The sequence below is a fragment of the Actinoplanes sp. NPDC051861 genome (assembly GCF_040681145.1).
Lineage (GTDB): Bacteria > Actinomycetota > Actinomycetes > Mycobacteriales > Micromonosporaceae > Actinoplanes.
Genome location: NZ_JBFAYE010000032.1, coordinates 1 through 95575 on the forward strand (window position 1 = coordinate 1; position 95575 = coordinate 95575).

General features: G+C 69.9%; 103 protein-coding genes, 2 tRNA genes, 3 pseudogenes and 1 riboswitch. Of the genes and pseudogenes, 64 read left to right on the plus strand and 44 right to left on the minus strand.

Features of this window, described 5'->3' with window-relative positions:
- Positions 1-95 precede the first annotated feature (95 nt).
- Positions 96-542, plus strand: a pseudogene (locus AB0M02_RS43845) (aldo/keto reductase); the annotation flags it as partial.
- Positions 543-688: 146 nt separating this feature from the next.
- Here AB0M02_RS43845 and AB0M02_RS43850 read toward each other — a convergent pair.
- From AB0M02_RS43850 to AB0M02_RS43875, 6 genes are all read right to left on the minus strand, one after another.
- Positions 689-1630, minus strand: coding sequence for a 5,10-methylenetetrahydrofolate reductase (locus AB0M02_RS43850; protein WP_364238449.1), 942 nt, complete (start codon positions 1628-1630; stop codon positions 689-691).
- A gap of 24 nt (positions 1631-1654) precedes the next feature.
- The gene (locus tag AB0M02_RS43855) at positions 1655-2437 is read right to left on the minus strand and encodes a hypothetical protein (RefSeq protein ID WP_364238450.1); all 783 of its coding nucleotides are present in this window, start codon (positions 2435-2437) and stop codon (positions 1655-1657) included.
- The gene (locus AB0M02_RS43860) at positions 2434-4140 is read right to left on the minus strand and encodes a histidinol-phosphatase (RefSeq protein ID WP_364238451.1); all 1707 of its coding nucleotides are present in this window, start codon (positions 4138-4140) and stop codon (positions 2434-2436) included. Before AB0M02_RS43860 ends, AB0M02_RS43855 begins: the two co-directional genes overlap by 4 nt.
- Positions 4141-4205: 65 nt before the next feature.
- Positions 4206-4991: an energy-coupling factor transporter transmembrane component T gene (locus tag AB0M02_RS43865; protein ID WP_364238550.1), complete on the minus strand. Its 786-nt coding sequence runs from the start codon at positions 4989-4991 to the stop codon at positions 4206-4208.
- Between the two features lie 2 nt (positions 4992-4993).
- Entirely contained in the window at positions 4994-6424 is a 1431-nt protein-coding gene (locus AB0M02_RS43870) for an ABC transporter ATP-binding protein (RefSeq protein ID WP_364238452.1), read from the minus strand.
- Position 6425: 1 nt separating this feature from the next.
- Complete coding sequence (locus tag AB0M02_RS43875) at positions 6426-7010, minus strand: ECF transporter S component (protein WP_364238453.1); 585 nt, start codon at positions 7008-7010, stop codon at positions 6426-6428.
- Positions 7011-7064: 54 nt separating this feature from the next.
- A riboswitch (TPP riboswitch) is annotated at positions 7065-7168 on the minus strand.
- A 58-nt stretch (positions 7169-7226) separates the two neighbouring features.
- On the opposite strand from AB0M02_RS43875, the gene AB0M02_RS43880 reads away from it, so the two are divergent.
- Both AB0M02_RS43880 and AB0M02_RS43885 read left to right on the plus strand, forming a co-directional pair.
- The gene (locus AB0M02_RS43880) at positions 7227-8039 is read left to right on the plus strand and encodes an alpha/beta hydrolase (protein WP_364238454.1); all 813 of its coding nucleotides are present in this window, start codon (positions 7227-7229) and stop codon (positions 8037-8039) included.
- 31 nt (positions 8040-8070) lie between these two features.
- Positions 8071-8601 (plus strand): DUF6328 family protein, encoded by a 531-nt coding sequence (locus AB0M02_RS43885; protein WP_364238455.1) that lies wholly within the window; start codon positions 8071-8073, stop codon positions 8599-8601.
- On the opposite strand, the gene AB0M02_RS43890 is transcribed toward AB0M02_RS43885, so the two are convergent.
- The 7 genes from AB0M02_RS43890 to AB0M02_RS43920 are packed head-to-tail and all read right to left on the minus strand — an operon-like array spanning position 8570 to position 12749.
- Positions 8570-9175 (minus strand): hypothetical protein, encoded by a 606-nt coding sequence (locus AB0M02_RS43890; protein WP_364238456.1) that lies wholly within the window; start codon positions 9173-9175, stop codon positions 8570-8572. The two genes, AB0M02_RS43885 and AB0M02_RS43890, sit on opposite strands and share 32 nt — an antisense overlap.
- Positions 9176-9191: 16 nt before the next feature.
- Positions 9192-9596 (minus strand): Fur family transcriptional regulator, encoded by a 405-nt coding sequence (locus AB0M02_RS43895; RefSeq protein ID WP_364238457.1) that lies wholly within the window; start codon positions 9594-9596, stop codon positions 9192-9194.
- Positions 9593-9892 (minus strand): metalloregulator ArsR/SmtB family transcription factor, encoded by a 300-nt coding sequence (locus AB0M02_RS43900; protein WP_364238458.1) that lies wholly within the window; start codon positions 9890-9892, stop codon positions 9593-9595. The genes AB0M02_RS43895 and AB0M02_RS43900 overlap by 4 nt, the downstream gene beginning before the upstream one ends.
- Positions 9889-10752: a metal ABC transporter permease gene (locus AB0M02_RS43905; protein ID WP_364238459.1), complete on the minus strand. Its 864-nt coding sequence runs from the start codon at positions 10750-10752 to the stop codon at positions 9889-9891. The genes AB0M02_RS43900 and AB0M02_RS43905 overlap by 4 nt, the downstream gene beginning before the upstream one ends.
- Positions 10752-11534: a metal ABC transporter ATP-binding protein gene (locus AB0M02_RS43910; RefSeq protein ID WP_364238460.1), complete on the minus strand. Its 783-nt coding sequence runs from the start codon at positions 11532-11534 to the stop codon at positions 10752-10754. Before AB0M02_RS43910 ends, AB0M02_RS43905 begins: the two co-directional genes overlap by 1 nt.
- Positions 11531-12436, minus strand: a complete 906-nt coding sequence (locus AB0M02_RS43915; RefSeq protein WP_364238461.1) for a metal ABC transporter substrate-binding protein — start codon at positions 12434-12436, stop codon at positions 11531-11533. The genes AB0M02_RS43910 and AB0M02_RS43915 overlap by 4 nt, the downstream gene beginning before the upstream one ends.
- A 58-nt stretch (positions 12437-12494) precedes the next feature.
- Positions 12495-12749 (minus strand): DUF6703 family protein, encoded by a 255-nt coding sequence (locus AB0M02_RS43920; protein ID WP_364238462.1) that lies wholly within the window; start codon positions 12747-12749, stop codon positions 12495-12497.
- Between the two features lie 34 nt (positions 12750-12783).
- Between AB0M02_RS43920 and AB0M02_RS43925 the strand changes: the two genes are divergently transcribed.
- The 4 genes from AB0M02_RS43925 to AB0M02_RS43940 all read left to right on the plus strand — a co-directional run bounded on the left by AB0M02_RS43925 (position 12784) and on the right by AB0M02_RS43940 (position 16168).
- The gene (locus AB0M02_RS43925) at positions 12784-13125 is read left to right on the plus strand and encodes an antibiotic biosynthesis monooxygenase family protein (protein ID WP_364238463.1); all 342 of its coding nucleotides are present in this window, start codon (positions 12784-12786) and stop codon (positions 13123-13125) included.
- A 16-nt stretch (positions 13126-13141) separates the two neighbouring features.
- Positions 13142-13684 (plus strand): hypothetical protein, encoded by a 543-nt coding sequence (locus tag AB0M02_RS43930; protein WP_364238464.1) that lies wholly within the window; start codon positions 13142-13144, stop codon positions 13682-13684.
- Positions 13685-13753: 69 nt separating this feature from the next.
- The gene (locus tag AB0M02_RS43935; RefSeq protein WP_364238465.1) at positions 13754-15133 is read left to right on the plus strand and encodes a glycine--tRNA ligase; all 1380 of its coding nucleotides are present in this window, start codon (positions 13754-13756) and stop codon (positions 15131-15133) included.
- A gap of 60 nt (positions 15134-15193) precedes the next feature.
- Entirely contained in the window at positions 15194-16168 is a 975-nt protein-coding gene (locus AB0M02_RS43940; protein ID WP_364238466.1) for an endonuclease/exonuclease/phosphatase family protein, read from the plus strand.
- A gap of 19 nt (positions 16169-16187) precedes the next feature.
- Here AB0M02_RS43940 and AB0M02_RS43945 read toward each other — a convergent pair whose 3' ends face one another.
- On the minus strand, positions 16188-16667 hold the full coding sequence (locus tag AB0M02_RS43945; RefSeq protein WP_364238467.1) for an XdhC family protein: 480 nt from the start codon (positions 16665-16667) through the stop codon (positions 16188-16190).
- A 168-nt stretch (positions 16668-16835) separates the two neighbouring features.
- Between AB0M02_RS43945 and AB0M02_RS43950 the strand changes: the two genes are divergently transcribed.
- Complete coding sequence (locus AB0M02_RS43950; RefSeq protein ID WP_364238468.1) at positions 16836-17516, plus strand: hypothetical protein; 681 nt, start codon at positions 16836-16838, stop codon at positions 17514-17516.
- On the opposite strand, the gene AB0M02_RS43955 is transcribed toward AB0M02_RS43950, so the two are convergent.
- On the minus strand, positions 17456-18448 hold the full coding sequence (locus AB0M02_RS43955) for a hypothetical protein (RefSeq protein WP_364238469.1): 993 nt from the start codon (positions 18446-18448) through the stop codon (positions 17456-17458). The two genes, AB0M02_RS43950 and AB0M02_RS43955, sit on opposite strands and share 61 nt — an antisense overlap.
- 39 nt (positions 18449-18487) lie before the next feature.
- Here AB0M02_RS43955 and dusB point away from each other — a divergent pair, with 39 nt between their 5' ends.
- Complete coding sequence (gene dusB / locus AB0M02_RS43960; RefSeq protein ID WP_364238470.1) at positions 18488-19621, plus strand: tRNA dihydrouridine synthase DusB; 1134 nt, start codon at positions 18488-18490, stop codon at positions 19619-19621.
- Between the two features lie 46 nt (positions 19622-19667).
- On the plus strand, positions 19668-20399 hold the full coding sequence (locus AB0M02_RS43965; protein WP_364238471.1) for a hypothetical protein: 732 nt from the start codon (positions 19668-19670) through the stop codon (positions 20397-20399).
- A 42-nt stretch (positions 20400-20441) separates the two neighbouring features.
- Here AB0M02_RS43965 and AB0M02_RS43970 read toward each other — a convergent pair whose 3' ends face one another.
- From AB0M02_RS43970 to AB0M02_RS44015, 10 genes are all read right to left on the minus strand, one after another.
- On the minus strand, positions 20442-21893 hold the full coding sequence (locus AB0M02_RS43970; RefSeq protein WP_364238472.1) for a family 43 glycosylhydrolase: 1452 nt from the start codon (positions 21891-21893) through the stop codon (positions 20442-20444).
- Positions 21894-22144: 251 nt separating this feature from the next.
- Complete coding sequence (locus tag AB0M02_RS43975) at positions 22145-23128, minus strand: arabinan endo-1,5-alpha-L-arabinosidase (protein WP_364238473.1); 984 nt, start codon at positions 23126-23128, stop codon at positions 22145-22147.
- Between the two features lie 79 nt (positions 23129-23207).
- Positions 23208-24320, minus strand: a complete 1113-nt coding sequence (locus tag AB0M02_RS43980; RefSeq protein WP_364238474.1) for an MFS transporter — start codon at positions 24318-24320, stop codon at positions 23208-23210.
- Positions 24321-24368: 48 nt separating this feature from the next.
- Entirely contained in the window at positions 24369-25436 is a 1068-nt protein-coding gene (locus AB0M02_RS43985; RefSeq protein ID WP_364238475.1) for a DUF2786 domain-containing protein, read from the minus strand.
- 76 nt (positions 25437-25512) lie between these two features.
- On the minus strand, positions 25513-27117 hold the full coding sequence (locus AB0M02_RS43990) for a family 43 glycosylhydrolase (RefSeq protein WP_364238476.1): 1605 nt from the start codon (positions 27115-27117) through the stop codon (positions 25513-25515).
- 256 nt (positions 27118-27373) lie between these two features.
- Positions 27374-27745 carry a hypothetical protein gene (locus AB0M02_RS43995; protein ID WP_364238477.1) on the minus strand — a complete coding sequence of 124 codons (372 nt, stop codon included), beginning with the start codon at positions 27743-27745 and terminating at the stop codon, positions 27374-27376.
- Between the two features lie 104 nt (positions 27746-27849).
- On the minus strand, positions 27850-28338 hold the full coding sequence (locus AB0M02_RS44000; protein WP_364238478.1) for a roadblock/LC7 domain-containing protein: 489 nt from the start codon (positions 28336-28338) through the stop codon (positions 27850-27852).
- A gap of 39 nt (positions 28339-28377) precedes the next feature.
- Positions 28378-29409 carry a DUF4388 domain-containing protein gene (locus AB0M02_RS44005; protein WP_364238479.1) on the minus strand — a complete coding sequence of 344 codons (1032 nt, stop codon included), beginning with the start codon at positions 29407-29409 and terminating at the stop codon, positions 28378-28380.
- 19 nt (positions 29410-29428) lie between these two features.
- Positions 29429-29776 carry a hypothetical protein gene (locus AB0M02_RS44010; protein WP_364238480.1) on the minus strand — a complete coding sequence of 116 codons (348 nt, stop codon included), beginning with the start codon at positions 29774-29776 and terminating at the stop codon, positions 29429-29431.
- A gap of 41 nt (positions 29777-29817) precedes the next feature.
- Entirely contained in the window at positions 29818-30360 is a 543-nt protein-coding gene (locus AB0M02_RS44015; protein ID WP_364238481.1) for a DUF4388 domain-containing protein, read from the minus strand.
- Between the two features lie 121 nt (positions 30361-30481).
- Here AB0M02_RS44015 and AB0M02_RS44020 point away from each other — a divergent pair, with 121 nt between their 5' ends.
- Positions 30482-30838 (plus strand): VOC family protein, encoded by a 357-nt coding sequence (locus AB0M02_RS44020; protein WP_364238482.1) that lies wholly within the window; start codon positions 30482-30484, stop codon positions 30836-30838.
- Here AB0M02_RS44020 and AB0M02_RS44025 read toward each other — a convergent pair.
- Positions 30828-32414 (minus strand): methyl-accepting chemotaxis protein, encoded by a 1587-nt coding sequence (locus tag AB0M02_RS44025; protein WP_364238483.1) that lies wholly within the window; start codon positions 32412-32414, stop codon positions 30828-30830. The genes AB0M02_RS44020 and AB0M02_RS44025 overlap by 11 nt on opposite strands.
- Positions 32415-32459: 45 nt before the next feature.
- Between AB0M02_RS44025 and AB0M02_RS44030 the strand changes: the two genes are divergently transcribed.
- The 15 genes from AB0M02_RS44030 to AB0M02_RS44100 all read left to right on the plus strand — a co-directional run bounded on the left by AB0M02_RS44030 (position 32460) and on the right by AB0M02_RS44100 (position 51477).
- Positions 32460-33674, plus strand: coding sequence for a deoxyguanosinetriphosphate triphosphohydrolase (locus AB0M02_RS44030; RefSeq protein ID WP_364238484.1), 1215 nt, complete (start codon positions 32460-32462; stop codon positions 33672-33674).
- A 34-nt stretch (positions 33675-33708) separates the two neighbouring features.
- Positions 33709-35568 (plus strand): DNA primase, encoded by a 1860-nt coding sequence (gene dnaG, locus AB0M02_RS44035; RefSeq protein WP_364238485.1) that lies wholly within the window; start codon positions 33709-33711, stop codon positions 35566-35568.
- The gene (locus tag AB0M02_RS44040; protein ID WP_364238486.1) at positions 35565-36089 is read left to right on the plus strand and encodes a hypothetical protein; all 525 of its coding nucleotides are present in this window, start codon (positions 35565-35567) and stop codon (positions 36087-36089) included. Before dnaG ends, AB0M02_RS44040 begins: the two co-directional genes overlap by 4 nt.
- Positions 36090-36099: 10 nt before the next feature.
- Entirely contained in the window at positions 36100-37023 is a 924-nt protein-coding gene (locus AB0M02_RS44045; RefSeq protein ID WP_364238487.1) for an ABC transporter ATP-binding protein, read from the plus strand.
- Positions 37023-37781 carry an ABC transporter permease gene (locus AB0M02_RS44050; RefSeq protein WP_364238488.1) on the plus strand — a complete coding sequence of 253 codons (759 nt, stop codon included), beginning with the start codon at positions 37023-37025 and terminating at the stop codon, positions 37779-37781. The genes AB0M02_RS44045 and AB0M02_RS44050 overlap by 1 nt, the downstream gene beginning before the upstream one ends.
- A 1-nt stretch (position 37782) precedes the next feature.
- Positions 37783-38574 carry an ABC transporter permease gene (locus AB0M02_RS44055; protein ID WP_364238489.1) on the plus strand — a complete coding sequence of 264 codons (792 nt, stop codon included), beginning with the start codon at positions 37783-37785 and terminating at the stop codon, positions 38572-38574.
- Between the two features lie 120 nt (positions 38575-38694).
- Positions 38695-39825, plus strand: coding sequence for a YihY/virulence factor BrkB family protein (locus AB0M02_RS44060; protein WP_364238490.1), 1131 nt, complete (start codon positions 38695-38697; stop codon positions 39823-39825).
- Between the two features lie 200 nt (positions 39826-40025).
- On the plus strand, positions 40026-41249 hold the full coding sequence (locus AB0M02_RS44065; protein WP_364238491.1) for an ROK family transcriptional regulator: 1224 nt from the start codon (positions 40026-40028) through the stop codon (positions 41247-41249).
- Positions 41246-42793: a sugar ABC transporter ATP-binding protein gene (locus tag AB0M02_RS44070; protein WP_364238492.1), complete on the plus strand. Its 1548-nt coding sequence runs from the start codon at positions 41246-41248 to the stop codon at positions 42791-42793. Before AB0M02_RS44065 ends, AB0M02_RS44070 begins: the two co-directional genes overlap by 4 nt.
- A gap of 43 nt (positions 42794-42836) precedes the next feature.
- Entirely contained in the window at positions 42837-43835 is a 999-nt protein-coding gene (locus AB0M02_RS44075) for an ABC transporter permease (RefSeq protein WP_364238493.1), read from the plus strand.
- A gap of 33 nt (positions 43836-43868) precedes the next feature.
- Positions 43869-44906, plus strand: a complete 1038-nt coding sequence (locus AB0M02_RS44080) for a substrate-binding domain-containing protein (protein WP_364238494.1) — start codon at positions 43869-43871, stop codon at positions 44904-44906.
- Between the two features lie 9 nt (positions 44907-44915).
- A complete protein-coding gene (locus AB0M02_RS44085) occupies positions 44916-46118 on the plus strand; it encodes a Gfo/Idh/MocA family oxidoreductase (RefSeq protein WP_364238495.1) in 1203 nt (400 codons plus the stop codon).
- 548 nt (positions 46119-46666) lie between these two features.
- Positions 46667-47614 (plus strand): hypothetical protein, encoded by a 948-nt coding sequence (locus tag AB0M02_RS44090; protein WP_364238496.1) that lies wholly within the window; start codon positions 46667-46669, stop codon positions 47612-47614.
- A 137-nt stretch (positions 47615-47751) separates the two neighbouring features.
- On the plus strand, positions 47752-50208 hold the full coding sequence (locus AB0M02_RS44095; protein WP_364238497.1) for a M14 family metallopeptidase: 2457 nt from the start codon (positions 47752-47754) through the stop codon (positions 50206-50208).
- A 69-nt stretch (positions 50209-50277) separates the two neighbouring features.
- Positions 50278-51477, plus strand: coding sequence for a cytochrome P450 (locus tag AB0M02_RS44100; protein WP_364238498.1), 1200 nt, complete (start codon positions 50278-50280; stop codon positions 51475-51477).
- On the opposite strand, the gene AB0M02_RS44105 is transcribed toward AB0M02_RS44100, so the two are convergent.
- Genes AB0M02_RS44105 through AB0M02_RS44115 form a run of 3 tightly spaced genes read right to left on the minus strand, consistent with a single transcriptional unit; the run spans position 51453 to position 54059 of the window.
- Positions 51453-51779 (minus strand): hypothetical protein, encoded by a 327-nt coding sequence (locus AB0M02_RS44105; RefSeq protein WP_364238499.1) that lies wholly within the window; start codon positions 51777-51779, stop codon positions 51453-51455. The genes AB0M02_RS44100 and AB0M02_RS44105 overlap by 25 nt on opposite strands.
- 17 nt (positions 51780-51796) lie before the next feature.
- A complete protein-coding gene (locus tag AB0M02_RS44110) occupies positions 51797-52993 on the minus strand; it encodes a hypothetical protein (protein ID WP_364238500.1) in 1197 nt (398 codons plus the stop codon).
- A 46-nt stretch (positions 52994-53039) separates the two neighbouring features.
- Positions 53040-54059: a hypothetical protein gene (locus tag AB0M02_RS44115; protein WP_364238501.1), complete on the minus strand. Its 1020-nt coding sequence runs from the start codon at positions 54057-54059 to the stop codon at positions 53040-53042.
- A gap of 131 nt (positions 54060-54190) precedes the next feature.
- Between AB0M02_RS44115 and AB0M02_RS44120 the strand changes: the two genes are divergently transcribed.
- Positions 54191-54901: an SDR family oxidoreductase gene (locus AB0M02_RS44120; RefSeq protein ID WP_364238502.1), complete on the plus strand. Its 711-nt coding sequence runs from the start codon at positions 54191-54193 to the stop codon at positions 54899-54901.
- Between the two features lie 68 nt (positions 54902-54969).
- Complete coding sequence (locus tag AB0M02_RS44125) at positions 54970-55383, plus strand: DUF2262 domain-containing protein (RefSeq protein ID WP_364238503.1); 414 nt, start codon at positions 54970-54972, stop codon at positions 55381-55383.
- On the opposite strand, the gene AB0M02_RS44130 is transcribed toward AB0M02_RS44125, so the two are convergent.
- The 3 genes from AB0M02_RS44130 to AB0M02_RS44140 all read right to left on the minus strand — a co-directional run bounded on the left by AB0M02_RS44130 (position 55380) and on the right by AB0M02_RS44140 (position 57771).
- Entirely contained in the window at positions 55380-56141 is a 762-nt protein-coding gene (locus tag AB0M02_RS44130; protein WP_364238504.1) for a hypothetical protein, read from the minus strand. The genes AB0M02_RS44125 and AB0M02_RS44130 overlap by 4 nt on opposite strands.
- A gap of 151 nt (positions 56142-56292) precedes the next feature.
- Positions 56293-56739 carry a MarR family transcriptional regulator gene (locus tag AB0M02_RS44135; RefSeq protein WP_364238505.1) on the minus strand — a complete coding sequence of 149 codons (447 nt, stop codon included), beginning with the start codon at positions 56737-56739 and terminating at the stop codon, positions 56293-56295.
- Positions 56740-56790: 51 nt separating this feature from the next.
- The gene (locus AB0M02_RS44140) at positions 56791-57771 is read right to left on the minus strand and encodes an NADPH:quinone reductase (protein ID WP_364238506.1); all 981 of its coding nucleotides are present in this window, start codon (positions 57769-57771) and stop codon (positions 56791-56793) included.
- 229 nt (positions 57772-58000) lie between these two features.
- On the opposite strand from AB0M02_RS44140, the gene AB0M02_RS44145 reads away from it, so the two are divergent.
- From AB0M02_RS44145 to AB0M02_RS44190, 10 genes are all read left to right on the plus strand, one after another.
- Complete coding sequence (locus tag AB0M02_RS44145) at positions 58001-59269, plus strand: NAD(P)/FAD-dependent oxidoreductase (protein ID WP_364238551.1); 1269 nt, start codon at positions 58001-58003, stop codon at positions 59267-59269.
- The gene (locus AB0M02_RS44150; RefSeq protein WP_364238507.1) at positions 59266-59436 is read left to right on the plus strand and encodes a hypothetical protein; all 171 of its coding nucleotides are present in this window, start codon (positions 59266-59268) and stop codon (positions 59434-59436) included. Before AB0M02_RS44145 ends, AB0M02_RS44150 begins: the two co-directional genes overlap by 4 nt.
- Positions 59437-59475: 39 nt before the next feature.
- Positions 59476-59552, plus strand: a tRNA-Ile gene (locus AB0M02_RS44155).
- A 73-nt stretch (positions 59553-59625) separates the two neighbouring features.
- Complete coding sequence (locus AB0M02_RS44160; RefSeq protein WP_364238508.1) at positions 59626-60573, plus strand: tyrosine-type recombinase/integrase; 948 nt, start codon at positions 59626-59628, stop codon at positions 60571-60573.
- Positions 60570-61160: a hypothetical protein gene (locus AB0M02_RS44165; RefSeq protein ID WP_364238509.1), complete on the plus strand. Its 591-nt coding sequence runs from the start codon at positions 60570-60572 to the stop codon at positions 61158-61160. Before AB0M02_RS44160 ends, AB0M02_RS44165 begins: the two co-directional genes overlap by 4 nt.
- A 371-nt stretch (positions 61161-61531) precedes the next feature.
- A complete protein-coding gene (locus AB0M02_RS44170) occupies positions 61532-61801 on the plus strand; it encodes a hypothetical protein (protein ID WP_364238510.1) in 270 nt (89 codons plus the stop codon).
- Positions 61798-63546 carry an AAA family ATPase gene (locus tag AB0M02_RS44175; protein ID WP_364238511.1) on the plus strand — a complete coding sequence of 583 codons (1749 nt, stop codon included), beginning with the start codon at positions 61798-61800 and terminating at the stop codon, positions 63544-63546. The genes AB0M02_RS44170 and AB0M02_RS44175 overlap by 4 nt, the downstream gene beginning before the upstream one ends.
- 113 nt (positions 63547-63659) lie before the next feature.
- Positions 63660-63992: a hypothetical protein gene (locus AB0M02_RS44180; RefSeq protein ID WP_364238512.1), complete on the plus strand. Its 333-nt coding sequence runs from the start codon at positions 63660-63662 to the stop codon at positions 63990-63992.
- Entirely contained in the window at positions 63989-64429 is a 441-nt protein-coding gene (locus AB0M02_RS44185) for a hypothetical protein (protein WP_364238513.1), read from the plus strand. Before AB0M02_RS44180 ends, AB0M02_RS44185 begins: the two co-directional genes overlap by 4 nt.
- Positions 64430-65114: 685 nt before the next feature.
- Complete coding sequence (locus AB0M02_RS44190) at positions 65115-65522, plus strand: hypothetical protein (protein ID WP_364238514.1); 408 nt, start codon at positions 65115-65117, stop codon at positions 65520-65522.
- A 620-nt stretch (positions 65523-66142) separates the two neighbouring features.
- Here the strand turns inward: AB0M02_RS44190 and AB0M02_RS44195 are convergent.
- Positions 66143-66235 (minus strand): annotated as a pseudogene (locus tag AB0M02_RS44195) (hypothetical protein); the annotation flags it as partial.
- A 772-nt stretch (positions 66236-67007) separates the two neighbouring features.
- On the opposite strand from AB0M02_RS44195, the gene AB0M02_RS44200 reads away from it, so the two are divergent.
- From AB0M02_RS44200 to AB0M02_RS44280, 17 genes are all read left to right on the plus strand, one after another.
- Positions 67008-67244, plus strand: coding sequence for a hypothetical protein (locus AB0M02_RS44200; protein WP_364238515.1), 237 nt, complete (start codon positions 67008-67010; stop codon positions 67242-67244).
- Positions 67241-68470, plus strand: a complete 1230-nt coding sequence (locus AB0M02_RS44205; protein ID WP_364238516.1) for a phage portal protein — start codon at positions 67241-67243, stop codon at positions 68468-68470. The genes AB0M02_RS44200 and AB0M02_RS44205 overlap by 4 nt, the downstream gene beginning before the upstream one ends.
- Positions 68467-69084, plus strand: a complete 618-nt coding sequence (locus AB0M02_RS44210; RefSeq protein WP_364238517.1) for an HK97 family phage prohead protease — start codon at positions 68467-68469, stop codon at positions 69082-69084. The genes AB0M02_RS44205 and AB0M02_RS44210 overlap by 4 nt, the downstream gene beginning before the upstream one ends.
- Positions 69085-69249: 165 nt before the next feature.
- The gene (locus AB0M02_RS44215) at positions 69250-70551 is read left to right on the plus strand and encodes a hypothetical protein (RefSeq protein ID WP_364238518.1); all 1302 of its coding nucleotides are present in this window, start codon (positions 69250-69252) and stop codon (positions 70549-70551) included.
- Positions 70551-70742 carry a hypothetical protein gene (locus AB0M02_RS44220; protein WP_364238519.1) on the plus strand — a complete coding sequence of 64 codons (192 nt, stop codon included), beginning with the start codon at positions 70551-70553 and terminating at the stop codon, positions 70740-70742. Before AB0M02_RS44215 ends, AB0M02_RS44220 begins: the two co-directional genes overlap by 1 nt.
- A gap of 13 nt (positions 70743-70755) precedes the next feature.
- A complete protein-coding gene (locus AB0M02_RS44225) occupies positions 70756-71169 on the plus strand; it encodes a hypothetical protein (RefSeq protein WP_364238520.1) in 414 nt (137 codons plus the stop codon).
- Positions 71170-71176: 7 nt separating this feature from the next.
- Complete coding sequence (locus tag AB0M02_RS44230) at positions 71177-71746, plus strand: hypothetical protein (RefSeq protein WP_364238521.1); 570 nt, start codon at positions 71177-71179, stop codon at positions 71744-71746.
- Positions 71743-72153, plus strand: coding sequence for a hypothetical protein (locus tag AB0M02_RS44235; RefSeq protein WP_364238522.1), 411 nt, complete (start codon positions 71743-71745; stop codon positions 72151-72153). The genes AB0M02_RS44230 and AB0M02_RS44235 overlap by 4 nt, the downstream gene beginning before the upstream one ends.
- Positions 72153-72662 (plus strand): hypothetical protein, encoded by a 510-nt coding sequence (locus AB0M02_RS44240; protein WP_364238523.1) that lies wholly within the window; start codon positions 72153-72155, stop codon positions 72660-72662. Before AB0M02_RS44235 ends, AB0M02_RS44240 begins: the two co-directional genes overlap by 1 nt.
- A gap of 12 nt (positions 72663-72674) precedes the next feature.
- Complete coding sequence (locus AB0M02_RS44245; RefSeq protein WP_364238524.1) at positions 72675-73076, plus strand: hypothetical protein; 402 nt, start codon at positions 72675-72677, stop codon at positions 73074-73076.
- A complete protein-coding gene (locus tag AB0M02_RS44250; RefSeq protein ID WP_364238525.1) occupies positions 73073-73423 on the plus strand; it encodes a hypothetical protein in 351 nt (116 codons plus the stop codon). Before AB0M02_RS44245 ends, AB0M02_RS44250 begins: the two co-directional genes overlap by 4 nt.
- A gap of 155 nt (positions 73424-73578) precedes the next feature.
- Complete coding sequence (locus AB0M02_RS44255; protein ID WP_364238526.1) at positions 73579-73992, plus strand: HK97 gp10 family phage protein; 414 nt, start codon at positions 73579-73581, stop codon at positions 73990-73992.
- Complete coding sequence (locus tag AB0M02_RS44260) at positions 73992-75287, plus strand: hypothetical protein (protein WP_364238527.1); 1296 nt, start codon at positions 73992-73994, stop codon at positions 75285-75287. Before AB0M02_RS44255 ends, AB0M02_RS44260 begins: the two co-directional genes overlap by 1 nt.
- Positions 75280-77826 carry a carbohydrate binding domain-containing protein gene (locus AB0M02_RS44265; protein ID WP_364238528.1) on the plus strand — a complete coding sequence of 849 codons (2547 nt, stop codon included), beginning with the start codon at positions 75280-75282 and terminating at the stop codon, positions 77824-77826. Before AB0M02_RS44260 ends, AB0M02_RS44265 begins: the two co-directional genes overlap by 8 nt.
- Positions 77823-78329 carry a hypothetical protein gene (locus AB0M02_RS44270; protein WP_364238529.1) on the plus strand — a complete coding sequence of 169 codons (507 nt, stop codon included), beginning with the start codon at positions 77823-77825 and terminating at the stop codon, positions 78327-78329. The genes AB0M02_RS44265 and AB0M02_RS44270 overlap by 4 nt, the downstream gene beginning before the upstream one ends.
- A gap of 10 nt (positions 78330-78339) precedes the next feature.
- Complete coding sequence (locus AB0M02_RS44275) at positions 78340-78663, plus strand: hypothetical protein (protein WP_364238530.1); 324 nt, start codon at positions 78340-78342, stop codon at positions 78661-78663.
- A complete protein-coding gene (locus tag AB0M02_RS44280; protein ID WP_364238531.1) occupies positions 78663-79295 on the plus strand; it encodes a hypothetical protein in 633 nt (210 codons plus the stop codon). Before AB0M02_RS44275 ends, AB0M02_RS44280 begins: the two co-directional genes overlap by 1 nt.
- Before the next feature lie 76 nt (positions 79296-79371).
- On the opposite strand, the gene AB0M02_RS44285 is transcribed toward AB0M02_RS44280, so the two are convergent.
- The 5 genes from AB0M02_RS44285 to AB0M02_RS44305 all read right to left on the minus strand — a co-directional run bounded on the left by AB0M02_RS44285 (position 79372) and on the right by AB0M02_RS44305 (position 82609).
- On the minus strand, positions 79372-79575 hold the full coding sequence (locus tag AB0M02_RS44285) for a DNA-binding protein (RefSeq protein ID WP_364238532.1): 204 nt from the start codon (positions 79573-79575) through the stop codon (positions 79372-79374).
- Entirely contained in the window at positions 79572-80366 is a 795-nt protein-coding gene (locus AB0M02_RS44290) for an SAM-dependent methyltransferase (protein WP_364238533.1), read from the minus strand. Before AB0M02_RS44290 ends, AB0M02_RS44285 begins: the two co-directional genes overlap by 4 nt.
- Positions 80363-80527 carry a hypothetical protein gene (locus AB0M02_RS44295; RefSeq protein WP_364238534.1) on the minus strand — a complete coding sequence of 55 codons (165 nt, stop codon included), beginning with the start codon at positions 80525-80527 and terminating at the stop codon, positions 80363-80365. Before AB0M02_RS44295 ends, AB0M02_RS44290 begins: the two co-directional genes overlap by 4 nt.
- Positions 80528-80692: 165 nt before the next feature.
- Positions 80693-81859, minus strand: coding sequence for a helix-turn-helix transcriptional regulator (locus AB0M02_RS44300; RefSeq protein ID WP_364238535.1), 1167 nt, complete (start codon positions 81857-81859; stop codon positions 80693-80695).
- 342 nt (positions 81860-82201) lie between these two features.
- Entirely contained in the window at positions 82202-82609 is a 408-nt protein-coding gene (locus tag AB0M02_RS44305; protein ID WP_364238536.1) for a hypothetical protein, read from the minus strand.
- Positions 82610-83278: 669 nt separating this feature from the next.
- On the opposite strand from AB0M02_RS44305, the gene AB0M02_RS44310 reads away from it, so the two are divergent.
- From AB0M02_RS44310 to AB0M02_RS44320, 3 genes are all read left to right on the plus strand, one after another.
- A complete protein-coding gene (locus AB0M02_RS44310) occupies positions 83279-84175 on the plus strand; it encodes a hypothetical protein (RefSeq protein WP_364238537.1) in 897 nt (298 codons plus the stop codon).
- A gap of 158 nt (positions 84176-84333) precedes the next feature.
- Positions 84334-84651, plus strand: a complete 318-nt coding sequence (locus AB0M02_RS44315; RefSeq protein ID WP_364238538.1) for a hypothetical protein — start codon at positions 84334-84336, stop codon at positions 84649-84651.
- Between the two features lie 102 nt (positions 84652-84753).
- Entirely contained in the window at positions 84754-85401 is a 648-nt protein-coding gene (locus tag AB0M02_RS44320) for a hypothetical protein (protein WP_364238539.1), read from the plus strand.
- 89 nt (positions 85402-85490) lie between these two features.
- Here AB0M02_RS44320 and AB0M02_RS44325 read toward each other — a convergent pair.
- The 3 genes and pseudogenes from AB0M02_RS44325 to gntF all read right to left on the minus strand — a co-directional run bounded on the left by AB0M02_RS44325 (position 85491) and on the right by gntF (position 87639).
- Positions 85491-85763 (minus strand): annotated as a pseudogene (locus AB0M02_RS44325) (Txe/YoeB family addiction module toxin).
- Positions 85760-86074 (minus strand): type II toxin-antitoxin system prevent-host-death family antitoxin, encoded by a 315-nt coding sequence (locus AB0M02_RS44330; protein WP_364238540.1) that lies wholly within the window; start codon positions 86072-86074, stop codon positions 85760-85762. The pseudogene AB0M02_RS44325 and the gene AB0M02_RS44330 overlap by 4 nt, the downstream one beginning before the upstream one ends.
- A gap of 242 nt (positions 86075-86316) precedes the next feature.
- Complete coding sequence (gene gntF / locus AB0M02_RS44335) at positions 86317-87639, minus strand: guanitoxin biosynthesis pre-guanitoxin forming N-methyltransferase GntF (RefSeq protein ID WP_364238541.1); 1323 nt, start codon at positions 87637-87639, stop codon at positions 86317-86319.
- A gap of 225 nt (positions 87640-87864) precedes the next feature.
- Here gntF and AB0M02_RS44340 point away from each other — a divergent pair, with 225 nt between their 5' ends.
- Both AB0M02_RS44340 and AB0M02_RS44345 read left to right on the plus strand, forming a co-directional pair.
- Positions 87865-89028, plus strand: coding sequence for an RICIN domain-containing protein (locus tag AB0M02_RS44340; protein WP_364238542.1), 1164 nt, complete (start codon positions 87865-87867; stop codon positions 89026-89028).
- Positions 89029-89186: 158 nt separating this feature from the next.
- Positions 89187-90128, plus strand: coding sequence for an NmrA/HSCARG family protein (locus tag AB0M02_RS44345; protein WP_364238543.1), 942 nt, complete (start codon positions 89187-89189; stop codon positions 90126-90128).
- A gap of 116 nt (positions 90129-90244) precedes the next feature.
- Here the strand turns inward: AB0M02_RS44345 and AB0M02_RS44350 are convergent, their stop codons facing one another.
- Positions 90245-90811 carry a hypothetical protein gene (locus tag AB0M02_RS44350; protein ID WP_364238544.1) on the minus strand — a complete coding sequence of 189 codons (567 nt, stop codon included), beginning with the start codon at positions 90809-90811 and terminating at the stop codon, positions 90245-90247.
- Between the two features lie 178 nt (positions 90812-90989).
- Between AB0M02_RS44350 and AB0M02_RS44355 the strand changes: the two genes are divergently transcribed.
- From AB0M02_RS44355 to AB0M02_RS44365, 3 genes are read left to right on the plus strand one after another with little or no spacing between them, the layout of a single operon-like run.
- Positions 90990-91838 (plus strand): type II CAAX endopeptidase family protein, encoded by an 849-nt coding sequence (locus tag AB0M02_RS44355; RefSeq protein ID WP_364238545.1) that lies wholly within the window; start codon positions 90990-90992, stop codon positions 91836-91838.
- Entirely contained in the window at positions 91832-92470 is a 639-nt protein-coding gene (locus tag AB0M02_RS44360) for an RNA polymerase sigma factor (protein ID WP_364238546.1), read from the plus strand. The genes AB0M02_RS44355 and AB0M02_RS44360 overlap by 7 nt, the downstream gene beginning before the upstream one ends.
- A complete protein-coding gene (locus AB0M02_RS44365) occupies positions 92467-93540 on the plus strand; it encodes a CU044_5270 family protein (protein WP_364238547.1) in 1074 nt (357 codons plus the stop codon). Before AB0M02_RS44360 ends, AB0M02_RS44365 begins: the two co-directional genes overlap by 4 nt.
- Positions 93541-93591: 51 nt before the next feature.
- Here the strand turns inward: AB0M02_RS44365 and AB0M02_RS44370 are convergent.
- Positions 93592-93667 (minus strand) — tRNA-Asn (locus tag AB0M02_RS44370).
- A 205-nt stretch (positions 93668-93872) separates the two neighbouring features.
- On the opposite strand from AB0M02_RS44370, the gene AB0M02_RS44375 reads away from it, so the two are divergent.
- Positions 93873-94190 (plus strand): hypothetical protein, encoded by a 318-nt coding sequence (locus tag AB0M02_RS44375; RefSeq protein ID WP_364238548.1) that lies wholly within the window; start codon positions 93873-93875, stop codon positions 94188-94190.
- A 60-nt stretch (positions 94191-94250) separates the two neighbouring features.
- Here the strand turns inward: AB0M02_RS44375 and AB0M02_RS44380 are convergent, their stop codons facing one another.
- Positions 94251-95255 carry a sugar phosphate isomerase/epimerase family protein gene (locus AB0M02_RS44380; RefSeq protein ID WP_364238549.1) on the minus strand — a complete coding sequence of 335 codons (1005 nt, stop codon included), beginning with the start codon at positions 95253-95255 and terminating at the stop codon, positions 94251-94253.
- Positions 95256-95575: the final 320 nt, after the last annotated feature.

Here is a 95575-nt window from a genome sequence, read left to right on the forward strand (position 1 = left end):
ATACCAGCAGTGCTACCGCCACGAACAGCACACAACGCCGCACAGCCACGAAAGAGGCACCCCGACAAGATCACCTTAAGCTACGCGGCATTGGGATCGCGCCGGTTGTCTGTGTGCAGAACAGTTATGCGCTGGATTTGCGGGCGGATGACGAATTGCTGCGGGTTTGCGGGCAGCGGGGGATTGCTTTTGTTCCGTTCTTCGCAATTGCGGGAGGGCGGCGGGAAGCGGGAGCCGATGCCGGGGCCGGGCGTTTGAACGGCGCTGGGCCTTCGGGCGGGGATGGGCCTTCGGGTGGGGACGGGCGTTTGGGCGGGGACGGGACGGGGCCTGAGATCGGCGCTGGTGGCAGGGGTGCGGCGGTCGCTCGGATCGCTGTGGCGCGTGGGGTGACTGAGCAGCAGGTTCGGCTGGCGTGGACGCTTCATCAGGGTGATCACGTGCTGGCGATTCCGGGGGCCGGCGACGTCGCTCACCTGGAGCAGAACGTCGCGGCCGCCGCGCTGCGGCTGACTCCCTCGGAGCTGGCCGAGCTGTCCTAGGCGCACCGCCGAGTCCGGTCCTTCGCATTTTGTGACAGGCGCCGGCGCCTTTCGCGGATACGTCAAAGAATCGAAAAGACATGGGGCCCGCGTCCGCGCTCCTGGAACGATGAACGCATGCGAAAGCGCGATTTATCGGCTGGTCGTCATGGAGTGACCTGCCAGGCTGAGCGGCGATGGCGGAGAAGATCGGCCACCTCGCGGGCCAGATTCGTCGTCGCCTCGATCTCGGTGCGGCGGATGGAGACGTTCTCGATGTTGAAGCCGTACGGCATGCCCAGGTCCTCGCAGAAGTCGATCAGGTCGCGGGCGATGGCGGCGCACTGGCGATAGGACTCGGTCAGCGGATCGGAGGAGTGGCGCAGGGAGTTCTGCAGCCAGCGGGGCACGTCCACGCCCAGCCAGCTCAGGAACTCCAGGGTCTTGAGGGAGCCGCAGAGGGAGAGGGTGAAAAGGACTGTGCGTGGGGCGACATCGCGGGCCCGGCACTCGTAGAAGTAGTCGCTGATCAGGTTCTTCGTCTCGTTCACGTGGTAGACGACCTGCGAGATGAAGAACGACGTGCCGCTCTCCTGCTTGGCGAGCATGCGGAGGTGCTCGTCGCGGCGGGCGCTGATGGCCACGGCGCCCAGGGGGAGGTCGGGCCGGGTACTGGTGCGCAGATCCTGGGCCTGGCGCAGCGTGGTCCGGACCGGTTTGCCGCCGGAGGAGGGGCCTACGAAGACGGTCAGCACGCGGGGGTCGACGTCGGTCATCCAGTCCCGCAGTTCGTCGCCGGAGTACTTGCCGACGCAGCGATAGATGACGACCGGGTCCTGCCAGCCGGTCAGGTGGTCCGTGTAGTAGCGGGCCGGGTCGAGAGTGGGGAGGTACGGGAAGGGCCGCTCGTCCGGATTGCGGTCGGACTCGTCGTCGATGTCGTAGAGCAGCAGGCCGTCGAGGTCGAGATCGCCGAGACGGGTGAGGGTGGCCTCGGCGATCTCCTTGATGCGCTCCTCGGTGGCGCTCTGCCGTGGTGGCGTCAGGCTGAAGAGCAGGACGCCGCTACGGGTCTCGGCGAGCAGTTGTCGCAGTGGGGTGCGTGCCATGACCCCACCCTAGGAAGCGGCTGTTCAGTGGTCGGCGCAGCAGGGGGTGGGATCCCGCCTTTCGAACGGCACCAGGCGGTCGCCGGCGGCCGGTGTGGTGACCAGGACCAGTTCGCCCGCCTGGAACTGCGGGCGGACGAAGTCACCGGTCTCGACGATGGTGCCGGGGCTCGCCGGGCCGCTACCGAGTACGTCGACGCGGGCGATCGAGCTGCGCTGGAGGATCTCGCTCACCGTCAGTTCGCCGGTGAGACGTTCGACGCCGGGGAAGCGGACCGCTCGGCCGGACTGCCCGGAGGCGGCGGCTGCGGCGGCGTCCTGGAGTTCCGGAGAGGAGGGGATGGGTGCGAGGGCGAGCAGGCTGATCGCCACGTGCGGGAACGGCGACGACAGCAGGTGCGTGCAGGCGAGCACCGGCGGGGGCGACAGCGACTGGATCCAGTGGTCGGCCTCGGCCAGAGTGCGGTGCCCGAGGGTGACACCCACGATGCGCGCGGCCCCGGACACCGGACCCACCGCCGCGACGCCAACGGCCGGGCCGACCGCGACGGCGCCAACGGCCGGGCCGACCGTTGCGGCGCCAACGGCCGCCGGGCCGACCGACGCGGCGCCGACGGCCGGACCGACTGTTGCGGCGCCAACGGCCGCCGGGCCGGTCGACGCGGCGCCAACAGCCGCCGGGCCGGTCGACGCGGCGCCGACGGCCGGGCCGACTGTTGCGGCGCCGACGGCGTGGCCGGCGCCGGGAACGGGAGCCGGCGGGGCGGCGCCGGCCGCGGAAGCGGCCGGCGCGGTTCCCGGGGTCATCGCGGGAGGACCCAGATGGGGTTGGTGTAGAACCAGAGGTCGCCCCACGGGTCGGCGGAGCCCACCACGTCGAGCTTGGGGCCGAAGGGGTCGACCGTCGCGCCGAGGAGGCCGGGCTGGGTGCGGTTGGTGTCGGTGCCGCGTACGCGGAGGTAGAAGGGCTTGTCGAGGCGGCCCAGGTCGTAGGTCAGGGTGACCTTGCCGGAGGTCTGGGAGATCTCGAACGACTTGACCACCCTGGTGTCGGGGGTGGTGAAGGTGTCCTTGTCGGCTACCGGGCCGGTGACCGTGCCGGCGATGACGTCGACGCGCTTCAGGGTGGGGATGAAGCCGGCCCAGTTGGGGATGTCCTGGAGGTCGATCTCGAGGACCAGTTCGGTGCGGGTGCCGCGCTTGGCCTGCAGGACGCCGCCGAGCGGGGTGCCGGTGGAGTAGCGGCGGTCGCCGGTGAGGCGGACTCGGGCGTCCAGGGACTTGATGAGGCGGCCGTGGTCGACCCAGACGCGCCCGGCGCGCAGGCCGTCCATGACCGCGCGGTAGGAGAAGGAGGAGGAGCCTACGTTGGTTCGGCCGTAGTAGCCGGGCCAGAAGTCGCCGGCTGCGGTGTTCACGGTGCCGGTGTAGACCGGGTCGTTGTACTTGCCGTTGGCGTTGAAGTCGCTGCCGGGGCCGCGGTCGGTCTGGTCCAGGTAGTTGACGTGGCTGTCGGAGTTGACGGTGATCCACCACGCCTTGCCCTCGGCGAGGAGGCTGTCCCAGAGGCCGCCTACGGTGGCGGTCATCCAGTCGAAGCCGCCCCAGGTGCGGTAGCTCTCCAGCGGGTAGCCGGCGAAGGAGGCCGCGGACGGGTTGTTGTCGTAGTAGCCGCGGGCGCCGCCGCGGCCGTTGGGGGCCGGGATGCCGGCGGCCTGGTGGCCGGGTGCGCCTTCGAAGCCGATGGCTACGGTCGGGTCGGCGTCGCGCCAGTTGCGGATCTCGTGGGGCGAGTCGATGCCGCGGCGGGCCGGGTGGTTGGCGAGGAAGAGCGCGCCGTCGATCTTGCGCTTGCGGACCTGCTCGCCGAGGAACTTGATGCCGGCGATCGCCATGGCCTCGTTCTGCTCGGCGGTGTTGGTCGCCGGGAGCAGCGAGCCGTCGTACGCGTTCTCGAACTGCTTGAGAACCTCGACCTCGTTCTTGCCCGGGTGCACGAACACCGTGGCGTGCTCGGCCGCCGGGATGTTCCACTCCAGGCCCTGGAAGGTCAGGAGTTCGGGCAGTTCGGAGCGGGTGTGGACGATGTCCGGGTTGACCTTGTCCACACCGATCTTGGCGTGGGTGGCGCTGCCGTGGTCGGTGATGACCACCCAGTCCAGCCCGAAGGCCTGGCCGTGACGCGCCTGGTCGATCACCCGGTACTGGGCGTCCGAGCTGTACTGCGTGTGGATGTGGTGGTCGCCGGCGAGCCAGCGGAAGCCGCCCTTGGCCGAGCCGCCACCGACGTGGTCGTGGGTGTGCTGCAGCCCGGCGGCCTCGGCGGCGCCCGGGCGGGCCAGCACCGAGGCGGCCGCGCCGGCACCGAGCAGGCCCGCGCCGAGCAGGAAGCGGCGACGGGTGCTGTCGCCGGGGGAGAGTTCGCTCTCCGGGATGCTCAGGTCCAGCGCCTCCGGAACGTCGGCGCCGGTCTCGGGGAGATGATGTGAATGATCGTGGCCGTGACCCATAGTGCGTCACCCTCGTCCGAACAGGACAACGGCCGCTGGCGATTCCGTGACGGCCCGGCAAACGATCAACCGACAACCGGCCGGAAAACCCCCAACGCCAAGGAAAGTGTCAAGATCGCTGTGGCGGCGGTCACCGCGCAGGTCAGCAGGGCCGTGTCGGCGGCGGTGAAGTGTTGCCGGCGGGCGTGTGTGCGGGGTGCCGTGGAGTCGAAACCGCGGGCGTCCATCGCCACCGCCAGCCGTCCGCCGCGGCGGAGTGCGGCGACCAGGAGCGCGAACGCGGTGGAGGCGAAGACGACGGGGTTGTGGCCGGCTTCCACGCCGCGGGCGCGGCGGGCCAGCGTGAGCGAGCGCCACTCCTGGCCCAGCAGCGGCAGCAGGCGGAACGCGGCGAGCGCGCCGATCGCGAACCGGGCGGGTGCCTTCGCGTTCTGCACGAGGGCGTCGGCCAGGTCGGTCGGGTCGGTGGTGGCGAACACCACGATGCCGGGCAGGGCGACCGCGAAGATTCGCAGGATCAGGCCGGCCGCGCTGGTCAGGACTCCGGTGGTGATGTCGAACGGCCCGAGCGACACGAGCAGGGTGCCGGACCGCTCGGCAGCGAACAGCGTCAGCGTCACGAGTACCCCGCCCGCGGCCAGCAGCAGCGGCGCGGCGCGGCGGGCGAGCGCCCGGTAGCGCACGCCGAAGAACGGCAGCACCGCGAGTTCCACCAGCAGCGCCAGGGCGGGGGTGAGCGGGTCGACCGTGGCGATCAGCGGCAGCGAGAAGAGCAGGGCGGCACCGAGCTTGGCGACCGGGTTCCGGCGGGCGAGGGGCGCGGCGGGATCGGCGATCGGCGCGAAGGTCAGGGTCACGGCCGCAGTCTCCGGGGCAGCGGTTCCGGCGCCGGCTCACCGAGGGGCACGGTGCGGTCGGCAAGGGTACGCACAAACGCGTCGTCATGGGTCACCGCCACGATCCCGTGTCCCTGGGCGCGCAGGACCGCCAGCAGGTCGACCAGTTCGCGCCAGGTCCGCCGGTCCTGGCCGAATGTCGGCTCGTCGAGGATCAGCAGTTTCGGCGCGGTCGCCAGCGCGGTGGCCACACTCAGCCGCCGGGCCTCACCGCCGGAGAGCGTGTACGGGTTCGCCTCGGCCAGCCTCGTCAGGCGCAGCCGTTCGAGCAGCTCGTCGACGGTCCGGCGGATCTCCTGCGGGCTGCGGCCGACCCGGCGCGGCCCGAGCGCGAGTTCGTCGGCGACCCGGCTCGTGACGAACTGGTGTTCCGGGTTCTGGAAGACCGACCCGATCCGCTGCGTCAGCGTCGCCGCCCGCCACCTGTGCGGAGGCTTGCGGTCGCCGAACGCCTCGATCCGGCCGGAGTCCGGTGCGGTCAGGCCGCCGAGCAACAGGGCGAGTGTGGACTTGCCGGCACCGTTGGGCCCGGTCACCGCCACCACCTCACCCGCGCCCGCCCGGATCGAGACCGGTGCGAGACGTCCCGTGACGGCGATGTGCTCCGCGCGTACAAAATCGGTAGTTGACTTTGAAGTGGCCCTGATCGGCGGCGTGCTGAAACCGGGCACCCAGACGCCGTCCTCCGCCAGTTTGTCGCCGTAGGCGGCGAAGATCACCTCGGGCGCGCCGTCGGCACGGACACCGCCGCCTGCCTCCAGGATGACCACCCGGTCGACCAGCGCGAGTGCCTCCGCCACCCGGTGTTCCACGATGATCAGCGTGGTGTCCGGCCCGGTCGACCGGGAGACAGCCTCCCGGATCAGCTCGGCGCCGGTCGGATCGAGGTTGGCGGTGGGCTCGTCCAGCAGCATCAGCCCAGGTCGCAGGGCGAGGGCCCCGGCCAGAGCGAGACGTTGCGCTTCGCCGCCGGAGAGCGCCGAGGTGGGGCGATTGATGGGGTACGGGAACCCGACGCGATCAAGCACGTCGGACACCCGTGGCCAGATGTCATTAGCGGACACGCCCCGGTTTTCCAGACCGAACGCCACGTCGTCGCCACTGCGGGCCATCACCAGCTGTGTCTGCGGGTCCTGAAAGAGGATCCCGACACTTTCGCGGGCCTTCCGGGGATCCAGCCCGTCGATCTCGATCGTGCCCTCGGACTCGCCGGAGTCCTCCGGCAGCAGACCGGCCAGCGCGGCGAGCAGCGTGCTCTTGCCCGCTCCCGAGGGACCGAGCAGCAGCACCCGCTCGCCGTGCCGGATGTGCAGGTCGACGTCGCGGACCGCCCAGGCGCGGCGACCGGCGTGCCGCCACCCGAAGCCGCGAAGCCGAACCTCGCTCATGTCAGATGAGTGCCCTCTCGCGGCCCGCTCCGAACCGGTCGAGCACACCGGTCGGCGCCAGTGCGCGGACCAGGGCCCAGCTGCCGAGGCCGGCCAGTACCGTACCGCTCACGATCGTGAACAGGGCGTAGGGGATGCGGTAGCTGCCCAGGGCGTACTCGGAGGTCCAGACGATGAAGTCGAAGACTGCCGCGCTCACCCCGGTCAGGGCGCCGGCCAGCAGGGCGGCCGGCAGCTTGAACGAGCGGTATCGCAGCGCCGCGAACGCCAGCTCCGCGCCGAGACCCTGGATCAGGCCCTGCGGGATGACGGTCGCGCCCCAGGCGTTGCCGAGCAGCGCGGAGATGATCGCCGCGACCGCCTCGGTGTAGAGGGCGGCTCCCGGCTTACGGATGATCAGGCCACTGAGTACGGCGGGCATCAGCCAGATGCCGTAGAGCAGGGCCTGAGCCGGGGGGAAGAAGGCGAACGCGCTCTCGGTGACGCTCCAGACCGTGTTCCAGGCCCAGAAGATCACCCCGAACGCGACGGCGATGACCGAGGCGATCACGACGTCTATCGTGCGCCATCTGTTGCTGTTTTTCATGAAACGCCTCCCAGCGGGTACCGGGAGGAGACGCACGCCGCATCGTCGCGGCGCGGCTGGAGAGAACCGATCTTCCTGCGCTGGCATTACCCAGATCAGGTACGAGGGTCTGCGGATGGCCCGCACTCTCAGCGCTGTGCGCTCCCCTGTCGGAAAACATGTGCTTCGATGACGCTAACACCGGTTTAACTGCTGGAACAGGGAGGGTGCGATCACATGGAGGTCAAGGCTCGCGGGCTGACGTTCGACGTGTTCGAGGGCGGCCCTGCGGAGGGGGAACCGGTGTTGCTTCTGCACGGTTTTCCGCAGGATCATCGCGAGTTCGATCTCCTCGCGCCTCGGCTTCAGGCTGCGGGGCTTCGGACATATGCCCTGGATCAGCGGGGGTGCTCGCCGGGCGCTCGCCCTTCTGATGTTTCTGCTTATAAGCTGAAAGAAGTCGTAGCAGACGCTTTATCGGTCCTCGACGCTTTAAATGTGGACAAGGTGCATGTGGTGGGGCACGATTGGGGTGCGCACGTCGCCTGGATGCTCGCCGCCCGCCACCCCGACCGGGTGCGGACGATGACCGCCATCTCGGTGCCGCACCCCCGCGCCCTGCTGCTGGCCCTGCGCGTGCGCCCGTCGCAGCGTGCCCGGTTCGCGTACTTCAAGGTCTTCCAGTCCTCGGCCGCCGAACGCCTCCTGCTCGCCCGCAACGGCACCATGCTGCGCTGGATGCTGCGCCCGCTGCACCACGCCGAGCAGTACGTCGAGGCCATGCAGGAGCCGGGCCGGCTGACCGGCGGGCTGAACTGGTACCGCGCCTTCAGCGAGGACCAGGTCGCCGACGTCGGGGTGGTGAAGGTGCCGACCACGTACGTCTGGAGCGACAAGGACGGTGTGGTCGGGCTTACCGCGGCCCTGCGTACCGCCGACTGGGTGGAGGGCGACTACCAACTGGTGGCTATGCGGGGCGTCAGCCACTGGGTGCCGGAGCAGGCACCTCGGGAGCTCGCCGACGCCGTCCTGGCGCGCATCGGCGTTTGACCATGGGCCGGTTCGGGAACCCAGGCGCGTCATGGCCGTCCAGACACAATCCCCCAATTCCTCCCAGGAGACCGAGAAGCAGCGCTGGGACCGCAACTTCGCGGACCTGCTCCAGGAACTCCGGGTCGCGCAGACCGGTGTCCAGATCCTGTTCGCGTTCCTGCTGACCATCCCGTTCAGCAACGGCTTCCCGAACGCCACGGCCTTCCAGAAGGACGTCTACGTCGTGGCGCTGATCAGCGCGGCGTTCGCCACCGCGCTGATCATCTCGCCGGTCGCCTTCCACCGGGCGCTGTTCCGGCAGGGCCGCAAGCCCGAGCTGGTCCGGTACGCCCACAAGATGGCCTCCAGCGGGCTGGCCTTCATGCTCGTCTCGATGGTCAGCAGCGTCCTGCTGATCACCGACTACGTGCTGGACTGGAAGTGGGCGATCCCGCTGACCGTGGCGACCGGCATCTGGTTCGTCACCTTCTGGGCGGGCCTGCCGTTTCTCCACCGCAACTGGGGGGACGACGAGGACGAGGACGGCTTCATCGACTCCGGCGCAGACCGAGCTGCCTGAGCTCCAGCTCGGCCAGGGCGTCGACGGCTTCCGCGTCACCCGCGCGCCAGCTCTGGGCGATGTCCGGGCCCAGCTTGGCCAGCTGGGTGAGCGGCCGTCCGGCGAGCGCGCGCAGAGCCAGCAGGTCGCGGCCGGCGGGGTCGTCGCGTACCGCCGCGGCGATGCCGGCCCGGCGCATCCAGCGCAGCCGCAGCGGTAGCCACAGGAACAGCACCAGCGCGATCGGCACGGAGATGGCGACCAGCGGCAGGATCAGCGCCAGCTGGTCGACGAAGTCCTGCTGCTGACGGCCGGCGTCGGCGATGGCCCGGGCGGCGTCGGCGGCGCCGGTGAACGGCTTGGTCAGCTCGTCACCCACGACCGGCACCCGGCCCACCTTGCTCCCGGCGTCGGCGAGGTTGTCGGCGATGCCGCTGCCGGCGCCCTCCAGCTTCTGGCCGGGCACGGCCAGCTTGAGCACGAGGTCGTGGATCCACAGTGCGACCCGGATCCAGAGGTAGGCCCAGAGCACGACGAGGGCGTCGGTGACGAGCTGGCGGATCATCGTGGGCAGCCGGTCGGCGTAGAGCTTCACACCGGAAGGTTCCCACTCAGCCCTTGGCGGCGCATTCCGGGCAGGTACCGAAGATCTCCATAGTGTGCGAGACGTCGACAAAGCCGTGCTGACCGGCCACCCGGTCCGCCCACGACTCCACCGCCGGCCCGGCCACCTCGACGGTCCGGCCGCAGGACCGGCACACCAGGTGATGGTGGTGGCCCTGGCTGCACCGGCGGTACAGATGCTCGCCGCCCGGCGGTCGCATGACGTCGATCTCGCCGGCGTCGGCGAGGCCCTGCAGCGTCCGGTACACCGTGGTCAGACCGACCCGCTCGCCGCGCTCCCGCAGTATCGCGTGCAGGTCCTGGGCGCTGTGGAAACCCTCGACCTCGGCGAGCACGGCGCTGACCGCGCTGCGCTGCTTGGTGTTGCGGGGCGCTCCGGCTTCTGGGTTCACTGTCGGTTCTCCCTGGCGTGGCTCACGGCGTCGGTGACGATGTGCGCGACGTGTTCGTCCACCAGGGAGTATGCGATCTCCCGTCCGCGCCGCACACCCCGCACCACTCCGGCGCCGCGCAGCACGCGCAGGTGCTGGGAGACCAGGGGCTGCGGGGCACCGAGCTTCTCCACCAGGTCGTGGACACATCGCTCGCCCTCGCCGAGCTCGACGACGATGGCGACCCGGATCGGTGCGGAGAGCGCGCGCAGCAGCGCGCCGGCCGACTCGTAGGCCTCGTAACCGGTGGTCGTCATGAGAGCACCACATCCGGTGGCTCGGCGGTGGCCGGTTGTCGTGCGTGCCGGCGCAGGGACCGGCGTACCAGCGCGCCGAGCGTGGTGGCGAGGAACGCGGCCAGCGCCATCAGCACCGTGGTGGCGCCGGGCGCGGTGTCCGCCTCGGCCGAGACCACGATGCCCGTCGCGGCCGAGCCCACGCCGATCAGCATCGCCGCCGCCATGGTGGTGCGGAAGCCGCGGGTGACCTGCTGCGCGGCGGCCACCGGCACCACCATCAGGGCGGAGACCAGCAGCAGGCCGACGGTGCGCATAGCGATCGTCACGGTCACCGCGGTCGTCACCGCGAGCAGGATGTTCAGCGTACGGACGGGCAGGCCGCTGACTCTCGCGTACTCCTCGTCGTTGCAGAGCGCGAACAGCGCCGGCCGCAGCAGCAGCATCGCCGTCAGGACCGCCGCTGCCAGCCCGCCGATCACCGCGATGTCCTGCGGCGACGTGGTGATCAGCGACCCGAACAGGTACTGCATCAGGTTCGAGTTGCCCTTGTCGTCGGAGAGCCCGACCAGCACCACACCGCCCGCGATGCCGCCGTAGAACAGCAGGGCCAGGGCGAGGTCACCGGAGGTCCGGCCGCGTTCGCGGATCAGCTCCACACCGACCGCGCCGATCGTGGCGACCAGCACCGCGGTGAGCACGGGGGAGTTGTTGGTCAGCAGCCCGACGCCGACGCCGGTGAGCGCGACGTGCCCGATGCCGTCACCGATCAGCGACAGGCGCCGCTGCACCAGGTAGATGCCCAGGGCGGGCGCGGTGAGACCAATGATCAGGGCGCCGGCCAGGGCGCGAAGCATGAAGGGGTACGCGAAGAGCTCCATCAGTACGCCTTGGTCCCCTCGGTGGGCGCCCACTCGCAGATGCCCGCCACCACCTCGTCGGCGTGCGGGTGCACGTGGTCGTGGCCCGGCTCGGCGTGGTGCCCGGCCGGCTCGGGAGGCGACCCCTCGTACGCGATCCGCCCGTCGTGCACCACGACGGCCCGGCCGATCAGCGGTCGCAGCGGGCCGAGTTCGTGGAGCACCAGCAGTATCGTGCCGCCGTCGCCGGAGAAGCGGGTCAGCGCCTTGGCGAACGCCTCCTGGCTGGCCGCGTCCACACCGGCGTTCGGCTCGTCGAGCACCAGCAGGTCCGGTTTGCCGGCCAGCGCGCGGGCGATCAGGGTGCGCTGCTGCTGACCGCCGGAGAGGGTGGCGACCGGGTCGCCGATGCGGTCCAGCAGCCCGACGTCGGACAGCGCGTCGCGCACCGCCTGGCGATCGGCCGCGCCCGGCAGCCGGAAGATGCCGCGCCGGGCCAGCCGTCCGGAGGCCACCACCTCGCCGACGGTGGCGGGCACGCCACTGCCGGCGCCGAGCCGCTGGGGCACGTACCCGATCCTGGCCCACTGCCGGAACCGCCGCTGCGGCGTGCCGAACAGGTCGATCTCCCCGCGCCGCAGCGGCACCAGCCCGAGGACGGTCCGGATCAGCGTGGACTTGCCGGAGCCGTTGGCGCCCAGGACGGCGACGACATCGCCGGCGTCCACGCTCAGCGAGACGTCGCTGAGGATCTCCCGGCCGTCGTATCCGGCCGCGGCGTGCCGCACCTCGACAACGCTCATGATTGACACTCCAGGGCCTTGGTGAGCGTCGCCAGGTTGGTCCGCATCACCGTGAAGTAGTCCAGGTTCTCATCGGTCAGCCCCTCCAGGGGGTCGAGCACCGCGGTCTGCGCGCCCACCTCCCGGGCGATGGTCTCGGCGACCTTCGGACTGACCAGCGTCTCGAAGAAGATCGTGGTGGCGCCCAGCTCCTTGGCCTCGGCGGCGACCGCCGCCAGGCGCTGCGGCGACGGCTCGGCCTCGGGGTCGATGCCGGTGATGCCGATCTGCTCCAGGTCGTAGCGGTCGGCCAGGTAGTGGAACGCGGTGTGGCTGGTGACGATCTCACGCTGGGCGCAGGTCTTGAGGCCCTTGCTGAACTCGCCGTCCAGCGCGGTCAGCTCGGTGTGCAGCGCGGCGGCCCGGGCCGTGTAGTCGGCGGCGTGGTCCGGGTCGGCCTTGCCGAGGCGCTCGGCGAGCTTGTCCGCGATCGTGGCCAGGCGGTTCGGGTCCAGCCAGATGTGCGGGTCGGTGCCGCCGCTCTCCTCGGAGTGCTCGTCGGCGTGCTCATCCGCGTCGCCGGCGCTGAGCAGAGGGACCGCGGAAGCCGCGTCGAACGCCCGGTCACCGGCGTTCTGCTTGACCGCGTCGTCCACGGCGGGCTGGAAACCGTGCAGGTAGACGACGAGTCCGGCCTCGGTGATCTCGCCCACCTGGCCCGCGTTCAGCTCCACGTCGTGCGGCTCGGCGCCGGCCTTGGTGAGGTTGCTGACGCTGACCGCGTCGCCGCCGACCCGCTCGCTGATGAACTGCAACGGGTAGAACGCCGTGACGACGGCGAGCTTGCCGTCGTCGCTCGACGTCCCGCCACACCCGGTGAGGGCGGCCAGAAGGACCAGGGCGGGGAGCAGGCGGCGCATCATGCCACCAACTGTCGTCGATAATGACAATGATTGTCAAAAGCGCATGGGTTGTCGTTGTTCACAGTGCCTTGGCCACGACCGCCGCGAGGAGCAGGCTGAGCAGGACCAGCCGGACCACCCTCGTCGGCGCCGTCTGCACCGGCCACGTGGTGAACGTCAACATGCCCAGCCCGGCGGCGAGCACACCGAGCAGCAGTGCGCCGATGATGCCCGGCAGAAAGAGCCCGGCCAGGAACAGCACCAGCGCGCCGAGGAACGCCGCGGTCGGGCTGATCCGGGCCAGGCGGCGCAGGACGTGGTCGGATGGGGTCACTGTCGGCTCCTCCTCGCGTGCGTACCCTCGTCACATGCTGGTGCTCAACCGCTTCCTCGCCCCGCCGGAAACGCAGGACGACTTCCTTTCGCGGGCGCATGCCGCGCTCGCCGCTCTGGCTCAGTGCCCGGGTTACCGTTCCGGCCGGCTCGCGCGTGCCCTGGAGGACCCGTCCGCCTGGACCCTCGTCACCGAGTGGGAGTCGGTGGGAGCCTACCGGCGCGCGCTCGGGAACTTCGACGTGAAGGTGCACGCCACTCCGCTTCTCGCCGTGTCGCTGGACGAACCCTCCGCGTTCGAGACCCTGGCGTCGGCCGCCCCGGGCGAGCAGGTGGTGGCCACCGCCAGTGACCGGGCCGCCGAGCCCTGGCGCTGAACACTAGGGTGGATGCATGAGTACGGCGCCCTATGTCCCGCCGCCCTTCCCCGGGCAGTTCCCGCCCCCGCCGGGACCTGTCGCGCCTCCGCCGCCACCCGGGCCGGGCGTGCACCCGCCGTTCCCGGCGCCGCCGGTCGAGGGCAAGGGCCGGCGGATCGGCCTCGGGCTGGGCATCGGGGCGGGCGTGCTGGTGCTGGTCTGCGGCGGCGGCGCGGCCGCGCTGTTCGGGCTGGGCTCGGCCGCCGACGACGCGCTCAACGAGCAGGCCGCCGTCGTGGTCGGGCGCTACATGGAGTCGGTGCAGAAGCGCGAGTTCGCGAAGGCTTACGACCAGTTGTGCTCCGACGCGCAGGACGAGGAGACCCGCGCCGAGTACACGGTCCGGATGCTCGCGACCGAGCCGGTCAAGGACTACGACGTCGGCGATTTCAACGCGCTGGGGTGGACGGTTCCGGTCGACGTGACGTACACCGACGGTGACTCCGACCGCCTCGAGGCGCGTCTCGTCCAGAACACGTCGACGGGCGCGTTCGAGGTGTGCGACGTCGGGGAGTAATCTCGCTTTTCGTCCTGTCACTTCCTAATTTCCCCGCCGACACCCAGCCGGCGTAGGAGGAAATCACTCATGCCTGCCGACCGTATCGACGCCGTCGTCAGCCTGGCCAAGCGCCGGGGCTTCGTCTTCCCCTCCAGCGAGATCTACGGAGGCACCCGTTCGGCGTGGGACTACGGTCCGCTCGGCGTGGAGCTGAAGGAGAACGTCCGCCGGCAGTGGTGGCGGACCATGGTCCAGCAGCGCGACGACATCGTCGGCCTGGACTCCGCCGTGATCCTCGCCCGTGACGTGTGGGCCGCCTCCGGTCACCTCGACGCGTTCGTCGACCCGCTGACCGAGTGCCAGTCCTGCCACAAGCGGTTCCGTGCCGACCACCTCGAGGAGGCGTACGAGGCGAAGCACGGCTCACTGCCGTCCTCGCTGTCGGAGCTGAACTGCCCGAACTGCGGCAACAAGGGCACCTTCACCGAGCCGAAGATGTTCAACGGCCTGATGAAGACCTACCTCGGCCCCACGGAGAGCGCCGAGGGCCTGCACTACCTGCGCCCGGAGACCGCGCAGGGCATCTTCGTCAACTACAACAACGTGGCGACCGCGGCCCGCAAGAAGCCGCCGTTCGGCATCGCGCAGGTCGGCAAGAGCTTCCGGAACGAGATCACGCCGGGGAACTTCATCTTCCGTACGCGTGAGTTCGAGCAGATGGAGATGGAGTTCTTCGTCGAGCCGGGCAGCGACGAGACGTGGCACGAGTACTGGCTGCAGGAGCGCTGGAACTGGTACCGCGACCTCGGCCTCTCCGAGAGCAACCTGCGGTTCTTCGAGCACCCGAAGGAGAAGCTCTCGCACTACTCGAAGCGGACCGTCGACATCGAGTACCGCTTCCAGTTCGGTGGCACCGAGTTCGCCGAGCTCGAGGGCATCGCCAACCGCACCGACTTCGACCTGTCCACGCACTCCAAGCACTCCGGGGTCGACCTCTCCTACTTCGACCAGGAGAAGGGCGAGCGCTGGGTGCCGTACGTGATCGAGCCCGCGGCCGGTCTCACCCGCGCGGTGCTGGCCTTCCTGCTCGAGGCGTACGACGAGGACGAGGCGCCCAACACCAAGGGTGGCGTGGACAAGCGCACGGTCATGCGCTTCGACCCGCGGCTCGCGCCGGTCAAGGTCGCCGTCCTGCCGCTCTCGCGCAACCCGGACCTGTCGCCGAAGGCACGTGAGCTCGCGGCCAACCTGCGCAAGCGCTGGATCGTGGAGTTCGACGACTCGCAGGCGATCGGCCGCCGCTACCGCCGCCAGGACGAGATCGGCACGCCGTTCTGCGTCACGGTCGACTTCGACACGCTCACCGACAACGCGGTGACGGTTCGCGACCGGGACACCATGAAGCAGGAGCGCGTCTCGCTCGACCAGATCGAGGACTACCTGATCAAGCGCCTTCCGGGCTGCTGAACATCGATCGCTGCTACGCTCTCGCATCAAGATCATCGATCTCACGGGGAGTGAATCTTGATGCGCAGAGCGTTGCCACCCTTATTTGCCGCAGCCGCGGTCTTCGTGGTGCTGGCCGCCGTGCTCGGAGCGGGCGCCGGTCGTGATCCCAGCGGGCGGGGCTTCGCGGCCGCGGCCGCCGGCGCGCCGATCCGGGCGGTCACCTGGAACATCTGCGCCGAGGCGGGCGGTGCGTTCGGCTCGTCCGCGTACTGCCCGTTCCGGGCGCAGCCGGACGCCAAGGCCGACGCGGTCAAGCGCCTGGTCGACGAGCAGCAGCTCAACGTGGTGATGCTCCAGGAGATGTGCAACGGCCCGCTGGTGCTCAACCAGGCGGCCACCGACATCAGTCTCCTGGACCGGATCAAGACCCGCCTCGGTGCCGAGTGGTCGGTCGCCTGGGCCGAGATGCAGCGCCCCGACGGGCGGTCGGACTGCCGGGGCGGCCTCGGCGGCACACTCGGTGTCGCGATCGCCGTACGCGGAACGATCGCCATGGCCACCCGCCGCCCGCTTCCCGTGCCGCACAAGGTGCGCTCGGACACCACCGGGTACTCGCAGCCCACCGTGCTCTGCGTCAAGGTCAGCGGCTGGACCACCGAGGTCTGCACCACTCACCTGGTCAACGGCGGCGTCGGGGACGCCGCCTACGCCGCCGAGATCAAGGCTCTCAGCGACTTCGTCTTCGAGCGCCCGGCCGACGCGCCGCAGGTGGTCCTCGGCGGCGACCTCAACACCCGGCAGTGGGGGACCTGGCTCAAGAGCCTCCACGACCAGTACCCGGAGTGCGACGAGGTCTCGTACGGCACCGGCGACACGGTCCGCGAGGCCACCATCGGTGGTACCGACCCCGGGAAGATCGACTACCTGTTCGCGAGCGCCGGCTTCACCGCCTGCGACGTGCTGACCACGGGTTACCAGGACAGCTCCACGACCGCGACGCCGAACGGGTACTCGGACCACGCCCCGCTCGTCGGCTTCACCACGACGTCCTGACGGCTGAGTCCCGGCGGTTTCAGAACTCGAAGCCGCCGGGGCGGCCGTTGCGGTCGGCGATCAGGCCGGCCAGCACCGCCACCGCGATCTCCGGGCCGGTGCGGCTGCCGATGTTGAGACCGATCGGGCGGTGCACCCGGGCGATCTGATCGTCCGGCACGCCGAGGTCGCGCAGGGCGGCCACGTGCGGGCCCTCGTGCCGTGGGTTGCCCACGATGCCGACCCACCGGGTGGGGCGGGCGAGGACCTCCTCCAGAACGGTCCCGATCTCGCTGCGGTGATGGTCGGTGACCACGACGTCGGTGTTCTCGTCCAATGCGGCCGCCGCCAGATCACCCACGAACGTGTCGCCGTGCGGGCGCGGAGTCCCGCCCAGCCGGGTCGGATCCGGTTCCACCAGCACGGTCTTGAACCCCAGCTCCACCGCGAACCGCTGCAGCGCCTCCGACACCGGCGACTCGAACACCGCCACGAGTCGCCGCGGCTTCACATCTCCCATCCGCCCGACTCTGCCAGAACCCGCCGCGTCTCGCCCGGATCTCTCGACAAGTGGTCGAGCGACTAGTATAGTCATACGTAAAGAGAGGAACCCCGGCAGCATGCCTTGCGGCAGAGGCGACCGGGGTCTTCGCCGTCATGTTAACGCTTCGGGGAGGGGAGCCTGTCGATGAGCGAATCGGAAATTCTGCGCCGCCGCTTCTCCCCGGAGCGACTCGAGCCCTATCTCGGTGCCGCGGACGGTGACCTGGATGTGGCGCTCGACCTCTACGCGTGGAACGCCGACCTGTCCGCGGACCTGTCCACGACGATCGGGCACGTCGAGGTTCTGCTGCGCAACGCCATCCATCAGAACCTCACCGAGTGGTCGGAGGAGCGGTTCGGCGAGCCGAAGTGGTTCCTCGATCCGGGGCACCGGCTGCAACCCCGCGCCGTGCAGGACATCGCGGCGGCCCGGCGGCGGGCGACCCGGAGCGGCCGGCCGGAGACGCCGGGACGGGTGGTGGCCGAGCTCAGCTTCGGGTTCTGGCGGTTCCTGCTGGCGAACCACTACGACGGCACCCTGTGGCGGGAGACCCTCTACCGCGCCTTCCCCGGGCAGGCGCGGCGCAGGCCGATCCACGACGCCGCCGCCGTGCTGCACCTGTGCCGGAACAGGCTGGCCCACCACGAGCCGGTGTTCAACCGGCCGGTGGACGGCATCCACGCCTCGGCGGTCGCGCTCGCCGACTGGATCTGCCCGGTCAGCCGCGGCTGGATCGAGCGGCACAGCCGTGCGCCCGACGCGACCTACTGGAGGTCGAGGCGGAACGGGGTGTCCGGGCAGGAGAGACAGACGAAGATCCGGTAAGCGCCGTCCCGGCCCGGCCTGACACCGGTGGGCGTCATCGCGTTCCCCGGGTCGGGGTCGCCGGCCGGGCGCCACCAGCGCGCCGTGTCCGAGTGGTACTCGTAGGAGTCGATCTGCAGGAGCAGCCGGGTCGGGCCGGAGCAGGAGAGGCAACTCGTGTCGCCCAGGTCGGTGACACCCCAGTCGGCGTGGCCGCCCACCTTCCACCCGGGCGCCATCGCGAGCCGGGAATACTTTCCGCGCGCCACCTTCCGCAGTGCCTTCGGCAGTTCCTGATGGAAGGGGTAGTCGGTCACCTGCTCGGGGTGCAGCCGGCAGGGCTCCGGCAGGTAACCGGGATCTTTGCTGCCGGGCGCCGGTGCCTTCGCATACGGGCCTGCCGGGACCTCGCCGCGCCAGCGCAGTGCCACGGTCGGGCCGTTCGGGCGGGCGGCGTGGTGGTGCGGGCACCAGAGCACCTGCAGCAGGTCGGCGCCGCCCGGCCGGGGCAGATCGGGGACGTCGGCCGCGCGCAGCTGGGCGAGCGGCACCATCGGGTACGGCTCGGGATGCGGTATCGGGCCGTAGCGGTGCCCGTTCATCGAGCCGTGCCCGGCGTAACCGCGGCCGACGAAGCTGGCGATGTCGCGCATCAGCTGCGTCTGGGCATCGGTCGACACGTGCGGCCGCACCGGGTCCCGCTGCACGGTGCGCAGCCGTTCGACCAGGTCGGGCGGGAGCGGGACGTCCTCCCGGCCCAGGCGCGGGGTCTCGCAGACCGGCCACGGCTCGTCCACCGGCCACGCGAGCGGGCCGCCGATGTGGCTCTGAGTCGCGGCCGGCGATGCGGTCCCGGATGCCGGGCGGGGGTGCAGCCGGGTCGCGGTGCGGCCCAGCTCGGCCAGGCCGGGGTAGCGGTCCAGGAAGTCCGGCGGCCGGGGCGGCGTGATCACCGCGTCATCGTAGGAGGCGGGTGTGTCACCCTTGAGCGCGTGACCGCACCACTTCTGCTCGGCGACCACGCCGTCAACCCGCCTGTCGTGCTCGCTCCGATGGCGGGCATCACCAACGTGGCCTTCCGGCGGCTCTGCCGGGAGCAGGGCGGCGGGGTCTACGTCTGCGAGATGATCACGACGCGGGCACTGGTGGAGCGGATCCCCAAGACGCTCAAGATGATCGCGTTCGCCGAGGACGAGGGGTTCCGCAGCCTCCAGCTGTACGGCGTCGACCCGGACGTGACCGCGGCGGCGGTGCGGATGGTGGGCGAGGACAACCTGGCCGACCACATCGATCTGAACTTCGGATGCCCGGTGCCGAAGGTGACACGGCGCGGCGGTGGATCGGCCCTGCCGTGGCGGCGCCGGCTGTTCGCGCGGATCGTGACGCAGGCGGTCGAGGCGGCGAAACCCTTCGGCATCCCGGTCACGATCAAGATGCGCAAGGGGATCGACGAGGAGCATCTGACGTACGTCGAAGCGGGTCTCGCCGCCCAGGAAGCCGGTGTGGCCGCGGTGGCCCTGCACGCGCGCACGGCTGAGCAGCGCTACTCCGGCAAGGCGGACTGGGACGCGATCGCCACCCTCAAGCAGGCGCTCGACGTGCCGGTGCTCGGCAACGGCGACATCTGGGAGGGCTCGGACGCGCTGCGGATGGTGGAGCACACCGGCGTGGACGGTGTGGTGGTGGGCCGGGGCTGTCTGGGCCGGCCGTGGCTCTTCGCCGACCTGGAGGCGGCCTTCACCCAGGGCGCGGACTACCGGCCGGTGCTGCCCACCCTCGGCGAGGTCGCGAAAATCGTCGCCCGGCACGCGCAGCTGCTGGTCGAGGCGCTGGAGGACGAGAAGCACGGGTGCGCCGACTTCCGTAAGCACGTCGCGTGGTACCTGAAGGGGTTTCCGGTCGGCGGTGACCTGCGCCGCAGCCTGGCGATGATCTCGTCGCTGGGCGAGCTGGACGACCTGCTCGCCAGGCTCGACCCGTCGGTGCCCTTCCCGGTCGAGGCGCTGGGCCAGCCGCGCGGCCGGGTCAACGCGCCGGGGCGGGTCACGCTGCCGCACGGCTGGCTCGACAGCCGCGACGACGAGTCGGTGCCCGAGGGCGCGGAGACCGACGAGTCCGGAGGCTGACGTCCTCACCAGCCTGAACCGAGGAGGACTCCGTCTCTGGCCGGCGGTGCTGCTGGTCTGGGTCCTGCGGCTGCTCACGCCGGCGCTGGCGGCCGTGGCCGCGGCGGTGGCCGTGCCCGTGTGGCTGGGCGGCAGCTGGGTGATCGCGGCGGTCGCCGGCGCGGTGGCGGCGACGGGCTCGGCGTTCTGGGCCTTCGAGTCGCTTCCCGGTGATCTGCCCGGTCACGGCGTCCACGACCGGTACGAACTGGCCCGCAGGCCGAGCTGGGACCCGCACACCAGGATCGCCGAGCGGCTCGCCCGTCGTTCTCCGGCGCGTGCGGAACGGCTGCTGCGGATCGGCTACGAGCAGGGCAGCCCGTCCGCCTACTGGCCACTGACCCGGTTGCTGAGCCCGCCGGAGTCCGACCGGCTCCGGGCGGATCTGCTCCGGGACGGCTCGGCGGAGTTCCTGCGTGATGTGGTCGCTCTGCGCGGCCTTCAGTCGCCACCGGACGCGGCCGAAGTGCTCGAACTGCAGAAAGCGGTGGTCGCCCGGCTTCCCGGCGATCCGGACGAACGGGACCGCCTCGGCGCGTTGCTCGCCGAGTCGGGCGCGAACGGCGAGGCCTGGGCCGCGCACACCCAGGCCGACCGTTTGCGCGCCGCGGCCGGGCTGCGGCCGGGCACCGAGACCGCGCGGTTCCGGCGCTACACCGCGGACTGTCTCTCCCGGGCCGGGCGCGGGGATGAGGCGAAAGCCCTGCTCAGCACCGTGCGGTACAGCGACGGTGGCTGACCGGTCGCGCCCCGGCCGCGGGCGCGGCCGGGGCGTTCGGGGTCACGCGGTGATGGTCCACTGCTGGCAGGTGTTGCCCAGCGAGGCCCACTGGCGCACGGCCACGCCGTCCGCTGTTCCGCAGTCGGTCACGTCGAGGACCAGGCCGTTGCCGCGGTTGGCGATCAGGTGGCCGCCGTTGACCGGGGTGACGCTCCACTCCTGGCAGGCGTTGCCGAGGCTGGCCCAGAGGTTGAGCGCGGTCCCGTTGGCGGCGCCGCAGTTGACCGAGTCCAGCACCGTGCCGCTGTTGGCGTTGGTGATGCGGTAGTAGCCGCTCGTCGTACGCGTGAACGTCCACTGCTGGCACGCGTTGCCCAACGACGACCACTGCCGGATCGCGGTGCCGTTGGCCGTTCCGCAGTCCTTCGCGTCGAGGAGTTTGCCGCTGGCCTGGTTGATCAGCCGGTACCGGGTGCCGCTCGACGGGAACGACACCGTGCCGCCCGGGTCGCCGGCGGGTGCGGTCAGGCTGGTCGACAGCCTGTCCGGGGTGCCCAGGTTCGGGGTGCCGTCGGAGTTCCAGCCGACCTTCTTGATCCGCGTCGTACGGGTGGCACCGCAGCCCTGCCCCGTCGTCTCGTTGGCGTGGTAGGCCATCCACGTCTCGGTGCCGTCCGGCGACGTGAAGAACGAGTGGTGGCCGGGGCCGTACACGCTGTTCGCGTCGCTGCGCTGGAAGAGCGGCGTGCTCCGCTTGGTCCACGACGAGGCGGCCAGCGGGTTCGTGCCGGTCAGCGTCAGCATGCCGATCTTGTAATCGGGCGTGTTGCAGGAGCTCGCCGAAAAGGTCAGGAACGTCTGCCCGTTGCGCTGCAGGATGTACGGGCCCTCCTCGGTGTTGCCACCCACCTTCTCCCAGTCGTAGGTCGGGTACGAGATCCGCGTCCCGTACGCCGAGACCGTCCACGGGTTGCTCATCGGCGCGATGAACAGGCTCTGCAGGTCACCGACCCACGACGAGTAGAGGAAGTAGTTCTTGCCGCCGATCGTGGCCACGCTGCCGTCGATCGCCCAGCCGTTGTTGGCCTGCACGTTCAGCTGGCCCTTGAACGTGTACGGACCCATCGGGTCGGTGCCCGAGCTCTCCAGCACGAACGAGCGCTGCCCGTCGCAGCAGGCCGTGGTGCCGGCGCTGTAGTACAGGTACCAGCGGGTGCCGTTCGGGCCGGCGAGCTTGTGCAGCGAGGGCGCCCACACGTTGCAGCAGCTGGCCGCGGCCGTTCCGGTGTACACGACCGACTCGGTGGCGCCGGGCAGGGCGGCCACGGACTTGGCCTTCTTGATCACGACCTGGGAGTTCCAGGTGGTCGCGGCGAGGTAGTAGTAGCCGTTGTCGTAGCCCATCCACGGGTCGGCGCCGTACGGGGCGGACGCGACCGGGTTGGTGAACGCCACGGCCGCCTCACTGCCGAGCGGCCGCAGGATGACCGTGACGGATATCGACAGGGTCATCAGGACGATCATGACGGCCGCGCGGAGCGGGCGCGGCAGAGCAATGCGGAACACAGGATTCCCTCCAGGACAAAGAAATACGTGTGTGGAGTTCGGCCCCGCTGCGCACCCGAACTCCACACGCGGGTTGGGCAGCGGTGGGCGTGTGGAGTTCGGCCCCGCTACGCACCCGAACTCCACACGCGGGTTGGGCAGCGGTGGGTGTGTGGAGTTCGGCCCCGCTACGCACCCGAACTCCACACGCGGGTTTGTCAGTAGGCGTATGGCCAGGCGGAGGAGTCCCAGCCGAGCAGGTTGAGGCCGAGGCGGGCGGCGCCGGAGGAGGTGTAGTAGTGGTACGCCAGCACGGTCGCGTCGGAGTCCTCGAAGACCTCCGGGTGCCCGGGTCCGTAGACGGCGTCGTGGCTCGCCAGGATCTCGGTCCCGCCGCCGGCGGTCATCGCGGTGCCGGCCCGGTCGACGTACGGGCCGGTGATCGCCTTCGAGCGGCCCACCATGATCCGGTACGTGCTGGACGCGCCCCGGCAGCAGAAGTCGAACGCGACGAACAGGTAGTAGTAGCCGCCGCGCTGCAGGATGACCGGCGCCTCGACCGACTTGCTGTTCACGAACCGCTCGGCCAGTGCGTGGATCGTGCCGTCGGCGCGCTTACCGGTCGACGGGCTGAGCTTGACCATCTTGATGCCGGACCAGAACGAGCCGAAGCTCAGCCACCACTCGCCGGACGTGGTGATCGTCAGGTTCGGGTCGATCGCGTTGTACCCGCTGGTCGTGGTGCTCTCGATGACCTTGCCGTAGTCGGTCCATGTGCCGGCCGCGCCGGTGGTGCTGGCGGCCAGGAAGATCGCCGACTTGCTGGAGCCGAACGAGGAGGCCGAGTAGTACATCAGGTACCTGCCGCCGGTGTAGGTGATGTCCGGCGCCCACAGGTTGGTGTCACCGTTGGTGTACGGGTTCGCCCAGGGCGTGCCGTTCGGGAACGCCTTGCCGGCGTCGGTGAAGTTCGTCCGGTCCGAGGACGTCTTCAGCCCGATACCGGGCGCCGTGTACGCCAGCAGGTAACCGCCGGCGGGACGCTTCACCATCGTGGGGTCGTGGGCGAACGTCGAACCGGTGACCTTGCCGGGATTGGGGTATGTCGCGGCGTCGGCCGTGGTGAGCCCGTACACGCTGGCCGCCACGGCCAGCAGACCGGTCACACCGGCCAGGAGGATCTTGCGGAGGCGGAGTCGCATCGGGGGATACGCCTTTCGATGGGGGATGCCCGTAGGTGTCTTGCAGCGCTGAAAAGGTTGCTCGCGGGCGCGAGGAAATTCACGTGCGTCTCGCCAGCAACGCGGTCAGGAGCAGCGGGATTACCGCGATCACGAACAGCACCGGCAGCGAGAAGGGCAGCGCGAACATCGCGTAGAGCACGACGGCGGCGACTTCCGCACCGAAACCGCTGGCAGAAAGAACGGTCGTTCTGGCAGGGCCGGTGATCGTCTCCTGGAGGCGGGTCTCGGCGTGGACCATGGCGAACTGGAGCAGGCCGAAGGCGGCCGAGACGGCGATCATGCCGGCCAGGTGGGGGATCAGGGCTCCGGCGGCGAGCAACGCGGCGGCGAGGGCGAGGGCGCCGGCGAGCGGCCGCGGCGAGGTGGGCGGCAGGTGCCCGGCGAGCGCGCTGCCGCCGGCCATTGCCAGGGCGGTCAGGGCAAACAGCAGGGGTACGCCGGAGGTCGGCGCTCCCATCTCGCGGGCCAGCAGTGGGAGGTACTCGTCGAGCGCGCTGAACCCGGGCACGGCCGCCGCGACGAGAACGGCGCGGGCCACCCGGCGGCTGTGGGCGACCTCGTGTAGTCCGGCCCGCAGCATGGCGACGTAGCCGAGCTCGTCGTCATCGTCAGGTGTGCTTTCGCGCGTACCCGAAGAAGGGAAGTAAAGCGCGAGAAAGCCGCCCAGGGTGACCGTCGCGATGCTGACGGCGCCGACCAGCAGGTAGCCGCCGGCGAGATAGGCGGGCGTGGCCAGCAACGTGGCCGCGAGCATCGCGAGAAGGCCCGTCGTGCCGGAGCGGCCGATCAGGCGCGCGTAGGAGTCACCGTCGCCCAGCCGGTCGTAGACGAGCGCCTCGAGGGTGCCGGAGGCGAACGCGCCGCCCAGGCCCCACAGGGCGAAGCCCAGCGCGAAGCCGGGATAGGCGGGCCAGATCAGCCACAGTGCGAAGCCCGCCGCGGTGAGGAGCTGGCCGAGCGCGTAGAGACGCTTGCGGGACCACACGTCGGCGAGCGCACCGGCCGGGATCTCGCAGGCGAAGGAGACCACCGACCAGATCGCGAACAGCGATGAGATCTCGGCGGTCGTGAGCCCGGTGTCGGCGAACAGCAGCGCGTAGACCGGGTAGAGGAGCACGCCCTCCTCGCAGGCGCGCACCGCATGGAGCAACCGTTGTCAGCGTCAAGTCGGGTGCATGGACCCAGTCTGCCGCAGCGGTCAAGCCAATTCCGCCTCGTCGGCGGCGGCCCGGCCGGACTCCCAGCCCTCCAGGCTGTCCACCCGGCTGCCGCGGGCCCGGACGGTGCGCGGGAACACCTTCTCCATCGCCTGGTGCACCTGGACCTCGCGGTCGCGCAGCACCGGCAGCAGGTCGCCGTGCCCGGCGAACTCGCGCTCGGCGGTCCGGCGGAGCCGTTCGCCGATCCGGATCGCGTACGCGACCAGGAACGAGCGGCGGAACGCCTTCACCCGTGCCCGGCCCCGGCCCGGCTCGTCGCGGGTCATCGCCCTGTTCGCCTGCACCAGCAGCGACGTGTAGAGCAACTCGACCGCGTCGATGTCCGCGTCGTAGCCGAAGACAGTGCTGAACCCCAGCTCCGGCGACCAGACCGTGCGGCAGCTGTTGGCCCGCGCCACGGCGTCGAGCAGGCTCGCCTTCTCGCTCTCGTACGGATGATCCACCCCGATCCGGCGCGCGAACGGTGTCACGTCCACGGCCGGCGCGGTGACCTCCTCGATCCGGTACCGGGTGATCAGCTCCTGGGCCTTGGCGCTGTACGACTCGGCCTCGGCCGGGAAGTCGGTGGCCTCGGCCTTGGCGAGCAGGGCGCGCACCCGGTCGAGGATGCGCCGGTCGGCGTGGTGGTGGACGGTGGTGTCCGGCGTGCCGGGTGGGGGGACGAGGATCTCGATCGCCGGCAGTCGGCGCAGCTCGCAGAGCAGCGCGAGCGAGGCGTCCACTCGCACGATGCGGTTTTCTTTTTTGTCCTGATATTTAGGTATTTGAGCGCGCCAGCGCTCGTCAACCGGTTCCTTGCCGCGCAGGAACGCGGCGGCGGCCTCGGCGACCAGCCGCGCCTGGATCGGGTTGCCCTTGCGGGCGACCGCGCGGTGCAGCTCAGCCGGCTGCCAGCCGTTGCGGAACAGCCGGTCGAACTGGTCGTCGAGTGCCGCGCCGAGGGCGGCGTCCACCTCGGCGGCGGGTGCGCCGGTCAGCAGGTCGAGGGCTGTCTCGTGGTCGAGGTCTCCGGCCCGGACGCGGTCGACGATCTCGCGGGCCGTCATGGGACCAGATGGTAGTTGCCGGGGTCCTGGTTCCCGGCCAGGACCCCGGCGCCGTGATCGCCGAGCGGCCGGACGATCACGGAGTCAGGAGTAGGACCGTCCTCGTCGTACCGGTGCGGGAGGTCAGCCGGTAGGCGTCGCCGGCGGCTTCGATACGCCATTGGCCTCTTTCACCCGAAATTTCATACCATCCTCCGCCAACATGACGGAATCGCCACCCGTGACCGATGACCCGGGTGTTGGCGGCGTCGGTCGCCAGCACCTCGCCCACCGGTTCCAGGCGGAACTCCTGACACGGGCCCTCGGCCCAGGTCTGCACGGGCGTGCCGGCGCCACCGCAGGCCGCGGGCTGCAGGGCCCGGCCAGCGAGCGGGTTCACCACACGTGACCAGCCCTGTTCGGTCGCGGTCAGCCGGAACCTCTGGCAGTCGTTTGCCAGCCAGCCCCACTGGGCGACCCGGGCGCCGTCGGCGTTGACGCAGGCGGCCACCTCGGCGACCTTGTTGCTCTGCCGGTTGGTGAGGCTGACGAGCCCGTTGCCGCGGGAGTCGAGGCGCCACTGCAGGCACCGGTTCGCCGGGTCGGGGGCGGCCAGGGTGACGTCGGCGCCCTCGTACCCGCACGTGGGGTTGGCCAGCACCGCGCCGCTGTCGCGGTGCACGAGCCGCATGTACGCCGGTCCGTGCCCGAAGCCTCGGTTGCCGCTGAGCGGGTCGGAGAGCTTCGGCCAGCCGTTCACCCAGGAGATCCGGCGTACCGAGCCCTTCGGGTCACCGCCCGTCGCCGCGTCGTAGTAGTGGTGGACGAACAGGTCGCCGTAGACGTCGCCGTGCCCCGGGCCCACGAAGCCGTTGTACCCGGCGAGGATCTGGGTGCCGCCGCCCTGCAGCAGCGGTACGCCGTCCCGGTCGGTGTACGGCCCGGTGATGTCCCGGGATCGCCCGACCATCACGCGGTACTCGCTGTTCACGCCCCGGCAGCAGAAGTCGAAGCTGAGGAACAGGTAGTGCCAGCCGCCGTGACGGGTGATCGACGGCCCCTCGACCGCGCCGCCGCCACGTGAGGCGATCCGGTGCTCCGCCGGGTCCGTGGTGTCCAGCAGCCCGGTCCGCGTGTCGAGCCGGCGCATCCGCAGGCCGTCCCAGAACGACCCGTACGACAGCCAGGCCCCGCCGCGGCGGTCGAAGCTCACGTCCGGGTCGATGGCGTTGACGTCGTCGCCGGTGCTCGTGCGCAGCACCATGCCGCGGTCCACCCAGACCGGGTTCTCCAGGGACTTCGTGGTGGCCAGCCCGATCACCGAGTTGTTGGTGCCGAACGAGGAGGCGGCGTAGTAGAGGTGGTACTCGCCGTCGAAGTAGTTGATGTCCGGCGCCCAGAAGTCGGCCGGGGTCACGCCGAGCTCCTCGATCACCCAGGCCGGCGGCGTGGTGAAGACGGTGCCCAGGTACGTCCAGTGCACCAGGTCGGCGGAGCGCCGGATCGGCAGGTAGGTCCGGGTCCCGCTGTCGCCGGTGATGATCTCGTAATACCACCGGCCCTGCTTGATCAGCGTCGGGTCGTGCGCGACCGGATCAGGGTTCCGGGCAGGCGCCGCCTGCGCCGGGACGGCCGGCACGAAAAAGGTCAGCGCCGCGACCGTCACGGCCGCGCAGCGCCTCCACAAGTCGGTCAGTCTCACCGGGGTCCTCACAGGGTCTGATCGCCCGGCGCTGGCACACCGGGCTTTGCAGCGCTGCAAGGAGCATGCACGCACGTCGATCCCAGGGCAAGGGGAAACCTTGCTTACGGTTCAGTAGCGCGCCTGACTTTAGATCTGCCGAAGGCTTGACTTTAAATCTGCCGAGTTCGCGGCTTTAGATCTGCCGAGAAATGGCGTGGGCGGGGAGGGCGGTGCGGGCCCTCCCCGCCAGGGGTGGCGATCACGCCTTGCCGGTTCAGACGTCGAGGTCGTTCTCGATGCCGCGCAGCCGGTGGCGGGCCATCGCCAGGTTGGAGCGGTCGCGGCGCAGTGCCACGTAGAGGAAGAGCCCCTTGCCGGCGCGGCTCGTGAGGGGCCGGATCATGTGGTACTGCGTGTCCAGTGTGATGAGGATGTCCTCGATCTTCTCGGAGAGGTTGAGCATCTCCATCGCCCGCAGCTTCGCCCGGACCACGTCGGTGTTGCCGGCGGCCGCGACCGTGAGGTCGAGGTCCTTACCGCCGCCGAGGGTGCCCAGGGCCATGCCACTGGTGTGGTCGACGAGAGCGACGCCGATGCAGCCGTCGATCTCCATGACTTCCTTCAGTGCGGTGTCCATGTCGGGCATGGGTTGTTCCTCCGTTGCGGTGAGTCGGCATCCCGCGGTCCGGTTCCGGACTGCGGCGCCGGGTGGGGCGCGGCGGGCGCCACGCCTTTTCTTCGTGCGGGCCGTCAGCCGGCCGCCTGGCGGCGGCGGGCGACGCCCTGCAGGGTGGCCATCGGGGTCCGCCGGGCCAGCGGCGCCGGCGGCCCGGCCTGTGTGGGTATCTCCGGCCGCACGTGCGGCGCGGAATCGAGGGCCATGATGCGGATGAGGCGGCGTACGCAGCGGCGTGCCTCGAGGTGCACCATGGCGAGGTTGGCGTCACCCGAGGTGACCACGGTGAGCAGCGCGTTCGGACCCGCGGTGTACGACGTGATGTAACCGCCGTCGCACTCCACCACGGACTCCCGCAGCTCGCCGTGGTTGACCGCGTGCGCGAAACGCCGGGCCAGCGCCAGGTGCGCCGCGGCCAGTGCGGCCAGGGTGTCCGGCTCGAGACCGTGCGAGTCGTGCGCGACGACCAGACCGTCGGCGGTGGCGAGCACGCTCCCGGAGAGTTCGGGCACCTTGCTGCGCAGGCGGCCCAGTTCCTCCAGTACCGCCGGGTCCACCGTCATCGGTTCCTCGCTCCTTCGGCTCATCGGGGGGTGCGCGCGTCACCGGAGTGCCCTCAACGCGGTGCGTATGCGCTTCAGCAGGACTTCGTCGGTGCCCTGATGCACCGGCGGGTTCTCGGCGGCCGCCATCTCCTTCGGCAGCTTGGCGCCGGGTTTTCGGCGGGCCAGGCGGGGCGGCCGGAAGGACCCCGCGTTGTTCTCACCGGGGGGCGGCGGCGGGGCCACCGGTGGGGCACCGCCGGGCGGATGGGTCCGGGCCGTCGCTGGTTCCGGTCCACTGATGACGGGTACGCCGACCGCGTCACCGGCGTCGGACGTGTGCCGGGCGATCGGCACCGCCGCACCCCGTGGCTGCGGCAGCCGGACGAGATCGGGGGTGTCGTTCGCCCGTACCCCCGGCACTTCGATCAGACCCAGCGCCGCGAGGCGCCGCAGTTCCTGGATGGTCGCGTAGCCCGCGCGGCCCAGCAGAAGAGCCAGGTCCGCCGGGGTCCGCTGGCCGTCGGCGTGCACCAGCAGCTCCCACTGCAGCGAGCTGAGCACCACCCGTTCCCGCGGCGCCCGGGTGACCGGGATGACGGCCGCGGTGTCGACCCGCGGGTTCGGGAAGATGTCGTCCAGCAGCCGGGTCCGGCGGCGCACCTCCCGGTTGACCGCGGCCGCGTCGATGTGAACGACCGGGCCGAGCCAGTGCGTGGCACCGGGCAGGAACTCGACCGGGGCGGTGACCGCGGACAGCGCGAAGTACGCCGCGTCGTAGGTCGCACCGAGCACGCAGAGCTCCAGCTCGCCCTGGGTGAGATGGCCCTGATCGACCAGCAGCCGGCCGACCCGGGCGGTGGAGGTGCCCAGGTCCAGCGCGTTCTGCCAGGTGCGCCCGGCCAGCCGCCCGGACGAGGTGAGCATGGCGCCCACCCCGGGTGCGGCCGGCGACTCGGCGTAGACGACCCGGCCCTCGTAGACGTAGACCGCACCGCCGGGGTGGCCACCCACCACCAGCGCCCCGGTCTGCCGCTCGCCGGCCACCTGCGTCAGCAGGTTCCCGGGCGCGGGGGTCTTCGAGGGGGCCACCTAGTGCTCCAGTTCTTTCTCAGGTCGCTACCAGATCGTTTGCGAGGCGTTGCATGGTGTGGCGGGCCACGGCGAGGTTGCCGCGGACTCGGTCCAGCCACAGGTAGAGCACCAGGCGGCTGTCGAATTCGGTCTGGACGATCCGCAGGAGGTGGTAGCCCCCGGCGGTGGTGATGATCAGGTCCTCGAGCAGGTCGTGCGGTACGGCCGAGACGAACAGCGAACGGCTGCTGGCGGCCTGGACCACCTCGGCCGTGCCGGCGGCGGCGGCCTCGTGGTCCGCATTGGGTGCGGCCCCGGTCGTGGCGACCGGGAACCCGGTGGTGTAGTCGACGATGCTGGCCCCGACGGCGCCGGGGATCGTCATGGCCTCCTGTAGACAGTGATCGACGCCGGGCACTTCACTCCTCAGCGCTTCCGTCGCTCCCGGTGGTACCGGGCTTCGTTGCCCCCGTGCGGCCCGGAGCACCCGCGCCGCCACCGTGGGCCATCCTCCGGTGACACTGCGGCGACAAGTCGCACGGTTTGTGCGTCATGGTCCGGTCGTACAACAGGTCCCAGCCAGTGCAGCTCGCCGGGCACGAAACAGGCCGGGGCGTATGCCTGCCGCAACAGCTCATGGGTGGCGTCGGCGATCACCGAGACGACGCGCAGCGCCAACTCGTTCCGGCCGAGCCAGCCGTCGCGGACCAACACACGCCCGACCTGGTGGCGGCCGCTTCCCTCCCGGTAAACGGCCTGCCAGGTCTGTGGCGCCAGCCGGCCGGAGCCGACCAGCCGTTCACCGAGTCCGGGGCAGGCCGGGGTCTCGGCGTACGTGATACGGCCGGCGGTCAGGTAGATCACTCCACCCGGGGTACCGCCGACGTGCAGCGCGCCGGTACGCCCCGACCCGCCCAGTTCGGTGAGCAGGCGCCGCATCGACGCGGTCGCCGGTGAACCAGGAATCACGTTTCGGAATCCTGCGCCCACCATCGAACCCTGTCGTCGCACCCGGCGTCCGCTGTTCCGGCCCGTCACCCGCGCGGGTTCGCGTAACGTGATCTGTCCGCGTCGATATCCGGGAGGTCGCATGCCCAGTCGGTGGGAGCAGGTCGTGGTGGACGCCGAGGACCCGCCGCGGCTGGCCCGCTGGTGGGCCGAGGCGCTCGGCTACGTGATCGTGACCGAGACCCCCGGCGAGGCGGAGATCCGGCGCCGCCGGGACGAACTGCCCGGCATCCTGTTCAACCTGGGCACCGACCCGAAGGTGGGCAAGAACCGCCTGCACCTGGACCTGCGCCCGGACGACCAGGAGGCGGAGGTGGAGCGGCTCGTGGGCATGGGTGCGCGGCCGGTCGACATCGGACAGGGCGACGTCGGCTGGGTGGTGCTGGCCGACCCCGAGGGCAACGAGTTCTGTGTTCTCGCTCCGCGGTCTAGTACCTGAACTGGCTGATCAGCCCGCGGATGTCGTCGGCGGCGCCGGTGACCAGCTCGGCCGAGTGCCGGGTCGTGTTGGCGCCCTCCGCGGTCGAGGCGCTGGACTCGGTGATGTGCGAGACCGTGCCGCTGATCTGCGCCGCCGCGGCCGACACCGCGGTCACGTTGCGGGCCAGGTGATCCGTGGTGACCGACTGCTGCTCCACGGCGGCCGCGATCGTCCGCTGACCGGAGTCGATCCGGGCGATCACCGCCGCGATCGCCTCGATCGCGGCGGCCGTGCTGCCGGTCATCTCCTGGATCGCCGAGATCTTCGCGGTGATCTCGCCGGTCGCCTGAGCGGTCTCCTGGGCCAGGTCCTTCACCTCGGTGGCCACCACGGCGAAGCCCTTGCCGGCGTGCCCGGCGCGGGCCGCCTCGATGCTGGCGTTGAGCGCCAGCAGGTTCGTCTGCTCGGCGATGTTGGTGATCAACTGGACGATGTCGCCGACCTCCCGGCTCGCCTCGCTCAGCCGGGACACCGCCTCGGCCGTGCGGTCGGCGCTCGCCGTCGCCTCCTGCGTGGTGGACGCCGCCGACGTCGCCTGCTTGGCGATCTCCCGGATCGACGACGAGAGCTCGTCGGTCGCCGTCATCATGTCGGTCACCGAGCCGGACACGTGCGCGGCCGAGCCGTCCGCGCTGCGCGCCTGCTCCGAGGTCCGCTCCGCCGAACTGTCCAGTTCACCGGCGAGGGTCCGCAACTCGCCGCTGGCCCGGGTCAGGGTGTCCACCCGTTCCGCGGTCGCCGCCACGGTCCCCTGCAGCGACACCAGCGCCTCGTTCAGCGCCTGCGCCATCTCGCCGAACTCGTCCCGCTTGAGGACCGGCGCCCGGACCGTCAGGTCGCGGCCGGCCAGGGTCCGCAGGGTCTCCCGCATCCCGCGCAGCGGCCGGCGGATCGCCCGGATCGTCAGCCAGCAGACCAGCACCGTCAGCAGGTTGGCGATCAGCGCCGCCACCTTGATGAACGTGCTGCTCGTCGCCGAGGACTCCCGCCCGCGCTCGCTGGCCGCGCCGACCTCGGCGAGCACCGCGTCGTCCAGCGCGCCCAGGCTCTCCTCCAGCGCGGAGAACCGGTCCAGGAAGTCGGGCAGCAGCCGATCGGCCTCGGCCCGGTCCGTACCGGCGGCCTGGACGACGGCGGCCGCGGCCTGGGCGTAGCCGGCGATCTCGGGACGGGTCTGCGCGTAGACGTCGAGCAGGTCGGCCGGTGCCAGCCCGGCGGCGGCGTCGAACTTCTCCAGCATCGTCGCGCCGTGCTCGGTCACCTCGGCGACGCCGTACTCCTCCCGCTGCGCGTCCGTCGTCGCCACCAGCGCGGACATCACGTCGGCACGCAGCGCGTCGTGCATCATGTCGGCGTTCCACTGGTTGCTCATCGCCGCACTGACCGTGGCGATCGCCTCGTTCGCCTCGGCCTGGTCCCCGGAGTTGCGCACGGCGAACGCGGTCACCAGCGCGACCGACAGGAGCCCGGCGGCGCCGAGGACCACCAGACGGCCGACGATCGTGATGCCGCGGCGGCGAGAATCGGACTCCACGGTTGACCCATCGGCATCCTGGACAATCGGCTTAGGGTGGAGATCATGACGGCCCCCGACGCCCAGCGGTGGGCATCCGAGCCCGCCAAGGACAGTGGGTACGGCCGTACGCCGTACCAGCGGGACCGGGCGCGGGTGCTGCACTCGGCCGGGTTTCGGCGGCTCGCGGCCAAGACCCAGGTGCACACGGCGGGGTCGGACGACTTCTTGCGTACGCGCCTGACCCACTCGCTCGAGGTCGCCCAGATCTCCCGCGAGATGGGCGCCCGGCTCGGCTGTGACCCGGACGTGGTGGACGTCGCCGGGCTTGCGCACGACCTCGGCCACCCGCCGTTCGGGCACAACGGCGAGGCCGCCCTCGACGCGGTCTCCCAGCCGTGCGGCGGCTTCGAGGGCAACGCGCAGACGCTGCGGGTGCTCACCCGGCTCGAGGCCAAGGTGCCCGGTGCCGGGCTGAACCTGACCCGGGCCGCCCTGGACGCCTGCTCCAAGTACCCGTGGTTCCGTAAGCCGGGTAACCGCAAGTTCGGCGTCTACGACGACGACCGGCCGGTCTTCGAGTGGCTGCGGCACCCGCGCACCGACGAGCGGCGCTGCCTGGAGGCCCAGGTCATGGACTGGGCGGACGACGTGGCGTACTCGGTGCACGACGTCGAGGACGGCATACACGGCGGCTATCTCACGCTCCGGCCGCTGCTCGACGACGCCGACGAGCGGGCCGCGCTCTGCGCCGACGTGGCGGCCAGCTACTCCGCCGAGACGCCGGACGAACTCGGCGGGGCGCTCGAGCTGCTGCTCGCCGACCCGGCGGTGACCGCGGTGGCGGACCACGACGGCGGGTACCGGGCCCAGGTCGCGCTCAAACGGATGACGAGCGTGCTCACCGGGCGGTTCGTCTCCAGCGCGGTCGGCGCCACGCACAGCCGGTTCGGCACCGACCCGATGCGGCGCTACGACGCGGACCTGGTGGTGCCGCGGACCGTGCGCGACCAGTGCGCGCTGCTCAAGGGCATGGCACTGCGCTACGTCATGCGGACCAGAGCGGCCGAGCAGTGGTACGCGCAGCAGCGGACGATCCTCATGGAGCTGGTGGACGCGCTGCTGCGTACACCCGAAAGGCTGGACCCTCTCTTCGGCCCGCTGCATGCCGCCGCCGAGAACGACGCCGCGGCACTGCGCGTGGTGATCGACCAGGTCGCGTCGCTCACCGATCCCGCCGCGGTGGCCTGGCACCGCTCCCTGGTCGCGGCACACCGCTGACCCTGCTGGCGGGTCGCCTCCGGCGCGAGGCAGGATGTATGCCGTGGCGGGCAGGGTCAAGGACGAGGACATCGCACTGGTCCGCGACCGGAGTTCGATCGTCGACGTGATCAGCGAGACGGTGACGCTGCGGTCGGCCGGTGGCGGCAATCTGAAGGGGCTGTGCCCCTTCCACGACGAGAAGACGCCGTCGTTCAACGTCTCCCCAGCCCGAAATGTCTATTTTTGCCACGGCTGTGGGCAGGGTGGCGACGCCATCAAGTTCCTGATGGACGCCGAGCACCTCTCGTTCATCGAGTCGGTCGAGCGCCTGGCCGGCAAGGCCGGCATCCAGCTGCGCTACGACGTCGACGCCTCCGGTCCCGCGGCGCCCCGGCCGCAGACCGGGCAGCGGCAGCGGCTGATCGCCGCGCACGCCGACGCCGTCGACTTCTACCGTGAGCAGCTCGGCTCGCCGGGTGCGCGCAAGGCACGGGAGTTCCTCGCCGAGCGCGGCTTCGGCCGGGACGCCGCGGAGAAGTACGGGTGCGGCTTCGCGCCGGACAGCTGGGACGCGCTCGCCAAGCACCTGCGGCTGAAGGGTTACACGGCCGAGGAGCTGACCGCGGCCGGGCTGTGCAAGCCGGCCCGCTCGGGCTCGCTGATCGACCGGTTCCGGCGCCGGCTGCTCTGGCCGATCCGGGACCTGGGCGGCGACGTGATCGGGTTCGGCGCGCGGAAGCTGTTCGAGGACGACGACGGCCCGAAATACCTGAACACGCCGGAGACGCCGATCTACAAGAAGTCGCACGTGCTCTACGGCATCGACCACGCGAAGCGGGAGATCGCCAAACGGGGCCGCGCCGTGATCGTCGAGGGCTACACCGACGTGATGGCCTGCCACGAGGCCGGCGAGCCGACCGCCGTGGCGACCTGCGGCACCGCGTTCGGCGTCGACCACATCCAGGTGCTGCGGCGGCTGCTGATGGACAGCGACAGCTTCACCGGCGAGATCATCTACACGTTCGACGGCGACGCGGCCGGGCAGAAGGCGGCGCTGCGGGCGTTCGAGGAGGATCAGCGCTTCGTCGGGCGTACGTTCATCGCGGTCTCGCCCGACAACATGGACCCGTGCGAGCTGCGCCTGGCCAAGGGTGACCTCGCGGTCCGCGACATGATCGCCGGCCGGGAGCCGCTGGTGGACTTCGCGCTGCGGCAGACCATCGCGCGTTTCGACCTGGACACCGTCGAGGGCCGGGTGGAGGCGATGCGGCGTGCCGCGCCGCTGGTCGCCAAGATCAAGGACCGGGAGAAGCGCCCGGAGTACACCCGCAAGCTCGCCGGTGACCTGGGCATGGACCTGGAACCGGTGCAGCGCGCGGTGAACAACGCGGTGCGCGGCGAGACCGCCGCCGCGCAGCCGGCGCAGCGAGCCGCAGCGGACTCGCCGCAGCGCCTCGTCGAGCGGGAGTCGCTGAAGCTGGCGCTGCAGGAGCCGGTGCTGGCCGGGCCGATGTTCGACGCGCTGGGCCCGGAGAACTACGGCGACGACGTTCTCCGCGCGGTGCGCTCGGCGGTGGGCGAGGCGGGCGGCGCGGCGTCGGCCACCGGGGGAGCGGTCTGGATCGAGAAGGTACGCGACGCGTGCGGCGACCTCGGCGGCCAGGTGCTGGTCAGCGAACTGGCGGTGGAGCCGTTGCGGGTCGACGGGCCGGTCGACCCGCGCTACGTGCAGGTCACCCTGGCCCGGCTGCAGGCGGGCGCGCTGACCACCCGGATCCGGGACCTCAAGTCCAAGGTGCAGCGGCTCAACCCGGTGGCGCACAAGGATCAATATCTGGCGCTCGCCGGTGAGTTGTTCTCGCTCGAACAGCAGGCTCGTGCCCTGCGTGACCAGGCAGCAGGTGGATTGTGAAACTGTTCCGTCGGCGCCCGTCCCTCCCCGCCGCGTCGCGGCCGCCGCTGGATGCCGAGGAGCGGGTGCTCGCCTGGTGCGCCACGGCTGACGAGGGTGTCCTGGTCGTCACGAACTTCGGTGTCTGGCTGCCCGGCGCGACGAAGCGGCTGGGCTGGCACGAGATCCACAAGGCGGCCTGGTCGGGCCGGGAGCTGCGGATCACGCCGGCCGAGGTGGCCGAGGTGCGGGACGACTACGCCGTGCTGGTCGACGGGCCGGCGGTCACGTTCCTGCTGCTGGAGCCGGGCGAGGTTCCGGACCAGGTGCGGACGCGGGTGACGAGGTCGGTCGCCTACACGACCCATCACATGCTGGGCGAGGGCGCGGTCCGGGTGGTCGGGCGCCGGGTCAGTGGGCGGGATGGGCTGAGCTGGGCGGTTCGCTACGATTCGGGTACGCCGGTGGAGCGCCCGGAAATTGTCGAAGCCACCGACGAGCTGGTCCTCGCAGCGCGAGATTCTGTCGCACCCCCTCCGTAAGGTCCCCGGGGTGAGTCCTCTCATCCATGCGCGCGGGTTGGTCAAACGCTTCGGCGACTTCACCGCGGTCGACGGCATCGACGTCGACGTCCGTGCCGGCGAGGCCTTCGGGTTCCTCGGGCCCAACGGCGCCGGCAAGAGCTCCACGATGCGGATGATCGGCTGCGTGTCGCCGCCCACCGACGGGGTGCTGACCATCCTCGGCATGGATCCCCGGCGCGACGGCCCGCGGATCCGGGCCCGGCTCGGCGTCTGCCCGCAGCTGGACAATCTGGATGCCGAGCTGACCGTCCAGGAGAACCTGACGACCTACGCGCGGTTCTTCGGCATCCCGCGCGGGGTGGCCCGCGCCCGCGCCGCCGAGCTGCTGGAGTTCGTGCAGCTCGCCGAGCGGGCCGGCAGCAAGGTCGAGCCGCTCTCCGGCGGGATGAAACGGCGGCTGACGATCGCCCGCGCGCTGGTCAACGAGCCCGAGATCGTGCTGCTCGACGAGCCCACCACCGGGCTCGACCCGCAGGCCCGGCACCTGGTCTGGGAGCGGCTGTTCCGGCTCAAGCAGCAGGGCGTCACGCTCGTCCTGACCACCCACTACATGGACGAGGCCGAGCAGCTCTGCGACCGGCTCGTGGTGATGGACGGCGGGCGGATCGCGGCCGAGGGCTCACCCCGTGAGCTGATCGAGCGCTACTCCACGCGTGAGGTGGTGGAGCTGCGGTTCCCGGCCGAGGACCAGGGTGCCTACGCGTCGAAACTCGACGGGATCGCCGAGCGGTCCGAGGTGCTGCCCGACCGGATCCTGCTCTACGTCTCCGACGGCGACGAGGCGCTCGCCGAGGTGCACCGGCGCTCGCTGAGCCCGGCCAGCGCCCTGGTGCGGCGCAGCAGCCTGGAGGACGTGTTCCTGCACCTCACCGGCCGGACGCTGGTGGACTGATGACGGCTTCGGCATACGTTCTGGAGTATCACCTGGTCAACTACCGGCGGACGTGGCGCTCCAGCGCGCTCTCCACGGTGGTGCTGCCGCTGCTGACCATGCTCGGCTTCGGGGTCGGCGTGGGTGCCTACGTCCAAGCCGGCGTCGACGGCGTGGCATACCTGGACTGGATCGTCCCCGGCCTGATCGCCTCGACGGCGGTGCAGACCGCGATCGGCGAGTCCACCTGGCCGGTGCTGAGCTACTTCGAGTGGCTGAAGGTGTATTTCGCGCAGGCCGCCGCCCCGCTGCGGGTCTTCGACATCGTGAGCGGGCACCTGGCCTTCATGATCTTCCGAGTGCTGCTCTCGGTCGCCGCGTTCCTGCTGGTGGCGGCCGCCTTCGGCGCACTGCACTCGGCCTGGGCGCTCGCCGTGCTGCCGATCTCGGCGCTGACCGGGCTGGCCGTCGCGACGCCGGTCATGGCGTTCAGCGCGAGCGTGACGACCGACAGTTACCTGGCGATCCTGATGCGCTTCGCGGTGCTGCCGATGTCGCTGTTCTCCGGCGTGTTCTTCCCGATCGACGCGCTGCCCGGCGTGCTGCGCTGGGTGGCTCTGGCGCTGCCGCTCTGGCACGGGGTCGACCTCTCCCGGGCGGCGACGCTCGGCGTCCCGCCGGGTCCCGGCGCGGTGTGGCAGGTGGCGTTCCTAGCCGCGTGGGCGGCCGCGGGCTGGGCCGTGACCGTGCTGCGCTTCCGGAAACGGCTGGTGGTGTGACGTGCTGACGCTCGCTCTCAAGGGCACCCTGCGCCGCTCGGCCTCGGTCGCCGAGCGCAACGTCGCAGCGCTCGGCTCGGCGTATTGGTTGGTGATGCTGGGCGGCTTCCTGGAGCCGGTGCTCTACCTGTTCTCGATCGGGATCGGGGTGGGTGCGCTGATCGGCGACATCCCGCTGCCCGGCGGTGTGGTGGTGGACTACGCCGAGTTCGTCGCCCCGGCCATGCTGGCGTCGTCGGCGATGAGCGGCGCGCTGTCCGAGACGACCTTCAACTTCTTCGGGAAGATGAAGTTCATGAGGCTGTATGACGGGATGCTCGCCACCCCCGTCCGCCCCATCGAGATCGCGCTCGGTGAGCTGGCCTGGGCCATGATCCGTGGCAGCGTCTACTCGGCCGCCTTCCTGGTGATCATGGTGACCATGGACCTGACGACGCCGGAGCGGGCGCTCGCCGCCTTCCCGGCGACCGTGCTGGTGGGTTTCGCCTTCGGTGCCGTGGGCATGGTGACGTCCACACTGATCCGCAGCTGGCAGGACTTCGACCTGATCTTCTCGGCCCAGTTCGCGCTGTTCCTGTTCTCCGGCACCTTCGTCCCCGCCACGGCCTATCACGCCGTGCTGCGCTGGATCGTCGAGGTCACCCCGCTGTATCGCTCGGTCGATCTGGTCCGGGGCATCACCACCGGCACGGTCGGCTGGATCCAGGTCCTCGACGTCGTCTACCTGCTCCTGATCCTGGCCGTCGGGCTGCGGGTCGCGGGCCGACGCATGGAGAGGATGCTCTGCAAGTGACGGTGGTTACTCACAGCATTTGGTGGGCATCACACATTCAGGCCGTCATCGCACGTCGCGGCGGGGAAGCCCGGCGCCGGGCGGCTGGGAAACCCGTGTCGCCCGGAAGGGAACCCCGCCATGAGACTTGGCCACAAATCGGAAGAAGAGCCGGGCCGCCACGCGCTGGACGAGCGCACCGACGCCACCGACGGTGAGCAGGCCCGGCGGCAGGGTGCCGCCGACTTCGACGCGGCCGCCGCCACGACCCGGGCCGATGAGGAGCGGGAGGTGGGCCGGGCGCCGGTGGGCCCCGACGAGGGCCCGGACAAGCCCAGCCAGCTGCGGGCCAAGGGGATCGTCGCGGCGGTCAGGCGGACGTTCAAGCAGTTCTCCGAGGACAACATCTCCGACTGGGCGGCGGCGCTGACCTACTACGGCGTGCTGTCGATCTTCCCGGCGCTGCTGGTGCTGGTGTCGCTGCTCGGCATGGTCGGCGCCGACGGCCAGCGTGAGGTCACGAACGCGGTCAACGAGATCGCGCCCAACCAGCAGCTGCGCGACCTCGTCGGCACCGTGCTCAAGCAGGTGCAGGACCAGGGCACCGCGGGGCTGGCCGCGATCATCGGTATTCTCGCCGCCTTCTGGTCCGCCTCCGGCTACATCGGCGCGTTCATGCGCGCGTCCAACGCGATCTACGACGTTCCCGAGGGCCGTCCGGTCTGGAAGACGCTGCCGATCCGGGTCGGCGTCACCGCGCTCGTCGGCGTCATGCTGGTCGCCTCGGCCGCCATCGTCATCTTCACGGGTGACATCGCCCGGGTCGTCGGCGAGCAGATCGGACTCGGCGGGGTGGCCGTCACCACCTGGAACATCGCCAAGTGGCCGGTCCTCATCGCGCTGGTCAGCCTGATGTTCGCGGTGCTGTACTGGGCGTCGCCGAACGCCAAGACCGGTGGCTTCCGCTGGATCAGCCCGGGCGGCATCTTCGCCGTCGTGCTGTGGGTCGCCGCGTCCGCCGCGTTCGCCGTCTATCTGGCCAACTTCGCCAACTACAACAAGACGTACGGCACGCTCGGTGGTGTCATCGCGTTCCTCGTCTGGCTCTGGATCTCGAACATCGCCATCATGCTCGGCGCCGAGCTGGACGCCGAACTGGAGCGCGGCCGGGCCATCGCGGCCGGCCACCCGGCCGATGACGAGCCGTTCCTCGAACTGCGCGACACCCGCAAGCTCAAGAAGGGAAGCGAGCACGGCCTCAGTCAAAACTGACCCGTTCCCCGGAAGCCGCCGCATCGCGTCCGATGTGGCGGCTTTCTGCTGCCGGCCTTCTGAGGGGTCGCAGCTTCGGGGTGAGACCGCGTTTACTTTCGCTTCGTTATGCAAAAGTTTCTTTTGATCATGCAGAAGGTATGGACCTCGGAGACGGAACGGGCTTAATGTGACGGGCACCACTCCATCGGAGGTGTTCGTTGTTCCTGGCCGATGCACCCCATTTGCGGATCCTGCGCATGCTCCGCGACGAGGGCGCTGTCTCCCGCGCTGAGCTGGGCGATCGCCTCGAGCTCTCCCGCCCGCGGCTGCTCGCTGAGGTCGAGCGCCTGGTGGCCGGTGGGCTGATCGCCGAGGCCGGGATGGCGGCGTCCCGCGGCGGTCGCCGGTCCACTCTCGTCGAGCTGCATCCCGGGCTGCGGTTCGCGGCCGTGGACCTCGGCGCCACCTCGATCGACGTCGAGGTGACCAACGGGCGGCTGGAGCCGCTCGCGGCCTACCACGAGAAGGCTGACATCCGCTCGGGGCCGAAAGTGATACTGCAACGGGTCAACGAGCTGCTCGCGAAGGCACGCACCGACGGGCTCTACGAGCGGCTGGACTCCGTCGGGATCGGCGTTCCGGGCCCGGTCAGTTTCCGCGACGGCGTGCCGGTGTCGCCGCCGATCATGCCGGGCTGGGACCGCTATCCGGTGCGCGAACTGCTCGCCCGGGAGCACGGATGCCCGGCTGTGGTGGACAACGACGTCAACATCATGGCCATCGGCGAGCGGCACGGCGGGGTCGCGCACTCCGTCGACGACTTCCTTTTCGTGAAGATCGGAACCGGTGTCGGGTGCGGCATCCACCTGGCCGGCGCGGTCTTCCGGGGAGTGGACGGCTGCGCCGGCGACATCGGGCACATCCAGGTCGAGGCCGGCGGCCCGGCCTGCTCGTGCGGCAACAGCGGCTGTCTGGAGGCACTGTTCAGCGGTGCCGCGCTGGCCCGCGACGCGCTCGCCGCGGCCCGCTCCGGTGAGTCGCCCGCACTGGCCGCGCGTCTCGCCGCCGCCCGGCCGGCGCGTTCCGGCCGGGCCACCAAGGCGGCCGAGATCGACCCGGTCATCACCGCGAAGGACGTCGCGGACGGTGCCGCCGAGGGCGACATCGCGTGCATCCGCCTGATCCGCGACGGCGGCCGGCGGGTCGGCGGGGTGCTCGCGACGCTGGTCTCGTTCGCCAACCCGTCGATGATCGTCATCGGGGGCGGGTTGGCACAGCTCGGTCACGTGCTGCTCGCCGAGATCCGCAGCGTCGTCTACCGCCGCTCGCTGCCGCTGGCCACCGGCAACCTCCCGGTGGTCCTCTCCGAGCTGGGCGGCCGGGCCGGCGTGACCGGCGCCGCGGTGCTGGCCAGCGACGCTGTCTTCGAGCAGGCGTCATGACCGCCCCGGAGACACCCGCCGAGCAGCGGGACGAAGCCCAGGTTGTGCTCGAGCTCAAGGACGTCGTGAAGGAGTTCCCGGGTGTGCGGGCGCTCGACGGCGTCCAGCTCGAGGTGCGTGCCGGTGAGGTGCACTGCCTCCTCGGGCAGAACGGTGCCGGCAAGTCCACCCTCATCAAGGTGCTGGCGGGCGTCCACCACGCCGACGCGGGCGAGGTCACCTGGCTCGGCGAGCCGTTCGCACCCGCCAACCCGCAGGCCGCCATGCGCGCCGGGATCGCGACCATCTACCAGGAGCTCGACCTCGTCGACGACCTCTCCGTCGCCGAGAACGCGTTCCTCGGGCATGAGCCGAGTCGCTTCGGTTTCACTAAACGGCGCGTTTCCGCGTACCGAACAAAAGAGATCATGGCCCGGCTGGGCCACGCCGAGATCTCCCCGCGCCGGGCCGTGCGCTCTCTGCCGGCCGCGGCCAAGCAGGTCGTCAGCATGGCGCGCGCGCTCTCGCACGACGCCCGGCTGATCGTCATGGACGAGCCCAGCGCCGTGCTCGCTCATGACGAGGTGGCCAACCTCTTCCGGATCATCCGGGAGCTGACCGCACAGGGGATCGCGGTCATCTACATCTCGCACCGGCTCGACGAGATCCGCGACATCGGTGACCGGGTCACCGTGCTCAAGGACGGCCGGACCACCGCGGCGAACCTGCCGGCCCGCACGACACCCACCCGTGAGCTGGTCGGGAAGATGACCGGGCGCTCGATCGAGTACGTCTTCCCCGACCGCACCAAGCAGGCGAAGGGTGACCCCCTGCTGGTCGTGGAGAACGTCACCCGGCACGGCGAGTTCGCTGATGTCAGCCTCACCGTGCGGCCCGGCGAGATCGTCGGGATCGCGGGGCTGGTCGGCTCCGGCAGGTCGGAGCTGCTGGAGACGGTCTACGGGGCGCGCCGGCCCGAAACCGGCACGATCACGCTCGGCGGCAAGCCGATCCGCGGTGTCGGCGCGGCGGTCCGCAACGGCATGGGCATGGCGCCCGAGGAGCGCAAGAGCCAGGCGCTGCTGCTGGACGAGCCGGTCTTCAAGAACATGACGCTGGCGTCGTTCGCGCGATTCGCGAAGGCGGGCTTCACCGACGCGGCTGGGGAGCGCGCTGCCGCGGACCGCACCGCCGAGTCGCTGGAGCTGCGGCCGCGCGGGGTGGTCCGCCCGGTGCGCACGCTCTCCGGCGGCAACCAGCAGAAGGTGGTGGTCGGCCGCTGGCTGCTCGGCGACACCAGGCTGTTGCTGCTCGACGAGCCGACCCGGGGCGTGGACGTGGGTGCCCGGGCCGAGCTCTACCAGGTCATCCGGGGCCTCGCCGACAACGGTGTCGGCGTGCTGCTGGTGTCGAGCGAGGTGCCCGAGGTGCTGGGCCTGGCCGACCGGGTGCTGGTGATGCGGGAGGGCCGGCTCGTCCACGAGGCGCCGGCCGAGGAGATCGACGAGGACACCGTTCTGAACCTGGTCATGGCCGGTTCGCTGCTGGAAGGGGAGCCGGCATGACCGCTTCGTCGCTGGAAGCTTCGTTGCTGGAAGGGGAGTCGGCATGATCGCCGAGGCACTGCCGAACGAGAAGCGTCTCGACGAGAACGCGATACGAAACCTCGGTCTCGTCGCCGTCCTCGCCATCCTGGTGATCATCGGGATCATCACGCGGCCGGAGTTGTACAGCGACGCGACCTGGGTGCGCAACAACGTCCTGACGATCCTGCAGCAGGCGTCCGCGATCGGCGTCGTCACGGTCGGGATGACGTTCGTGATCATCGGGGGCGGCATCGACCTGTCGGTGGGTGCGATCATCGCGCTCTCCGGGGTCTGGTGCACCACGGTCGCCACACAGAGCTTCGGCGCGGTGGGCATGATCTTCACGGCGATCACCGTCGGGATCGGGGTCGGGCTCGTCAACGGGCTGCTCATCGCGTACGGAAAACTGGTCCCCTTCATCGCCACGCTGGCCATGCTGGTGGCCGCCCGCGGCCTGGCCGCCCAGATCTCCGGCAAGCAGACGCAGATCTCCACGAACCAGACGATCAACAGCATCGCCACCACCCGGATCCTCGGCATCCCGCTGCTCGTGATCATGCTGGCCGCGGTGGCGGTGGCCGGCTGGGTGCTGCTCAATCGGACCACGTTCGGCCGCCGCACCGTGGCGATCGGCGGCAACCAGGAGGCGGCCCGGCTCGCCGGCATCAACGTGAAGCGGCAGACGTTGCTGCTCTACATGCTCTCCGGGCTGTGCTGCGGCATCGCCGCGATCATGCTGACCTCGCAGGCGACCAGCGCGCAGGCCGCCATGGCCAACCTCTACGAACTCGACGCGATCGCCGCGGCGATCATCGGCGGCACGCTGCTCACCGGTGGGCGCGGCACGATCGTCGGTGCCGTCTTCGGTGTCGTGGTCTTCTCCACGATCACCAACCTCTTCGCGATCAACAACCTCCCCACCGAGGTCCAGAACATGGTCAAGGGCGGCATCATCGTCGCCGCCGTCTTGATCCAGCAGTTCCGATTCCGCTCACTCACGCAGTTGTTCAAACGCTCGTAAACCCCCTCGCTCGCTAGAAGAACGGGAGCAATAATGTCCTCATTGTCCCGTAGGCGCGTTCTGTTCGGCGGCGCTGCCGTCGGCGCCGGCGCCCTGCTGACCGCGTGTACGTCCAACGACACCGCCAACAACGCCCAGGTAAACACGAACGCCAGCAACGACAACGCGGCACCCGGCACGAAGGTCGTCATCGGGTTCTCTGCGCCGGCCGCCGACCACGGCTGGATCGCGGCGATCACCAACAACGCCAAGGCGCAGGCCGAGCAGTACTCCGACGTGGAGCTGAAGCTGACCGAGGCCGGCTCGGACGCGGCGGCACAGCGGGCGGCGATCTCCACGCTGATCGCGGAGAAGCCGAGCATCATCGTGATGCTCCCGCACGACGGCAAGGAGCTGAACGCGGCCGGTGAGGAGGCCATGCGCGCCGGCATCCCGGTGGTCAACCTGGACCGCGCGTTCCCCTCGCAGGACGCGTACCGGCTGCAGATCAAGGGTGACAACTACGGCATGGGTCTGGCCGCCGGTGCGTACATCGGCGAGCAGATGAAGGCCAAGGGCGTCTCCGCTCCGATCATCGGCGAGATCGCCGGCATCGACTCGCTCGAGCTGACCCAGGAGCGCACGAAGGGCTTCAACGACGCGCTTGCGGTCTACGGCTTCAAGGTCGCGAACCGCCGTGCCGCCGACTTCACGGTCAACGGCGGTCAGCAGGCGGCCACCGACCTGCTCCAGGCGCTGCCCAAGATCGACGCCATCTGGAATCACGACGACGACCAGGGTGTCGGCGTGCTGGCCGCTTTCGACCAGGCCAACCGCAAGGAGTTCATCATGGTCGGCGGCGCCGGCTCCAAGCAGGCGATCGACCTCATCGCGGCGGACAGCGGCGTGCTCAAGGCCACCGTCACCTACAGCCCGTCGATGGCCTCCTCGGCGATCTCGCTGGCCCGCCTGATCGCGCAGGGCAAGGGAATGAGCGACTTGGTGGAGCTCCAGGTTCCGAAGGAGATCATGCTCGCCTCCGAGACGATCACCAAGGAGAACGCCGCCCAGTACGCCAAGCTCGGTTTCTAAGGGGAAAACATGTCGCAGGACCTGCGAGTCGGCATGGTCGGCTACGCGTTCATGGGGGCCGCGCACTCGCAGGCCTGGCGCACCGTCAACCACGTCTTCGACCTGCCGCTTTCGGCCAGGATGTCGGTGGTGTGCGGCCGTTCCGCCGATCAGGTGGCGGATGCGGCCGTGAAGCTCGGCTGGGACGGGCACACCACCGACTGGCGATCGATCGTGGACAGCGACGAGATCGATCTGGTGGACATCTGCACGCCGGGTGACACGCACGCGGAGATCGCACTGGCCGCGCTGGCCGCGGGCAAGCACGTTCTCTGCGAGAAACCCTTGGCCAATTCGGTGGCTGAGGCGAGAGAGATGGCGGCGGCCGCTGCCCAGGCAGCAACCAAGGGTGTACGGGCGATGTGCGCGTACAACTATCGACGGGTGCCCGCCGTCGCCCTGATGCGGGACCTGGTCGCGTCCGGACGGATCGGCACCATCCGTCACGTCCGGGCGGTGTACCTGCAGGACTGGATCGTCGACCCCCAGTTCCCGCTCGTCTGGCGGCTGCGCAAGGAGATCGCCGGCTCCGGTGCACTGGGCGACATCGGCGCGCACATCGTCGACCTCACGCAGTTCGTCACCGGGCAGACGATCAACGCGGTGTCCGCCCTCACCGAGACGTTCGTCCGTTCCCGCCCACTGCCGTCGGAGTCCTCAGGGCTGTCCGCGGCGGGTGGCAACGGTGCCGCCCTCGGTGACGTGACGGTGGACGACGCCGCGCTGTTCCTGGCGCGGCTGGACGGGGGAGCGGTTGCCACGTACGAGGCGACCCGCTTCGCCACCGGCCGCAAGAACGCGCTGCGGGTCGAACTCAACGGGTCGCTCGGCTCGCTGGCGTTCGACTTCGAGCGGATGAACGAGCTGGAGCTCTACGACGGCACCCGGCCGGCCGCGGAGCAGGGGTTCACACGGATTCTGGTGACCGAACCGGAGCACCCGTACGTGTCCGGGTGGTGGCCGCCGGGGCACGGCCTCGGCTATGAGCACTCGTTCACCCACGAGGTCCGTGACCTGATCGCGGCGATCGCGGAGGGCCGGGACCCGGCGCCGTCGTTCGCCGACGCGCTGCAGGTCCAGCTGGTGCTGGACGCGGTGGAGCGGTCCGCCGCGGGTGGCTCGTGGATCGAGGTCGAGCCGGTCCTGTCGGCTGAACCGCTCGGCTCTCTGTAGCGCTCCTTTTCGGCCGCCCGGCTTGCCCGGGCGCCCTGAGTTGTCCGCCGGGACCGGCGAGGGACGGCGCGGTTGCGCCCCGCGCCGGCCGGTTCCCGGCGGGTGGTGCGGATGCACGGGTGATCATCACGTGCATCCGCACCGGCGTGCTTCGGCACGCGTCAGACGCACGGGCAGGCGAACAGTGCATGTCCGTTTGTTCAAATAGCGCACGCGTGGACGCCCCGAAAACGCTCTCTCGGTGGCGCGCGCCGAAACCTACTCGCTGGTCATCGCTGCCGCGTTGATTGACACGTGTCAATCATCTTTGTGAATCCGGATCATGTTCGCGCCGCTCACGGCGTCGCACGTCGGGTGCGCCGGTGATCCGTCCGACGACGCAGGCTCGTATCCGAGGACAGGCATCCACGGATGGAGGCGGCGATGAAAACCCGGTCGTGCGGGTTCGGTCCATCGAGGACCGGCTCCGGAATGGTCCATACTGGAGGCGTCAGCACGGGCGAATGCACGTGCACCTGCACGGGTCACCTCGTCCGGGGAGGAAATTGATGCGGCTGCGCCATCCCTCCGGCCGAATCGTGCACCTCAGTTGCGGCATCAGCCTAGACCAGGCCGAGACCGTGCCCGACGCTGTCACACACCTTGATGCCGTCACGTCGGCCCTCCGAGCCCGTTTCGGCACCGGCACCCTGGGAGTCGCCCTCAGGTTGCCGCTTCCCCTCGCCGCCGCCCTCGCCGATGACGGGCGTGCCCGCACCCGACTGCGTACCGAACTCGACGCCCGCGGGCTCGAGGTCGTCACGCTGAGCGGGGTGCCCGTCCCCGAGGGCGGCGGCGAGACCCCTTCCTCCCCTTCTCCGTCTGATTCCTCCGCCGAGCCGGCCTCCCCTGGTGCGGACTGGAGCACCACTGCTCGGCTGCGGCAGACGCTCGAACTGGCGCGGATCCTGGTCGATCTGCTGCCGTTCGAGGAGGTGCGCGGTGCGGTCGCCACCTGCGGGCTGGGCCGGCGCGAGGGCTGGGACGAGACCAAGGAACGAGCCGTCGCCCGTCACCTGGGCCGTCTCTCCGGTGGCCTCGCTGACCTGGCGTGGCGGGTGGGCCGGGCGGTGCGAGCCGGTTTCCAGCCCGCGCCCGGCCGGGTTCTCGACAGTCCTGAGGACACCGTCACGGCGCTGTCCCGAGTGGACAAGGACCGCCTGGGCATCTGCCTCGATCTGACCACCGTTCTGCGGGACTGGCCCGACCCGGAGGCCGGCATCGATCGGTTGACGGATGCCGGGCTCTCGGTGATAACGGCCAGGATCACCGACCCGCGGACGGCGTGGCAGCCCGTCCTGCGTCACCTGCTGGCGGCTGATACGGCCCGGACCGAGTATGTGGACGTGGACACCCCCGGTGCTCCGGACGAGGCGGCTGCGGCTTTGTCGTACGTCTTGGAAGAGCTGACCGGCATCGGACTGGTCCCCGAACAGCAGCCGTGCACCGCGCCGTGAAGGACTCTTTCCCCCCGCCAGCCGTCGCGTTTCTCCCCGCCGCCGTCGCGTGAAGCGATAGATAGACATACGCTGATGGCTTAGCGGGCTCCTGGCCCGCCGTGCCCGGAGGTTGTCGGCGAACGCAAGGGGGACGCATGCGACGCGGAAGACTGCGGCTCGCACTTCTCGCGCTGCCCGCCATGGTGGTGAGCAGCGTCCTCACGGCAAGCCCGTCCGAGGGAGCGAACCCGGCGGAGGAAACCGTCGCCGGGCAGGTCCGCCGGGAGGATCCGGAGCTCGTCCGGATCGAGTTGGCCGGTGCCGCCATGCTCGACAAGGTCAATGACGCCGGTTTCGACATCGAGCACGGCCTCAAACGGGTACCGAACGGCATCGAGGGCGAGGTCCTGGCGACCACCGAGGAGATCGCCGAGCTCAGGGCGATCGGCGTCAAGGTCCTCGACGACGACGAGGGCTTCGTCTGGCCCGAGGAGGCGGACGGCGGCATCGCCACCACCTCCGACGCGCAGTCTGTGCAACCACTCACGCACCAGACGACCGTACGGGTCGTCCGCGCCGACTGGTTCACCACGAAAGGCCAGGGCTTCCTCTATGTCGAGGCCCGGACCACCGAGGGGCAGCAGGAGAGCCCGATCGTCGGCATGCAGGTCGAGAACGACTCGGGAAAGAACACTCCGTTCGGCTTCGCTCGCACGATGAGCCGATTCGTCGACTCCGGGCAGTACATGTTCCATCGGAACCTGTTCAAACTGGACACTCGTCCGCGGCAGGTCAGGATCACCAGCTCAACCGGTGGCATCACCACGGGAGCCGTCTCCGACTGGCTCGAGGGCGCCCCTCCGCCGCTGACCGAACGTCCGGGCTACAGGTACGACTTCATCGGCGGCTACCAGCACCCGCAACAGCTGTACGCCCGCGCCCGGGAGATCGCCGAGCAGTATCCGGGCATCGCCGAGATCATCCACCTGCCGAACCGGACGCACGGCTATCAGCGCAAGGCCCAGGCCACGATCGGCGGCACCGGACAGTCCGCGGTCGTCGTCAGCTCGGCGGCGTGGGGCCACGAGGGCGGCAACGACATCACCGTCGAGTTCGTCGACCGGCCGGGCGCTGACCTCCCCCTCGGGGTCGAGGTGACGGGCAACGCCGTTCGCGTCCAACTCGCCAAGGACGCCGGCGGAGCGCTCGCCAGCACCGCCGCGCAGGTCGCGACGGTGCTGGAGACCCAGTCGCAGGGGCTGATAGACCGGGCACACCCGTACCGCTCGAACGCGGGCACCGGGATCGTCGCCGCGACGACCGGCCCTGTTGCGCTGACCGACTTCCTCGATCAGAAGCGCGCCGGCGCGCCGGAGGGTGAGGTGCCCCGCGGCCCGGCCACGATCCCGGTCCTGCGGATCGGCAGACACCGGGACGGGAGCAAACCCGGCGTCCTGATCCAGGCGCAGGACCACGCCCGCGAATGGGTGCCCGCGACGACCTCGCTGGAGACGGCCGAGCGTCTGGTGCGCAACTACAGCACCGACCGGGAGACGAAGAGGATCGTCAACGACACCGACGTCTTCTTCATCCTCTCCAACAACCCGGACGGGGCGAACTACAGCTTCTACAACTTCGCCCTGCAACGGAAGAACCTGACCAACCACTGCCCGGACGAGGACGCCGACCCGGGCCGCCGCGACTCCTGGGGCGTCGACCTGAACCGCAACTATCGGGTCGGGTCGGGCCACGACGGCTACGCGGGTGGGTCGACGAGCTGCACCAGCGCCACCTACCAGGGCCCCGAGGAACTGTCCGAGCCGGAGTCGAAGAACATCGTCTGGCTGGTCGAGAAGTACTCGAACATCAAATTCATGATGTCCGTGCACTCCAACGGCGGCCAGCTGTTCTGGCAGCCGGGCGCCTACATCGCCGACGGCCGGATCACCACGCCGCGACCGCCGCTGGGCGACGAGGCGTTCTACTGGCAGTCGGCCGCGCGAATCCTGTCGCAGGTCAAGGCGTACCGGGAGACGGTTGTCACGCCGGAGAACGTCGGCGGCTCGTCCGACGTGCTCTACTCGTCCGCCGGCAACGTGCGTGAGGACCTCTACTACACCTACGGGATCTACGCCTTCGGTTGGGAGGTCGGCGGCTCGGTCTACAACCCGGCCACCGGAGATTGGCAGGGCGGCTCGTTCCAGCCACCGTGGGAGGGCGACCCGAACCTCGTCAGCGGACACTCCGAGACGATGGAGTACGCCAACGGCATCATGGAGATGTTCCGGGTCGCTGCGGAGTGGGGCAGGGACAGGAAGGATCCGACGTCCCAGCTCAAACCCGGCGGCGGCAGGTTCCGCGACCCGGTCGACGCGCGCTTCGAGACGAACGAGCCGGCCACCATCTATTACACGACCGACGGCAGCCGGCCCACCCTCCAGTCACCCCGCTACGAGGCGACCGAATTCCGGGAGCCGGGCCAGGTGTTCCACGTGACTGAGACGACCACGTTCCACTGGTTCTCCGTCGACGCCGCCGGCAACGTCGAGCGCAACTACGATCCGGACAAGAACGGCCGCTATCGCAAGGCGACGATCACGATCGTCGACTGACGGCCTTCCGCTCTTGGTGATGTGCGCGTCACACTCGGTGACATGTGCCCGCTTGGAGGGGAGTGCCGGATGCCGTTCCTCAACGTCGTCGACCCGGAGTTCGATTTCACCGGACCGGAGGCGCTGGCCGCCCAGGATGACGGCTGGTATGCCGACAGCCCACTCGGCCCGCTGGTGCTGCGGCACGCCGAGGCGCAGGAACTCCTCCGCGACCGCCGGCTCGACCACGGTGGCGACGACTATCTGCGGCGCAACGGTGTGACCTCTGGCCCCATCCACGACTGGTGGGTGCCGATGATCGTCAACCGCGACGGTGCCGACCATCGGAGGCTCCGGGGACTCGTCAGCCGCTCCTTCACCCCGCGCACCGTCGAACAGCTGCGCCCGTTCATCCGCTCGACGGCCGAGGCGTTGGCCTCTGGGATCGCCGGCTCTCCGGAGACCGAGTTCGTCGAGGCGTTCTCTGATCGGCTTCCGCTGGCCGTCATGAGCGAACTGCTCGGCGTGCCGCCCGCGGACCACGACATCTTCAGCGTCTGGTCCAGCGACATCGGCCTGATCTTCGCCCTGGCCGCCGGCGGCGACGCGAAGGAACGCGTCGAGCGCGCGCTCACGGGCCTGGACGCCTACATCGACACCCTGATCGACGAAAAGACGAAGAACCCGGCCGGCGACCTGGTCTCCCGAATGGTCGCCGCCTGGCGCGACGAGGAGACCGTGACCCGTTCCGAACTGCGTAATCTGCTGGTCACGCTCGTCTTCGGCGCTCACGACAACACCCGCCACCAGATCTCGAACGCCCTCGTCACGTTCGCCGAGCACCCCGCTCAGTGGACGCTGCTGCACGACCGCCCCGACCTGGCCGACCGAGCCGTCACGGAGACGATGCGCTGGCGCCCGTCAGCGGCGAGCGTCTTCCGCCGAGCGACCACCTCCTTCTCGTTCCAGGGGCTGTCGATCGATGCGGGAAGCTTCGTGACGATGGCGGTGCAGACGGCTCAGCGGGATCCGCGCGCGTATCCCGGGGGACGGTCGTTCGACATCACGGCGGTTCGAGAGGCGCCGTTGTTGCAGTTCGGGGCGGGGCCGCATTATTGCTTGGGGTCGGCGCTGGCGTCGGCCCAGCTGAGCGAGATGCTGCCGGTGCTGACGCGCCGCTTCGGCCCACCGGTCATCACGGGCGAGGTGAACTGGCGACCGGCCATCGGCACTCACGGCCCGGACAACCTACCGCTGCGGCTGACTCATTGGTCCTCGTCCGGGGTATAGGGATCCGTCGGGATCAGACTGATGTCCGGGATGACGGCGGCTCGCTCCTGCGGAGTCGCGTCGAAGGACAGCATCGCGGCGCCTTCCGGAATGCCGACTCGGGGAAGGAAGATGCCGTGATGACCGACGTCGCACCACATCGTGGCGAAGCCGATTCGTGACTCCGGATTCCCCGTGTACGTGATGTGCAGCCGTCCCTGATCGCCGTCCGGGCACGAGACGTCGGACCGAGCCGGCCAGGCGTCCCGGATCTTGGTGAAGGCGTCGAACCACGCCTCCCACCGGTGGTTGGAATCTGTCATCTCACGCATCGGTCCATCTACTCCGGCTGTTCCGTGTCGAGCAGGTGTTTCTTGGACTGCCACCACTGTTCCTCATGGGCGTACGCACGGACTTCATAGACAGCGCGGTCCGCCTCGTCAAGAGGAAACTGCATCCCGTTGCGCAGCTCGTCGAGGTGGAATCTCTCATGCGCCAGCGTCCGGGCCAGCTGCTCCTCATCCATGAACGCGTCACGGGCCAGCTTGATCTCGCCGTCGGGCATGGTCACCCCGTAGAACTCCTTGCCAGGCCCCGAACCGCGCCGGACCTTGTCCAGAGTGAATCGGACGCCGTCCATGTCGATGCCGAACTTGCCCGCGATCGCCAGGACGTTCTCCCTGCTCATCAGGATCTTGGTGCCGTTGCGGACGATACCGTCACCCTGCCGGAACAGGCCGTTCTCCACCGGTCGTGCGGTCAGTGGGTCGGTCCGGCTCAGCCGCCCGAGCAACTGCTCGAGCCGGGACAGCACGGCGGTGAGGTCACTGAGCTTGCCGTCGAGGGACCGCAGGCTGTTCAGCAGAGCCCGGATGAAGTGCTGGATCCGATCGGCCCACTGTGCGACCAGCGCGGCGACCTGGCCGGCCACGACCGGGGTGGCTAAACCGAGCGTGATGCCTTCCGTGGCCAGCCACTGCGGCAGCCGCACCGCCAAGGTCGCGACGAACTGGGCGATCAGATCACGGACGATCTCCCGCACCATGCCGACCAGGAGACCGGCACCCTCGACCGCGTACGAGATCGCGCTCGTGACCGTCGCGATCCCGTCGAGGGCGGCGAGCTGCTCACCGGCGTGTGCGCGGTATGCGTCACCGGACGCGCCGTGCCACTCGGCGGTGTCGGTGCGGATCGCGGTCGCGTACCGCTGATGGGCCTCAGCGGCAGCGGCAGAGACGTTTCGCCAGGTACCTGCCTGCGCGGCGATCTCGTCGGGCATTCCGGCCAGCCAGTCGAGAGCGTCCTTGAGCGGCCTGACGTGCTCCATCAGCCAGCCGACACCCCAGGCGAACAGCGATCCGAGCGGATCGACCGCGACAGCCAGTACATCGAGGCTCGCACCGGTGCCGCCGAGCGTGACATCGACCCAGCTGTTGTCCCGGATGCCGTCGCTGATCTGCCGGGCATCCCCGACCAGGCCCAGACCGGTCGACCAGGTGGTCGAATTGTCTGCTCCGGCGATCAGCGGATTGCTCACAACGGCAGCTCCGGGCCTGTGGTTGGGTCCAGGCTATCGGCCTCGTCTACGGGGTGCCGGTCACTCGTACGATCTTGGTCTGCCCGGTGCTGTAGGCGAGGAAGTCCGCGTAGCCGGTCACCGAGACGCGGAAGTAGCCGGTGCGCCGGGCCGTCGTCGTGGTGGTGAAGGTGCCGTCCGCGTTGAGCTGGATGTCGTTGTAGCCGAAGGCGCAGCCGGTGTCGTCGCAGCCGTTGTCGACCCAGAGGCTGGTCTGCTGCGGGACGGCGGTCCAGCCGTTGACGCCGCGGCGTTCCACCCGGCCGGTGAGGGTGATCGGGTCACCGGCGTTGGCGCGGCGCTTGTCTGCCTGCACCCGGACCCGGGTCTGCTGCGGGACGACCGTGACCGTGTACGTGGCGCTGTCGCCGCTGCGGGTGTGCGGGAAGCCGCTGCCGTACCAGAACTCCATGGTGTTGATGGTGCCGGCCATCGTGAACGTACGCGTGAACGTGCCGTCCGCGTTCGTGACGATCGGCTCGTCGCCGCCCATGTAGACCCAGTGGTTGAGCGTCGCGCCGCCGAGCGGGCGTACCTCGCCGCTGCCGGGCCAGCGTCCCCGCAGCACGCCGCTGACGGTGACGTCCCGGTGGTCGAGGTCGATCGCCGGGCGGTCCACGGTGAGGTCCTCGACGGTGGCGACGATCTGGTAGTTCCAGATCATTTCGTTGGTGCGGGCGGTCGTACCGTCAACGGCGGTGACCGTCACGACAGCCTCGTATGTACCGGGTTCCATCACGACGGGCGCCGCCGTCACGTAGTGGATCCGGTCCGGCGCCTGGTCGTCCGCCAGCACGAAGTCGTCGGCTGTCGCAACGACGGCGGCGGTCTCCGGGTCGAGGAGGTCAGCATGCACGGACGCGATCGGGTCGGTGCTGTGGACGGTGACATGGATGATGCCCGGGTTGGGGCCGTTGGTGCTGATGATGATCTGCCCGATGTCAGCCGCCTGCGCGGCTGCGGGCGCGCCTCCGACGAACAGTGCGGTCGCGAGCAGTGCGGTTGCGGCGATGCGCCATTGCCTCATGATGTGGTCCCCCCGTGTATGGAATCCGGGCCCACTATATCGACAGCGATCGAGGGATTGGGGCTCGTGTGCCGTGACCTGACTCGCAGATACTTGCCTCTGACGTCAACGTGAGGTCTTACCGTTGCCGCATGCAGATCAACGGAACAAAAGTCCTCGTCACCGGCGCCAACCGGGGCCTCGGCAAGGCGTTCGCCGAGGCTCTTCTCGCTCGGGGTGCCACCACCGTCTACGCCGCCGCCCGCCGGCCCGAGAGCATCGACATCCCCGGTGTCGTACCCCTGCGGCTGGACATCACCGACCCGGCGTCCATCGGCGCCGCGGCGGCTGAGGTGGGGGACCTCGACATCCTCGTGAACAATGCCGGGATCTCCACGGACGCCCCGCTGCTCGGTGCCTCCACGGACAATGTCCGCCGTGAGTTCGACACCAACTTCTGGGGCACCCTCAACGTCACCCGGGCATTCGCTCCCAGGCTCGCCGGCGGCGCCATCCTCAACGTCATCTCGGCGCTGAGCTGGTACGCCTTCGCTCCGGCCAGCAACGGATACGCCGCCTCCAAGGCCGCGGAATGGTCTCTCACCAACGGCATCAGGCTCGAGTTGGCCGGCCAGAAGACCCAGGTCACCGCTCTCGCGCTGGCCATCGCCGACACCGACATGATGGCCGGGTACGACATCCCCAAACTCCCGCCGCACGAGGTGGTCAGCACGGCTCTCGACGGCTTGGAAGCCGGCAAGCTCGAGGTGATCGCCGACCGTCCCACTGCCAACGTCAAGGCCTCGCTCTCCCGCGACCCCGCCCTCTTCTACGCCGACATCCCGGCCGCTCTCTTCGGCTGATTTCACCCACCATCCGCTGGTAGGGTCACGCTTCTACTTCGGAGTGATGTCTCATGGCGGAGTTGTCGGTGAATACGGTGCTCGGTGAGTTCCGGCGCCCGGACGAAGGCTTCGAGTTTCACGGTCAACTCGGTGATGTGTCAGTCGTGCTCGACGCGGACGAGGAGTCTGCGGCGGCCGCACTCGCTCAGCGCGTGAGCACGACGGTCGGTGAACTGGACGGTTTCACCCGGCGGATCGCGGTGGACCTGGCGAACAGTTTCTCCCCCGAACGGCCTGGCGAGGTGGAGGTCTGGGAGAACGACGAGTCCGTCATCAGCACGGCCGAGTTCGCCCGCCGGATCCGTCTCGATTGCATTGCCGCGGCGGTCGAATGCGACATCGAGCTCTACTTCGATGACGACGGAATGTTCGGCGGGCACAGCATTCGCGTCTGGATCGACGAGGACGGCACGATGACCGACGCCCAGATCGCCGGCTAGAACAGTGCGCGGAGGTCGTCGATCGGGGTGGCGGTGTCGCCGCCGAGAGCTCTGCCCAGCACGGTCAGCCGGGGATCGACGCCTGCGGGATTGTCCACCAGGCAGCGGGTCATGAGGACGGACCAGAGCCGGCGGGTGGTGGCGGAGTCGGTGTCGCGGCGGGTGAACAGTGGCGACCGGGGCCGTCGTCGCCAGGGAAGGTCCGGGTCGGTCAGCGCGGCGTCCAGTTCCCCGAGCAGGAGGGCTGCCAACGGGGCCGAGGCCGCCGTTTCCGCCGACAGCAGCAGTATCGCCAGGGTCAGGAACATCGGCGAGGACGGATCGGCGCGCCAGTCGCCGGGCAGGTTGAGCCGGCACCAGGCCAGAAAGCGCACCGCGGCGTCGCGGGCCGGTTCTCCGAGTTCCCAGGCCGAGTCGACCAGCGGGGCGAGGGAGTCCACTGGATTACCGTCGGCGGTCACCGCCCGGGTCAGGAGCGTGCAGGCGAACAGTCGCTGGAGGTGGCCGCGCCGGTCCGCCGGCGTTGTCCACCGGGTCAGGGCCAGGACCTCGCCGGGGTTTCCGGTCAGGTCGTCGGGCAACCAGGGGCTGTGCACCAGGTCGGTCAGCGCCCGGCGATTCCCGGGCACGTCGAAGCCGTAGTCCGCCGCGGCGATCTCGTCGATCGCGGCAGCGTCCAGTTGCGGGGCCACCCAGGCCAGTAACGCGCGTTCGTTCGGGTCGAATGATGCGAACAGGTCACGGTCGGAACCAGCCACTGGGCGATGATGCAGCTTCGAACCGGTCGGCGTCCACGGCATATGCGCGGACGCCCGGCGCTGCTTCTCAGAAATGCGGTCGACCAGGTAGGCGCAACCACCGCCGAGCCGGCAACCAGGTCCCGGGCCCCCGAGATTCTCGGCGGGCGGGTTACTCCTCGGTGATCTCCAGGTCGGCGGTTATGGCGGAGAGAGTTTGGAAGAACTGGTCGTAGGGCTGCCGGCCGACGATTGCCGCGTATTCGCGTTCGATGTCGGCGACTATGCCGTCGGAGAGTTCCATCAGGCGGCGGCCCCGGTCGGTGGGCATGATGAGTTTGGCTCGGCGGTCGGCGGGGTCGGGGACCCGGGTCACGTAGCCCAGCTTTTCCAGCTCGTCGATTATCGCGCCGATGGTTTGCTTGTTGCGGCGGGAGAGGCGGGTCAGCTCGCTCTGGCGGAGGCCGTTCTCGTCGAGGTATGCGGTCACGGCTCCGTGGCGGGGGCGGATGTCGTCGAAACCGGCCTCGGCGCTGCGGCGGAACAGCTCGGACTGAAGGCCCAGCAGCAGCCGCGTGGCCAGCATCCCGAGGTCCGCGGGCCGGGTGCTTCGTCCCATGTGATTCCTATCGTGACTTGGGTCCAGCGCCAAGAAGGATCTCACGGCTGGTCACAGGTCGAGGAGCACGCGTCCGGTGGTGCCCGGGTTCTCGACCAGTTCGTGGGCGCGGACGATCTCGGAGAGGGGCAGGCGCGCGGCGATCGGGTAGCGAAGGTCGCCGGCGACCAGGGCGTCGGTCAGGCCGCGGGCGGCGGCGACGTTGGCATCCTCCGGGAAGTCGTCGTTGCTGAGGAAGCGCACGGTGATGTTCTTGAACGCCAGCGGCCAGAAGGGGACGCGCGGGGAGCTGTCGCCGGTGGCGTACGTGGCGAGGACGCCGTTGTAGGCGAGGACCTCCTCGTCGAGAGCGAGGTTGGTGTCGAAGGCGAGCTCGGCGACGCGGTCGATCGGCTGGTTGCCGGTGGCGTCCAGGATGCGCTTGGCCACGTCGCCGTCGGAGGTGGCGACGGCGTGATGAGCGCCGGCCTCCAGCGCGGCGGGGATCTGGTCGGCGCGGCGCACTGTCGCGATCACGGTGGCGCCACCCCGGCGGGCCACGGCGACCGCGGCTCGGCCCACGGCGCCCAGGGCTCCGGTCACCAGGATCCGCTTTCCGGTCACCGGGCCGTCGGCGAAGATCGCGCGATGTCCGGTCATCCCAGGGATGCCGAGGCCGGCGGCCTGATCGTCGGAGATCTCCGACCGCAGGGGTACGGCACGCGACTCCGGCACCACGGTGTAGGCGGCCGCGGTACCGAAGGGGCGGTAGGACTGGGCCAGATAGACCCACACGCGCTCGCCGATCCGGCGGGAGTCGACGCGCTCGCCGACGGCGTCGATGACACCGGTGCCGTCGCCGTGCGGGATCACCCGGGGGTACGCCATCGTCGAGCCCCAGTAGCCGCGGCGCTTGCCGACGTCACCGATGTGGATGCCGGACGTGGTGACGCGCACGCGCACCTCGCCGGGGCCGGGCAACGGGTCGGGCATCTCGCCGAGCCGGAGGACTTCGGCCGCGGGGCCCTGCTCGTCGTACCAGGCTGCGCGCATGACGGATCTCCATTGGTCATGGTTCTGGACTGTCCAAATTCTTGACCAAATTGGGTACGCGCGTCAAGCCCCGTGAATCGGGACTTCCCCGCCTGGCCCCGGCTCCGCGCGGGCCGTAGATCCCCGTGGAGGTCGAGCGGGATTGGCGTACCCCTTCTTCTTTCGCCCCCCGGGGCGCACTTGCCCCGTTACGCTGAGTCTCGCGTTGATTGCATCTAGTGAGGTCTTCATGTCGCAGCCGGTTGAGGTGGACGTCGTCATCGTTGGCGGCGGGCTCGCTGGGCTGTCCGCCGCCCGCAGGCTCGATCGCGCCGGTGTGGAATGGCTGCTCGTCGAGGGCTCCGACCGTCTCGGCGGGCGGGTAGGCACGGACGTTGTCGACGGATGGCGGATGGACCGCGGCTTCCAGGTGCTCAACACCGCCTATCCGCGGCTGCCGGCTCTCGTCGACGTCGACGCGCTGGACATGCGGTACTTCACCTCGGGCGTGCTCGTGCGGCGCGGCGGCGGGCTGCATCGGCTGGAGAATCCGGTACGCGATCCGCTCACCACCGCGCACTCCCTCACCTCGGGCGTCGGCACCTTCACCGACCGGCTCAAGTTCGCCGCGCTCGCCACCCGCTGTGCGACCCTGCCACCGGACAAACTGCTCGACACGCCGGAGACGACCACCCAGGAGATGCTGCGCAACGCCGGTCTCTCCCACCGGATCATCGAAGAGGTGCTGCGGCCGTTCTTCTCCGGCGTCTTCGCCGACCGCAGTCTCGACACGTCGAGCCACGTCACGGCGATGTTCCTGCGCTCGTTCACGCGCGGCCGCATCGGCGTGCCGGCCGCGGGCATGGCCGCCCTGCCCGCCGCGATCGCCGGCCCGCTGCCCTTCCCGCAGTTGCTGATCGGCGCGCGCACGCTGTCCATCGGCTCCGGAACGGTCGTCACCGAGGGCGGCGAGATCCGCTGCCGCGCCGCGATCGTCGCGACCGACCCACTCGCCGCGGCCACCCTGCTGCCTGTCCTGCCGCGACCCGACATGCACGGGCTGACCACCTTCTACTTCGGCGCCGACCGCGCCCCCGTCGACGAACCCATCCTCCTGCTCGACGGCGACCGGCGCGAAATCATCGCGAACACGGTGGTGATGAGCAATGCGGCTCCGGAGTACGCACCTGGCGGCAAAAGCCTCATCGCGGCCACAGTTGTCGGGGTATCCGCACCGTCAAGTGCATCCGAAGCGGTCATTCGCGTCGAACTCGCCCGCATCTACGGCGCGCCGACCGACGAATGGGACCTGCTCAATGTGGTGACGGTGCCACACGCACTGCCGGCAGCCCGCGTGCCACAGTCCCGCCTGCGCAAACCGGTAGCCCTCGGCGACGGCATCTTCGTCGCGGGTGATCATCGCGACAGTCCGTCTCTCCAGGGAGCGATGGCGGGCGGCTGGCGCGCCGCGGGGGCGGTACTGACGTCACTGGGCGCTAGCGTGGGGAGTCTGTTATGAGCGATATCAATCCGGAGAATTGGGCAGAATTCACGACACAGGACGGCCCCGAGGAGCCGTCCGTGGGCGATGAGGGATTGCCGCGGATCGAGGATCTGCAACCGCGCGACTTCGTGTCGGATCCCAGCAGGCAGATCATTCTCCTGCCTGCGGCGATAGATCGCTAGCTGCGGGTGTGGGGTTTTGGATAGGATCGCCGCCGGTACGGGGCGGTAGCTCAGTGGGTTAGAGCAGGGGACTCATAATCCCTCGGTCGCGGGTTCGAGTCCCGCCCGCCCCACCACCAGCATAAAAGCAAAGTACACAGTCAGATCGAGGACTGCACAACGCTCGTACAGGGAGGTACTGTACGCCTTGTGGAGTCCTTGACCAACCCCCGCGCACCCAAAATCAACGATGCCGCGCCCGATCTGGACGACATCCGGACGCTGCTGCCGGACTGGGCGAGGCACCTGAAGGCCAAGAACCGCAGCGCCGAGACGATCAAGAGCTACCTGCGGTGCGGACACAACCTCGCTGACTTCCTGGTGGAGCAGGGAATGCCGACAATTGTCGGCAGCGTCACCCGCGAGCACCTGGAGATGTTCTTCGGTGCGATGCTCGACCGGCTCTCGCCGGCCACCACCGCGAAGCACTACCGGTCCCTCCAGCAGTTCTGGAAGTGGCTGCTCGACGACGGCGAGATCACCCGGTCACCGATGGAGCGGATGAGCCCGCCCGCGGTGCCGGAGCAGCCGGTGCCGATCCTCACCGACGACGAGCTGCGGCGCCTGCTCGACGCCTGCAAGGGCACCGACTTCGAGGCCCGGCGCGACACCGCGATCCTGCGCGTGCTGATCGAGACCGGCGTCCGGCTCGGCGAGATCTCCGGACTCGACCTGGACGACGTGGACTGGGGCACCGACGTCGTCCAGGTCCTCGGCAAGGGCCGCCGCACCCGCTCGGCACCGTTCGGCGCGAAGACCGCCGACGCGCTGCGGCGGTACGTCCGGGCCCGGGCCAAGCATCCGAAGGCCAAGGCCAGCAACGCCCTATGGCTCGGCCGCCAGGGGCGCATGACGCCGTCCGGGCTCGCGCAGATGCTGGAGCGGCGCGGCGACCAGGCCGGCATCCCCGACGTGCACCCGCACCGCTTCCGCCACTCATTCGCCCACGACTGGCTGAGTGCCGGCGGCCAAGAGACCGATCTGATGCGGCTGGCCGGCTGGAAGTCACGGCAGATGGTCGGCCGGTACGCCGCCAGCGCCGCCGACGAGCGAGCACGAGAAGCGCACCGGCGCGCAGCGAGAGGAGACCGGCTGTGAGCCCGTTCGTTCCAGAGCCGTTCATCAGCTACGAGGAGTACAAGAACTCGCTCGGCGAACCCAGTCCGGAGCAACTGCGCCGAGCGAGGATGGAGACGCCAGACAGCCACAGTTGGAGCCATCAGGAACTGCTGGAGGCCGGGCCGCAGAGCGCTGAGGCCAGCCAGGCACTCCGCAAAATCCTCACCACCAGCAAGCGCTTTCGATTCCGCAGGCTTGCCATCGTCTGTCGACGAAACCACACGATTGGCGAGGTCTATCGCACCGCCGCCGGACTTGTGCTTACTGGCCTCGGCCCTTTAGACGGAGTCGAGGCATACGCGGTTGGCGGCGTGATCGAAGGCGGGTATGACCCCGAGTACGGCTACACGACCGCAACTGACTGGGACGCCACATGGGAGGAACAGCGCCGCGACAGCCGCAAGGAGTCGGTCGTGTGCCTCGTCGAGCAGCTCCGAGGGCCGGTTGACGACGTGAAGCTTCAATGTCGCTGCACGACCGCCAAACTCGACCATCAGAAGGTCATGGCCTACTTGGCTACCGGCAAGCGGCGCGTTGTCTACCAAGGCATTGCACAGCGCACGTAACGCTGTGCTACTGTGGATCTTCCACGCTCGCGCACCCGGTAGCTGCTGCGCATTGTCGGAACTTGAGCACCGGCCAGGACCGAAGAGGTCAGGCCAGCCGTGCCCGCAAGAAGCTCTTCCGACCGTTCCCTAATCGCCTCCATCGCTGCCGATGTCTCATGGGCGCGCACCGCAGATCGTGCGGCTCGGACTGAGGCCGCCCGAAAGGCACTGCTCGACCGTTTCGAGCAGTTGGTGCCTGAGGAAATCACCGATCCCGTAGCCCGTGCGAAAGCCGCCGAGAATCTGCGTCGGGCGTATTACAAGTCTCTCGCGCTCAAATCGGCACAGGCCCGCCGGGCGAAGGCCGCGCGCAAGCTGGGCGGTGCCGCATGACGCGGGCTGGGGGTGCCCGGCCTGCTAGCGACAGGCCGGCCACCGACCTCACCGTAGCCGACGAGAAGCTGCTGTTCGCCGCCGCTCGCATCCTGCTCCGGCACTACCACCCCGACTGGCGACCCACCGACGAGCAGCTCGACGCGTTCGCGCACGGCTACGCCCTGGGTGCCCGCGACAACCTCACCCAGGGCCGCATGAACCAGGTCCACCTGCCGCCCGACTGCGAATGGCCAACCGTCGCGAAACCGGGCGGTGGCGAGTGAATGAGACCGCCTACGAGCGGGTGATCCGCAAGCTGCGCGAGCACGGGTGCAAGGTCGTCGAGAAGGGCGGCCAGCGCACCGACGCGACCTGCCCCGCCCACGAGGACCACGCGCCGAGCCTGTCGGTCACCGGCATCCAAGGCCAGTGCCTCGTGCACTGCCACACCGGCTGCGACTACCGCGACGTCCTCGCCACGCTGGAACTGACCCCGGCCGACCTGTACGACGAACGCTCGGCCACCTACCGGTACGACGACGGGCGCACCGTCAAGCGATTCTACGACGAGCGCGGTAAGAAGCGGTTCGCGCAGACCGGCGCCGGGCCTACCTCGACGCTCTACCACCTCGCCCAGCTCGAAGCCGCCGGCCCGGACCGGTACGTGTTCCTCGTCGAGGGCGAGAAAGACGTCCACGCCATCGAGGCCGCCGGCGGGATCGCGACCACGGCACCGCAGGGCGCGCAGAGCTTCGGCAAGGCCGACGTCACGCCGCTGTCCGGCCGCCTGGTCGTCTGCGTGGTCGACCGTGACGAACGCGGCGACGATTGGGCCGCCCAGGTAGCCGCGAAGCTGGAAGGCGTCGCCAAGGCGTACCGATTCGTCCGGGCCGCAACCGGCAAGGACGCCGCCGACCACATCGCAGCCGGGCACGACCTCAACGCGTTCGAGGCCTACGAGCCGCCTGTGGACGACGTTGTGGACGAACCGCCGTCGCGGCTGGAGCGAATGACCGAGCAGAAGCTGCTCGAACTGCGCGCGGTCGAACAGGCCCGCGAAATCCTTGACCAGGAGCGGCACGCGCGCAGCTGGTCGCCTCCGGCGTCGTACGGCACGCTCACCGAAGAGCTGGCGATCCCGGCCCCCGAGGTGAGCTACCGGTTCAAGGGCATCCTCGGCGCCGGGCACAATGCGCTTCTGATCGCCACCCGCAAGGCGGGCAAGACCACGCTGATCAACCACGCGGTGCGCTGCCTCGCCGACGGCGAGCAGTTCCTTGGGCGCTTCGACACCACGCCGGTCGACGGGACGATCGCCGTCTTCAACTACGAGGTGGGCGCCGAGCAGTACCGCGACTGGATGCGCGACGTCCGCATCGAGAACAGCGACAAGGTCCACATGCTGCACCTGCGCGGCAAGCGCCTACCGCTGATCGACCCGCGAGTCCGGGCCTGGGTCACGCAGTGGCTTCGCGAGCGCCAGGTCAAGGTGTGGATCGTCGACCCGTTCAGCCGAGCCGCCGTCGGCTCCGTGCTCGACGGCAACGCCGAATTCCAGGTCGGCACGTTCCTCGACAACCTCGACGTCATCAAGGCCGAGGCGGGCGTCGAGGAGCTGATCATGCCCGCCCACACCCCCAAGGCCCGGGTGGACTCCGGCGAGGAGTCGGCCAGCGGCTCACAGCGGCTGGAGGGCTGGCCCGACGCGCTCTGGTACGTCACCAAGGACGACGCCGGCCTGCGATACATGCGCGCCGAGGGGCGCGACGTGGACGTGGCCGAGGAACAGCTCACCTACGACCAGAACACGCGCGGCCTGGTCCTTGGCGGCTGGGACCGGCGCACCGCGGCCGCCAACCGGGACGCCGAACACGTGCGCGCCTACGTCGAGGCGAACGCCGGCTGCACGCAGAACGCGATCGGCTCCGAGATGGGCTGGGGACCGACACGCACCTCCAAGGCCGTCTCGGCGGCCAAGCTCCGCCGCGAGCCCGGACCGGGGCGCTCGACGCTCCACTTCCTCGCATGAACGGGTGCTCCAGGTGCTCCAGAGCACCCCAGAGCACAGAGCACAACGTGGTGCTCCGCCTTAAGAGCGGCGGAGCAGAGCACGTCTACAGGACTCGGTGAACGGAGCACCCAATGACCATCGAACCGATCGACTGGCGCGCACGCCTGGAGGCCGCCGTCGAGAAGACCATCCGCGACCGGGCCAACCGCAAGGCCGAGCGGGCACAGCTCAAGGCCCGGCGCGACTACGGGCTCAAGGCCCGACACCGCAACAAGCTGAGGAGAAGCACCGTGGACCGACGTGTCACCTGCACCGTCATCGGCCGATGGACCGGCGAACGATGCACCGCCGAACCACTCGACACCACACCCGAGGCCGAAATCTTGATCTGCACACGGCACGCAGGACTCGTCCTGGAACTGATCGGCCAGAACCGCGTCACCGCACCCAAGGAGCAGCCGTGACCAGCACCACCGCAACCCTGCCCTGGATCCCCGTCGTCATCACCCAAGGCGACGCCGAACACTGCGCCCTCTGCGACAGCATCCTCGACTACGCGTTCATCACCATCGGCGCCAAGGGCAGGGGCGCCGTCTGCGAGGACTGCACCGACCAACTGCCCGAGGTCGGTGCACCGCTGTGGCAGCTCGCCCAGGCCCTCGACCGGATCGACAGCGCCATCATCGACCTGCCCCAGCAGCTGCGGCCCGGCGTCGCCGGTGTCGCACAGGACACGATCGCGAAGATCCTCGACTGGCGGATCGGCCCCATCACCGACGACGAGAAGACCGCCTACATCGCCACCATGGCCGCCCAGGGCAAGATGCTGCGCCTGCCCGGCGGGCGCATGGTCGAGGCCGCCGAGTACGACCCGGGCAAGCACGGCCCGTTCCTGCCCTGACCAGCGAGGCCGGGCGCACCGGTAATGCGCCCGGCCCCAGCAAGGAGGATCCCATGACCCACACCTTGGAGCTCGGCAGCAACCTGACCTTCGTGCTGATCGTGATCGCGGTCCTGACCGGGATCATCCGCTCAGGCCGGCACCGATGAGCCGGCGCGTACCGCGGTGGCTCAGCTGGTGGACGCTGCCCAGTTGGGCGCTGCCGGGGCTCGTCTGGGCCTGCCTCGTCGCCGGGGCACTGGCGTGAGCGCAGCGTGGAGCAAGGGCAGCACCAGGGCCTGGCGCAACGTCAGGGCCCGGGTGCTGCGCCTCGACCTGCCCGCAGCCCAGCGACCCCGCTGCGCCATCCGCCTCGACGGATGCACGACCAAAGCCACGCACGCACACCACCTGCACGGCAGGGCAAGCGGATGCCCCGGATGCAAGGCCGACCACATCGACCACCTCGCACCGAGCTGCCTCTGGTGCAATCTGTCCACCGGAGCACCGAGCGAGGCGGATCCGGCACCGAGACCGAACACGAGATGGTGACCGGATTTTAGGTGGGGAAGGACCGGGGCTGGACACCCGCTGCCCTGTTTCTCCCTCCCCGGGGTCGCCTCGTCACCGCAGGTCACGGGTGAAGTCGTGACCTCGTACTGTTACCCCCTACGGGTATGCTGGGCGGTCAGACGGGAGGGGTGAGATGAGCGCTGGATCCCGCTGGCTTCGGCCCGCTGACGAACTGATCGCCCCGGTGGTCGCCGAGGCGCTGGCCGCGGTGCCTGACCTGACTCCGGCCGACGCTGCGGCCAAGCGGCTTGCCGCCTGCTACGCCGACGCGATCGACGAGGCCGCCACCCTTGCGGCCGATGCCGCCCGGATCGCCGGCGCGCTCGATCCGGACGACCTGACCGGCCGGCAGATGCTGGCCCGGTTGGAGAAGCAGGTCGAGCAGCAGGTCGTGCTCGATGCGCTCGGCCCGAAGCTGCTGGCCGTCCTCGACGCCCTGGGTGCTACGCCGAAGGCCCGCGCCGCCCGGAAGGGAGGTGCCGGTGGTGGAAGCAACGTCCCTGGGAAGCTCGCCGCGCTCCGCGGCTCCCGTACCGCCTGACCAGCTGTTGGGAATCGCCACGCCGAGGCTGTTCACGCCGCCGCTGCGCCCGTTGACTCGGTCGACGACGCGCGGCTACGAGGTGATCGACTTCGCCCGCGACGTGCTCGGCGAGCCGCTCATGCAGTGGCAGGAGGAGGCCGCCCGGCGCGCCTTGGAACTACTCCCCGACGGCAGCTACCGCTTCCGGGTCGTCGTCATCTTGGCCGCTCGGCAAAACGGGAAATCTCACCTCGGCCGGGCGTTGCTGCTGCACAAGCTCTTCGTCGACGGTGCCCGGCTGATCCTCGGCGTCGGCCAGGACCTCGGCTTGGCCGAGGAGATGTGGGATCTGTGCCTGGAGACGATCGGCGGCGTGCCGGAGCTCGGGGCTGAGCTTGACCACATCCACCGGGTGAACGGCCGGAAGTACTTCCGGCTGACCGGTGGCGCCCGGTACGCGATCAAGGCCGCGAACAGGAAGGCTGCCCGCGGCCTGTCGGTCGACGTGCTCGACTTCGAGGAGCTGCGCGAGCAGCGCGACTGGGCGGCCTGGTCAGCGCTGTCCAAGACGACGAGCGCGCGGGCGAACGGGCAGATCTTCTGCTTCTCCAACGCCGGCGACGATCAGTCCGTGGTGCTCAACCAGCTGCGCGCCGCCGCCCTGGCCGCCGCCGACCCGTCGCTGTGCCTGCTGGAATGGTCGGCGCCGGACGGCTGCGATCTCGACGACCGGCAGGGGTGGGCGCAGGCCAACCCGGCGCTGAACCACCCCAACGGCATCAGCGAGGCCGCGATCCGCTCGTCGCTGGCCACCGACCCGCCGGCGGTGTTCCGCACCGAGGTGCTGTGCCAGCATGTCGAGCAGCTTGACGGGGCGTTCCAGATGGACGCGTGGCAGGCCGGCCGGGACGTGCAGGGCACCCTCGACGCCTACCGCGACCGGCTGGTCCTCGGTCTCGGGGTGGCGCCGGACGGCGAGCACGCGACCCTGACCGTGGTGGCGCTGCTGCCGGACGGCCGTCCCCGGGTCGAGGTACGCGCCGCGTGGTCGTCGACCGAGGCGCTGCGCACCGAGCTGCCGGGCATCCTCGAGGCGATGAAGCCGCGGGCGGTCGCGTGGTTCCCCGGGTCTCCGGCTGCTGCGGTGGCGGTGCTGCTGCGCTCGCTGACGGTGAAGCCGCCGGCGCCGGGCAAGCCGTTGCCGCGCGCGGACCGGGACAAGCCGATCGGGCTGGAGCTGACCGGTGGCAAGGCGGGTGAGGCGTTGCAGGGCCTGGCCGACCTGGTCGTTGCGCGCCGGGTCGTCCACGGCGGCGATCCGCTGCTCGACGCGCATCTGGCGGGTGCGCAGCGTAAGGCGACCCCGGACGGCGGCTGGACGATCGTGCGCCGCGGTGCCGGGCATGTGGACGCGGCTGAGGCTGCCGCGGCGGGCGTGTACGGCGTGCTGACGCTTCCGACCACCCCGCGGCGTGCGGCGTTCGCGGTCTGAGAGGCAGGACGATGACGATGAAAAGGCTGGCCGGGGCGGCGCTACCCGCCGTCCAGGTGCTCGCCGCGGTCGCGGCGGTGGCCGGGTTGTATCTGCTGGCGGGGCTGGCGTGGACGCTGCTGGCCGTTGGTGTGCTGGTGCTGGCCGCGACCACAGCGGTCGAGTTGCTGCCGCTGCTGCGCCGTCCTGGGCCGTCTGCGAACCGGCCGGTGCCGCACGTCACCCGGACCCGGGCGGGTTTGCGGTGAGGGGCCTCGGCGGGGTGCTCGGCGACCTGATGACGCGGGCGGTGGGCGGGCACACGGTCAGGTACGACGTCACCGACACGGTGACCGGGGACATGCAGACGTTCACGCTGGTCGACGGGCTGTCGCCGGACTGGGGCAGCGGCGACTACCGGGGCGGGCTGTCGATTCCGGGTGCGGCACGGGCGACGACGATCATCTCCGACATCATCGGTGCGCTGCCGTGGGACGCCTACCGGCAGATCGGCAACCGGCCGTTGGAGCTGCTGAGGACGCCGCCGCTGCTGGAGCAGCCGTTCCCGTACGAGCAGCGCGTCGACACGTTCTCCAGCTGGGCGACGGACTATTTGTGGGACGGCAATGCTGTCGGCCTGTGGGCGGCGCGCGACGCTCAGGGCGTGCCGACCTCCGTGCTGCCCGTGCCGGCCGAATCGGTCGGTGTCCGCTGGGTCACCGCCGGTCAGCCGTCACCGCTCGAGCTGCCCGCCGGGGAGGTCGAGTACAACATCGGCGGCCGGGCCTACTCGCGGTGGGAGGTGCTGCACATCAAGGGCCCGCACAAGCCCGGGGCGCTGCGCGGCACCGGGGTGCTGGAGCGGCACTTCGACACCCTGTCGCACTCGCTGGAGCTGGGCCGTCAGGCCCGCGCCGTCTCCCGGCACGGCGTTCCGACGGGCGTGATCGAGCTGGGCCCCGAGACGCTGCCCGAGGACGCTGCCGCCGTGAAGCAGGCGTGGCTGGCGTCGCAGCGTGACCGCACGATCGCGGCGATCGCGAACGGCAGCTTCAAGCCGATCAGCTGGAACCCCGAAGAGCTGCAGCTGATCGACGCCCGCAAGTTCTCGCTGGTCGAGTGGGCGCTGATCTTCGGGTTGCCGTTCAGCCTCATGGGCGCCGAGGCCGGGTCACCGCTGACCTACAGCAACCTGGAGGCCGACGGCCGCAACCTGCTGCGGACCACGATGCTCGGGCACCTGGCCCGCTTCGAGCAGACCCTGTCGGCGGCGTTCCCGCGCGGCACCCGGGTCAAGGCGAACCTCGACGCGATCCTGCGCTCGGACACGAAGACCCGCTACGAGGCGCACCAGATCGCCCTCACGGCCGGGTTCCTGACCGTCGACGAGGTCCGCGACCTGGAGGACCTGCCGCCCCTGCCGGACCAGCCCGATCCCGAGCCGCCCACCGACCCGACCGAGCCGCCGGCCGACGCCGAGGAGGATGACCAGTGACCACGTTGGAGACCCGCCAGTTCGTCCCGGCCGACCTTGAGGTCCGTTCCGCCGGTGACGGGCGCACCGTGCACGGGATCGCCGTGCCGTTCGGGATCGAGCAGCGCATCAACGAGCACCTGGTCGAGCAGTTCGACCTGGGCGTGTTCGCGCACCAGGTGCGGGCGGCGAACCGGGTGCGGTTCTCCCGCGAGCACATCGACTTGGGCGGGTCGCTGATCGGGGCGACCACGATGCTGCGCGAGGAGGCGAAGGGCCTGTACTGGGAGGCCCGCGCGTCGCGGACCCCGCTGGGCGACGAGACCCTGGAGCTGATCAAGGACGGTGCGCTGACGCATCTGTCGGTGGCGTTCCGGTCCCGGCCGCGCGGGTCGGTGCGGCTGCCGTCCGGGGTGGTCGCCCGCCGTAAGGCAGACCTGATCGAGGTCGCCGTCGTCCTGGAGGGCGCCTACGGCGACGCCGCCCGCGCGACCGGGGTCCGCTCCGCCGACCAGCTGGACGAGGTGGACGAGGTGTGCTGCACGCACTGCCGCGCCACTCGCGGCGCGAGCTCGAACCGGGAGGCGGCGCGCCGGATCGCCGCGGGTATCCCGGTGCTGCCGCCGGCCGTCTGAGGCTCGCTATACCCGGCTGGGGTATCGCGCGCTACCCTGATCTTCAGCACGCCGACACCCCGGCCGCCCCGCACCGCACCCCCGCCCCCGGCGGGCCCCCGGTGACGTGAGAGCAGCACGGCACCCCGGTCAGACGATCCGATCCCTGACCGGGAGGCGTTCCCCGTGAACCCGTACCTCGCCCGGCTGCGCAAGCAGTTCGAGGCGCTCAACACCACCATCGAGGGCATCCAGACCCGCGCCGCCGATGCCGACCGTGACCTCACCGACGACGAGCTGCGCTCGGTCACCGAGCAGGCCGAGCAGGCCAAGGTGCTGGCGAAGCAGATCGAGGACCTGACGGAGGTCGAGACCCGCTCGACGGCCGTCGCGAAGCTCGCCGGGGTGGCCGGTGACGCCCTGCCCGAGGGCGACCAGACCCGCGCCGCCGGTGGCGCCCGCACCCAGGACCGCGACCCGGGCCACTACACCCGCGCCTCGCAGCATTCGTTCTTCGCCGACATGTGCCGCTCCGCGATGGACGGCGACCAGGACGCGCACCGGCGCCTCGCCGAACACCACCGGGCGCTGACGACCACCGGCGCCGGCGTCGGCATCGTCCCGCCGAAGTGGCTGACCGACGAGTACGCGTCGCTGGCGCGTCAGGGCCGGGCGCTGGCGAACGCCGTCCGCAACATCCCGCTCGGCCGGGACCCACGGCCGATGACGCTGCCGAAGCAGACCACCGGCGCCGACTCGTCCAACCCTGCCGAGCAGGCCGCCGAGAACGACCCGACGCCCGGCGCCGACAAGTTCGGCACCGACGTGGACACCGTGGTGCCGAAGCCGACCCGTGGTCTGCAGACGGTGCCGCGGCAGCTGATCGACATGTCGAGCCCGTCCGTGGACCTGGTGATCTTCGGTGACCTCACCGCCGAGTACAACCGGCAGGTCGAGGCGAAGGTCGGCGCGGCGCTGATCGCCGCGTCCGGGTCGGCGGTGACCACGTTCGCCAACGAGGCCGCGTTCAAGGGCACCCCTCCGGCGGTTCCGGCCGGTGACGCGATCGTGGACGGTTCCATCGCGGTGTGGGACGCCCGCAAGCTGCCCGCCGACGTCCTCGCGATGTCGATCAAGCGGTGGGGTGCGTTCAAGAAGCTGCGCGACACGACCGGCCGCAAGCTGATCCCGGCGAGCTCGGCCGGGCCGATGAACGTCGACGGGGTCGGCACCGTCCAGGCGGTCGGCGAGTACGAGGGCCTGGCCATCGTCGTCACCGAGTCGCTGAACATCGGCCCGTACCCGGACAACTTCCTGACGCTGCGCGGCGCCGACACGCTGCTGTTCGAGGGCGACGAGATGCGCTTCAAGTACGAGGAGCGCTCCGGCCCGGAGTCCGTGGAGCTGGGCATCTGGCGGTACACCGCCGTGCTGGTCCGCTACGCCGGCCAGTCGTCCAAGCGCGTCCAGGTCACGGCGGCCTCCTGATGTGGGTCAAGACGGCGGAGGGCGACTGGGTGAACCTGGCCCTCGTCGCTGCGCTGACCACGGAGGAGATCACCTCCGGCACCTGGGTCGTCAACGCAGGCACCCGGCGCCTGGCGGGCACCTACGCCAGCCAGGCCGACGCGCAGGACGCGGCCCGCACGCTCGTCCACGGTTTCGATCAGACGGCCTGAGAGGGGCTCCGACATGCCGTACAAGGGTGGTTTCGCGCAGGGCTCCGGCCTCAAGGTGGTGCGCGGCCGGTACGACTTCGCCGTCGACGGCGGCGCGGTCAGCACCATCGACCTGACCAGCAAGGCCGACATCCCGGCCGGGTCGATCGTGATGGGCGGGTACGTCGAGGTGGCGACCGTGCCCACCTCGGGTGGCTCCGCCACGGTGGCCGTCCAGGTCGAGGGCGCGGGCGACACGGTCGCCGCCGCGGCGATCTCCGGCGCCCCGTGGTCGACGACCGGCCGCAAGTCCGTGATCCCGGTGTTCACCGGCGCCAGCACGCTGAAGACGACCGCGGCCCGCAAGATCCAGGCGGTCGTCGGCACGGCGGCGCTCACGGCCGGCGTGTTCGACGTCGTCCTGTTCTACATCCGGCCGATGGACTGAGCCGATCGTGGCCTGGGCACCCGACTACGTGACGCCGGTCGAGTTGCAGTCCTACCTCAAGGACGAGTACCTCGACGCGGCGCTGCTGGCTGCCTGGGTCACGACCGCGTCGCGCGCGGTCGACGACTACTGCGGGCGGCAGTTCGGCCAGGTCGATGTACCTCAGGCACGGGTCTATCCGGGGCAGGATCTCGGCGCGGCCGGGTGGCGTTTCGAGGTCGACGACCTGGAGGACCTCACCGGGCTGCAGGTCGCCGACGCCGACGCCAACCCGGTCACCGGCTACACGTTCGGCCCGATGAACGCCGTCGCCAAGGGGCGCCCGTACGAGTGGCTGACCGCGCGGGTGTCCGGCGAGCTGACCGTCACCGGCCGGTGGGGGTGGTCGCAGGTCCCCGCGGCGGCCAAGACGGCCACGCTGTTGCAGGCGGCGCGTCTCGCGCAGCGCCGCGACTCGCCGTTCGGGATCTCCGGATCGCCGCAGGAGCAGGGTGAGCTTCGGCTGCTGGCCGCACTCGACCCGGACCTGAGGACCTCCCTGAAGCCGCTGGTGCGCCGCAGGTGCGTGATCGCGTGAAGCTCGACGCCGTGATGGACGAGGCCGCGGCGGTGCTGCGGGAGATCTCCGGGCTCAACGTATCCGCCTACCCGCCCGGGTCGCTGACGGCACCGGCCGGCTACGTGTCGTACCCGACCTCGATCGACCTCGACGAGGCGTACGGCCGCGGCGAGGACCGGTTCACCGACCTGCCGCTGGTGCTGCTGGCGGGCAAGGCCACCGACCGGGCCGCGCGGGACACGGTGGCCGCCTGGTCGGCCGGCAGCGGCCCGCGCAGCGTGAAGGCGCACATGGAGGCCCATGCCTGGGCCTCCTGCGACGACCTGACCGTGACGTCGGTCGAGTTCGACGTCGAAACGATCGCCGGGGTGCCGTACCTCGCCGCGATGTTCAAGGCAACCGTCGTGGGACCAGGAGAGGGCTAATGCCGACCACGCTCAAGACGATCGTCACGGCGCAGATCGAGGCGGTCTACAAGAACGTCCTCGATCTGGGGACGCCGACGGACAACCTGCTGAAGAAGGTCAAGATCGAGCTGGCCGACGGGACCGGCGCCAACTCGGCCGACCGGATGTTCCATGACCAGCGCACCCTCGCCGCGTCCGCGAGCGAGGATCTCGACCTGGCCGGTGTGCTCGCGTCGCCGTTCGGCGCGACGCTGACGTTCGTCGAGCTGCGGGCGGTCATGATCTGCGCCGCGTCGACGAACACCAACAACGTCCGGGTGACCCGGCCGGCGTCCAACGGCGTCCCGCTGTTCCTCGCCGCCTCGGACGGCCTCGACATCCCGCCCGGCGGCCTCTTCCTGTGGTCCTGCCCAGCGGACGGGAAGGTCAGCGTGACCGCGGGCACCGGCGACCTGCTCACCGTCGCCAACTCCTCGTCCGGATCGACGGTCACCTACGACGTCGTCATCGTCGGCACCAGCGCGTAAAGGGGGAACGTCATGGCGCGCGTGCACAGCAAGCACACCGTGATCCTGATCGACGGTCACGACATCTCGGGGTTCTGCACGGACTCCAACTGTGAGGAGTCGTCCGGCACGGAAGATGTGACCACCTACGGCAAGAACAAGGTCGTCAAGGATCCGACCCTGGGCGACGGCGCGTTCGGCTGCTCCGGTAAGTACGACTCGGCGGCGGCCGGGCCCCGCGCTGTCCTGAAGCCGCTCGTCGGCACGAAGGTCAACATCAAGTACCGGCCCGAGGGCACCGGCGCCGGTCTGCCTCAGGACTCGTTCGACGCGGTGATCACCAAGTACACCGAGACTGCCCCGGTCGCCGGGTACCGGCTGTGGACGCTGGAAACCGAGCCGTCGGACGAGTGGGACTCGGCGGATCAGGCATGAGCGAGATCGCGAGCATCGACGACCTGTTCGACGGCGACGATGTCACCGCCGACGTCCACGAGCTCACCCTGCCGAACGGCAAGGTGGTCAAGGTCCGCGGCCTGTCGCGCTACGAGCTGATCCTGGCCGGTAAGGGCACCGAGGACGGCGCGCTGATCGAGCGCCGCAACATCCAAATGTGCATGGTCGAACCGGCCATGACGCTCGGCCAGGTCGAGGCGTGGCAGAAGCGGTCCCGCGCCGGCGGCGGCGGATACGCGCTGGTCTCCAAGACGATCCGGGACCTGTCCGGGCTCGGCGAGGGAGCCGACAAAAGCGATCTACGAGCGGTTCGAGACGAATCCTGACCTGGAGTTCGACCACTTCCTGTGCCTGAAGCTCGGGTGGCGGTCGGTGGACCGGATGCGCCGGGAGATGTCCTCGTCGGAGTGGCAGCGCTGGCGCATCTACTACGCACGCAGGGCCCAGGAGCGGGAGATAGCGGAAGCGCGGGGAGGGTGAGGTGGAGACTCGGATTGCCGTCGGTGGCCTGGCCCAGCTCAACCGTGGCCTGCGCGCGATCGACAACGACGCGCCGAAGCAGCTGCGGCTCGCCCTGAACGACGCCGCCACGCTGCTGGTCGAGCGGGCCCGGCCCAAGGTGCCTTCGGTGTCCGGGGCGGCGCGCCGGTCGATGGTGGCCCGGTCCACCCGTACGTCGGCGCGGGTGGCGGTCGGCGGGAAGAAAGCCCCGTACTTCCCGTGGCTCGAGTTCGGCGGGCAGGGCCGCATCGCCGGGCGCCCGGCGGCGCGGGAGTTCCTGCGTGACGGCCGCTACGTGTACCCGACGCTGCGTCAGATCCGCCCGCAGATCGAGCAGCAGTTGCAGGACTCCATCACCGCGGTGATCCGCGGCGCCGGGCTGGAGGCCGGCTGATGGCCGGGAACACGCTGACCCTGGAGTTCGCCGGTGACGCGGACAAGCTGAAGCGGGCCGCGCGGGAGGCGAACACGGCGGTCGACAGCGTCGCCCAGGCCTCGAGGGACGCGGCCAGCCAGTTCAGCGACACCGCCCAGGAGGCGTCGCGGTTCGAGCAGCGGATGGGCAACCTCGGGGCGGCCACGTCGGGCCTCACCGACGCGGTCGACTCCCTCGGCGGTGGCCTGCAGGCGGTCGCCGACATCCAGGACTACGCCCGCGACCGGGCGCAGCGGCTCGCTCGGGCGAACGTCGACGTGATGCAGGCGCAGGAGGACTACAACCAGGCGCTGCGCGACAGTAAGCAGGCGGCGATCGACGCCGACCAGGCCGAGGTCGACCTGGAACAGGCGCGGCTGGACCAGAAGACGGCGCTGAAGGACTACAACGCCGCGGTCAAGGAACACGGCCGCAACAGCGACGAGGCCAAGCAGGCGTCCATCGACCTCAAGCAGGCCGGGGTCGACGTCAAGCAGGCGCAGGAGGACGCCGCGCAGGCGACCCGCGACGGCACGCAGGCCAACATCGACGCGAAGACCGCGCAGGTCGACCTGGCCGACGCGATGCATGAGGCCAAGCCTCCCGAGTTGCAGGGCTGGGCCGACAAGCTGAACCTGATCACGCCGCTGCTGTCCGCGCTGGTCGGCATCGTCGGCCTGGTCACGGCCGCACAGTGGGCGTTCAACGCGTCGCTGCTCGCGTCCCCGGTGACGTGGATCGTGCTCGGTATCGGCGTGCTGATCGGCGCGATCGTGCTGCTGGTGAAGAACTGGGACAAGGTGAAGGCGGCCGGCGGCGCGGCGTGGCGGTGGGTCAAGGACCGGGCGTCCGACGCGTGGGGCTACGTGAAGCAGATTCCCGGATGGGTGGCGGACCGGTTCGGGAAGATCGGATCGGCGATCTCGCGGCCGTTCCGCAACGCGTTCAACCAGATCTCGTTCGCCTGGAACAACACGGTCGGCCGGCTGTCCTGGTCGGTGCCGGGCTGGATTCCGGGTATCGGCGGTAACTCGATCTCCGTGCCGAACCTGCCCACGTTCCACAAGGGCGGCACTGTGCCCGGACCGCCCGGGACCGAGGTGCCGATCCTCGCCCTGGCCGGTGAGACCGTGCTCCCGCCCGGCGGCGGCGGGTCGGGAACGACACAGGTCATCGTGATGCTCGACAGCGACGTCTTGATCGAGGGAATCGCTCGTACGGTCCGCCGCCGCGGCGGCAACGTGCAGGCCGTCCTGGGTGGCCGCAATGCCTAACGACGTCGCCCTGGAGATCTTCTACGACGGCGGCTGGCACGACCTGGTCGCCGGTGACGACGTGTTCGCCGACGCGCCGCTCGTCATCCAGCGCGGCGACGGCGCCGAGTCCGCGGCTCCCCGGCCGGCGTCGCTGACCGCCCGGCTGAACAACGCCGAGGACACCTACCGCACCAGCAACCCGGAGTCGCCGCTGTTCGGCAAGGCGGGCCGCAACACCCCTGTGCGGGCGACGGTGGGCGGCACCGTCCGCGCGGTCACCGAGGAATCGTCGTGGAGCTCCGGGCAGACCCGCGACTTCCGGGCCCGGCCGAGGCGCGGCAAGGCCTGGGTGGACCTGGACTCCGGCGGGCTGCTGCGCCGCATCGGCCAGTGGACCGAACCGCTGAAGTCGCCGTTCTACACCTACAACGCCGCGCTCGGCACGCTCGGCGGGTACTGGCCGATGGAGGACGCCCGCGGCACCGCCCGCGCGTTCACCCCGGTCACAGGGGCACGCAACAGCGCCCTGATCGGGCAGTCGTTCGACTCGCAGAAGCGGCCGCCCGGCTCGGGGCCGGTCGCCGAGGTCAACACGCTGATCGACACCGCCACCTTCCGGATGGCGCCCGGTGACGGCGCGTCGACCAGCGGGTGGCAGTACTCGCTGGTGACCTACATCGGGGACCTGAACAACCTGTTCCACTCGCCGATCTCGCTGCAGCTGGGCAACGGCTACTCGGTGTTCTTCAGCCTCGACGACTCGACCGACACGTCCCTGATCGACGTGTTCGACCCGTCCGGCTCCCAGGTCGCCGCGCAGTCCGCGAACTTCAACGGCTACCAGTTCACCGGCCAGTGGGTCATGTTCGTGCTCAAGGCCACCTACTCGGCGCCGAACACCACCTTCCAGATCTACTACCGGTCGGCCGACGAGAACTCCTGGCTGACGTACACGCTGGCCCACGCGATGACGCCGTCGATCGTCCGGGCGGCGTTCGCCAACTCGCTGCCCGAGGGCTCGGCGTACGGGCACGTCACCGCCACCGTCGGCCTCACCGACAGCCTCACCGACGAGGCCCGGTTCACCGCGTTCCGCGGCCACGCCGGCGAGACCACCGCCCAGCGGTTCGCCCGGCTGTGCACGGCCAAGAACCTCGCCTACTCGATCGTCGGCGACCAGAGCAAGGCGACACCGATGGGCCCGCAGCCCCTCGCCGCCTTCCCGGAGCAGCTCAAGGAGATCCGCGACACCGAGGACGGCCTGCTGTTCGACGCGGTCGACGGCGCCGAGCTGGCGCTCGTGCTGCGCGACGCCCGCTACAACCGGACCCCGGTGTCGATCGATGTCACCGAGCTGCCGTTCCCGCCTCCCGAGGTCACCGACGACCTGCCGGTGCACAACCTGGTCACGGCGGCCCAGCGCGACGGCGGCGACGCCACGGCGGAGGACTCGACCGGCCCGCTCGGCACCCAGGACCCGCCGGACGGGGCGGGCGAGTACCGGCACACCGTCGACGTCAACCTCGACGACTCCACCGACCTGCCGCAGGTCGCGAACTGGTGGCTGCGCCGCGGCACGGTCAACCTGCCCCGCTACCCGGCCGTCACCGTCAACCTGGCCGCCCTCGACGCCGCCAGGGTCGCCGAGCTCGAAGCGGTCGACGTCGGCGACGTCCTGGAGCTCACCGGCTACCGGGAGAACCCGATCCGGCTGCACGTGCTCGGCTACACCGAGACGATCGGCTGGCCCAACGCCCGCACCATCGTGTTCCAGTGCGCACCCGACCAGCAGTTCGACGTCGGCGTGTACGGCCAGCGACGCTACGACCTGCGCACCAGCACGGTCAGCGGCTCGCACACCGCCTCGGCAACCCGGCTGTGGGTGCAGATGACCGCCGACGAGGCCTGGTCGCGGACCAGCCTGCCGTACGACTGGGTGGTCGCCGGCGAGCGGATCAGGGTGCTGGGGATGACCAAGCTGGGCAGCGTCGCCCCGGTCGACGGCACGTTCGAGGCGGGCATCGACGCGTCGTGGTACGTCCAGGGCGGCTCGTCGGGCGTGCCGCTCATCTCCAGCGCAGGATCCGGGCACAACAGCAACCGGTCCGTGGCGTACATCGTCGCCGGGTCACCGTCGCAGGCGATCATGCGGTCCAACGCGACGCTCGCCGCGTCGCCCGGCCAGACGTTCACCGCGTCGATGTGGGTGTGGATCGCGACGACGACGAACGTCACCGCGGTGATCGACTGGCTCAACGGCGGCGGCTGGTTCGCCGGGGCCTCGAACACCGTCAGCGTGACCGGCGGCGTGTGGACCGAGATCACCGTCTCCGGGACGGCCCCGGCCACCACGACCCGCGTCGAGTACGGGCCGTCGCTGCTCTCGTCTCCGGCCAACGGCCTGACGCTGTTCGTCGACGACGTCGACATCGTGCGCACCGACTCGCTCGCCCTGCGGCAGGCGGCCACCTGCACACGGTCGGTCAACGGCATCCGCAAGACCCTGCCCTCCGGTTCGGAAGTGCACGTGGCGACCCCTGGGAGGTGGGCGCGATGACCGTCTACGGCGGCGACATCATCTACGCGGCAGACCTGAACGCGCTGCCCCAAGGAACCATCGCCCGGTACGCGCGTACCACCAGCAGCACCGGCGTCACCACCACCGAGACCGGCTACATCCGCATCGACAACGTCGCGGTGCGCGCGGGCTACTCCTACCGGGTCACCTGGCACAACCCGATCTCGAACTGGGCCACCAGCGCCAGCACCCCCTCGCTGCGCATCCGGGGCACGCAGTCCGGCACGGCCGGGACCGGCAGCACACAGCTGCGCGGAGGTTTCGGCCGGTCGGTAGGCGCGTCCGACGCGAACAACGGCCCCGTCGCCCCGGTCATCGGCATCTGGGAGTGCACCAGCAGCGGCACCCTCTCCGTGCTCGCCACGTTCGTGCGGGCCAGCGGCACCGGCACCGTCGGCATGTTCGCCAGCGGCGCTGCGGAATCGCTCATGACCGTCGAAGAGGTCGGCCTCACCCAGGCCGACAGCGGAACCAGCGTCTAAGGAGATTCACGTGAAACAGCTGACCTGGCCCGCCGTCGGGCTGATCGCCGTCCTGGCCGGAACCGCCATCGCGCTGGCCACCCTCGCCCACTGGGACGCCGGGGCGATCCTCGGCGTGCTCGGCATCCTCGGCGGCATCGGCGGTGGTGCTGCGGTGGCCGGTGGCGTCGCGGGCAAGGTCGAGGAGGTCCACGCCGAGACGGCCGCGCAGACCAGCCAGCTCGCCGTCATCGAGCGGCAGACCAACGGCCTGTCCACCGCCGAGCGCGAGGACATCGCCCGCCGGGCCGCGGCCGCCGCGATCGCCGCCTACCGCGCCCAGGACGGCCGCTGATGGCCACCCTCGTCCCGTGCCTGGTCGCGCTCCGTTCGGAGTTCAACGCGCTGTTCCCCGGCCGGGACAAGGCCTCGGATGGGTGGATCGGCGACCCGGCGCACCAGGCCCGCGACTCCGACCACAACCCGGACAGTCGCGGCCTGGTCCACGCCATCGACGTCGACCGGAACCTTGGTTCCGGCGCGGACATGCAGGCGTTCGTCGACCACCTGGTGGCCCGGCACCGGACCGGTGCCGACAAGCGCCTGTTCTACATCATCTACAACCGGCGGATCTGGTCAGCGTCGCGCGACTGGACCGGCCGGGCGTACACGGGCGACAACCTGCACACCGAGCACGCGCATTTCAGCGCGTCCTACACCCCGGCCCGCGAACGAGACGCCAGCAGCTGGCGCCTGGAGGAGGTACCCGTGGCACTCACCGACACCGACCTGCAGAAGATCGACGCGATGATCGGCCGGCACGTCAACCGGCTGGTCACCGCCACCGAGCAGGGCGACACCGGCACACCGACCACCCCGGTCGGGCACCACGTCCTGTCCCAGGGCATCCCGAACCCGATCCGCGGCAAGAAGACCACCGCGTACGAGCTGCTCGGCGACATCGCCGACGCCGTCACCAAGTCCTGACGCAAGGAGGCCGGTGCCCGCGCCCACCCTCGGACACGCGGTCACCGGCCCCCAACTGCCGCGGGCAGCGGCAGGCCTACTCGATCGGCTGGACCAGGTGCGGCCGGTGCTTGGCGATCCAGATCTCGACGTCACCGGCCAGCCAGATCCGGCCGCACGCGAGCTCGTCGAACGGCGCCGGGAACCCGTCCCGCCGGGTCAACCGGCCCGCCCAGGTACGCCCCACACCCAGGCGCCGCGCGATCTCCGCGACGCTCATGAGGCGCCCGGACACGTTCACGGCAGCCTCCCCACAGCCGCCCAGCACATCGCCGCGGACTCGTCCGCCGTCCGGTCCTTCGCGGCGACACGCCAGTGCGCGGTCGACACCACGCCCGGGTCGACCAACTCGAGACCTTCCAGGAACCGGGCGACCTCGGCGCGGGTACGCAGCCGCAACGGCAGCTGATGCGCCTCGGCCGCGTCGGCGATCATGGCCCGGACGGGTTCGGTGACCGGGTCGGCCGTGTAGTGCGACAGCACCACATAGCTGCCCGGCGCCAGTGCGGCCACCAGCTTGCCGACGACGTCGTGCGCCTGCCCGTCGGGTAGCTCGGGCAGAATGGCGGACAGCAGCAACCCGGCCGGCGCGCTCAGGTCGACCGCCGTCGTGTGCAGCGCCGCGAGCACCGCGCCGGGATCACGCACGTCCGCCTCGACGTAGTCGACCGAGCCCTGCCCGGTGCCGGTCAGCAGAGCACGGGCGTGGACCATCACCAGCGGGTCGTTGTCGACGTAGACGATCCGGGCCTGCGGTGCGACGGCCTGCGCGACCCCGTGCACGGTCACCGCCATCGGCAGGCCCGCACCGATGTCCACGAACTGGCGCACGCCCACCTCGGCGAGGTGGCGTACCGCCCGGGACAGGAACTGCCGTGCCTCACGGCTCGCGGTGACGAGTGCCGGGCAGGCCTTCAGCAGCGCCTCGGCGGCTACCCGGTCGGCGGCGAAGTTGTCCTTGCCGCCCAGCAGGTAGCCCCAGACCCGCGCTGAGTGCGGCAGATCGGTGTTGAGCGTGGCCGTGTCCGTCATCGCCGCCGCCCCGCCGGATCGGCCACCGCCGGAGCCTGCGCGAGGATGCGCCGCACCGCGGCACTGTGCTCCGCGGCTTGGGCCCGTTCGGCGGCACTCCACGCCCGGGCCGCGGCGACCCGCCGCACCCACATCACATGCCGTACGACCCTGGTCAGCATCCGCCCCTCCCCACCGTCCGGGGCGGCGACGGGCCGGGTAGGGGTCGCGACCTCAAGGTCCGGCACGCCGCCGCTGACCTGATCGTCACGGACGGATCACCGGTTGTTGCGCAGGCGGATGTACGCAGGTGACGCCCAGGTGTACGCAACCGTGCGAACAGGTACTCAGTCGTCGGCCGGCCGGGCCGCTTCGGCCTCTTCACGCAGATCGGTGGCCTCAGGCAATCCGGCCGCCGCGACGCCGTCGACGAGCTCGGTCACACGCCACCAGTTCGACGGCACGATCCGGCCCGACTGGATCGCCGCCCGCACCTCCGCTGTTGTCTCCTCCGGGCGATCACCGGCGAGCAGCGCCAGGCCGAGGTCGAGACGCGCCGACGCGATCCGCCGCGGCCGTGCACCCTCAGCCTCCAACTCGGCGATCACGTCCCGGGCCACCTGCTCGGCCCCCGGGTCGCCCGCCCACGCCAGTGTGGTGGCCGCGTAGCTGTGCGCCTTGTTCGGGTCGTACTGGTAGTGGTGCTCCGGGTGGTCCGGCGCCGCTCGGTGCCCGGCCATGGCCTCGACCCGGCGCAGCGCGTCACGGGTGGCGCCCTGGTCGCCGATGCGCGCCCAAGCCCGGCCCTCCTGCGCGGTCGCCTGGACGATCGCCGACCCGTCCGCGGGCGCGATCGCCTGCGCGTGCCGGGACAGGTCGACTGCGCGCCGGTAGTCGCCGCCGGTCAGCGCATCCCAGGCCTGCGTCTCCAGGCACCAGGCAGCGATCTCGGGATGTTCGGCCTGTTCGGCGAGCGCGGCCGCCGTGCCGAGGTGGGCGTCGGCGGCGAGGCGCTGCTGCAGATCGATGTGCAGGGTGGCTCGCAGCAGGGAGAGCCACCCGCCGACGACGAGCAGGCGGCGGTGCTGGCGCAGCGTCTTGTGCCCGTCCAGGAGCTGCTCGACGTACTGCAGGTGGCGGCGCACCCGCGGGATCAGGTCGGCGGGCGGAGTGGTCGCGTACGACATGGCCATCCGGTCCGCGATCTGCTCCAGCCGGTCAAGCACGGCATCGCTCACATCGGACCGGCACGCGCGCTGCTCCAGCTCCAGTGCTTCCAGCTCGCCCTCGACGTCCTCGGGTGCCGGAGTGCGCAGGGTCGCGGTGAGCCTGCCGTGTGCGTCGAGTGCTCCGTCCAAGGCTGCTGCGACCGGACGGGTCGGCCGGCGGTTGCCCTTCTCCAGGTCGTTGATCAGGCTCGGGCTCACGCAGGAGAGGGTGGCGAGCTGCCGGTACGACAGATCGCGGCTGGTCCGGAGACGGTGTAGCTCTTCGCGGAAGGCACTGCTGTCCATGTGTCACGTCCCTGCTTGCGGTCAGGGGACGGCGGCCGGGCCGCAAGACTCCGGCCGCCAACATCGACGGTACGTCATACCTGGAAACGGCCGGAGCAGCCACCAGGGCACGGCCACTGTTCCACCTGAATGGTGCGGCCCCGGGGCGAGTAGGTGAGCAGAGTTGCTCAGGTGACACAGATGTGTCACCTGACCCGCCTGGGACCACCTGGCGTCGCCAATTGGCAACAATTGTTGACACGCGAAGCGGCCCGCCCCGGACTGTCCCCACCCCGGGACAGTTGGAACGGGCCGCAGATTCGGCCGCGCGGTGGCCGAATTCGGCAAGCGCGTGCCGAATTCCTACGCCTGGTCGGCGCCCTTCAGGTAGCCGAAGCTGTCCAGGATCGCACGCGCCAGCTCGGCCGCCTGCTCCCACGTCGTCAGCTCCAGGTCCGCGCGGACCATCAGCGCCGGCACCCCGACGGTGCCCTCCTGCGGGCAGTCCGTCCGGGCCACCCGGACGTCGAGCTGCGATCCCTCGTGCGCGTGCAGCAGGTCGCGGGTCGTCTCGTCGATGCCGTGGTCGTCGCCCATGTGCAGGATCAGGTTCTCGATCGGGTCGGCGGGGTCGTCGCCGGTGTGGTCGATGGTGCACCAGTCCGGGCAGTCGATGGCGGGCGGCTTCGTGCCGCAGCCGGAGCAGATCAGGCCCTCGGCCAGGAACTCGCCGTGGCCGGCGTCGTGGCAGATGTTCGGTACGGTGCTCATGGGTCGGACCTCCGTTGTCCGATCAAGGGCCCGGCCGGTGCTCCAACACCGCGATTCCGGGCCCGTCCTGTACAGCAAGGGACTGTGGCCCGTACGTTCGTTGTTGATCTGCCTTTTTGCTGGTCAGCACAGCGTTTATAGCCGAAGTGCTCATAATCCCTCGGTCGCGGGTTCGAGTCCCGCCCGCCCCACTCTATTTGCCTGGGGGCGACCCCCAGACCCCACGTTGCGGTGGGCGCGGTCGGTGGTCCGGTCGCGCCTTCGTCGGGGTTGCGGCCTTCGGCCGATCCACTCACCGGGCTATCTGGTGGCTTCTTGCGGCGAGCCGGGTCGAAGCTTGCTGGGCGGCCTTGTGGTGGGGCCGAGGGTCTGTTCCTCGGGACCGCGATGGATCCGGCCGCGGCAGGCGCCGGTCTGGACATCTGGCAATCGGAGCACTCCGGCCCTCTCATCCGCCAGAGAGCGGGCACGGCGTGGCCAACTCGCCTGAGCACTCGCAACCACCCGTGCATGACGCGCCTGGCTCATCGGACCCACGGTGCCGGTGAGTGGCCACGGGAGTTACGTTAAAGAATCTTTAAGGAACGCTTGCTCAGCGTCGTGAACTGCCGCCACATCGCTGCTCGTATATCTCGGCACAAGCAGTACCGAGACGAAGAGGAGCCGTGCATGTATCGACGCGGAGTCAGCAGCCGGACGCGCAAGCTGGTGATTGGAGGTGCCGCCGCAGCGCTGCTCGGCTCGGCGCTCGCGGTCGGCACGGGGATGGGCCAGGCCGCCGAGTCCGGAGCCGGCTCCGGGAACATCAACGCTTTGGTGCCGGCGCTGGGTTTCAGCCCGGGTGATCCGAACGCGACGGCCGACCGTGTGGGCCCTACCGGGGTTAATGTTCCTGGTCGCTGCCCACCCACTCAGGCCCAAGTGAACGCGCAGGTGGCGCTCAAGAATGCGAACCTTCCGAGTGGGACGGACCTTGAAAGCCGCATCCAGCGTTTTGAGAAAACGTTGTCGGCGATTCAAGACTTGAAGTGCCCCGCATCGTCCACGACTTTGCTGGGCCGCTTGAAATCCTTGACCGCGCTGCGCGGAAACGCGAACCGCGATGACATCCTGCGTGGTCTGGGTTTGAACGAAACGCCAGCGGACAAAGGCGCCGCCACGGGATCCGGTGACGCGGCCGCGGGTGGAGCGACGGGGAACGCCGGAGCCGGCTCCGGGAACATCAACGCTTTGGTGCCGGCGCTGGGTTTCAGCCCGGGTAATCCGAACGCGACGGCCGACCGTGTGGGCCCTACCGGGGTAAATGTTCCCGGTCGCTGCCCACCCACTCAGGCCCAAGTGAACGCGCAGGTAGCGCTCAAGAATGCGAACCTTCCGAGTGGGACGGACCTTGAAAGCCGTATCCAGCGTTTTGAGAAAACCTTGTCGGCGATTCAAGACTTGAAGTGCCCCGCATCGTCCACGACTTTGCTGGGCCGCTTGAAATCCTTGACCGCACTGCGCGGAAACGCGAACCGCGATGACATCCTGCGCGGTTTGGGGTTGAACGAAACGCCAGCTGGATAAAGCCGCGGGGGAATGCGGCGCCGTAAACGCGCCAGCGAAACAAGCGGCGCCGCGGACAACGGCAACCTGATCCTTCGCGGGTCCTGATCCACCGCACGGAACCGCCTCGCCGGAGGCCCTCGCACCACGGGGGTCTCCGGCGCGTCCGTGTGTGGGCCGTGCGCGCGGTGATCTTCGGCTACTTCATAGTTCGCAGCCACCGCCGCAACGCTGTCCCCAGCGACATCGCGCCCACCGCCGCCCCCGTCGCCACCGCCGATCGCCATGATCGCAGCCCTTCTGTCGCCCATGAGCCGACCGAGCGACCGCATTCCCGCAGCGCCACAGCGACGCCGCAGCGGCGGGAGCTCTGTTCGGATCGTAGTGATCAGTTTGGCGGCATCGTCGGCGCTGTCATGAAGAACGGTCACGTCGCGGTCAACGGCTGCGACCGTCATCGATCACGGCCGCCGGGTGAGATGAACCCCAACGAGTGAAAGATTTAGATGCATCGACATTATGTGCCTAGTGTCCCTCGCAGCGATCCAACGATGAATGGAGTCAGTGTGGGTAAGTCCAGAGGGCAGACCGTAGACGGCTTGACCTTCCCGACGCTGCGGGTCGAAGTCCAGGACATTCCTGATTGGCGCTGGTACTCAACCCGGGACGAGGATGGCCGATCGAAGCTGGTGCGCCGACTCGGCGACCGTGTCGCCGAGATCCGATGGGACGGCGAGTGGTGGCAGTGGACGATCGTCGGCGACGAGAAGGTGGCGCTGCTGCGGGGGCATGGCGGTCGCCTGACTGAGGCGCTCGTGGCGGCTGAGAATGCACAGCCCTACCGAATTCAGTCCTGTCCGTCGTGGTGTGGGAGTGATCATTCCTCGAAGTTGGAGTCGGATAACAGCCGTTTCCACTCGACGTTTGACGAGATCACCGTCGGCGAGGGCCGGGCCGTGGCCGAAGTGGGTACGTGCTGCTTCACCGGCCCGGACTGCGATTCGCAGTACGGCCCAGTCGTCTATGTTTCTGGTCTTGCCGACAACGAGCTGACCGTGGCCGAAGCTGAGCGACTGCGTTCGGCACTCGCCGCAGCGATCGTGCGCGCTGAGAACGTGGGATCGCTCCGTCAAGAAGATGCCGAGCAATGCAGGCAGTCATCGATTCGGCAGCGGACCAGCTTCGACATGCGGCGGTTCGCTCTGCCGTTGGCGTGCGAAAATCGCGACAGCTCTCGGGCGGCATGACAGGCACGGGGCAGCCGCTCGTTCGCAGGCGGGAAAGCTGGACGCCGTGACCGCCGATCCGTGTAGCGGGAAGCTGGGGTGAGCTCCTTCTACTTGTCGAGGTAGTGGCCGTGGCAGGCGGCGATTTCCAGGTCGCCGCCACGGACGCGGTAAATGAGCCGGTGTTCGTCGTTGATGCGGCGGGATTACCAGCCAGAGAGCGGGCCTTTCAGTAGCTCGGGCTTGCCGAGGCCGGTTCCGTGCGGATCCCGTTGAACGTCAAGGATCAGCTTGCTGGTGCGGCGGGCCATCTTCATGTCCCGGCGTAACCATCCGTCGTAGTCCTCCCATGCGTTGGGAGTGAAGACGATGCGCAAGCTCATGCGGCTTCCTTGCCGGGTGCCGGAGAGGCGGACGTCGAGTCGAGTGGATGCTCCTCGCCCAGGCCGGCATCGGCCTGGGCGATACTCTCCAGTAGTCGGCGGGCGTTGGAGGCGGAACCGAGAACATGCAGCGTCTCGGTCATGGCGTTCCACTCGTCCAACGAGACGATGACGACGGCCTTGCCGCCGCCGCGGGGGATGATGCACTCCTCGGCATCATCGATCACCGCGTCGACCACGGCGGCGAGGTTCTTGCGAACGTCGCTGATTGTCAGCACCTTCATCTTGACCCCCAGGAGCGGAACGTACACTCAAACGTACGTCAATTGGTACGTCACTCTGCAGGTGTCGGAAGGGTGCACCTATCTGGCCGTATCAAATCCCTCGAACTGATCAATGGCAGGTGCTGACACCGCTGCGACGGCCGTAGCTTCTCCTTCACGGCATCGTCGAGATCTCTGATGTTGAGAGCCGCCATGGATCCTCCCCTGAGAGCAGAGTCTGCTAGCGCGCCAGCTGGTCAAACGCCGTCCGAGGCGGGGGTGAGCGCCGGTCAGTTTGTCGGGTCGAGGAGGCTGAGTCCGATGGCCGCCTGTGCGGCTGGGGCGGGCTGGGTGCGGCGGGCTTGGCAGAGGAGGATTCCGGCGTAGCCGTGGGAGTCGTGCTGGGATGTTGGGATGACTTCCTCGTGGAGTGGTTCGAAGTCGGGGTGGAGGGCTGCTCGGAGGTCGCGTTCGTCGATGTCGGCGCCGGGGAAGGTCTTGCCGCCGACTGTGTAGCCGCGGCACCGGCGCAGCGCCGCGGTCAGGAAGAGGCCGCCGGGCTGGACCAGGCCGGTGATGTGGCGCATGAACAGTTCCCACGTGGTGCGGTCGCCGGTTGCCGAGTCGGCGCAGTAGGCGCTGACCACCGTCGGGTAATTCCGGTTCACCGGACGAGGGTGGCGCGCGTCCACCCGTACCAATGTGGTGATTTTTGCCCTGGTGAGGTCCTCACGCTCGGTGATCTCGTCGTCGGTGGGACAGGTGTTGCCCTCGCACTGCAGGGTGTATCGGACGAACGGCCGCCAGTCGTGGGCGCCCGGTGCGCGGTCGATCCATCGCTGGATCTCTGCGAGGTTCTCGGGCAGGTAGTCGCCCAGATGAATCTCGGACGCCCTCTCGGCGCACGCGAACACGTGGTGGAGGGTGGGACCGCTTCCGAAGTACAGGATCGGCTGATCGCGTTCGGCGTGGTGCATCGCGTTGACGAGGAACGCGATCGTGGCGATCTCGTCGGGCTCGACGGTGCGGTAGTAGTCGGTGAGGTACTCGGCGGGCACCCAGTCCCTGTCGAACGACGCGTGTGTGCGGCGCCGGCTGAGGACGGTCCGGGTGAGGCCGGCGAGCGCGACTTCGTAGAGCGCGGCGCCGAGGTTGGCGCCGGCGAGGAAGACGAGTGCCTCGTCGGTGGTGATCGCGTCGGTGGCAGCGGCGGCACCGAACGCGGCTACGTAGTACGGCACTTCCTTGGCGATCTCGGTGCCGGTGTATGCCACGGCGGCGGCCAGGCGAGTCGTGCGCCCGTCGCCGAAACGGCGACGGGTCACGTCGTACGCCAGTTTGGACAGCACGTTGGTGCTCGCCCCCGTCGCCGCCAGCAGAGTCGCGTTCGCCCTCAGGTTGGCGCGGAGCCCGAACACCCAGACCACGTAGCTCGCGAGGAGGAACATCACCACCGATCGATGGTCGAGGCCGGTGAGGAACCCGGAAGCGACCAGACCGGCTCCGGTGGCCGCCGCCCACACGTCCAACGCGTAGGTGGACGCCGCGGTGGCCGCCAGGCTGGTGGCCCAGGCGGCGAGCGGCGACATCGGCGGAACGGGCGATCGGGCCATGGGCACCTCCGGGCAGCGCTGCTGTGAAGTGCCCAGTGTCGGCCGGGCGGGTGCTCACCTTCCAGGTCAGATCGTGGTCAGTAGCTGCTCACGGGGGCTTCGGTAAGCAATACGACACCGGCCATGGAGCGCCGGAACGCCGATGTGGTTTCGAAACTCATGGATGTATTCGGGGATCCGGTGCACGGTGCATGGAAGCGCTCCCACGCTTCCCCCGGAGGGCACATGCGTCTCTTTTTCCGAATCCTCGCGGCGACGGTGGTGACTGCCGCCTCCGTCCTGGCCGGTGGCACCTCCGCGCAGGCGGCCACCGAGATCTGTGATCAGTACGGCACCGTCGTTGTCGACGGCGGGCGCTACATCGTGCAGAACAACCGATGGGGCGCGTCCTCCGCGCAGTGCATCAGTGTCGACGGCGCCGGCTTCCGGGTCACTCGCGCCGACCACAACAACGCGACGAACGGGCCGCCGGCGTCCTACCCGTCGATCTACGCCGGCTGCCATTACGGCGCCTGCACCAGCGGCAGCGGTCTGCCTCTGCGCGTTCGTGACTTCGGCGACCCGCGAGCGACCTTCAACATCGGGACCCCGGACTCGGGCGAGTGGGACGCGGCGTTCGACCTCTGGTTCGACGCGTCGGCCAACCCGCCCGGCCAGAATCACGGCGCCGAACTGATGATCTGGACCAACCACCGGGGCCGTCCGCAGCCGATCGGTTCCCGCGTCGGCACCGTCGATCTCGAGGGCGGCACCTGGGACGTCTGGATCGGCAACATCGGCTGGAACGTCATCTCGTACGTCCGGACCCGGCCGAACAACACGATGGCCAACTTCAGCGTCAAGGCGTTCACCAACGACGCCGTCGGCCGCGGGCAGATCGACGTCGCCTGGTACATGACCAGCGTGCAGGCCGGTTTCGAGCCGTGGATCGGCGGCACGGGTCTGTCGGTCGACCGGTTCGCGTTCAACGCCAACGGCTCGACCGGCGGCGGCGCGGTCACCCCGCTGCGCGGCGTCGGTTCGAACCGCTGTGTCGACCTGGCGGGCTGGGGCACCGCGGACGGCAACGACCTGATCCTCTGGGACTGCCACGGCGGCTGGAACCAGCAGTGGCGCCGGGACGGCAACGCGATCGTGAACCCGCAGTCCGGTAGGTGCCTCGACGTACGCGGCGCCGGCACCGCCAACGGCACCGAGGTCTGGCTGTGGAGCTGCATCCCCGGCGGTATCGCCCAGCAGTGGATCGCCGAGCCGAACGGAACCCTGCGCAACCCGCACTCGAACAGGTGCCTGGACGCCGTCGAACGTGGCACGGCGAACGGCACTCAGCTGCAGATCTGGGACTGCACGACGCTCGGCCAGTCCAACCAGCTGTGGAGGTTCGCGTGAGACGCCTCCTCGTGACTCTGGGTTCCAGAGCTAGATCTTCGGCGCGGCCGCCCGGAATTCGTCCAAGTTCTTGACTGTCAAGATTTTGGACGACTACTGTTGCCGCGTCGGGGTCCGGTGGCGGTGGTGCCGGGCTGTTCAGAAGGTGGAGGGGCGTCATGTTCGGCAAGAAGACGATCTCGGTGGTGGGTGCGACCGGCGTGCAAGGGGGTGCTGTCGCGCGGGCGTTGCTCGCTGACGGCGTGTTCGGGGTTCGGGCGATCACCCGTGACGCGTCGTCGGCCAAGGCTCGGGCGCTGGCGGAGCTGGGGGCCGAGGTGGTCGAGGCGACGCTGAACGATGAGGCGACGCTGCGGAAGGCGTTCGACGGGGCGTATGGGGCGTTCCTGGTCACGCCGTTCTGGGAGCACATGTCCGCGGCCAAGGAGCTGGCCGAGGTGGCGAACCTGATCAGCGCGGCCACGGCGACCGGGCTGCGGCACGTGGTCTGGTCGACGCTGGAGGACACCCGCGAGGCGATCCCGGTGTCCGACGAGAGGATGCCGACGCTCGACGAGGTCTACAGGGTGCCGCACTTCGACGTGAAGGGCGGTGTCGCGGACGCGATGTTCGCCGAGTCGGGGCTGCCCACCACGTACCTTCAGGTGTCCTTCTACTGGGACAACCTGCTCACCGATGTGAAGCCGCAGCGTGACCCGGACGGGACGCTCGCGCTGCACCTGCCGATCGCCGGTACGCCGGTGGCCGGTATCGCCTCGGAGGACATCGGCCAGGTGGTGCTCAGCGTGTTCCAGCGGCCGGCCGAGACGATCGGCGCGACCCTGGGCGTGGCCGGCGAGCACCTGACCGGTGACGAGATCGCCGCCACCTTCAGCGCTGTGCTCGGCGAGCCGGTCGCCTACCGGCCGCTCACCCACGACCAGTTCCGCGAGCTCGGCTTCCCGGGCGCGGTCGAGCTCGGCAACATGTTCCAGTACTACGCCGAGTTCCCCGACTCCTACCTGGGCCGGCGCGACGTCGACGTGGTGCGCTCGCTCAGCCCGGAGTGGCTCAGCCTCGCCGCCTTCCTGGCCAGGCACCGGGACCGCCTGGCCGTCTGATGATCGGGCCGGCGGATCCTCAGCCGGGCACGCGCCTATGAGCAGACTCTACGGTCGATGCCCGGGGCGGCCGTTGTTACGGCCGCCCCGGCAGGTTGCTCAGCGGACGGTCGTGGTCAGCACGGCCGGATGTAGTACGTGGACAGGCCGCTGAACGTGGGGTGCGATTCCCATGCCCCGTTCGGGGTCCAGTAGATGACGTTTCGGCTGTACCCCTTGAAGGCGGCGCGAGTGCCCCGGGTCTGATTGTTCTCGTACGAATTGAAGGAGTACGGGGTCGCGTAGTCCTGACAGTAGTAGTAACTGTATTTCGCGCCCTGGTAGTACTGCATCTGCCAGGTGCAGAAGTAGCCGTAGTCGCAGCCGTAGAGCAGCGTGCCGGGGGACCTCGCGGTGGTCAGGTTCCGGGCATGCTTCTCGCCGGGAAGGGGCAGCGTGGTGTCGCCGGCCCCGTTCGCCCAGCGAACCCGGTTAGCAGCGATCTGAGTACCGCCGTCCTTCTCCAGGATCGCCTCGACCCGCGCCTGAAGGCCCCGTGCCTCTGCCGTGGTGAGCCCCTCGGCCCTCGCCTGCGACGCGAACGTGTTCTGGTCGTCGGCGGCTGACGCCGGCTGAGCGAAGGTGGTCAGCGTGCTCGCCGCGAATGCGAGAGCAAGCAGCGGACGCCACGATCGGCGGTGCATTTTCATATACGCCTTCCAAGCAAATTTCGGCAGGCTGTCGGCCGGCCGAATTGGATCCTGTTCCTCAGGGGCGCGATCCACAAGACCTGGATACGGTCAATAAGAGCAGCTTTTCCGCCAGGCCATCGACGGGTTGTCTCCACCGCAGGGAATCGCCGGGCGTCATAGCGTCGCCTTCGTGAACAGTCTCGAAAGCGGGCACCTCCGACGCAGGTTCCTGGAATTCTCGGCCTTCTGCCTGGCACTCACCTGGATACCCTGGTTCGTCCTGGGCGCCTGCGACGTGAACCTCGACGAGGGTGCCGGCTCGCTGGTGTTCGGGCTTGCCGCGAGCGGTCCGTCGTTCGCGGCGCTGGCGATGTTCCTGCGTCATCGCCGCGAGACCCGGCCGGTCGCCGACTTCCGGCGCTGGGCCGGATGGGCGGCCGGAGCGGTGTTGTCCGGCGCTTTCGCCTCGGTTGCCGCGGCCGTCCTGCTGAACGCGGCGGACCTCAGCGTGATCGCTGACCATGCCGGCTCTACGATCGCCGACGTGGGCGGGCCTCTCGCCGCGCTGATGTTCACGTTCCTGGCCGGGCCGGTGGCGGAGGAGTTCGGCTGGCGGGGATATCTGCAGCCGCGCCTGCGGCAGTCGCACGGGCGAGTGCTCACCACCGTGGTGCTGGCCACCGGGTGGGCGATCTGGCACCTGCCGCTGTTCTTCCTCGAGGGCACCGGGCAGCAGGAGATGCGGGGGCTGCTGTTCTTCCTGGAGCTCTTCCCGCTCACCTACCTGATGCTGTTCGTCACCGAGCATCTCCGCGGCGGTGTACCCGCGGCGATCCTGGCCCATGCGGCCTGGAACTTCAGCGACGCGGTGCTGCCGAGCCTGGACACGGGCGGGCAGTGGCTGAGGCTGACGATCCTGACGCTGGCGGCTGTGGCGTCGGCGGCCTGGTGGCGGGGCCGTGAAGGGAGGGCCGGGGGTCGGGCATTCATGTCGTGGACGACATCACCGAGCAGGGGAGGGGCGGACCTCGATTGCTGACCGAACAGCCTGCGCTCCATCCGTCGGACGAGGCGATACTGCGCGAGTCCGACAAGGATCCGGAGCGGTTCGCGGTGATCTTCGACGCCTACCACGGCGAGATCTACCGCTATGTGGCCAGCCGGCTGAGTGTCGGCCACGCCGATGACCTGGCCGCTGAGACGTTTCTGGTCGCGTTCCGCGCCCGGAGGCGTTTCGGTGCCGGCGGCGGGCACGTCCGCGCCTGGTTGTACGGCATCGCCACCAACCTGATCCGCCGGCACCGCCGCGATGAGGAGCGCAAGTACCGCGCCCTCGAACGGGCGGAGACCGCGGGCCGGGCAGAGGCAGGCGACCATGACGACGCCAATCGGATCGTCGCGCGAGTCGCCGCGTCCGGCGTTCAGCGCGACCTTGCCGCGGCGCTGCGGTCACTCAACCGTGGTGACCGCGACGTGCTGTTGCTTGTCGCTCTCGGCGGGCTCAGCTACCCCGAGGTCGCCGAGGCGCTCGGTATCCCGGAGGGGACTGTCGGGTCGCGTCTCAACCGTGCCCGCAAGACCGTCCGCAGCGCCCTGGGCGGAGCCGACCCCACCCGAGCCGACCCCACCCGAGCCGACTCCTACCGAGACGAGAACAGGAGCACACGATGAAAGATCTCGAGCTGATCCGCGAGACCTTGAGCGCCGCGCCGCCGTCGGCGCGAGCGACCGTTCAGGCACGCAACCGGCTGACCGCCGCCATCGAGGGGCGGCGATCACCGAACCGGGCGCGGCGCTGGGTGGCCGCCGGCGCCGGGGCGCTGGCGAGCTTTGCCGTGCTCGCGATACTCCTCGCGTCCTACGGGGAACGGCCCGGTCCACAGGCGGACCCCTCCGAAGCGTCCGCACAGGACATCCTGCTCGCGGCGGCGACGCAGGCTGTTTCCCGGACCGAGACCGGACGGTACTGGCGTGTTCGGACGATCTCGGTCGCCGGGCCGATCAGGGTGGGCGAGGCCCCGAACGCCTACGACATCGTCGACCGCAGCGTCGACGAACGCTGGATCGCCCGCGACCCGTCGGGGACGAGCTGGATCGGAAGTCGCGACCTCGGCTGTCGCCCGCGCAGCGAGGCGGACGAGCGGGCATGGCGCGCCGCGGGCTCCCCGGCGCACTGGGATTTCAAAGCGGACAGCGAGTCGGGGTCGGTGCGATACAGCACGGCGCCGGGCAAGGGCCGACTGGAGCGACTCGACTCCACCCACTCTGATTCGCGAGTCCTGGGCATCCGGGCGAGTGAACTGCCGGCCGACCCGGACGAGCTCCGCGCTCTGATCGCCGGATCGATCGCCGCGGGACCCGACGGGTTCGCGCCGGGCACCAGCGGTTCCGAGATCCTGCTGTTCGGTGCGATGTCTCAGCTGCTCGTGGAGGTGCCGGCCACCGCAGCGGTGCGCGCGGCGGCGTTCACCGTCCTCGCCGGCATCAGCGGCATTCGCAGCACCGGGGCGGTCAAGGACGATGAGGGACGCACCGGCGTCGGCATCGAGCTGGTCCGGGAATCCCCTGACTACGTCGAGACGCACCAGCTGGTCGTCGACCCCACGACATACCTGATCATGGCCCGGAGCTCGACCGGCATCCCGGCCGGCGCGGGGGAGAAGCGGCCGGTCAAGGAGCAGCGCCGAGTGATCCTCGAAGCGGGATGGACCGACGAAAAGCCCGAGCGGCCTCAAGATTGACGAGAGTCTGCCCTGGCCGACGTGGGTTGCCAGGGTGCTTACACTTATGGATGGCTCCCCGAATTGGACTCGAACCAATAACCTGCCGGTTAACAGCCGGCTGCTCTGCCAATTGAGCTATCGGGGACTGCTTCAGTGCCTCATCGCCCGGTTTCCCTGGCGACGGAGAACAGAGTACATGACCATCCGGGCGCCCCACCAACGGGATACCCCTCCAGCGGGTCGTGCAGCGGTGACATGCCGGAAACGGCGATCCGGTGAGTATCGGACCGACAGGATGGGTATGCATCCCCGCAGACGCACGCGCGTCATGAACGGAAGGAGCCGCCACCATGCGCGGAAAGCTGATGTTTCTCACCGGTCTCGCGGCGGGCTTCGTCCTGGGCAGCCGTGCCGGCCGGGAGAAGTACGAGGAGATCCGGGCCAACGCTGAGAAGGTCTGGCGTCACCCGTCGGTCCAGGAGGCCGCCGGTGTCGCTCAGGCCCAGGCCAACAAGCTCTACACCGAGGGCAAGGACAAGCTGCAGTCGTCCAAGCTCGGTGAGAAGCTCCAGACGAGCGGCACGACGACGGGCACGAGCTCGGACGCCACGGATGAACTGACCCCTGCCACCCCGACGAAGAGCACCAGCACCGGCACGACGTACTGAGGCCGGTTCGACGCAGGGCCGCCCCCGGAGACGGGAGCGGCCCTGCGTCGTGTCAACGGGTCAGTCCGACGAGAAGGCGGCGTCGAACGCGGCGGACGGCGGGTCGAAGGCGAGCCCTCGGACGAACCGCAGAGCCTCGGGAGCGCCGACGAGCCGATCCATCCCGGCGTCCTCCCACTCGATCGAGATCGGTCCGTCGTACCCGATGCTGTTCAATGCCCTGAAACAGTCCTCCCACGGGACGTCGCCGTGCCCGGTGGAGACGAAATCCCAGCCGCGTCGCAGGTCGGCCCAGGGCAGGTGTGAGCTGAGCCGGCCCCGCCGCCCGTCGCCGGTGCGCACCTTCGCATCCTTGCAGTCCACGTGATAGATCCGGTCGTGGAACTCGAGGATGAAGTTGACCGGGTCCAGGTCCTGCCACACGAAGTGCGACGGGTCCCAGTTCAGCCCGAACGCCGGCCGGTTGCCGATCGCCTCCAGCGTGCGGCGGGTGGTCCAGTAGTCGTACGCGATCTCACTGGGGTGCACCTCGTGCGCGAACCGGACACCGACCTCGTCGAAGACGTCCAGGATCGGGTGCCAGCGCTCGGCGAAGTCCGCGTACCCACGCTCGATCATCTCGGCGGGGGCCGGCGGGAACATGGCGACGGTGTGCCAGATCGACGAGCCGGTGAAGCCGACGACCGTACGGACTCCGAACTTCGCGGCCGCCCGGGCGGTGTCCTTCATGCGCTCGGCGGCGCGTCCGCGTACCCCCTCTGGTTCTCCATCGCCCCAGATGGACGCCGGCAGAATGCCGCGGTGGCGCTCGTCGATCGGGTGATCGCAGACCGCCTGGCCGACGAGGTGGTTGGAGATCGCGAAGCACTTCAGGTTGTACTTGGCCAGTTGCTCGTGCTTGCGGTCGATGTAGTCGTCCTCGGCGAGCGCCCGGTCCACCTCGAAGTGGTCGCCCCAGCAGGCGATCTCCAGGCCGTCGTAGCCCCACTCCGACGCGAGTTGGCAGACCTCCTCGAACGGCAGATCGGCCCACTGGCCGGTGAAGAGCGTGATGGGTCGTGCCATGGTCCCTCCCTGGTGGCTGGCGGTTAGCCGGCCGGCGAGGGAAAACCGGCCTCGGGGACATCGCCACGGAAAGCGGCACGACCTGGTCAAGCCGGGACGGGTTTGCGCCTCCCGCCCGGCCCGCCCGTCGCGGCGGGTGGCCCCACCCGCGACTCTACGACCCACCGGACACATGCGGAACGGGTCTGAGCCGTTCGGCTCAGACCCGTTCCGCGCGCTCGAGGTTCAGGCGAAGGCTTTGATGGTTCGCCAGTCGACGGAGAGGACGGTTGTCTGGGTGCCGCCGTAGGTGGTGGTGGCCAGATACATGCGGGTGGTGC

Bases quoted from the DNA above. Each gene is read 5' to 3' on its own strand.
- AB0M02_RS43850 (WP_364238449.1), bottom strand. From the start codon at position 1,630: ATGGCACGCACCCCACTGCGACAACTGCTCGCCGAGACCCGTAGCGGC.
- AB0M02_RS43855 (WP_364238450.1), bottom strand. From the start codon at position 2,437: ATGACCCCGGGAACCGCGCCGGCCGCTTCCGCGGCCGGCGCCGCCCCG.
- AB0M02_RS43860 (WP_364238451.1), bottom strand. From the start codon at position 4,140: ATGGGTCACGGCCACGATCATTCACATCATCTCCCCGAGACCGGCGCC.
- AB0M02_RS43870 (WP_364238452.1), bottom strand. From the start codon at position 6,424: ATGAGCGAGGTTCGGCTTCGCGGCTTCGGGTGGCGGCACGCCGGTCGC.
- AB0M02_RS43875 (WP_364238453.1), bottom strand. From the start codon at position 7,010: ATGAAAAACAGCAACAGATGGCGCACGATAGACGTCGTGATCGCCTCG.
- AB0M02_RS43880 (WP_364238454.1), top strand. From the start codon at position 7,227: ATGGAGGTCAAGGCTCGCGGGCTGACGTTCGACGTGTTCGAGGGCGGC.
- AB0M02_RS43885 (WP_364238455.1), top strand. From the start codon at position 8,071: ATGGCCGTCCAGACACAATCCCCCAATTCCTCCCAGGAGACCGAGAAG.
- AB0M02_RS43900 (WP_364238458.1), bottom strand. From the start codon at position 9,892: ATGACGACCACCGGTTACGAGGCCTACGAGTCGGCCGGCGCGCTGCTG.
- AB0M02_RS43905 (WP_364238459.1), bottom strand. From the start codon at position 10,752: ATGGAGCTCTTCGCGTACCCCTTCATGCTTCGCGCCCTGGCCGGCGCC.
- AB0M02_RS43910 (WP_364238460.1), bottom strand. From the start codon at position 11,534: ATGAGCGTTGTCGAGGTGCGGCACGCCGCGGCCGGATACGACGGCCGG.
- AB0M02_RS43915 (WP_364238461.1), bottom strand. From the start codon at position 12,436: ATGATGCGCCGCCTGCTCCCCGCCCTGGTCCTTCTGGCCGCCCTCACC.
- AB0M02_RS43925 (WP_364238463.1), top strand. From the start codon at position 12,784: ATGCTGGTGCTCAACCGCTTCCTCGCCCCGCCGGAAACGCAGGACGAC.
- AB0M02_RS43930 (WP_364238464.1), top strand. From the start codon at position 13,142: ATGAGTACGGCGCCCTATGTCCCGCCGCCCTTCCCCGGGCAGTTCCCG.
- AB0M02_RS43935 (WP_364238465.1), top strand. From the start codon at position 13,754: ATGCCTGCCGACCGTATCGACGCCGTCGTCAGCCTGGCCAAGCGCCGG.
- AB0M02_RS43940 (WP_364238466.1), top strand. From the start codon at position 15,194: ATGCGCAGAGCGTTGCCACCCTTATTTGCCGCAGCCGCGGTCTTCGTG.
- AB0M02_RS43945 (WP_364238467.1), bottom strand. From the start codon at position 16,667: ATGGGAGATGTGAAGCCGCGGCGACTCGTGGCGGTGTTCGAGTCGCCG.
- AB0M02_RS43950 (WP_364238468.1), top strand. From the start codon at position 16,836: ATGAGCGAATCGGAAATTCTGCGCCGCCGCTTCTCCCCGGAGCGACTC.
- AB0M02_RS43970 (WP_364238472.1), bottom strand. From the start codon at position 21,893: ATGACCCTGTCGATATCCGTCACGGTCATCCTGCGGCCGCTCGGCAGT.
- AB0M02_RS43975 (WP_364238473.1), bottom strand. From the start codon at position 23,128: ATGCGACTCCGCCTCCGCAAGATCCTCCTGGCCGGTGTGACCGGTCTG.
- AB0M02_RS43985 (WP_364238475.1), bottom strand. From the start codon at position 25,436: ATGACGGCCCGCGAGATCGTCGACCGCGTCCGGGCCGGAGACCTCGAC.
- AB0M02_RS43995 (WP_364238477.1), bottom strand. From the start codon at position 27,745: ATGCCCGACATGGACACCGCACTGAAGGAAGTCATGGAGATCGACGGC.
- AB0M02_RS44000 (WP_364238478.1), bottom strand. From the start codon at position 28,338: ATGACGGTGGACCCGGCGGTACTGGAGGAACTGGGCCGCCTGCGCAGC.
- AB0M02_RS44010 (WP_364238480.1), bottom strand. From the start codon at position 29,776: ATGACGATCCCCGGCGCCGTCGGGGCCAGCATCGTCGACTACACCACC.
- AB0M02_RS44020 (WP_364238482.1), top strand. From the start codon at position 30,482: ATGCCCAGTCGGTGGGAGCAGGTCGTGGTGGACGCCGAGGACCCGCCG.
- AB0M02_RS44030 (WP_364238484.1), top strand. From the start codon at position 32,460: ATGACGGCCCCCGACGCCCAGCGGTGGGCATCCGAGCCCGCCAAGGAC.
- dnaG (WP_364238485.1), top strand. From the start codon at position 33,709: ATGTATGCCGTGGCGGGCAGGGTCAAGGACGAGGACATCGCACTGGTC.
- AB0M02_RS44050 (WP_364238488.1), top strand. From the start codon at position 37,023: ATGACGGCTTCGGCATACGTTCTGGAGTATCACCTGGTCAACTACCGG.
- AB0M02_RS44060 (WP_364238490.1), top strand. From the start codon at position 38,695: ATGAGACTTGGCCACAAATCGGAAGAAGAGCCGGGCCGCCACGCGCTG.
- AB0M02_RS44070 (WP_364238492.1), top strand. From the start codon at position 41,246: ATGACCGCCCCGGAGACACCCGCCGAGCAGCGGGACGAAGCCCAGGTT.
- AB0M02_RS44075 (WP_364238493.1), top strand. From the start codon at position 42,837: ATGATCGCCGAGGCACTGCCGAACGAGAAGCGTCTCGACGAGAACGCG.
- AB0M02_RS44080 (WP_364238494.1), top strand. From the start codon at position 43,869: ATGTCCTCATTGTCCCGTAGGCGCGTTCTGTTCGGCGGCGCTGCCGTC.
- AB0M02_RS44085 (WP_364238495.1), top strand. From the start codon at position 44,916: ATGTCGCAGGACCTGCGAGTCGGCATGGTCGGCTACGCGTTCATGGGG.
- AB0M02_RS44090 (WP_364238496.1), top strand. From the start codon at position 46,667: ATGCGGCTGCGCCATCCCTCCGGCCGAATCGTGCACCTCAGTTGCGGC.
- AB0M02_RS44095 (WP_364238497.1), top strand. From the start codon at position 47,752: ATGCGACGCGGAAGACTGCGGCTCGCACTTCTCGCGCTGCCCGCCATG.
- AB0M02_RS44100 (WP_364238498.1), top strand. From the start codon at position 50,278: ATGCCGTTCCTCAACGTCGTCGACCCGGAGTTCGATTTCACCGGACCG.
- AB0M02_RS44105 (WP_364238499.1), bottom strand. From the start codon at position 51,779: ATGACAGATTCCAACCACCGGTGGGAGGCGTGGTTCGACGCCTTCACC.
- AB0M02_RS44115 (WP_364238501.1), bottom strand. From the start codon at position 54,059: ATGAGGCAATGGCGCATCGCCGCAACCGCACTGCTCGCGACCGCACTG.
- AB0M02_RS44120 (WP_364238502.1), top strand. From the start codon at position 54,191: ATGCAGATCAACGGAACAAAAGTCCTCGTCACCGGCGCCAACCGGGGC.
- AB0M02_RS44135 (WP_364238505.1), bottom strand. From the start codon at position 56,739: ATGGGACGAAGCACCCGGCCCGCGGACCTCGGGATGCTGGCCACGCGG.
- AB0M02_RS44140 (WP_364238506.1), bottom strand. From the start codon at position 57,771: ATGCGCGCAGCCTGGTACGACGAGCAGGGCCCCGCGGCCGAAGTCCTC.
- AB0M02_RS44145 (WP_364238551.1), top strand. From the start codon at position 58,001: ATGTCGCAGCCGGTTGAGGTGGACGTCGTCATCGTTGGCGGCGGGCTC.
- AB0M02_RS44150 (WP_364238507.1), top strand. From the start codon at position 59,266: ATGAGCGATATCAATCCGGAGAATTGGGCAGAATTCACGACACAGGAC.
- AB0M02_RS44170 (WP_364238510.1), top strand. From the start codon at position 61,532: ATGACGCGGGCTGGGGGTGCCCGGCCTGCTAGCGACAGGCCGGCCACC.
- AB0M02_RS44180 (WP_364238512.1), top strand. From the start codon at position 63,660: ATGACCATCGAACCGATCGACTGGCGCGCACGCCTGGAGGCCGCCGTC.
- AB0M02_RS44190 (WP_364238514.1), top strand. From the start codon at position 65,115: ATGAGCGCTGGATCCCGCTGGCTTCGGCCCGCTGACGAACTGATCGCC.
- AB0M02_RS44200 (WP_364238515.1), top strand. From the start codon at position 67,008: ATGACGATGAAAAGGCTGGCCGGGGCGGCGCTACCCGCCGTCCAGGTG.
- AB0M02_RS44220 (WP_364238519.1), top strand. From the start codon at position 70,551: ATGTGGGTCAAGACGGCGGAGGGCGACTGGGTGAACCTGGCCCTCGTC.
- AB0M02_RS44225 (WP_364238520.1), top strand. From the start codon at position 70,756: ATGCCGTACAAGGGTGGTTTCGCGCAGGGCTCCGGCCTCAAGGTGGTG.
- AB0M02_RS44240 (WP_364238523.1), top strand. From the start codon at position 72,153: ATGCCGACCACGCTCAAGACGATCGTCACGGCGCAGATCGAGGCGGTC.
- AB0M02_RS44245 (WP_364238524.1), top strand. From the start codon at position 72,675: ATGGCGCGCGTGCACAGCAAGCACACCGTGATCCTGATCGACGGTCAC.
- AB0M02_RS44250 (WP_364238525.1), top strand. From the start codon at position 73,073: ATGAGCGAGATCGCGAGCATCGACGACCTGTTCGACGGCGACGATGTC.
- AB0M02_RS44260 (WP_364238527.1), top strand. From the start codon at position 73,992: ATGGCCGGGAACACGCTGACCCTGGAGTTCGCCGGTGACGCGGACAAG.
- AB0M02_RS44265 (WP_364238528.1), top strand. From the start codon at position 75,280: ATGCCTAACGACGTCGCCCTGGAGATCTTCTACGACGGCGGCTGGCAC.
- AB0M02_RS44270 (WP_364238529.1), top strand. From the start codon at position 77,823: ATGACCGTCTACGGCGGCGACATCATCTACGCGGCAGACCTGAACGCG.
- AB0M02_RS44280 (WP_364238531.1), top strand. From the start codon at position 78,663: ATGGCCACCCTCGTCCCGTGCCTGGTCGCGCTCCGTTCGGAGTTCAAC.
- AB0M02_RS44290 (WP_364238533.1), bottom strand. From the start codon at position 80,366: ATGACGGACACGGCCACGCTCAACACCGATCTGCCGCACTCAGCGCGG.
- AB0M02_RS44295 (WP_364238534.1), bottom strand. From the start codon at position 80,527: ATGCTGACCAGGGTCGTACGGCATGTGATGTGGGTGCGGCGGGTCGCC.
- AB0M02_RS44300 (WP_364238535.1), bottom strand. From the start codon at position 81,859: ATGGACAGCAGTGCCTTCCGCGAAGAGCTACACCGTCTCCGGACCAGC.
- AB0M02_RS44305 (WP_364238536.1), bottom strand. From the start codon at position 82,609: ATGAGCACCGTACCGAACATCTGCCACGACGCCGGCCACGGCGAGTTC.
- AB0M02_RS44310 (WP_364238537.1), top strand. From the start codon at position 83,279: ATGTATCGACGCGGAGTCAGCAGCCGGACGCGCAAGCTGGTGATTGGA.
- gntF (WP_364238541.1), bottom strand. From the start codon at position 87,639: ATGGCCCGATCGCCCGTTCCGCCGATGTCGCCGCTCGCCGCCTGGGCC.
- AB0M02_RS44340 (WP_364238542.1), top strand. From the start codon at position 87,865: ATGCGTCTCTTTTTCCGAATCCTCGCGGCGACGGTGGTGACTGCCGCC.
- AB0M02_RS44345 (WP_364238543.1), top strand. From the start codon at position 89,187: ATGTTCGGCAAGAAGACGATCTCGGTGGTGGGTGCGACCGGCGTGCAA.
- AB0M02_RS44350 (WP_364238544.1), bottom strand. From the start codon at position 90,811: ATGCACCGCCGATCGTGGCGTCCGCTGCTTGCTCTCGCATTCGCGGCG.
- AB0M02_RS44365 (WP_364238547.1), top strand. From the start codon at position 92,467: ATGAAAGATCTCGAGCTGATCCGCGAGACCTTGAGCGCCGCGCCGCCG.
- AB0M02_RS44375 (WP_364238548.1), top strand. From the start codon at position 93,873: ATGCGCGGAAAGCTGATGTTTCTCACCGGTCTCGCGGCGGGCTTCGTC.
- AB0M02_RS44380 (WP_364238549.1), bottom strand. From the start codon at position 95,255: ATGGCACGACCCATCACGCTCTTCACCGGCCAGTGGGCCGATCTGCCG.